Source organism: Arthrobacter sp. fls2-241-R2A-172, from assembly GCF_030208885.1.
Taxonomy (GTDB): Bacteria; Actinomycetota; Actinomycetes; order Actinomycetales; family Micrococcaceae; genus Arthrobacter.
This window is the reverse complement of record NZ_JARVTB010000004.1, coordinates 457,101-572,443: the sequence shown is the minus strand read 5'-3', so window position 1 is coordinate 572,443 and position 115,343 is coordinate 457,101. Positions and strand designations below refer to the sequence as shown.

103 protein-coding genes, 1 tRNA gene and 2 pseudogenes (2 of these 106 cut by a window edge) are annotated in these 115,343 nt (G+C 63.0%); 34 read left to right on the top strand and 72 right to left on the bottom strand.

All coding sequences use genetic code 11. From position 1 onward, the window contains the following. From QRM57_RS10835 to QRM57_RS10825, 3 genes are all read right to left on the bottom strand, one after another. Window positions 1–49, bottom strand: the beginning of a protein-coding gene (locus QRM57_RS10835) for a putative hexosyltransferase (RefSeq protein ID WP_284986615.1). Its footprint begins 1,148 nt before the window's first position; the window shows 49 of its 1,197 coding nt (coding positions 1–49); the start codon lies at window positions 47–49; the stop codon falls past the left edge of the window. Between the two features lie 77 nt (window positions 50–126). Then, a complete protein-coding gene (locus QRM57_RS10830; protein ID WP_257369274.1) occupies window positions 127–468 on the bottom strand; it encodes a DivIVA domain-containing protein in 342 nt (113 codons plus the stop codon). Between the two features lie 18 nt (window positions 469–486). After that, the gene (locus tag QRM57_RS10825) at window positions 487–1,323 is read right to left on the bottom strand and encodes an LOG family protein (RefSeq protein WP_257369275.1); all 837 of its coding nucleotides are present in this window, start codon (window positions 1,321–1,323) and stop codon (window positions 487–489) included. A 163-nt stretch (window positions 1,324–1,486) separates the two neighbouring features. Here QRM57_RS10825 and QRM57_RS10820 point away from each other — a divergent pair, with 163 nt between their 5' ends. The 4 genes from QRM57_RS10820 to QRM57_RS10805 all read left to right on the top strand — a co-directional run bounded on the left by QRM57_RS10820 (window position 1,487) and on the right by QRM57_RS10805 (window position 4,836). Continuing rightward, the gene (locus tag QRM57_RS10820) at window positions 1,487–2,242 is read left to right on the top strand and encodes an amino acid ABC transporter ATP-binding protein (RefSeq protein ID WP_235516869.1); all 756 of its coding nucleotides are present in this window, start codon (window positions 1,487–1,489) and stop codon (window positions 2,240–2,242) included. A gap of 74 nt (window positions 2,243–2,316) precedes the next feature. Then, window positions 2,317–3,195, top strand: a complete 879-nt coding sequence (locus QRM57_RS10815; RefSeq protein WP_257369276.1) for a glutamate ABC transporter substrate-binding protein — start codon at window positions 2,317–2,319, stop codon at window positions 3,193–3,195. Between the two features lie 91 nt (window positions 3,196–3,286). Beyond that, window positions 3,287–3,937: an amino acid ABC transporter permease gene (locus QRM57_RS10810; RefSeq protein WP_257369277.1), complete on the top strand. Its 651-nt coding sequence runs from the start codon at window positions 3,287–3,289 to the stop codon at window positions 3,935–3,937. Beyond that, entirely contained in the window at window positions 3,934–4,836 is a 903-nt protein-coding gene (locus tag QRM57_RS10805; protein WP_284986560.1) for an amino acid ABC transporter permease, read from the top strand. The genes QRM57_RS10810 and QRM57_RS10805 overlap by 4 nt, the downstream gene beginning before the upstream one ends. A 64-nt stretch (window positions 4,837–4,900) precedes the next feature. On the opposite strand, the gene dapE is transcribed toward QRM57_RS10805, so the two are convergent. Further along, on the bottom strand, window positions 4,901–6,016 hold the full coding sequence (dapE, locus tag QRM57_RS10800; protein ID WP_257369279.1) for a succinyl-diaminopimelate desuccinylase: 1,116 nt from the start codon (window positions 6,014–6,016) through the stop codon (window positions 4,901–4,903). Between the two features lie 85 nt (window positions 6,017–6,101). On the opposite strand from dapE, the gene dapD reads away from it, so the two are divergent. Together dapD and QRM57_RS10790 are read left to right on the top strand one after the other, a co-directional pair. Then, on the top strand, window positions 6,102–7,127 hold the full coding sequence (gene dapD / locus QRM57_RS10795; RefSeq protein ID WP_284986559.1) for a 2,3,4,5-tetrahydropyridine-2,6-dicarboxylate N-succinyltransferase: 1,026 nt from the start codon (window positions 6,102–6,104) through the stop codon (window positions 7,125–7,127). Window positions 7,128–7,140: 13 nt separating this feature from the next. Next, on the top strand, window positions 7,141–7,983 hold the full coding sequence (locus QRM57_RS10790) for a hypothetical protein (protein ID WP_284986558.1): 843 nt from the start codon (window positions 7,141–7,143) through the stop codon (window positions 7,981–7,983). A gap of 11 nt (window positions 7,984–7,994) precedes the next feature. Here the strand turns inward: QRM57_RS10790 and QRM57_RS10785 are convergent, their stop codons facing one another. Continuing rightward, on the bottom strand, window positions 7,995–8,606 hold the full coding sequence (locus QRM57_RS10785) for a hypothetical protein (RefSeq protein ID WP_284986557.1): 612 nt from the start codon (window positions 8,604–8,606) through the stop codon (window positions 7,995–7,997). Window positions 8,607–8,708: 102 nt separating this feature from the next. Continuing rightward, the gene (locus QRM57_RS10780) at window positions 8,709–9,332 is read right to left on the bottom strand and encodes a TetR/AcrR family transcriptional regulator (protein WP_257369282.1); all 624 of its coding nucleotides are present in this window, start codon (window positions 9,330–9,332) and stop codon (window positions 8,709–8,711) included. An 80-nt stretch (window positions 9,333–9,412) separates the two neighbouring features. On the opposite strand from QRM57_RS10780, the gene galE reads away from it, so the two are divergent. After that, window positions 9,413–10,429, top strand: a complete 1,017-nt coding sequence (gene galE / locus QRM57_RS10775) for a UDP-glucose 4-epimerase GalE (protein WP_235516892.1) — start codon at window positions 9,413–9,415, stop codon at window positions 10,427–10,429. Between the two features lie 63 nt (window positions 10,430–10,492). On the opposite strand, the gene QRM57_RS10770 is transcribed toward galE, so the two are convergent. The 3 genes from QRM57_RS10770 to fdxA all read right to left on the bottom strand — a co-directional run bounded on the left by QRM57_RS10770 (window position 10,493) and on the right by fdxA (window position 13,498). Beyond that, the gene (locus tag QRM57_RS10770) at window positions 10,493–11,776 is read right to left on the bottom strand and encodes a citrate synthase (RefSeq protein WP_024817462.1); all 1,284 of its coding nucleotides are present in this window, start codon (window positions 11,774–11,776) and stop codon (window positions 10,493–10,495) included. 232 nt (window positions 11,777–12,008) lie between these two features. Next, window positions 12,009–13,157, bottom strand: coding sequence for a succinyldiaminopimelate transaminase (dapC, locus tag QRM57_RS10765; RefSeq protein ID WP_284986555.1), 1,149 nt, complete (start codon window positions 13,155–13,157; stop codon window positions 12,009–12,011). A gap of 14 nt (window positions 13,158–13,171) precedes the next feature. Continuing rightward, complete coding sequence (gene fdxA / locus QRM57_RS10760; RefSeq protein ID WP_211711286.1) at window positions 13,172–13,498, bottom strand: ferredoxin; 327 nt, start codon at window positions 13,496–13,498, stop codon at window positions 13,172–13,174. Window positions 13,499–13,633: 135 nt separating this feature from the next. Here fdxA and QRM57_RS21055 point away from each other — a divergent pair, with 135 nt between their 5' ends. Further along, the gene (locus QRM57_RS21055; RefSeq protein WP_502868639.1) at window positions 13,634–13,882 is read left to right on the top strand and encodes a putative acetyltransferase; all 249 of its coding nucleotides are present in this window, start codon (window positions 13,634–13,636) and stop codon (window positions 13,880–13,882) included. Here QRM57_RS21055 and QRM57_RS10755 read toward each other — a convergent pair. Next, window positions 13,818–14,231 carry a hypothetical protein gene (locus tag QRM57_RS10755; RefSeq protein ID WP_235516901.1) on the bottom strand — a complete coding sequence of 138 codons (414 nt, stop codon included), beginning with the start codon at window positions 14,229–14,231 and terminating at the stop codon, window positions 13,818–13,820. The two genes, QRM57_RS21055 and QRM57_RS10755, sit on opposite strands and share 65 nt — an antisense overlap. A gap of 34 nt (window positions 14,232–14,265) precedes the next feature. Then, window positions 14,266–16,182, bottom strand: a complete 1,917-nt coding sequence (gene typA, locus QRM57_RS10750) for a translational GTPase TypA (RefSeq protein WP_257371175.1) — start codon at window positions 16,180–16,182, stop codon at window positions 14,266–14,268. A 283-nt stretch (window positions 16,183–16,465) separates the two neighbouring features. On the opposite strand from typA, the gene QRM57_RS10745 reads away from it, so the two are divergent. Beyond that, complete coding sequence (locus QRM57_RS10745) at window positions 16,466–17,317, top strand: SGNH/GDSL hydrolase family protein (protein ID WP_284986554.1); 852 nt, start codon at window positions 16,466–16,468, stop codon at window positions 17,315–17,317. Between the two features lie 97 nt (window positions 17,318–17,414). On the opposite strand, the gene QRM57_RS10740 is transcribed toward QRM57_RS10745, so the two are convergent. The 4 genes from QRM57_RS10740 to QRM57_RS10725 form a co-directional block, all read right to left on the bottom strand. Then, window positions 17,415–19,130 carry an ABC transporter ATP-binding protein gene (locus QRM57_RS10740; RefSeq protein WP_284986553.1) on the bottom strand — a complete coding sequence of 572 codons (1,716 nt, stop codon included), beginning with the start codon at window positions 19,128–19,130 and terminating at the stop codon, window positions 17,415–17,417. An 11-nt stretch (window positions 19,131–19,141) separates the two neighbouring features. Beyond that, window positions 19,142–20,125, bottom strand: coding sequence for an ABC transporter permease (locus tag QRM57_RS10735; RefSeq protein ID WP_257371177.1), 984 nt, complete (start codon window positions 20,123–20,125; stop codon window positions 19,142–19,144). Then, entirely contained in the window at window positions 20,115–21,044 is a 930-nt protein-coding gene (locus QRM57_RS10730) for an ABC transporter permease (protein WP_235516911.1), read from the bottom strand. The genes QRM57_RS10735 and QRM57_RS10730 overlap by 11 nt, the downstream gene beginning before the upstream one ends. Window positions 21,045–21,254: 210 nt before the next feature. Further along, window positions 21,255–22,892 (bottom strand): peptide ABC transporter substrate-binding protein, encoded by a 1,638-nt coding sequence (locus QRM57_RS10725; protein WP_235516913.1) that lies wholly within the window; start codon window positions 22,890–22,892, stop codon window positions 21,255–21,257. 305 nt (window positions 22,893–23,197) lie between these two features. On the opposite strand from QRM57_RS10725, the gene QRM57_RS10720 reads away from it, so the two are divergent. The 4 genes from QRM57_RS10720 (at window position 23,198) to QRM57_RS10705 (ending at window position 26,913) form a co-directional block, all read left to right on the top strand. Further along, window positions 23,198–23,890: a histidine phosphatase family protein gene (locus QRM57_RS10720; RefSeq protein WP_257371178.1), complete on the top strand. Its 693-nt coding sequence runs from the start codon at window positions 23,198–23,200 to the stop codon at window positions 23,888–23,890. Between the two features lie 24 nt (window positions 23,891–23,914). After that, window positions 23,915–24,466 carry a DUF3090 domain-containing protein gene (locus QRM57_RS10715; RefSeq protein ID WP_284986551.1) on the top strand — a complete coding sequence of 184 codons (552 nt, stop codon included), beginning with the start codon at window positions 23,915–23,917 and terminating at the stop codon, window positions 24,464–24,466. Then, window positions 24,466–25,233, top strand: coding sequence for an SCO1664 family protein (locus QRM57_RS10710; protein ID WP_284986549.1), 768 nt, complete (start codon window positions 24,466–24,468; stop codon window positions 25,231–25,233). Before QRM57_RS10715 ends, QRM57_RS10710 begins: the two co-directional genes overlap by 1 nt. A 1,062-nt stretch (window positions 25,234–26,295) precedes the next feature. Beyond that, window positions 26,296–26,913: an SH3 domain-containing protein gene (locus tag QRM57_RS10705; protein ID WP_257371183.1), complete on the top strand. Its 618-nt coding sequence runs from the start codon at window positions 26,296–26,298 to the stop codon at window positions 26,911–26,913. A gap of 63 nt (window positions 26,914–26,976) precedes the next feature. Here the strand turns inward: QRM57_RS10705 and QRM57_RS10700 are convergent. Further along, window positions 26,977–27,275: pseudogene (locus tag QRM57_RS10700) on the bottom strand (DUF4193 domain-containing protein). Window positions 27,276–28,214: 939 nt separating this feature from the next. Here QRM57_RS10700 and QRM57_RS10695 point away from each other — a divergent pair. Then, a complete protein-coding gene (locus QRM57_RS10695; RefSeq protein WP_350309839.1) occupies window positions 28,215–29,279 on the top strand; it encodes an alpha/beta hydrolase in 1,065 nt (354 codons plus the stop codon). A 453-nt stretch (window positions 29,280–29,732) separates the two neighbouring features. Here the strand turns inward: QRM57_RS10695 and QRM57_RS10690 are convergent, their stop codons facing one another. From QRM57_RS10690 to ychF, 3 genes and pseudogenes are all read right to left on the bottom strand, one after another. Continuing rightward, window positions 29,733–30,506 carry a hypothetical protein gene (locus tag QRM57_RS10690; RefSeq protein WP_284986548.1) on the bottom strand — a complete coding sequence of 258 codons (774 nt, stop codon included), beginning with the start codon at window positions 30,504–30,506 and terminating at the stop codon, window positions 29,733–29,735. A gap of 16 nt (window positions 30,507–30,522) precedes the next feature. Further along, window positions 30,523–33,470 (bottom strand): annotated as a pseudogene (locus QRM57_RS10685) (YobI family P-loop NTPase); the annotation flags it as partial. Window positions 33,471–33,587: 117 nt separating this feature from the next. After that, window positions 33,588–34,673 carry a redox-regulated ATPase YchF gene (gene ychF / locus QRM57_RS10680; protein WP_284986546.1) on the bottom strand — a complete coding sequence of 362 codons (1,086 nt, stop codon included), beginning with the start codon at window positions 34,671–34,673 and terminating at the stop codon, window positions 33,588–33,590. 115 nt (window positions 34,674–34,788) lie between these two features. Between ychF and QRM57_RS10675 the strand changes: the two genes are divergently transcribed. Further along, window positions 34,789–36,018, top strand: a complete 1,230-nt coding sequence (locus QRM57_RS10675) for a DNA recombination protein RmuC (protein WP_284986545.1) — start codon at window positions 34,789–34,791, stop codon at window positions 36,016–36,018. A gap of 75 nt (window positions 36,019–36,093) precedes the next feature. On the opposite strand, the gene QRM57_RS10670 is transcribed toward QRM57_RS10675, so the two are convergent. Both QRM57_RS10670 and QRM57_RS10665 read right to left on the bottom strand, forming a co-directional pair. Next, window positions 36,094–37,179, bottom strand: a complete 1,086-nt coding sequence (locus QRM57_RS10670) for a 4-hydroxy-3-methylbut-2-enyl diphosphate reductase (protein ID WP_235516963.1) — start codon at window positions 37,177–37,179, stop codon at window positions 36,094–36,096. A 24-nt stretch (window positions 37,180–37,203) separates the two neighbouring features. After that, window positions 37,204–38,067, bottom strand: coding sequence for a hypothetical protein (locus tag QRM57_RS10665; RefSeq protein WP_235516966.1), 864 nt, complete (start codon window positions 38,065–38,067; stop codon window positions 37,204–37,206). A 230-nt stretch (window positions 38,068–38,297) separates the two neighbouring features. On the opposite strand from QRM57_RS10665, the gene xseA reads away from it, so the two are divergent. Together xseA and QRM57_RS10655 are read left to right on the top strand one after the other, a co-directional pair. Further along, window positions 38,298–39,575 carry an exodeoxyribonuclease VII large subunit gene (gene xseA / locus QRM57_RS10660; protein WP_284986543.1) on the top strand — a complete coding sequence of 426 codons (1,278 nt, stop codon included), beginning with the start codon at window positions 38,298–38,300 and terminating at the stop codon, window positions 39,573–39,575. 39 nt (window positions 39,576–39,614) lie between these two features. Further along, window positions 39,615–39,872 carry an exodeoxyribonuclease VII small subunit gene (locus QRM57_RS10655; protein ID WP_284986542.1) on the top strand — a complete coding sequence of 86 codons (258 nt, stop codon included), beginning with the start codon at window positions 39,615–39,617 and terminating at the stop codon, window positions 39,870–39,872. Between the two features lie 14 nt (window positions 39,873–39,886). Here QRM57_RS10655 and QRM57_RS10650 read toward each other — a convergent pair whose 3' ends face one another. The 9 genes from QRM57_RS10650 to QRM57_RS10610 form a co-directional block, all read right to left on the bottom strand. Beyond that, the gene (locus QRM57_RS10650) at window positions 39,887–40,738 is read right to left on the bottom strand and encodes a polyphosphate kinase 2 family protein (protein ID WP_284986541.1); all 852 of its coding nucleotides are present in this window, start codon (window positions 40,736–40,738) and stop codon (window positions 39,887–39,889) included. Between the two features lie 54 nt (window positions 40,739–40,792). After that, on the bottom strand, window positions 40,793–42,013 hold the full coding sequence (locus QRM57_RS10645) for a pyridoxal phosphate-dependent aminotransferase (protein WP_211711254.1): 1,221 nt from the start codon (window positions 42,011–42,013) through the stop codon (window positions 40,793–40,795). A gap of 120 nt (window positions 42,014–42,133) precedes the next feature. Continuing rightward, entirely contained in the window at window positions 42,134–43,090 is a 957-nt protein-coding gene (locus tag QRM57_RS10640) for an ABC transporter substrate-binding protein (protein WP_284986540.1), read from the bottom strand. Beyond that, a complete protein-coding gene (locus tag QRM57_RS10635) occupies window positions 43,087–43,830 on the bottom strand; it encodes an ABC transporter permease (protein ID WP_257371195.1) in 744 nt (247 codons plus the stop codon). The genes QRM57_RS10640 and QRM57_RS10635 overlap by 4 nt, the downstream gene beginning before the upstream one ends. Further along, window positions 43,827–44,567 (bottom strand): ABC transporter permease, encoded by a 741-nt coding sequence (locus tag QRM57_RS10630; RefSeq protein ID WP_284986539.1) that lies wholly within the window; start codon window positions 44,565–44,567, stop codon window positions 43,827–43,829. Before QRM57_RS10630 ends, QRM57_RS10635 begins: the two co-directional genes overlap by 4 nt. Further along, on the bottom strand, window positions 44,567–45,661 hold the full coding sequence (locus tag QRM57_RS10625) for an ABC transporter ATP-binding protein (protein WP_284986538.1): 1,095 nt from the start codon (window positions 45,659–45,661) through the stop codon (window positions 44,567–44,569). The genes QRM57_RS10630 and QRM57_RS10625 overlap by 1 nt, the downstream gene beginning before the upstream one ends. 155 nt (window positions 45,662–45,816) lie before the next feature. Next, window positions 45,817–46,980 (bottom strand): ribosome small subunit-dependent GTPase A, encoded by a 1,164-nt coding sequence (rsgA, locus tag QRM57_RS10620; protein WP_284986537.1) that lies wholly within the window; start codon window positions 46,978–46,980, stop codon window positions 45,817–45,819. A 217-nt stretch (window positions 46,981–47,197) separates the two neighbouring features. Next, entirely contained in the window at window positions 47,198–47,650 is a 453-nt protein-coding gene (locus QRM57_RS10615) for an NUDIX hydrolase (protein ID WP_257371198.1), read from the bottom strand. 36 nt (window positions 47,651–47,686) lie between these two features. Beyond that, a complete protein-coding gene (locus tag QRM57_RS10610; protein WP_284986536.1) occupies window positions 47,687–49,483 on the bottom strand; it encodes a glycoside hydrolase family 35 protein in 1,797 nt (598 codons plus the stop codon). A 50-nt stretch (window positions 49,484–49,533) separates the two neighbouring features. On the opposite strand from QRM57_RS10610, the gene QRM57_RS10605 reads away from it, so the two are divergent. Then, on the top strand, window positions 49,534–50,565 hold the full coding sequence (locus QRM57_RS10605) for a pirin family protein (protein ID WP_284986535.1): 1,032 nt from the start codon (window positions 49,534–49,536) through the stop codon (window positions 50,563–50,565). Window positions 50,566–50,567: 2 nt separating this feature from the next. On the opposite strand, the gene QRM57_RS10600 is transcribed toward QRM57_RS10605, so the two are convergent. Next, a complete protein-coding gene (locus QRM57_RS10600; RefSeq protein ID WP_284986534.1) occupies window positions 50,568–51,503 on the bottom strand; it encodes an N-acetylglucosamine kinase in 936 nt (311 codons plus the stop codon). A 41-nt stretch (window positions 51,504–51,544) separates the two neighbouring features. Between QRM57_RS10600 and QRM57_RS10595 the strand changes: the two genes are divergently transcribed. Beyond that, entirely contained in the window at window positions 51,545–52,588 is a 1,044-nt protein-coding gene (locus QRM57_RS10595; protein WP_284986533.1) for a nitronate monooxygenase, read from the top strand. Here the strand turns inward: QRM57_RS10595 and QRM57_RS10590 are convergent. Further along, a complete protein-coding gene (locus tag QRM57_RS10590; protein ID WP_284986532.1) occupies window positions 52,563–53,537 on the bottom strand; it encodes a LysR family transcriptional regulator in 975 nt (324 codons plus the stop codon). The genes QRM57_RS10595 and QRM57_RS10590 overlap by 26 nt on opposite strands. 117 nt (window positions 53,538–53,654) lie before the next feature. On the opposite strand from QRM57_RS10590, the gene QRM57_RS10585 reads away from it, so the two are divergent. Next, window positions 53,655–54,863: an MFS transporter gene (locus QRM57_RS10585; protein ID WP_502868641.1), complete on the top strand. Its 1,209-nt coding sequence runs from the start codon at window positions 53,655–53,657 to the stop codon at window positions 54,861–54,863. A 57-nt stretch (window positions 54,864–54,920) separates the two neighbouring features. Continuing rightward, on the top strand, window positions 54,921–55,427 hold the full coding sequence (locus tag QRM57_RS10580; RefSeq protein WP_257371205.1) for an Lrp/AsnC family transcriptional regulator: 507 nt from the start codon (window positions 54,921–54,923) through the stop codon (window positions 55,425–55,427). Between the two features lie 10 nt (window positions 55,428–55,437). Here the strand turns inward: QRM57_RS10580 and QRM57_RS10575 are convergent, their stop codons facing one another. Further along, entirely contained in the window at window positions 55,438–56,673 is a 1,236-nt protein-coding gene (locus tag QRM57_RS10575; RefSeq protein ID WP_284986530.1) for an MFS transporter, read from the bottom strand. Between the two features lie 190 nt (window positions 56,674–56,863). On the opposite strand from QRM57_RS10575, the gene QRM57_RS10570 reads away from it, so the two are divergent. Genes QRM57_RS10570 through zapE form a run of 4 tightly spaced genes read left to right on the top strand, consistent with a single transcriptional unit; the run spans window position 56,864 to window position 59,957 of the window. After that, entirely contained in the window at window positions 56,864–57,370 is a 507-nt protein-coding gene (locus QRM57_RS10570) for an Lrp/AsnC family transcriptional regulator (RefSeq protein ID WP_374111552.1), read from the top strand. Between the two features lie 10 nt (window positions 57,371–57,380). Continuing rightward, window positions 57,381–57,806, top strand: a complete 426-nt coding sequence (locus QRM57_RS10565; protein ID WP_284986529.1) for a DUF1761 domain-containing protein — start codon at window positions 57,381–57,383, stop codon at window positions 57,804–57,806. 10 nt (window positions 57,807–57,816) lie between these two features. Next, entirely contained in the window at window positions 57,817–58,812 is a 996-nt protein-coding gene (corA, locus tag QRM57_RS10560) for a magnesium/cobalt transporter CorA (protein WP_284986528.1), read from the top strand. Continuing rightward, a complete protein-coding gene (zapE, locus tag QRM57_RS10555; protein ID WP_284986526.1) occupies window positions 58,803–59,957 on the top strand; it encodes a cell division protein ZapE in 1,155 nt (384 codons plus the stop codon). Before corA ends, zapE begins: the two co-directional genes overlap by 10 nt. A gap of 53 nt (window positions 59,958–60,010) precedes the next feature. Here zapE and crcB read toward each other — a convergent pair whose 3' ends face one another. From crcB to galU, 10 genes are all read right to left on the bottom strand, one after another. Continuing rightward, entirely contained in the window at window positions 60,011–60,376 is a 366-nt protein-coding gene (gene crcB, locus QRM57_RS10550; protein WP_257371208.1) for a fluoride efflux transporter CrcB, read from the bottom strand. Next, on the bottom strand, window positions 60,373–60,816 hold the full coding sequence (locus QRM57_RS10545) for a fluoride efflux transporter FluC (protein ID WP_284986525.1): 444 nt from the start codon (window positions 60,814–60,816) through the stop codon (window positions 60,373–60,375). Before QRM57_RS10545 ends, crcB begins: the two co-directional genes overlap by 4 nt. Next, complete coding sequence (locus QRM57_RS10540; RefSeq protein ID WP_257371210.1) at window positions 60,803–61,327, bottom strand: universal stress protein; 525 nt, start codon at window positions 61,325–61,327, stop codon at window positions 60,803–60,805. Before QRM57_RS10540 ends, QRM57_RS10545 begins: the two co-directional genes overlap by 14 nt. A gap of 60 nt (window positions 61,328–61,387) precedes the next feature. After that, window positions 61,388–63,094, bottom strand: coding sequence for an ABC1 kinase family protein (locus QRM57_RS10535; RefSeq protein WP_284986524.1), 1,707 nt, complete (start codon window positions 63,092–63,094; stop codon window positions 61,388–61,390). 5 nt (window positions 63,095–63,099) lie between these two features. After that, complete coding sequence (locus tag QRM57_RS10530; RefSeq protein WP_235517017.1) at window positions 63,100–63,642, bottom strand: PadR family transcriptional regulator; 543 nt, start codon at window positions 63,640–63,642, stop codon at window positions 63,100–63,102. A gap of 348 nt (window positions 63,643–63,990) precedes the next feature. Beyond that, window positions 63,991–64,063: transfer RNA gene (locus tag QRM57_RS10525), tRNA-Ala, on the bottom strand. Between the two features lie 35 nt (window positions 64,064–64,098). Continuing rightward, the gene (locus QRM57_RS10520) at window positions 64,099–64,899 is read right to left on the bottom strand and encodes an SDR family oxidoreductase (RefSeq protein ID WP_284986523.1); all 801 of its coding nucleotides are present in this window, start codon (window positions 64,897–64,899) and stop codon (window positions 64,099–64,101) included. Between the two features lie 9 nt (window positions 64,900–64,908). Next, window positions 64,909–65,790, bottom strand: a complete 882-nt coding sequence (locus QRM57_RS10515; RefSeq protein WP_502868640.1) for a hypothetical protein — start codon at window positions 65,788–65,790, stop codon at window positions 64,909–64,911. A 130-nt stretch (window positions 65,791–65,920) separates the two neighbouring features. After that, on the bottom strand, window positions 65,921–66,547 hold the full coding sequence (locus QRM57_RS10510) for a GNAT family N-acetyltransferase (protein ID WP_284986522.1): 627 nt from the start codon (window positions 66,545–66,547) through the stop codon (window positions 65,921–65,923). Between the two features lie 6 nt (window positions 66,548–66,553). After that, the gene (gene galU, locus QRM57_RS10505; RefSeq protein ID WP_284986521.1) at window positions 66,554–67,459 is read right to left on the bottom strand and encodes a UTP--glucose-1-phosphate uridylyltransferase GalU; all 906 of its coding nucleotides are present in this window, start codon (window positions 67,457–67,459) and stop codon (window positions 66,554–66,556) included. 131 nt (window positions 67,460–67,590) lie between these two features. On the opposite strand from galU, the gene QRM57_RS10500 reads away from it, so the two are divergent. The 3 genes from QRM57_RS10500 to cpaB all read left to right on the top strand — a co-directional run bounded on the left by QRM57_RS10500 (window position 67,591) and on the right by cpaB (window position 69,484). After that, window positions 67,591–68,193, top strand: a complete 603-nt coding sequence (locus tag QRM57_RS10500) for a 5-formyltetrahydrofolate cyclo-ligase (RefSeq protein WP_284986520.1) — start codon at window positions 67,591–67,593, stop codon at window positions 68,191–68,193. A gap of 154 nt (window positions 68,194–68,347) precedes the next feature. Next, window positions 68,348–68,620 carry an FmdB family zinc ribbon protein gene (locus tag QRM57_RS10495; protein WP_235517030.1) on the top strand — a complete coding sequence of 91 codons (273 nt, stop codon included), beginning with the start codon at window positions 68,348–68,350 and terminating at the stop codon, window positions 68,618–68,620. A gap of 69 nt (window positions 68,621–68,689) precedes the next feature. After that, window positions 68,690–69,484 (top strand): Flp pilus assembly protein CpaB, encoded by a 795-nt coding sequence (gene cpaB, locus QRM57_RS10490; protein ID WP_284986519.1) that lies wholly within the window; start codon window positions 68,690–68,692, stop codon window positions 69,482–69,484. Between the two features lie 23 nt (window positions 69,485–69,507). Here the strand turns inward: cpaB and QRM57_RS10485 are convergent, their stop codons facing one another. The 11 genes from QRM57_RS10485 to QRM57_RS10435 all read right to left on the bottom strand — a co-directional run bounded on the left by QRM57_RS10485 (window position 69,508) and on the right by QRM57_RS10435 (window position 88,511). Beyond that, the gene (locus QRM57_RS10485; protein WP_284986518.1) at window positions 69,508–73,671 is read right to left on the bottom strand and encodes a DUF4011 domain-containing protein; all 4,164 of its coding nucleotides are present in this window, start codon (window positions 73,669–73,671) and stop codon (window positions 69,508–69,510) included. A 161-nt stretch (window positions 73,672–73,832) separates the two neighbouring features. Next, window positions 73,833–75,422 (bottom strand): glutamine-hydrolyzing GMP synthase, encoded by a 1,590-nt coding sequence (guaA, locus tag QRM57_RS10480; RefSeq protein ID WP_257371218.1) that lies wholly within the window; start codon window positions 75,420–75,422, stop codon window positions 73,833–73,835. A 109-nt stretch (window positions 75,423–75,531) separates the two neighbouring features. Then, complete coding sequence (locus tag QRM57_RS10475; RefSeq protein ID WP_284986517.1) at window positions 75,532–76,032, bottom strand: DUF3817 domain-containing protein; 501 nt, start codon at window positions 76,030–76,032, stop codon at window positions 75,532–75,534. Further along, entirely contained in the window at window positions 76,029–76,904 is an 876-nt protein-coding gene (locus QRM57_RS10470; RefSeq protein ID WP_284986516.1) for an SURF1 family protein, read from the bottom strand. Before QRM57_RS10470 ends, QRM57_RS10475 begins: the two co-directional genes overlap by 4 nt. A gap of 60 nt (window positions 76,905–76,964) precedes the next feature. Beyond that, window positions 76,965–77,453, bottom strand: a complete 489-nt coding sequence (locus QRM57_RS10465; protein WP_211711216.1) for a PTS sugar transporter subunit IIA — start codon at window positions 77,451–77,453, stop codon at window positions 76,965–76,967. A gap of 48 nt (window positions 77,454–77,501) precedes the next feature. Then, window positions 77,502–79,256: a glycerol-3-phosphate dehydrogenase/oxidase gene (locus QRM57_RS10460; RefSeq protein WP_257371222.1), complete on the bottom strand. Its 1,755-nt coding sequence runs from the start codon at window positions 79,254–79,256 to the stop codon at window positions 77,502–77,504. A 131-nt stretch (window positions 79,257–79,387) separates the two neighbouring features. Further along, window positions 79,388–80,524 carry a GuaB3 family IMP dehydrogenase-related protein gene (locus QRM57_RS10455; RefSeq protein ID WP_284986515.1) on the bottom strand — a complete coding sequence of 379 codons (1,137 nt, stop codon included), beginning with the start codon at window positions 80,522–80,524 and terminating at the stop codon, window positions 79,388–79,390. Between the two features lie 71 nt (window positions 80,525–80,595). Then, window positions 80,596–82,488: an ABC transporter ATP-binding protein gene (locus QRM57_RS10450; RefSeq protein WP_284986514.1), complete on the bottom strand. Its 1,893-nt coding sequence runs from the start codon at window positions 82,486–82,488 to the stop codon at window positions 80,596–80,598. 93 nt (window positions 82,489–82,581) lie between these two features. Continuing rightward, complete coding sequence (guaB, locus tag QRM57_RS10445; protein WP_284986513.1) at window positions 82,582–84,093, bottom strand: IMP dehydrogenase; 1,512 nt, start codon at window positions 84,091–84,093, stop codon at window positions 82,582–82,584. Window positions 84,094–84,333: 240 nt separating this feature from the next. Further along, the gene (locus QRM57_RS10440) at window positions 84,334–86,415 is read right to left on the bottom strand and encodes an acyltransferase family protein (protein WP_284986512.1); all 2,082 of its coding nucleotides are present in this window, start codon (window positions 86,413–86,415) and stop codon (window positions 84,334–84,336) included. Then, the gene (locus QRM57_RS10435) at window positions 86,412–88,511 is read right to left on the bottom strand and encodes an acyltransferase family protein (RefSeq protein WP_284986510.1); all 2,100 of its coding nucleotides are present in this window, start codon (window positions 88,509–88,511) and stop codon (window positions 86,412–86,414) included. Before QRM57_RS10435 ends, QRM57_RS10440 begins: the two co-directional genes overlap by 4 nt. Before the next feature lie 186 nt (window positions 88,512–88,697). Between QRM57_RS10435 and QRM57_RS10430 the strand changes: the two genes are divergently transcribed. After that, entirely contained in the window at window positions 88,698–89,684 is a 987-nt protein-coding gene (locus QRM57_RS10430; RefSeq protein WP_284986509.1) for a DUF389 domain-containing protein, read from the top strand. A gap of 300 nt (window positions 89,685–89,984) precedes the next feature. Here the strand turns inward: QRM57_RS10430 and groL are convergent, their stop codons facing one another. The 3 genes from groL to QRM57_RS10415 form a co-directional block, all read right to left on the bottom strand. Further along, a complete protein-coding gene (gene groL, locus QRM57_RS10425) occupies window positions 89,985–91,598 on the bottom strand; it encodes a chaperonin GroEL (RefSeq protein ID WP_284986508.1) in 1,614 nt (537 codons plus the stop codon). A gap of 84 nt (window positions 91,599–91,682) precedes the next feature. Beyond that, entirely contained in the window at window positions 91,683–91,979 is a 297-nt protein-coding gene (groES, locus tag QRM57_RS10420) for a co-chaperone GroES (RefSeq protein ID WP_011775524.1), read from the bottom strand. A gap of 192 nt (window positions 91,980–92,171) precedes the next feature. Further along, window positions 92,172–92,534 carry a hypothetical protein gene (locus QRM57_RS10415; RefSeq protein WP_284986507.1) on the bottom strand — a complete coding sequence of 121 codons (363 nt, stop codon included), beginning with the start codon at window positions 92,532–92,534 and terminating at the stop codon, window positions 92,172–92,174. 67 nt (window positions 92,535–92,601) lie between these two features. Here QRM57_RS10415 and QRM57_RS10410 point away from each other — a divergent pair, with 67 nt between their 5' ends. Continuing rightward, complete coding sequence (locus QRM57_RS10410) at window positions 92,602–93,828, top strand: THUMP-like domain-containing protein (protein ID WP_284986506.1); 1,227 nt, start codon at window positions 92,602–92,604, stop codon at window positions 93,826–93,828. A gap of 4 nt (window positions 93,829–93,832) precedes the next feature. Here QRM57_RS10410 and QRM57_RS10405 read toward each other — a convergent pair whose 3' ends face one another. Genes QRM57_RS10405 through QRM57_RS10395 form a run of 3 tightly spaced genes read right to left on the bottom strand, consistent with a single transcriptional unit; the run spans window position 93,833 to window position 95,988 of the window. Then, on the bottom strand, window positions 93,833–94,645 hold the full coding sequence (locus QRM57_RS10405; protein WP_284986505.1) for a shikimate 5-dehydrogenase: 813 nt from the start codon (window positions 94,643–94,645) through the stop codon (window positions 93,833–93,835). Between the two features lie 39 nt (window positions 94,646–94,684). After that, window positions 94,685–94,807 carry a type B 50S ribosomal protein L36 gene (ykgO, locus tag QRM57_RS10400; RefSeq protein WP_011775528.1) on the bottom strand — a complete coding sequence of 41 codons (123 nt, stop codon included), beginning with the start codon at window positions 94,805–94,807 and terminating at the stop codon, window positions 94,685–94,687. Window positions 94,808–94,836: 29 nt separating this feature from the next. Beyond that, window positions 94,837–95,988, bottom strand: a complete 1,152-nt coding sequence (locus QRM57_RS10395) for a GTP-binding protein (protein ID WP_284986504.1) — start codon at window positions 95,986–95,988, stop codon at window positions 94,837–94,839. Window positions 95,989–96,170: 182 nt separating this feature from the next. On the opposite strand from QRM57_RS10395, the gene QRM57_RS10390 reads away from it, so the two are divergent. Continuing rightward, window positions 96,171–97,322, top strand: a complete 1,152-nt coding sequence (locus tag QRM57_RS10390; RefSeq protein ID WP_284986503.1) for a glutamate--cysteine ligase — start codon at window positions 96,171–96,173, stop codon at window positions 97,320–97,322. Between the two features lie 59 nt (window positions 97,323–97,381). Here the strand turns inward: QRM57_RS10390 and tsaD are convergent, their stop codons facing one another. The 6 genes from tsaD to QRM57_RS10360 all read right to left on the bottom strand — a co-directional run bounded on the left by tsaD (window position 97,382) and on the right by QRM57_RS10360 (window position 102,663). Continuing rightward, window positions 97,382–98,515: a tRNA (adenosine(37)-N6)-threonylcarbamoyltransferase complex transferase subunit TsaD gene (gene tsaD, locus QRM57_RS10385; protein WP_284986502.1), complete on the bottom strand. Its 1,134-nt coding sequence runs from the start codon at window positions 98,513–98,515 to the stop codon at window positions 97,382–97,384. After that, window positions 98,512–98,982, bottom strand: a complete 471-nt coding sequence (gene rimI, locus QRM57_RS10380) for a ribosomal protein S18-alanine N-acetyltransferase (RefSeq protein ID WP_284986613.1) — start codon at window positions 98,980–98,982, stop codon at window positions 98,512–98,514. The genes tsaD and rimI overlap by 4 nt, the downstream gene beginning before the upstream one ends. A 14-nt stretch (window positions 98,983–98,996) precedes the next feature. Next, entirely contained in the window at window positions 98,997–99,668 is a 672-nt protein-coding gene (tsaB, locus tag QRM57_RS10375; RefSeq protein ID WP_257371233.1) for a tRNA (adenosine(37)-N6)-threonylcarbamoyltransferase complex dimerization subunit type 1 TsaB, read from the bottom strand. After that, the gene (gene tsaE / locus QRM57_RS10370; protein ID WP_284986501.1) at window positions 99,668–100,252 is read right to left on the bottom strand and encodes a tRNA (adenosine(37)-N6)-threonylcarbamoyltransferase complex ATPase subunit type 1 TsaE; all 585 of its coding nucleotides are present in this window, start codon (window positions 100,250–100,252) and stop codon (window positions 99,668–99,670) included. Before tsaE ends, tsaB begins: the two co-directional genes overlap by 1 nt. Continuing rightward, window positions 100,249–101,499, bottom strand: a complete 1,251-nt coding sequence (gene alr / locus QRM57_RS10365) for an alanine racemase (RefSeq protein WP_284986500.1) — start codon at window positions 101,497–101,499, stop codon at window positions 100,249–100,251. Before alr ends, tsaE begins: the two co-directional genes overlap by 4 nt. Before the next feature lie 69 nt (window positions 101,500–101,568). Then, entirely contained in the window at window positions 101,569–102,663 is a 1,095-nt protein-coding gene (locus QRM57_RS10360; RefSeq protein ID WP_257371237.1) for a carbohydrate kinase family protein, read from the bottom strand. Window positions 102,664–102,709: 46 nt separating this feature from the next. Between QRM57_RS10360 and QRM57_RS10355 the strand changes: the two genes are divergently transcribed. Continuing rightward, window positions 102,710–104,089 carry a 6-phospho-beta-glucosidase gene (locus tag QRM57_RS10355; protein ID WP_284986499.1) on the top strand — a complete coding sequence of 460 codons (1,380 nt, stop codon included), beginning with the start codon at window positions 102,710–102,712 and terminating at the stop codon, window positions 104,087–104,089. Here QRM57_RS10355 and QRM57_RS10350 read toward each other — a convergent pair. Next, complete coding sequence (locus QRM57_RS10350) at window positions 104,086–104,604, bottom strand: GNAT family N-acetyltransferase (RefSeq protein ID WP_284986612.1); 519 nt, start codon at window positions 104,602–104,604, stop codon at window positions 104,086–104,088. The genes QRM57_RS10355 and QRM57_RS10350 overlap by 4 nt on opposite strands. 111 nt (window positions 104,605–104,715) lie before the next feature. Here QRM57_RS10350 and mshA point away from each other — a divergent pair, with 111 nt between their 5' ends. Together mshA and QRM57_RS10340 are read left to right on the top strand one after the other, a co-directional pair. Next, window positions 104,716–105,960 carry a D-inositol-3-phosphate glycosyltransferase gene (gene mshA / locus QRM57_RS10345; protein ID WP_284986498.1) on the top strand — a complete coding sequence of 415 codons (1,245 nt, stop codon included), beginning with the start codon at window positions 104,716–104,718 and terminating at the stop codon, window positions 105,958–105,960. Between the two features lie 100 nt (window positions 105,961–106,060). Further along, window positions 106,061–107,749, top strand: coding sequence for a formate--tetrahydrofolate ligase (locus QRM57_RS10340; protein WP_284986497.1), 1,689 nt, complete (start codon window positions 106,061–106,063; stop codon window positions 107,747–107,749). 89 nt (window positions 107,750–107,838) lie between these two features. Here the strand turns inward: QRM57_RS10340 and QRM57_RS10335 are convergent, their stop codons facing one another. The 5 genes from QRM57_RS10335 to glgX form a co-directional block, all read right to left on the bottom strand. Continuing rightward, window positions 107,839–108,924 carry an inositol-3-phosphate synthase gene (locus QRM57_RS10335; protein ID WP_257371243.1) on the bottom strand — a complete coding sequence of 362 codons (1,086 nt, stop codon included), beginning with the start codon at window positions 108,922–108,924 and terminating at the stop codon, window positions 107,839–107,841. A 167-nt stretch (window positions 108,925–109,091) separates the two neighbouring features. Then, window positions 109,092–110,129 (bottom strand): L-glyceraldehyde 3-phosphate reductase, encoded by a 1,038-nt coding sequence (gene mgrA, locus QRM57_RS10330; protein WP_284986496.1) that lies wholly within the window; start codon window positions 110,127–110,129, stop codon window positions 109,092–109,094. Between the two features lie 95 nt (window positions 110,130–110,224). After that, complete coding sequence (gene treZ / locus QRM57_RS10325; protein ID WP_284986611.1) at window positions 110,225–111,997, bottom strand: malto-oligosyltrehalose trehalohydrolase; 1,773 nt, start codon at window positions 111,995–111,997, stop codon at window positions 110,225–110,227. Between the two features lie 58 nt (window positions 111,998–112,055). Continuing rightward, window positions 112,056–114,368 carry a malto-oligosyltrehalose synthase gene (gene treY, locus QRM57_RS10320; RefSeq protein WP_284986495.1) on the bottom strand — a complete coding sequence of 771 codons (2,313 nt, stop codon included), beginning with the start codon at window positions 114,366–114,368 and terminating at the stop codon, window positions 112,056–112,058. Continuing rightward, window positions 114,365–115,343 carry the end of a glycogen debranching protein GlgX gene (gene glgX, locus QRM57_RS10315; protein WP_284986494.1) on the bottom strand. Its footprint extends 1,328 nt past the window's final position, so 979 of the gene's 2,307 nt are visible here — the last part of the coding sequence; its start codon lies beyond the right edge, outside the window; the stop codon is at window positions 114,365–114,367. Before glgX ends, treY begins: the two co-directional genes overlap by 4 nt.

The following is a 115,343-nucleotide window of genomic DNA, read 5'->3' as shown; positions in this document are numbered from 1 at the left end:
CGAGGATGAAGACCGCAGCAACCTGGAGCCACCACGGCCACCGTGCCATCCGCGCGCCGGCATCCGACACGGCACGCGAAAGGAGTGCCGTGGGTCCCACTCCCCCGGGCATCTGAGCCCCGGAACTCACTGTTTGGTCCGGGTATCATCATCGACGCCGGGCCGCTGCGGGGTGAGGCCACTGAGCCTCTCGATCTCGCGGTCCTTGGCCTTCAACTGGTCCCGGAGTTCATCGAGTACCTGGTCCACCTGGTCCATGCGGTAGCCCCGCAGGCCCAGGGCGAAACGGACTGTATCGATGTCGGATGGCTTGGCCTCCGCCGGCAGTAACACCGGAGGTAGGTTTGGCGTCGGGTCATCCAGGCCGGCCCCCATGGAGCGGCCGCGGACGATTCCGGCGCCCACAAAGAGGGCAGCGCCAACCAGGACAATCGCGACGAACACCAGAAAAAAGCTCACAGTGTCCATGGTGCCAGAAACCCGTTGCTACTCCGGGCGCTGCTCCCCGGTGGGGCTGGGCAGCGGGGCACCATGGAGCACGCGATGGACGGCGTCTGCCGGGTCATCGACCAGCTGGATCAGGTCGAGGTCCTTTTCGGACACCATGCCCTCTGCCACCAGAGTTTCCCTGATCCATTCGATCATGGGTCCCCAGAAGCCCACGCCCAGCAGCACAATCGGGAACGAGGTCACCTTGCGTGTCTGGACGAGGACCATAGCCTCGAAGAGTTCATCCAGGGTGCCCAGTCCGCCCGGCAGGACCACAAAGCCCTGCGCGTACTTGACGAACATGGTTTTGCGGGCAAAAAAATACCTGAAGTTGATACCCAGGTCCACCCACTGGTTGAGCCCCTGTTCGAAGGGAAGCTCGATGCCCAGGCCGACGGAGACCCCGTTGCCCTCCACAGCACCTTTGTTGGCTGCCTCCATGGAACCGGGGCCGCCGCCTGTGATGACCGCGACTCCGGCTTCGGCAAGCTTCCGGCCGACGTCGACAGCCATCTCGTAGTACTCGGTGCCCGGTTTGGTCCGTGCCGAACCGAAGACACTGACAGCAGGCCCCAGATCTGCCAGGGCACCGAAGCCCTCCACGAATTCGCTCTGGATCCGCAGGACCCGCCAAGGATCCGTATGAATGAACTGGCCGGCACCACTCGTGTCCAGCAAGTGCTGGTCGGACATCCCCGTATCGGCTTGTTTCCGTCGCAGCTCCAAGGAGCCCTTGTGCTTGGCAGGCGCTATCTCGGACGGCAAGGGCACATGGCTGGACTTGGCGCGTCCGTTGGCATCCGGATGGGGAACTGGGTGCTGGCTGATGCTCATTGCCCAAGGCTAGTCCCTATGGACCCCTGCTTCGTCCATGCGACCCGCCCGTTGCATTGCAGTCTGGCATATCGCTGAAGGACAGGTTTCTGTTCAATCACGATCTTGGCGAACTTGGCGTGACCGTAGTCATATTTGGGTCTTTGTTCGCTAGATTCTTCGTATGACTACTCAAGCGTCCGGCGATGCCCTCGTCTCACTGAACGGCGTCAATAAGCATTACGGTCAACTGCACGTCCTGAAAGACATCAACCTGCAGGTTCGGAAGGGCGAAGTCGTGGTGGTCATCGGACCGTCCGGCTCCGGCAAGTCCACCTTGTGCCGCGCGATCAACCGTTTGGAAACGATCGACGACGGTGCGATTGCCATCGACGGGAAGAAGCTCCCGGAAGAAGGCAAGGACCTCGCCCACCTGCGGGCCGACGTCGGAATGGTCTTCCAGTCCTTCAACCTGTTCGCCCACAAGACGATTCTTGAGAACGTCACGCTGGGGCCGATCAAGGTCAAGAAGGTGGCCAAGGGGACAGCTGACAAGGAAGCCATGGCACTGCTCGAGCGTGTCGGTGTGGGTCACCAGGCTCCGAAGCTGCCCGCCCAGCTGTCCGGCGGTCAGCAGCAGCGCGTAGCCATCGCCCGTGCACTGGCCATGAAGCCGAAGGTCATGCTCTTTGATGAGCCCACCTCCGCACTTGACCCCGAAATGATCAATGAAGTCCTGGACGTCATGATCCAGCTGGCCAAAGAAGGCATGACCATGATCGTGGTCACCCATGAGATGGGCTTTGCGCGCAAGGCCGCTGACCGTGTGGTGTTCATGGCGGACGGCCAGATCGTGGAAGACGCAACTCCGGAGGAGTTCTTCACCAACCCGAAGAGCGACCGTGCCAAGGACTTCCTGTCCAAGCTTTTGACCCACTAGCTCCCCACCGCCCGCATCCCGGCTGTAGAGAACGCACCCTGGCCGTACGACGGCCAACCAATGAAAGGAATGTCATGAAGGCTTTTATTACCCGGAGGAAGTCGCTCCTGGTGGCCGCTTCGGCCGTGCTCGCCCTCTCCCTGAGCGCCTGTGGAGGTGGCGGAAGCTCCACCACTCCCCCTGTTGCCTCGGCCAGCTTCGATGCCGGAACCACGATGGAGAAACTGAACAAGGCGCAGAAGATCACCATCGGCACCAAGTTCGACCAGCCGCTCTTCGGCCAGAAGGGCCTTGATGGCAAGCCTGTCGGTTTCGACGTTGAAATGGGCAAGGCAATCGCCGCCAAGCTGGGCATCCCCGCCGACAAGATCGAATGGGTTGAGACCGTCTCCCAGAACCGCGAATCGTTCATCGAGCAGGGCCGCGTAGACCTCGTCATCGCTACCTACACCATCAACGACGCCCGTAAGGAAAAGGTCGCTTTCGCCGGACCGTACTACGAAGCCGGCCAGGCATTGCTGGTGAACAAGGACGACAACTCCATCACCAAGCCTGAAGATGTCAAGGGCAAGAAGGTCTGCTCCGTCACCGGTTCCACCCCTGCCAAGACCATCGCTGAGAAGTACGGCGCAGAGGTTGTCCCCGCCGCAACCTACACCGCTTGCCTTGAGCCGCTGCGTAACAAGCAGGTTGTGGCTGTCACCACCGACAACGTCATCCTCGCCGGCTACGTCGACAAGGAACCGGACGCATTCAAGCTCGCTTCGGACCAGACCTTCACCAAGGAGCCCTACGGCATCGGCCTGAAGAAGGACGACACCGTCTTCCGCAACTGGATCAATGACCAGCTTGAGGGCTTCGAAAAGGACGGCACCTACAAGAAGGCCTGGGAAGCCACTGCAGGAAAGGTCATCAAGACCGCTCCTTCACTTCCTGCGATCAACCGCTACTAGTCGGGACCAGTCAGCTGCCGCCGCCCGATGGACGGCGGCAGCTGACGAATCCAGGACCCTGTTCCCTGATTAGCTGCAGCCAAAGGAACCCATGGACGCCGTCATAGCAAGCCTCCCCCAATACTGGGACGGATTTCTCCGCACCCTTTACCTTTCCGTCATTTCAGGAATCATTGCCCTCATCGTCGGGACGATCCTGGCGGCCATGAGGGTCTCCCCCGTGGCTGCCCTCCGCGGATTCAGCACGTTCTACGTTGAAGTCGCCCGAAACACACCCCTCACCATCATCTTCTTCTTCGCCGCGATCGTTCTGCCGCGGTTGGGCGTCAAGTTCGAACAATTCGAAGTCGCCGCCATCATCGCCCTGAGCAGCTACACGGCCGCCTTCATCGCCGAAGCCGTCCGTTCCGGCGTCAACAGCGTGCCCGTAGGACAAGCCGAAGCCGCCCGAAGCATCGGGATGACCTTCATCCAGGTGCTGGGCTTCATCGTCCTCCCCCAGGCTGTCCGCACTGTGATCCCGCCCTTGATCAATATCCTGATCGCCCTGGTGAAGAACTCATCGGTAGCCGGCGCCTTCTTCGTCCTTGAGCTTTTCGGCTATGGCCGCAAGCTCTCCAACGACTACGGCGACCAGGTTCTTTGGATCCTGCTCGGGGTGGCGTTCTTCTACCTCCTGATCACAGTGCCGCTGGGCCTCCTGGCTCACTTTGTTGAACGTAAGGTGGCGATTGCCCGATGACCTCGGTTCTGTACGACGTCCCCGGGCCCAAGGCCCGCCTCTACTCGCTCATCGGCTCCGCCGTCGGCATCCTGATCATCTTGGGCATACTCGCCATTGCGGTGACCACCCTGGCACAACAGGGAATCTTCGACGCCGACCGTTGGGAAATCTTCTACGGTCCCATGGCGCCGGATGTCTGGAGCTTGATCGGCCAGGGCATCCTGTCCACGCTGGCAGCGGCAGCGGTAGCAGCGGTCATCGCTTTCCCGCTCGGCATCGCACTGTGCCTGTTGCGGATTTCCCTGATCGCCTGGATCCGTATCCCCACCCAGGTGGTACTGGAATTCCTGCGTGGCATGCCCGTGGTCCTCATGATGTTGTTCATCCTGCTGGTCTTTGCCACCGGTCAGTTCCAGGCCGTCGTCGTGGGCCTGACGCTGTACAACGCCGCCATCTTTGCCGAAATCCTCCGTGCAGGCATCCAGTCGCTGCCCAAAGGACAACGCGAAGCGGGCCTGGCCATTGGCCTGCGGAGCTTCCAGTCCCGGATGTCCATCGAGTTTCCGCAGGCCGTGCGCCGCATGCTTCCGTCATTGGTGGCACAGCTGGTGGTCCTGTTGAAGGACACCTCGCTGGGCTACATCGTCGGGTACGAGGAATTGCTGCGGAAGATCCAAATCATGGCAGACTTCCTCGGGCCGAACTTCCTGTTCCCTGCGTTCTTTGTGGGCGCTGCGATCTACATCCTGATCAACCTGACGGTGTCACGGATTGCGATCCTGATTGAGCGCCGCGGCTCCAAGAAGGCCGCGGGTGGAATGGCTCCGATGACAATTCGCACCGGCCTCGAAGGGACCGGCAACGACCCCGTTGCGCAGAACGTGGTTCCTGGCGCTGCGAACCCGGAAAAGAAGTAGTCTCCGCACCACGCAAAGAAGGTCCGCAGCCACCAGGCTGCGGACCTTCTTTTGATTCGTCGGGCTAAGCCAGCCACGTCCGCAGTGCCCTCAGGCACTCACGGATCGCATCGGCGTCGACGTGTTCGTTGTCTTTGTGCGCCAGCAGGGGGTCGCCGGGGCCGAAGTTCACCGCCGGGATTCCCAGCTCACTGAAACGCGCGACGTCGGTCCATCCGTATTTGGGCTTTGGCTCGGCACCAACGGCGGCAACGAAGGACGCGGCGGCGGGGTGGTTGAGTCCCGGCCGCGCGCCCGCAGCGGCGTCGGTCCGGACGACGTCGAACCCTTCCAGCAGTTCGCGGACGTGGGCTTCGGCCTGGTCCGGGGTCTTGTCCGGGGCAAAGCGGTAGTTGATCTCCACCACGCACCGGTCCGGGATGACGTTGCCTGCCGTGCCACCCTTGATCTTCACGGCGTTGAGGCTTTCACGGTAGTCCAGGCCGTCCACGTTGATGGTGCGGGGTTGGTAGGCGGCCAGCCGTTCCAGAATGGGAGCGGCAGCATGAATGGCGTTCACTCCCATCCATGCGCGGGCGGAGTGCGCGGTTTCACCCAGGGTGGTGGCTTCGAACCGGCTGGTTCCGTTGCAACCACCCTCCACCGTGCCGTGGGTTGGTTCCAGCAGGATCGCGAAATCGCCGTGGAGCTGCTCACCGTGGTTCCGGACCAGACGCCCCAGCCCGCTCTTGACCGCTTCCACTTCCTCATGGTCGTAGAAGACGAAAGTCACGTCCTTGTCCGGCTGCCTGCCGTCGTCGAACAGTGTGGCGGCCAAGGCGAGCTGCACCGCCACGCCGCCCTTCATGTCGGTGGTGCCGCGGCCATACAGCACACCCTCCCCCGGCGTGCCGGACTCCCAAGTGGCCGGAACGGTACCCAAGGAACCTTCAACGGTGGGCAGCGGGACCGTGTCCAGGTGCCCGGCCAGGATGACGCGCTCAGCCCGGCCAAGTTCGGTGCGCGCGATAATCGCATCGCCGTCCCTGATCACCGTGTAGGCGGGAATGGCGCGGAGGGCTGCCTCCACGGCGTCCGCGAGCTCAGTCTCGTTTCCGGACACGCTGTTGTAGTCGATGATCGCCGCTGTCAGCAAGGCGACGTCCTGGCGCAGGTCAAGGAGGGCAGGGTTCTGGGTCACTGCTCCAGCTTAACAACCCCCATTGCGACCTGCTGTCCGTGAGACGGGTTTTAACCGACCTCTGCCTGCTGGATACACTTGGCGCATGACTGAAACTGCTTCTTCCACCGTGCCCGCAAGCACAGCCACCGACACCCGCTCAGCCTACGGATTCGGCCTCGCCACCATTGCCACCTCGGCATCCGGGGAAGCATCCGTGCTGGACGTCTGGTACCCGGCACCTTCCTTGGGTGTCGCCGCTGACTCTCTCCGGGACGTGGAGAACGCTGATCCTGCCCTGACGGCACTCGCCGACCAGAGCAAGGACGCAGACCGCGGCACCGAGCAGAAGGTCGTCTTCGCCCAGATCGACCTCGACGCCGCCCCGGCAGACACTGCCGACGCCTACCTGCGTTTGCACCTTCTTTCCCACCGCTTGGTGAAGCCGAACAGCATCAACCTGGACGGCGTCTTCGGCAAGCTCCCCAACGTGGTGTGGACCAACTTCGGCCCGGCCGCGGTTGATGGCTTCGAGCTGACCCGGGCGCGGCTGCGCAAGCGCGGCAACGTTGTGGTTTACGGCGTGGACAAGTTCCCGCGCATGGTTGACTATGTCGTTCCCTCCGGCGTGCGCATCGCCGACGCCGACCGTGTCCGCCTCGGCGCCCACCTGGCCGAAGGCACCACCGTGATGCACGAGGGCTTCGTGAACTTCAACGCCGGCACCCTGGGCACCTCCATGGTCGAGGGCCGCATCTCCGCTGGCGTCGTCGCCGGCGACGGCACCGACGTTGGCGGCGGAGCCTCCATTATGGGCACCCTCTCCGGTGGCGGCAAGGAAAAGATCGCACTGGGTGAGCGCGTCCTGCTGGGCGCCAACTCCGGCGTAGGCATCAGCATCGGCGATGACTCCGTGGTTGAAGCCGGCCTGTACGTCACCGCCGGCACCCGGGTTCGCGTGCCGGGGCCCAAGGACGAGAACGGCGAGGACACCAGCACCATCATCAAGGCCGTGGAACTCTCCGGTGTTCCCAACCTGCTGTTCCGTCGCAACTCCACCACCGGCGGCGTGGAAGTCCTTCCCCGCAAGGGCCAGACGGTGGAGCTGAACGAGGCACTTCACGCCAACTAGCAGGAGGAAATCCGTGCGCCGGTTCCGCCGCGCCATCGTTGCGGTGCTGGCCTTGGCCCTCATAGCAGGGGCAATCTACGCGATCGTGGCTGTACTGCAGCGCTCCGAGACCCTGGTCACGGAGCGCTGCGTCGCCGTCGTAGGTTCTGACAGCCACGAGCTCGCCACGGACCAGGCAGCCAACGCTTCGCTTATTTCCGCGATCTCCGTCAGGCGCGGACTTCCCCCGCGTGCCGCGAGCATCGCCCTCGCCACGGCGATGCAGGAATCCAGGCTTCGCAACATCAACTACGGTGACGACGCCGGTCCCGACTCCCGCGGCCTGTTCCAGCAGCGGCCCTCGCAGGGTTGGGGCACGGAAGCCCAAGTGATGGACCCCGTGTATGCAACCAACGCGTTCTATGACGGGCTGGTCAAAGTGCCCGGCTTCGAAACCATGGAGATCACCCAAGCCGCGCAAGCGGTCCAGCGCTCGGCATTCCCACGCGCCTACGCTCAGCATGAACCGATGGGCCGCGCCTTCGCGTCGGCGCTGACCGGGCACTCGGAGTCATCATTGAGCTGCGAATTGCGCATGCCCGAAGCGGCAGGCGACCCTGCCGCCGTCGTCGATGAACTTTCGACGGCGTTCGGCACCCAGCCGGCCACCGTCCAGGGCCGGACGGTGCAGCTGGATATCAGCGGAACCCAGGCCTGGGCCGTGGCTCATTGGGCTGTAGCGAATGCCAAGACGCTGTCCATCACGCAAGTCGATGTTGCCGGCCAGACCTGGAACCGGGAGAAACGCAACGGCTGGCAAGCGTCGGCGGCTCCAGCCGGACCGGTCACCATCACGGTGTCTGCCCCCACCACCTGAGTTTCTGTAGGTCAGACCAGGAGCTCCACCACCGGCTGGACGTAACTGCGGAACACGTCCGGCTCCGACAAAAGCCGGTGGCTCATGATCATGGTGTTGGGCTCCAGATACCAGGCCCGGGGTTCGCTGAGTGGCAGTTCGATGATGGTGAGCTCGAAGTCCCGGGAGCTCCTGCCGACCTCCAGGAGCCTGTCCTCCACCATCTCGTTCAGCACTTGGGTGACGCCATTTGCCTCGCGCGCTGCTTCCAGGTCTGCGTACTCGTCGATCCTGTCCGTTGCCCAACCAAGGGCAGAGCCGAAATGGGCCTGGAGGACACGCTGGAGGGCAGGCGAATTCCCGAACGCCTTGAAGCTTGGCGGTGCCAGCTCAGATGCGGGTTTGGGATAGGACTTCACCAGGCTTTCCCACCAGGCCTCCCACTCGGTCTTGAGGGCCTGGATGCCCCCAACATCCGAGGTCAGGTGGCTGTGGTCGGCGTGCCGGACCTTGGGCGCTGCATGGGACAGCAGCGGCGTGCCGGCACCGTCAAGACCGGCAATGTCACGCAAGTACAAGGCAATGAGCATCGGCCCCGAAGTATCCATGGTGATGCGCCATCCCGGGCCGCCTGACTCATGCATCCGAATTCCTCCCTTTGGCAGGTCCCCGACAAGTCCCAGTCTATTCCCGTTAACCCCCGGCGGTAGAGGTCCGGACCCACTGCTTCGCGGGGGCGGAACCGGCTACCGGGATACCGGTGACGCTTCCAAGGAACGCAGGTGGGCGGCGAGGACGTCGCTGCACATTTCAGCGGTCATCCACTCGGGCTGGAGCAATGAGTGCATGCACAGACCGTCGAGGGTGGCCAGGAGCCTCTCAGCCTCGGTGACGAGGCCTTCTTGGGCGCTTTCTCCGGGATTCAGCGCCATGATCAAACGCCCGACGACGGCGGCTACGGTACGGTGGCTGCGCTCGGCTTCTGCGGCCAGCACCGGTTTGATGCGTGCAGCATGGCGGAAGGCCATCCAGACGCAGGCATCCACGGCCAGTTCTTCGTCGAGGGGAAGGAATTGGCCGAGCAGGTTCAGGACGGCCACGTGCTGTTCCTGGCTTCCGGGTGGCTCGGCTTCGACTGCACTGAGTGCGGCCTCGAGCCTGCCGGCTATACGGTCGATCACTGCGCCGAAAGAGAAGGCCAGCAGCTCGTCGCTGCTGGCGAAGTAGTGGCGCACCGAGCCCACTGCCAGCCCCGCCTCATCGGCTACTTCCCGCAGGGACGCCCGTTCCAGGCCATCACTGGCAATGATCCGAAAAACAGCGTGGACGACTTCCTGGCGCCGGGCTTCGGCATCAACAATTTTGGGCACTAATTGTTTTTAGCACGAACGTGCTTCCACACCCCTCAACACTGAGCGGCGTGGCTTGGATTTCCGATAGCGTAGGGACCATGAAAATTCTTGTCACGGGTGGCACCGGCTACATCGGTTCGCACACCGTTTTGTCCCTTCAGGAAGCCGGGCACGACGTCGTCGTGCTGGATAACCTGGTGAATTCCAGCGAGGAATCCCTCCGCCGGGTCTCGGAGCTGACCGGCAAGAGTGCCGCCTTCCACAAGGTTGACCTGGTGGATGAGCCGGCCGTGGAGGCCGTTTTCGACCAGCACCAGATCGACGCCGTGATCCACTTCGCCGGGCTGAAGGCCGTGGGCGAATCGGTCCAGGAGCCACTCGCCTACTACTACAACAACATTGTGGGCACCCTGAACCTGCTCCGGGCCATGGACAAGCACGACGTCCGCTCCATTGTGTTCAGCTCCTCCGCCACCGTTTACGGCGAGCACAACCCCATCCCTTACATCGAGAAGATGGAAATCGGCGCGAACAACCCTTACGGCCGCACCAAGGAACAGATCGAGGACATCCTCTCGGACCTGGGCAACGCGGACGACCGCTGGCATATCGCACTGCTGCGCTATTTCAACCCCGTGGGCGCCCACCCGTCGGGCCGGATCGGCGAGGACCCCCAGGGCATTCCCAACAACCTCGTGCCATTCATTGCCCAGGTAGCCGTGGGACGCCGCGAGAAGCTCATGGTGTTCGGTGGGGACTACGACACCCCTGACGGCACGGCACAGCGCGATTACATCCACGTGGTGGACCTCGCGGACGGCCATGTGGCAGCACTGAACTACATTGCCGAACGCGCAGGCGTTCGCCGCTGGAACCTCGGCTCCGGGCGGGGTTCTTCCGTCCTTGAGGTGCTTCGGTCCTTCGAGAAGGCCGTTGGCCAGCCGATCCCCTACGAAATCACGGGCCGCCGCGCAGGCGACCTCCCTGCCTTCTGGGCCGATGCTTCGTCCGCCCTGGCCGACCTCGGCTGGTCCACCACCAAGACGGTGGACCAGATGTGCGAGGACCACTGGCGCTGGCAGAAGAACAACCCCTACGGGTACAACGCTTCCTGAAACAACGACGGCGGCCGCCCACCTCGCGCGAGGTGGGCGGCCGCCGTCGTTACTGGCTTGGTACTAGTTAGCCGGGTAGTTGCGCTCCGGCTCCCCTGTGTAGAGCTGCCGCGGACGGCCGATCTTGGTCTGGGGATCGTTGATCATTTCGCGCCACTGGGCAATCCAGCCCGGGAGGCGGCCGATGGCGAACAGAACAGTGAACATCTTCTCCGGGAAACCCATGGCCTTGTAGATCAGGCCGGTGTAGAAGTCGACGTTCGGGTACAGCTTGCGCTGGATGAAGTAGTCATCCGCAAGGGCCTTCTCTTCAAGGCGCATGGCGATGTCCAGGAGTTCGTCGTTGCCGCCGAGCTTGCCAAGAACTTCGTGTGCCGTTGCCTTGATGATCTTGGCGCGGGGGTCGTAGTTTTTGTAGACACGGTGTCCGAAGCCCATGAGGCGGACGCCGTCTTCCTTGTTCTTGACCTTCTCCATGTAATCCTCGGGCTTGATGCCGTCGGCCTGGATCTGGCGGAGCATCTTCAGCACGGCCTCGTTGGCACCACCGTGGGCGGGACCGAAGAGGGCGTTGATGCCGGCGGACACCGAGGCGAAGAGGTTCGCGTTGGACGAACCCACCAGGCGCACCGTGGACGTGGAACAGTTCTGCTCGTGGTCGGCGTGCAGGATGAGCAGGAGGTCCAGGGCCTTGACGACAACCGGGTCCATTTCATACTGCTCGGCCGGAAGGCCGAAGCTCAGGCGCAGGAAGTTCTCCACCAGGTTCATGGAGTTGTCCGGGTACAGCATCGGCTGGCCAATGGACTTCTTGTGCGCGTAAGCGGCGATGACCGGGAGCTTGGCCATGAGCCGGATGGTGGAAACTTCCACGTGCTCCGCGTTAAAGGGGTCCAGCGAGTCCTGGTAGAACGTGGACAGCGCGGAAACGGCCGAGGAAAGCACCGGCATGGGGTGGGCGTCGCGCGGGAACCCGCCGAAGAAACCCTTGAGTTCTTCGTGCAGGAGCGTGTGGCGGCGGATCTTCTGGTCGAACTCTTCCAGCTCCGTGGGAGTGGGGAGGTTCCCGTAGATCAGCAGGTAGGAAACTTCGAGGAAGCTCGAGTGCTGCGCGAGCTGCTCAATCGGGTAACCGCGGTAACGCAGGATGCCTGCGTCGCCGTCGATGTAGGTAATGGCCGAGGTGGTGGCCGCTGTGTTCATGAAGCCGGGGTCATAGGCGACGGCGCCCGTCTGCTTCAGCAGCTTGGAAACGTCGTAGCCTTCGTTTCCTTCTACAACCTTGATGCGCGGCAGTTCGAGTTCGCCGCCGGCATGGCGCAGTGTCGCGCTGGTGGTCTCAGTCATGGAGTCCCCTTCATGAGGCCTTTGGGCCTCTATCGAACGCTTGTCCAACCAACTTCTGGTGTCGCCGCCTTCGGCCCTACTGTTGCAGGGCTCCAACGGCCGAAGTGCTTTCTTAGAGAAGGCCACCATTGATAGTCAGTTAAAAAGCTACCGCCAGTAACCCTGCGGAACTAATCCGTGCCGTCCGGTTACTGGCGGAATAGCGCCATAAGTGGCGCAAGTCACAGCTTTGTTATGAGCCTGTACCCAAGCGCTCGACGGCGGCATCAATACGTTCGTCGCTGCCCGTGAGCGCTACACGGATAAAGCCGTTTCCAGCGTCTCCGTAGAAAACACCCGGCCCCACCACGATGCCCAGCTCCGCGAACCGCGCCACGGTGTCCCACGTTGGTTCTCCCGCAGTGGACCACAGGTACAGTCCGGCCTTGGATTCCTGGATCTGCAAACCGAACTTCTCCAGCGCCGGGACCAGCCTTTCGCGGCGGCCACGGTACAGATCTTTTTGGGCCAGGACATGGCCGGCATCCCCCAGTGCCACCCGCATGGCTTCCTGGACGGGGTAGGGAACGATCATGCCGGCGTGCTTCCGGCTGTTCACCAGGTTGGCCATGATTGCTGAGTCGCCGGCGACAAAGGCCGCACGGTACCCGGCTAGGTTCGACTGCTTGCTCAATGAGTACACACACAGCAGACCGTCCGTGGAACCGCCGGTAACACGGGGATCCAGGATGCTTGGTACAGCCTCTCCCCCGCGCTGGGCGTCCCATTCGCCCCAGCCGAGTTCGGCATAGCATTCATCGGAAGCCACCACGGCGCCAATCTCGCGGGCTTGTGCCACGATCCGGCGCAGCGACTCAACGTCGCGGACGCTTCCAGTGGGGTTACCCGGCGAATTGATCCAGATCAGCCGTACCTTCGCACGGGTGGCGGGGTCCAGTGCCTCGAGGTCATCCGCGGCAACTGCCGTGGCTCCTGCCAGCGAGGCGCCGATGTCATACGTCGGGTAGGCAACCGTGGGGCGCACCACAACATCGCCCGCGCTCAGTCCGAGGAGGAACGGCAGCCAGGCCACCAACTCCTTCGACCCAACTGTGGGCATGACATCCTTGGGGTCCAGCCCCGGTACGCCGCGCCTGCTTGCAAACCAGTCCACCACAGCTTGACGCAATGCCTCAGTGCCGTGGACGGTCGGGTAGCCGTGCGCGTCTGATGCGTTGGCCAAGGCCTCGCGAATCAATCCAGGTGTGGGATCCACCGGCGTGCCGATGGAGAGATTCACCACGCCACCAGAGTGCTTGGAGGCGGTGGCAACGTAGGGCGCCATGGCCTCCCACGGGTAGTCAGGCAGGTTCAGGCCGAAAGCCGGCGCCGCGGAAATCAACGAAACTACCGCCCTTAGTGGTCTTGGTTCTGCGGGGGCAGTGCGGCAATGAAGGGGTGGTCCTTGCCCGTGTTACCGACCTTCGCAGCCCCACCCGGCGAACCGAGGTCGTCGAAGAACTCGACGTTGGCCTTGTAGTAGTCGGCCCACTCTTCAGGGGTGTCATCCTCGTAGTAGATGGCCTCAACAGGGCATACCGGTTCACAGGCACCACAGTCGACGCATTCATCGGGGTGGATATAGAGGGAACGCTCACCTTCGTAAATGCAGTCGACAGGGCATTCTTCAATACATGCCTTGTCCTTGACATCCACACACGGCTGCGCGATTACGTACGTCACGTCCCAGACCTCTCCACAGTTTGTCCCGGTGATGACCGGGGTAATACGGCCGGCATCATGCCGGGCACTCAACTTCCGAGCCTATTATCCAACAGTGCGCCGACGCCAACCTAGCCCGCGTCTTAGTATGAATCCGTGACTTCGCCGCATTTGCCACCCGGACAGTTCCTTCGCAGTGCAGAGCCGGGAATCCGGGTCGTGGTGCGCTACAGGATCGAAGACGGCTTAACGGACGCGCTGGGCTACCTATTGAGAAGCAGCGACAGCAGCTGCACCGTGCGTACCCGGACGTCCGACGTCGACATTCCACTGGCGATGGTCATCGCCGCGAAAGAGGTTCCGCCGCCACCGCCGCGGCGGGCTTCCCGAATCGCAGGCGACTGACAACCACCAGCATGATCATTGTCACTGCGCCGATGCCGAAGACCCACACATTTCCGACGGCGTCGCCCAGCACCAATTGCTTGGCCGCGCCCGCAGACGACAGGACGCCGACGGCGGCATAGCTCACCACGCCGGCTACCGCCGTTGGGGCTATCGAGCGCGTCCAGGCGGCCAGCCACAACTGAACGGACGCCAGAAGCACCAAGGCCGCGGCGACTCCCCACGGGACCTCGACGCCGGACCAGAGCGCGCTTTGACGGTGCAGGGCGGTTCCTGCCGCGGCAACGAAAAGAGCCGCCGGTACGGCCGTGGCAATGCCACGGGCCGCACCGGCGACTCCTCTCTTCATTCAGCTGTTCCTGGCTGGTTCAGGCCAGTACAGGCTAGGACTTGGCGCGGGCGCGGTTGGCCTTCGCGCGCTCGTTGGAGTCCAGGATGACCTTACGGATACGAATGGCATCCGGGGTGACCTCGACGCACTCGTCTTCACGGGCGAATTCGAGGGACTCTTCGAGGGTGAGGTCGCGCGGCGGCGTCAGGTTCTCGAAGGTGTCGGAGGAAGCGGCACGCATGTTGGTGAGCTTCTTTTCCTTGGTGATGTTGACGTCCATGTCATCTGCGCGGGAGTTCTCGCCGACGATCATGCCTTCGTAAACCTCGGAGGTGGGCTTCACGAAGAAGGAACCGCGCTCCTGCAGGTTGATCATGGCGAACGGGGTAACAACACCGGCGCGGTCGGCGATCATGGAACCGTTGGTGCGGTACTCGATCGGGCCGGCCCACGGCTCGTAGCCCTCGGAGATGGAAGCAGCGATACCGGCGCCACGGGTGTCCGTGAGGAACTTGGTGCGGAAACCGATGAGGCCACGGGCAGGCACGATGAATTCCATACGGCACCAGCCCGTACCGTGGTTGGCCATGTTGGTCATGCGGCCCTTACGGGCTGCCATGAGCTGCGTAACAGCGCCAAGGTACTCTTCGGGCACGTCGATGGTCATGTGTTCCATCGGCTCGTGGACCTTGCCGTCGATGGTCTTGGTGACTACCTGCGGCTTGCCAACGGTGAGCTCGAAGCCTTCACGACGCATCTGCTCGACGAGGATGGCCAGTGCCAGCTCGCCACGGCCCTGAACTTCCCAGGCGTCGGGACGCTCGGTGGGGAGGACCTTGATGGAGACGTTACCGATCAGTTCCTTGTCCAGGCGATCCTTCACCTGGCGGGCCGTGACCTTGGCGCCCTTGACCTTGCCGGCCAGCGGCGAGGTGTTGATACCGATGGTCATGGAGATCGCGGGATCGTCCACGGTGATCAGCGGCAGCGGCTGCGGGTTCTCGGCATCCGTGAGGGTTTCACCGATGGTGATCTCCTCGATACCGGCCACAGCGACGATCTCGCCCGGACCAGCCGACTCGGCGGGAACGCGGGTGAGCGCCTGGGTTGCCAGGAGCTCGGTGATCTTCACGTTCTTGAGCTCGCCGTTGGCACGTGCCCAAGCAACGGTCTGGCCCTTGCGGAGCGTGCCGTTGTAGATGCGGAGCAGGGCGAGGCGGCCAAGGAACGGCGAGGCGTCCAGGTTGGTCACGTGGGCCTGGAGCACGCCGTCCGGGTTGTACGTCGGAGCCGGGATGTGCTCAATGATGGTCTTGAAGAGGGGCTCGAGGTCCTCGTTCTCCGGTGCCGAGCCGTTGGCGGGCTGGTCCAGGGATGCGCGGCCAACCTTGGCGGCAGCGTAAACGACGGGAACTTCGAGGACCTTGTCCAGGTCCAGGTCCGGAACTTCGTCCGCGAGGTCCGAAGCCAGGCCCAGGAGGAGGTCCATCGACTCGTGGACAACCTCGTCGATGCGGGCGTCGGGGCGGTCGGTCTTGTTGACCAGCAGGATGACGGGCAGGTGCGCTGCAAGGGCCTTGCGGAGCACGAAGCGGGTCTGGGGCAGCGGGCCCTCGGAGGAGTCGACCAGCAGGACGACGCCGTCAACCATGGACAGACCGCGCTCAACCTCGCCACCGAAGTCGGCGTGGCCGGGGGTGTCAATGACGTTGATGGTGATGGTCTCGCCATTGGACGACGGGCCGTTGTAGGCAACCGTGGTGTTCTTCGCGAGGATGGTGATGCCCTTTTCGCGCTCCAGGTCACCGGAGTCCATGACACGGTCCTCAACCTCACCATGGGAAGCGAAGGAGTTGGTCTGCTTGAGCATGGCGTCGACCAGGGTGGTCTTACCGTGGTCAACGTGTGCGACGATCGCGACGTTGCGCAGATCGCTCCGCGACGCAGTGTTGGTGATGGTTTCAGACATGCGTTAATGACTCGATTCAGTGGTGAAGTCAGCTGTTTGTATCCGCGCGCATACCTGATCGACTTGATCGGAACACACAGCGAAAAAGACCCCGGGACACAGGGCACCTAAAGCAAGTCTAAACGCAGAAGCATTTATGCGCCTAAAAAGCAAGCCATCAGCGGCTGGGATGTGGCCTTGCTCACAGCACATCACTGTTTAGTAACCACACGTCCACTTGCTGGATTTTCCGGCGTTCGTGCCCCATGATTGCAGCAGAACCAGTGCCACACGGAGACCTACGATGCGCAAAGCCCCGGCAACGTTCCGCATGCTCGCACCATTGATCGCCGTCGGCGTTCTTTCGGTGGGCTGCGGACAGAACCAAACACCACCCGAAACCGTCTCAACGCGATCAGCCGCGCCCGGGCCGGCACAAACGTCCGCCGCGGAAAAACCCCTGCGGTCCGCGCCCTCCCCGACCGCACTGAACCTGCCTGTCGGTTCCCTGTACAAGAACCCCACGAACAACCGCAACGAACTGGTGCTGGCCGACGTACGCCACACGGCGGTACTGATCGGAGACTCGCAGGCCATGCCCAAGGACTCCTGGCCGCAGCAGGGCATTGCTGCCCTGGGATACAAGCTGCATGTCGTGGGCATGGGCGGGACGGGCTATGTTGCTTCGAACGGCAAGACGGGGAACTACATTGACGCACTCCAGCGTGGCGACTGGGTACTCCCCTATGGCGAGCCTCCCCTGATCGTCATCGAGGGCGGCGGCAACGACGCCACCCAGCGGGCAACGGACGCCCAGATCACCGGCAATGCCGAACGGCTGCTGGCGGCGTTGACCAAGCGCTACCCAGGCTCCAAGCTCGCCATGATCGGTACCCTCGCCCGCGGCGCCAGTAACGGCGGCGCCCGACGCACCGAAGTGGACGCGCTCGTAGGCAGGATCGCGGCAAAACACGGCATACCGTTCGTCAGCGCCGGCGACTGGCTCACCCGGTACAACGCGGTGGGAGATCTCCAGGACGGCGTCCATCTGAAACCCGCAGGACACGCCAAGCTGGGGGCAGTCCTGGCCCGCGAACTCGCCGCGTTGGGCCTGACCGCGCGTCCTGACAGTGAAACCGCGACGCCAGCACAGTAGCGGCCTGCAGGCAGCTTAAACGGCAAGAGCCGGTGGTTTCCTTTGGGGAAACCACCGGCTCTTGCTATATGCGGCTTTGTTGGTGTTCGACGCCGGGTCAGGCCACCTCGGGCGGCAGAAGCAGCGAACCACCGGGGATGGCATCCAGCAGGGCCTGGGTGTACGCCTCACGGGGGTTGTCGAAGACGTCGTCCGTGCTGCCCGTTTCCACCAGCTTGCCCTTCTGCATCACGCAGACGTGGTCCGCGATCTGCCGCACAACGGCGAGGTCGTGGGTGATGAACAGGTAGGTCAGGCCCAGGTTGTCCTGGAGCTCTGCCAACAGGTTCAGGACCTGGGCCTGCACCAGCACGTCCAAAGCAGAGACGGCCTCATCGCAGATGATCACTTCGGGGTCCAAGGCCAGTGCACGCGCAATCGCAATACGCTGGCGCTGACCGCCGGAGAGTTCATTCGGGTAGCGACGCATGGTCGACTGCGGCAAGGCCACTTGGTCCAGAAGCTCACGGACCTTCTTCTCCCGGCTGGCCTTGGTGCCGATCTTGTGGGTGCGCAACGGCTCTTCAATGGTCCGGAAGATGTTGTACATCGGATCGAGGGAGCCGTACGGGTCCTGGAAGATGGGCTGCACCCGGCGGCGGAACTTGAACAAGTCCCGGCTGTTCAGCGTGGAGGTGTCGACGCCGTCGAAAATGATCTTTCCGGACGTCGGTTCCAGCAGGTTCAGCACCATCTGGGCAACAGTGGACTTGCCCGAGCCGGACTCCCCCACAATCGCCGTGGTGGTACCGCGGCGAACGGAGAACGAGACTGAGTCAACAGCCGTGAAGTCAGTGGTCTTGCCAATACCTCCACGGAGCTTGAAGACCTTGGTCAGGTCCTCAACCTTCAGCACCTCCTCGGGAAGTGCCGACTCGACCACCACGGGTTCCGTGGGGGCCAGCAGCTCGTCGGACTCGACACCCTGTTCCTTGGCGACCTGGATACGGCGGGACGCCAGGGAGGGCGCTGAGGATACCAGTCGCTTGGTGTAAGGGTGCCGCGGGTTGCGGAGCAGCTCGAGGGACGGACCGGATTCCACAACCTGGCCCTTGTACATGACCACTACCTTGTCCGCCCGCTCGGCCGCCAGGCCGAGGTCGTGGGTGATGAGCAGAACGGCCGTACCCAGCTCGGACGTCATCTTGTCCAAGTGGTCCAGGATCTGGCGCTGGACCGTCACGTCAAGGGCCGACGTTGGCTCATCCGCGATCAGCAGGCGCGGCTGGCAGGAAAGGCCGATGGCGATCAGCGCACGCTGGCGCATGCCGCCCGAGAACTCGTGCGGGTACTGCTTGGCGCGGCGGGCTGCGTCAGGCAGGCCTGCCTCGGACAGGACCTTGGCAACATCCTCGGGGCCTGACGGAAGACCGTTGGCTTTCAAGGTCTCCTTGACCTGGAAACCGATCTTCCACACCGGGTTGAGGTTGGACATCGGGTCCTGCGGCACCATCCCAATGGAATTGCCGCGGAGTTCGATCATCCGCTTCTCGCTCGCGTGGGCAATGTCTTCCCCGTCGAACAGGATCTCGCCGCCGGCTACCCGGCCGTTCCCCGGCAGCAAGCCGATGGCGGCGAGTGCCGACGTCGACTTCCCCGAACCTGATTCGCCCACGATGGCCACAGTTTCACCGGGCATCACCGTGAGGTGCGCATTCCTGACGGCGTTGACCTCACCATTGCTGGTGGCGAAGTTGATCGCGAGGTTCTTGATCTCCAGAAGGGGACGCTGGGAGCCGGCGACTTCTTCCTGGATGTGAACTGAAGAGTTCATGGCTTCGCCTTTCATCGCTTACGCGCTTTGGGGTCGAGGGCATCACGCAGGGCATCGCCGAGCATGATGAAGCTCAAGACTGTAATCGACAGGGCAATAGCCGGGTAGAGCAAAGGCATCGGGTTGGAACGCAACGAAGCCTGCGCCGCCTGGATGTCGTTACCCCACGACATAACGCTCGGTGGGAGCCCGATGCCGAGGAAGGACAGCGTGGATTCGGCCACGATGAACGTGCCCAGCGAGATGGTTGCCACAACGATGATCGGAGCCAACGAGTTGGGGAGCACGTGGCGCAACAACGAACGGAACTTGGAGACACCCAGGGAGCGGGCAGCGACCACAAAGTCGGCATTCCTGACTTCGATAACGGCCCCACGGGTGATGCGGGCAATCTGCGGCCAGCCGAAGACGATCAAAATCAGTACCAACGTCCACACCGTGCGGTTCGCACGGAAAACGGGCAGCTGCATCATGACAATGGCGCCGAGGATAAGCGGCAAGGCAAAGAAGATGTCCGTCAGGCGCGCCAGCAGGGCGTCAGCCCAGCCACCGTAATAACCGGCCAGCGCACCAATGATGCCGCCAAAAAGAACGACGCCGATGGTGGTGAACAGGCCAACAGTCACCGAGGAACGGGTACCGAAGATGACGCGGGCATAAACGTCACAGCCCTGCTGGGTAAACCCGAGCGGGTGCCCGGAAGCGGGCCCGCCATCGGAGTTGGACAGCTGGCAGGCCTCGGACGTGGGATCGATCTGCGAGAACAGGCCCGGGAAGAGCGATACAACCACGACAGCCAGGATCATGATCGCCGAGATGATGAACAGCGGCTGCTTACGCAGGTTCTTCCACGCTTCGCCCCAGAGGCTCGAAGGCGCGGAGTCCTCCTTGACCTTGTCGGTCGCCTGGAGGGGCGTTTCTTCAAGATCGGCAACGAAGTGCTCGATGTGGCGCGGGGCGGTGTCCTGCCCAGTGAGGTTATTTTCAGGAGTCATAACGGATCCTCGGATCAAGCCAGGCATACAGAAGGTCAACGAGCAGGTTGGAGAGACAGTAGATCAACACCAGCACTGTGACGATGCTGACCACGGTTGGGCCTTCACCGGACAGGACGGCACGATACAAACGGTTACCCACACCAGGGACGTTGAAGATGCCTTCCGTAACGATTGCTCCACCCATCAGCGTGCCGAGGTCGGCTCCCAGGAAGGTCACCACCGGGATGAGCGAGTTGCGGAGAATGTGCACATTGATGACCCGGAAGCGGGACAGGCCCTTGGCCGTCGCGGTCCGGACGTAGTCGGCATTCATGTTCTCGATGACGCTGGTGCGGGTAAGCCGCAGAACGTAAGCGAATGATGCCAGGCCAAGAACGATGGCCGGCAGGATCAGGTCTTGAACCGTAGCCGCCGCACTGACCGTGGGTTTGGCCCACCCCAGTTGCACGCCAATGAAGAACTGCAGGATGAAGCCGAGCACGAAGATCGGGATACCAATGACGATCAGGGATGCGATCAACACGGTGCCGTCGAAAAGCTTGCCCTTGCGAAGACCTGCGACCAAGCCGAAGGCGATGCCGAAGACAGCTTCAAAAATCAGGGCCATGACGGCGAGGCGTGCTGTGACGGGGAAGACCTCGCCAAGTACGGCTGCGATCGGCCGGCCGGAGAAGTCCTGGCCAAGGTCGAACGTGAAGATGCTCTTGAGGTAGAGCAGGTATTGAACAATGAAGGGCTGGTCCAGGTTGTATTGGGCACGCAGCTTGGCCGCGACCGCTTCGTTGACGGGTTTGTCGCCGAAGAGTGCAGCAATGGGGTCGCCAGGAAGGCTGAAGACCAGGAAATAGACCAGCAGTGTCGCTCCCAGGAAAACGGGAATCAGCTGGAGGAATCGTTTAAGGATATAGGTGGCCATCAGCTCACCACACCCCGATCAGCAGGCACCCGGGGCTGGGGTGCAGCGGAGTTGTTCATCAAAGAACCTTTTCGTCTGATGTGCAAACGTTCCATGCCAAGGCAGTGTAGGCCTGCACAAGGACGCCCAACCAGAGTTGGGCGTCATTGATTTGCAACGAGATAAGGCGGCGGAGGTGCTCAACTGAGCACTTCCGCCGCCGAATCGCGCTTACTTGCCGGTGATGTTGTAGTAGAGCGGGACGCCGTCCCAGCCGTAGTCAACATTCGAGACGCCGGTGCTCCAGCCACCCTGTGCTACCTGGTACCACAGCGGGATGGCAGGCAGGTCCTTGAGAAGGATTTCCTGCGCCTTGTTCATTGCCTTGTTGCCGTCGGAAACGCTCGGGGCGGACAGGCCATCGGAGATAGCCTTGTCGAACTCGGGGTTCGCGTAGCGGGCATCGTTGGAGCCTGCACCGGTCTTGTAGATCGGTCCGAGGAAGTTGTACAGCGACGGGTAGTCTGCCTGCCAGCCGGCACGGATCGAACCGGTCAGCTTGGCCGAGGTCGCGAGATCGCGGGCTTCCTTGAAGGTGGCGAACGGAAGGCCTTCGGCCTTGATGCCGAGGTTGTTCTTGAGCTGGTTGGTCATAGCCTCAACCCAAGCCTTGTGGCCACCCTTGTCAGCGTTGTAGGCAACGGTGAAGACGGTGTTCGGATCCCACTTCTGGATGGCATCGGCCTTGGCCCAGAGGTCCTTGGCCTTGGCGGCGTCGAACTTCAGGTTGTCAGAACCGGGGATGCTGTCGCTGTAGCCGTCCAGAACGGGAGCGGTGAAGTCCTTGGCCGGCTGGCGACCGCCGCTGAAGATGACCTTGGTGATCTCTTCGCGGTTGATGGCCATGGAGATGGCCTGGCGGCGCAGCTTGCCGGCTTCGCCACTCCACTCCGGAAGGTATTCCGGGATGGCAATGGTCTGGTTACCCGCGTACGGCTTCTCGATGAAGCGATCGCCAAGGTCGGTCTTGAAGTTCTTCAGTGCGCTGGTGGGGATGGTCTGCAGGATGTCCAGGTTGTTGGACAGCAGGTCCTGGTATGCAGCGTCGTCGTTCTGGAAGATCTTGAACGTCACGCCGCCGTTCTTGGCCTTGCGCGGACCGTTGTAGTCGGCGTTCGGGACCAGCTGGATCTGCACGTTGTGCTGCCAGCCGTTCTCTGCCATCTTGTACGGGCCGTTGCCTACAGGCTTTTCGCCGTAGGTCTTGGGATCAGCAAGAGCTGCTGCCGGAAGGGGCATGAAGGCCGTGTAGCCGAGGCGCAGCGGCCAGTCGGACTCGGGCTGCTTGAGCTCAACGGTGAAGGTGGTGTCGTCCACGACCTTGAGGCCGGACATGGTCTCCACTGTGGAACCTTCGGCGCTGGTCTCGTCGTAGCCCTTGATGCTTTCAAAGAACGTGGCGCTGAGCTGCGCGTTCTTTGCTGCTGCACCGAAGTTCCACGAGTCAACGAACGTCTTGGCCGTGATGGCTTCGCCGTTGGTGAACTTCTGGTCCTTCTTCAGCTTGATGGTGAAGTTCTTGGCGTCAGGCGCCTCGATGGACTCCGCCAGCTCGTTGACGGGCTTACCGGACGGGTCGTAGCTGACAAGGCCCGAGAAGATCAGCGTGGCAATCTTTCCACCGCCGACCTCGTTGATGTCTGCCGGCATGAGCGGGCGCTGCGGCTCAGAGCCGTCAGCAATGATGACCTTGTTGGGGTCGCCCGCGGATGAACCGGAGTTGTTGCTACCGCCGCCACCGCAACCGGTGGCTGCGAGGGCGATGATCGCCGCTACGCCTAGAGCTTTGGAAGTGCGCGAGAAACGCATTCCGCCTCCTATGAGTCGTGGAGTTGAGGAGGGGAAATTCGTGATTCCCCCCAGGCACAGGCACAGTTTCCTACTGTGACGTTGCCTACATGTGAGTGTAAGCCTACCCACATTGCGTCCGGATGTTGGGACTTGATGGCCAAACTGTAACCGTTCCGCAACCTCTACATGCCTAAACTGCCGGGAATTTCAAGTCAAACGCTACTCGGTGGTAGCATTCGCTGTCTGACAGCAGGACAGGAACGATTTTCGCCGGCGCCGGGCTGGCGACCGACCGCCGTCGGGCGTGTAGTTAGGCTAAGGGAATGGCGACAGTTATCCTCGTGCGGCACGGACGCACCACAGCCAATGCCTCCGGACTCTTGGCCGGGCGGGCCCCCGGAGTCAGCCTCGACGCGATCGGGCGCGACCAGGCAGCCGTCACCGGAGACCGGCTTGCGTCGGTGCCATTGGTCGGGGTGGTGTCGAGCCCCCTTGAACGTTGCCGGCAGACTGCCGGGCTCATCATTGACCGCCAGGCCGTCAAGCCGTACTCCCCGATCGAACCTGCGCTCACCGAGTGTGATTACGGCCAGTGGCAGGGACGCAAGCTCAGTGAGCTCGCAACCGAGGACCTGTGGCAGGTCGTACAATCCCAACCATCCGCAGCCGTCTTTCCCGGCGGCGAGTCGATGGCCGCCATGCAGGCCCGCTCAGTAGCAGCCATCAGGCGCCACGATGCAGCCTTCGAAGCCGAACACGGCCCGGAGTCCGTATGGGTGGCGGTCAGCCATGGCGACGTCATCAAGTCCATACTCGCCGATGCGCTGGGAATGCACCTTGACCTCTTCCAGCGCCTCAGCGTTGACCCCGCCTCGGTATCGATCGTCCGCTACGGCTCCCCCCGGCCTGCCGTCGTCGCGACCAACACGGTGGCCGGCGATCTTTCCTGGCTCTCCCGGAGCGCGCCCTCGGGGGATGCCCCCGTGGGCGGCGGCGCCGGGCACACGACGCCCTGAGCGTCCTCTGCCTAGAATATTGACATGCCTACACGTGTTCACGAGTTTGCTTGGCCCGATCGGGTAGTGATCGGTACGATCGGCCTTCCGGGCGCGCGCACGTTCTACCTGCAGGTGCGCGCAGGGAAACAGATCGTAAGTATCGCCATGGAGAAGCAGCAGTCGGCTCTCCTGGCCGAGAAAATCGACGAGATTCTCGACCAGCTCATCACGGTGGGAGGCAATCCCTTCAGTGTTCCCACGGGCACTCCCATAGAGCTGGTGGACAATGATCCGCTGGAGCCCGTCCAGGAGCAGTTCCGTACCGGAGCCATCAGCCTGGGTTGGGACCCCACCACGGCCCAGGTGGTGATCGAGGCCTATCCCATCTCCGAGCTCGATGACGAAGACGATGATGCGCTGGACCTGGATGATGCTTCCGACCGCGAAATGCTGCTGGTACGGATGCCGGTAGGCACCGCCCGTGCTTTCGCCAAACGCACCCGGGAAGTCGTGGGTGCTGGCCGTCCGCTGTGCCCGCTGTGCGGCAACCCGATGGATGCCGAAGGTCACGTCTGCCCCTCCCCCGGGTTCTGATGCCGACGCCGGACCTGCTGACCGCGGAGCTCACCCTCACCGGACGCATCACGACGGCATCCAACGCCACGTTCCTGGGCAGCATCGGCGAGGCTGCGGTCGTCTACAAGCCGATAGCAGGCGAAAGTCCGCTCTGGGATTTTCCCAGCGGGACCCTGGCTCACCGTGAGGTGGCCGCTTTTCTGGTCTCGGAGACCTTCGGGTGGGGCGTCGTTCCCCGGACGTGGCTGCGCGATGGCCCACTGGGCGAAGGAATGGTGCAGCTGTGGCAGGACCAGGACCCGGCCCAAAACGCCGTGGATCTGGTGGCGGCGGATTCAGTGCCGGAGACGGGTTGGAAGCGTGTTCTCGAAGGCCAGGACGAGAACGGACGGACCGTTGCGCTGGTCCACGAAGATACGCCGGCACTCAGGCGCGCAGCGGTGTTCGACGTCGTGGTGAACAACGCCGACCGCAAAGGTGACCACATTCTTGCCATGGCTGACGGACACCGGCACGGCGTTGACCATGGACTGACCTTTCACCAGGACCACAAGCTGCGCACCGTGCTGTGGGGGTGGATTGGGGACGCGCTGAGCGCAGATGAACTCGCCGGACTGGATCGTGTCCGCGACGGGCTCCGGGGCGAGCTGGGTCAACAACTCGCGGGGCTGCTCAGTGCCGAAGAAGTCGAAGCATTGGCGTTGCGCTCCGACCGCTTGCGCTCTGTTGGGCAGTTCCCAGCGCCCAGCGGACAAGCGCCCGCGGTGCCCTGGCCGTTGTTTTAGGGGCGAGCTCCAGCCTCTGTGGAACGTCTGGATGTTGATGAACGAAGATGTTCCAATTGGTCACAAGCTTGGCTTCTGAAGATCCCTTTCTCAGTTGTGGTATCTGATGAATGACACCCAGAGAGCCGCGGCAGTAACCCCTGCAGCGTGACAAGGGGTGGAGACCTGGGCGCTGTAGCCCATTGCCTTCAACGCCCACAGCTTCTTGTCGACAGCGGATTGACAATTGGCCTAGGTCGATCCGGCGACATATGTGTATTGGTCCGCCGCGGCCTGTGCAGCAGGTGCCGCGACAGCACCCACTCCAGCCAGCACTCCGACCGAGAGAACTACGAATGCGAACATCGTCGGCTTCTTCTTCGTGATGACTCCACTTCTTCGGGATCCTACCCCAGAGGCATTTCGAGCTCAGGCGAGAATTCGAGGCCTTGACCATCACATAGTCGCCAGAGCCTATTCTGATGACAAAATCGTCAGAGACCAGCACGCATCCGGGGCCTCGGCGCCGTAGGGCACCCGAACGTATGCTCTGCTGCCAGTTTCTAAGCGCCCGTGGCAACCCAGGCTGAGCAACCATAGATGCCGGTGCCGGCGCTTCGGTTGTTGAGACACGCCCGGACATACACGGCCGCTGCCCTGGGTTTGACCAACAGATCCATACCCAGCGCTATTGGTCAGGGTCGCAATGTAAGTAGTTCCATTCGACACATACCTCAGTTGAGCCACAGATGAGACGCCGTCCGACTTTGTGTCCTGGCTTGTCAGGACTTTGCTGGACGAGCTGTAGTAGGCGTAGGAGCCGGTCACTGACGCCCCCGCACTGGCAGAAGCCATCGGCGCGGTAGCCAGCATTGCGATTGCCATGGCGCCAGCTGCTGCAGCACCGGAAAGAGCCAATAGTGATTGACGCATGTCGTAATTCCTTCCCCAAAAGTTAGTGAATTAGTGGCACCACATCCGCCTGGAAACGTGCTGGCGATCACCCCGCGAAGCCGCTCTGGTACCTTCACCGGTCGGTGAAGACGGGGAAATTCGCAGTCAATCAAGCGTCACGTTCACGTTATGCGCCTCACACATCAAGTAGCAGCTATTTCTGAATTCGCTGCAGTCGCTTGGGGTCATTCGGACACCGAGCCTTACGGCGCGAAAGGTCAATTGATGAAGAAGTTCAGGCTGTTTTCCAGCCACTCAGAAGATTCCACCGTTCCCGGCAGCAAATCAGCGATTGCTCAAGCGCAAAATGACAAGGCACGAAGAAGGCGTTTCAGGGCACTCACTGCTGTCTCCATCGTCGGTGCCACCCTGTCCGTGACGATGATGGCAGCCCCTGCCAATGCCGCCGGCACGAAGCTGTCCAGCAACATCCAATACTGTCGACAGTTTCCTCACAATGGATGGGGCGGCCAGCTCTACTACAGCGACGGCGGCTCGAAATGCGCGCAGGTCTACACGAACAACAACCTCAACATCAGACGAGGACCCGGCACCGGCTATGCCCTCACTGGTTCCATGCTGAGCAGCGGCCGGGTCTATGAGTTCGACTGCTGGACAACGGGCACCTGGGTTGACGGGGACAACATCTGGCTAAAGCTATACCCCGGCGCCGGGGGCGCACAGTACGTCTCGGACCGCTACGTCTACACCGGCCCTAACATCACGAGCTTCCTGCCGCACTGCTGACCCGCTTCGAAAGTATAAGGGTCTGGCGCCGAAGCGCCAGACCCTTATAAATCAGGAACAGACTCAGCCTTCGCACTCCACGCAGTACGCGTGACCGTCCTTCTCACGGGCAATCTGGGAGCGGTGCCGGACCAGGAAACACGAGAAGCACGTGAACTCGTCATCGGACTGCGGTACCACCTGGACCACCAGTTCTTCGGCGATGAACCGCCACCGGGACCCTCGTGGTCCAGCCCGTCAGCCTGGTCGAGTTCCAGCACAACACTGCCTGCGTCAGGAGCATTGGCGGACTTCAGCGCGTCCAGAGAGCTTTCCTGGGATTCCTTGACGTCGGAGGGTACCTCGTCGTAATCAGCTGCCACGGTGCCCGTTATCTCCCTCTTACTGTATTCAGATCCTCGTCCTGAAAGGTACACGATCACAGACAAATTCCCCAGCCCCAATACGCTCCAAAAAACAGCCTCAGAGCAGTCCATCCGCCGAGGCTGATTGGTAGGGTAATGCAGTGTGGCCGTGCAGACCCAGACCGTTTCTCTGAATCCAGGGTCCCTGCTTAGCCACGCAGGAGGCGGAACCTCAGCGCACCATGGTGTGCCGATGCACATGGGGCGAATCGGACTACAACTTGTCCGCCGTCGCCGGCGTCCTTATCCCACACTTCCGCGAGAACAATCAGAGCTTCGCGGCCATGGTGTCCACGCGGAGAAGGCGACAGAGCAGAATCCGTCTAGTGCAAAGGGAGTCAGGTGGTGATGACTTGGAGTTGTGGTTGGTTCTGGCCGAGTCTGGTGTCCAGGACGCTCACCAGCCCCACGGCACCAAGTGGCTCGTAGACAGCGAACGAGACAGTTCTTGACGCTGACGAAACGGTTCTGGTTACGTCGAGCGCGATCCAATCCCTGGTTGTGGCCACGACCTCGGCACAGTTCCCAAAGCGCCGCTCCCCAGGGTATTGCCGAGTGCGGGGCGAAGTTGTTCCAAGTTACCGTTGACTCCGACCATGAGGCCGGGGCCAAAGAGAATGCCTGTAGTGCGGCTTGTGGGCCTCCCGAGTACTGCCAGTCTGCACTGTGGCTGAAGCCCTTGCCGGGCGGAGATACAGACGGTCATAGTGAAGATGCTTTTGTCCAAGCGCTCAGGAATGATGGGCCCGTCCAGGGTGCCACGTTCCAGCTCGGCGTCGGCGGCCTACCCTCTACCTCCTTTGCATCGTAATAGCTCAAGAGATTTTGTCGCCTTGGACATCACGCAACTACCGCATGAGCCCAGTCTGACCACAAAGTCATATTCCGCGGGTCAACATGCGTGCAATTCTTCTTCGTTTTCTCCGTCCCAGGAGCGATGGCGAGCCGGCGGTTTCAGCTACCGCGGCCCGCCCCTCACGTCGGTGCCCTGAAGACAACCACGAGCATTGCCGGCCAGAAGACCAGTTGCTCTTTTTTCAGCTCTGCGGGTTGCTCATGCAAATGTCGAAAACCCTCGGGTCTATCTCGATCAGCCCAGGAGATCCTTGGCTCGTTTGTTCCAAAAACTGCTTGAATTGCTCCGGCGTAAGCGGCTCCTTCGTACCGTCATGGCGATTCACGCAATCAGCCCCGGGTGTCGATACAACGGTGGCCACGAGCATGCCAGATCTAGTCCGGGCCGCCGACGGCCAATACGGAGAGCAATACCGCATTGCCGAGCTGAGTTCGACCCCGGCAGGAAACCCGCCACGGCTGGCAGTGGTGGGATGGTTAGCTTTTGAACCTGCATCAGCTGCAGGTGTCTTTGACGACACCAATGCCAGGACAGGTGGGTCGTTCCTGAGGAAAGACATCAACGCTCTCGCGGCCGTTCAGGACAGCCTTGGAAACGTTGCCAGAAATAACATCTCTGGCTTGTCCTATGGCACGTTGACGGCCCAGGCTGCAGCTGTGGAGGGCGTAGCTGTCGACAGCGTCAATCTCAACGCTGATATTGGCGTTCTGCAGGGAGTGTCAGGCGTAAAGGACTTTCACCTCAACCCCGGGGCAGATGTCTACCAGACCAAGTTCACCGTCGACAATGTCTCCGAAATTGGAAACGTAGGCAGAGAACGTATTCAAGGCTTCCACACGCAGACGTTCCAGGCTCCTCAGGGTGGCCCGTCGTTCACAGTGCCCATACCCGGTTATGGTGCAACGCAGCTCGGAGCCGATGGCACCGGGACTGCCGAAAACGAAGTGTCAGCATTACCAACCGAGAACCACGGCTGGCTCCAGGCAGAAGGCAAACTTGGATACGCTTCCGTAGGTACCGAGTCCAGCATCAACCAAGCCAACGCCTCACTCGGCCTGACAGATAGGCTGACGAACTCAGGAAAACCCGTGGTGCATAACAAATGAAGGAACCAGAATTGCTGAACAGACGAAGAATGACGGCAACCGTTTTCACGGCCTGCTCGGTCCTTCTGCTCGCGTCCGGATGCTTCTCCACAACACCGGGCAATGATGGAACGGCAACTCCCTCATCTTCGCAATCGAATTCAACAAGCGATCTTCCCAGCAGCGGAGAAGGAACGACAATGACGCCAGAAGCAGCCAGCACGGAGTTCTTCGGACTACTCGATGAGATCCAAGCGATGGCGCCGGGTGATTGGACCAATAAGGATGTTCCGGCAGGTGGCTACTGCAACTTCCAGAGAACCGGAAGCGGCAAAGAATTCGGCGGATCCAGGACCAGAGGGCCCCTTGGCGACACCGAGCGCGAGATGCTAAGGCAAAAGGTCGAGGCGTTCTATAAGTCCCGCGGGTACGACGTGAAGGTCTTTGATCAGTCGACGGCCACGAACAAGCTCATCATAACCAACGGCTTCGGACCGGATGGATTGGTTCTTCAGGTGTATACCGGCGATCTCGGCACAACTGTCGCTGGCAATAGCCGTTGCGTTGCTGATCCGGACGGTAGTAAATAGCCTGCCCGTCCGCGGGGTCATGATTACGACGGCGAATGAGGAAATCGCCATTGTTGAATCGGCAACAGATGCTATCCATGCCGTACCGCAGATTGTTCGTCCAGGGAGCTGAAGCTGGCCCTAGCGCTCGGCACCTCAACCGACTGCGCAGCGAATCCGGCTTCAGCTCAGGATTCTTTGCATAAAGCCTCGCCAAGTACGCTTCCTTCCTCTGCTCGGTCTGGGCAGTAACATCCGATAGAGCCTTCTGCTGTCTACCGACCTCGGCAGTGTTGGCAGCCGTGTTCGGCTCGTAGAAGCCGTCGGCAAGTTCGCTCTGCAGGCGCGCCCTGCGGCTGACTCTCGTATCCTCACGGATCCGCTCGGTCTCGACTTCACCCCAGAGCTTCCACTGCGATTCGTTCGCCGGCTGACCAAGCTCAACTCGCTTTTCGCGAATCTCGTGGATCTGGTTATATAGGATTCGTATCTGGTCTTTCTTGAGCTCACGCGCCTGAAGCTGCGCACGTACCTCGGGGTGCAGTCCAGGTCCCTGGCTCTCCAGGAACGTCGGACCGATGCCGTGGGGAATCGACGACTCACCCAGACGCTCACCACGCTCACTGACACCTTTGAGCCTCTCCATCATCGCGTCACGGGTGCTGAGCGGCTGCTCCACGACCGGCTCCTCGACGCTGGTCGGGATTCGGAGTAATCTCGGCGGGCTCAACCGCGGACTCAAGATTCAGCTGCTTGACGAGCTGTACCCTGGCCTGCGCCGTCAGATGCGTCGAAGCATTCAGCACGCGGACCGCGAGGACGTCACGGTCCTCGTCTGGAACCTTCTCGACGTCCCGCAGTTCGACCGTATCGACCCCCCGTGGTCAGAAGTCCAGGCAGCTGCTCGTCAACCCGTGAGCCTGCACGTAAGCCCAGACGTTGGTGACCGTCGGAGCCAGGAGGCCCGCATCCACGATCAAAGGCCAGGTCAGCTGCGGGACAGCCTCGATCTTTTGGATCGTGGCGAGAGCGGAGCTCTGCTCAATCACTTCGCGCAGCTGGTCCTCGGTCCATGACTCGTGCTGCTCGTTGATGACATCGACCAGCACGGACTCCGTGAGCACGATCGGCCCGATGGCATCCATTGAAGCGATGTAGTCCCCGATGCGCTTATTGCAGAACTCCCACACGCTTTGCTTTTGGCGCACTTCGTCGAGCGTCGGGTCTACGTCGATCCCGAGTGCCATCTGCAGGTTTGGTGAGCTGAGCTTGTACCTGTGCGCTGCCACGATACGGTCCCGGAGCGGCGTGCTCAGGCCACTAAGGTCCGGGACCACCAGCTCCACCGCCTCGAGGATTTCGAAGACCCGCTCAGTCTGTGCTGCAGTCTGACTCTGACTGAGGGCGGTGAGACGCTGATAGGAAGACTCGAGCAGCGCCCTCGAGGAATTGCCGATCTCATAGACGTCGATACTCAGCGCGTTCAGGAGCGCCGTGTCGAACAGCTTCAGCCGCGTCTCTTCGTCCGGGATGCCAGGGCGCTTCGCGACGTACTCGAAGACATCGGGCCACGGGTGCTCTGTCAGTTGTTGGATGAGGAGCTCGCGAGGGGCGTCAGGTGTGTTGAGGAAGGCATCCATGAATGCATGGACGTCCTTGCCGTCATGCGTGACGACGTACGCGACAAGTTTCTTCGCGTCTTCTGGTTTTTCATTGAGCAAGTAGGACGCGACTTGGAGGTTCAGAGCACTGATGGTGCTCATGAAGTCCGCCGGCACCTGCTCAAGCAGGTTGCTCATGGCCTTTTCCGACGTGAACTCGTAGTCGAGGTACATCTCGTTCGGCTGGACACTGTGGTTGTAGAAGAACGCCACGTCGACGCCGACGTACTTGCCGTAGAAGATCGCGGAGTACTCAGCGTAGTTGCGCGTGATGAAACCCCGCCGCACGAGATCGCGCGCCAGCTCTGACTCAAGTACCTCGGTGATGCGCTGATCGAACCTGATTCGCCCCTTCGGTACGCCTTCGTAGCTGGCCAGTCCGGCGGAGTCCGCACCTCGCAACCCCGCGATGTCCTGGTCGTATTGACGAAGCAGGCGGGCCGATTCGGCGGGATCGGGATCCAACCATTGCGCGGAACTCATGACCTCTGGAAAGACGCGGCCAATCTGTCCTGCAGAGGGCGTCACCGTAGCCCCGCAGTTCTGCACGAGAGAGAAGGACTTCGACTTGGCCACGCACTCCCAGAATTCCATTGTGTCGACGGCATTAGACCCGTAGCCCTGGTCATCGACCATGACGGACGAGTATGAATAGCCGTTCGGGGAAGGGAACATGTCCTTGAGATCGCGAAGCCTGCCCCCCAACTCCACTGCGGTGGCTTCTTTCCGATCGCGCTGCTCCTCGGTCCTCATCCGCTTGCGCCGCTGCTCCTGCAGACCTTCGATAAGGGTCCTGACCTCGTCGCGATGGAGCTGTTCGAGCTTATCGAGGGTGCTGGTGCGCTGCGAGATTGCCTCGAAGTCAGCGAGGTGGAAGTTTTTGTGCGCGACAAGTGCGAAGAGATGGTCCGCCGTCATGCCCGGCGCACGGTTCTTCTTCTTCCACAGCAGATGCTCAGCGAACACCACGAACTCGTTGCAGATGTTCTTCATCAGACGCATGTCGGTGGTGTGCCGTGCGATCAAGTCCAGGAGAGGACGTGACACGACGTTCTCGGCAAGACCGAGTTTTACCAGCTCCTCGCCGTCCTTGAGCTTCTCTTCTGCATCTTTTTCGTCTTTGGATTCCGGATCCGTTCCGAGCCGCTCGAACAGGCTGTCCTTGATCGCGTAGATGAACCGAAGAGGCTCGTTCCCCGCCTGCCGGTTCGCGGAAGCATTGACGAGGGTGTTCAGTTCCCGGAGCGAGTCGAAGATCCGCGGATCCTCGAAGCGGTCCAGATCTTCGAAGATCACGAACTTCGGCTTGAAGGTGTCAAAGAAGGCAACGATCTCGTCGAGAAAGCTGTCAAAGTAGGTGGTCGGGCCTTCGCCCAGGGCGATTTTCGTGCCGGCAGTCGTAACCTCCGAAACGATCCGGTCGCCGATGATCCACCGTGCCGCCCACAGCGACGCCAGAACAAGGCCGAATAGCATTCCAGCCCGTACGAGGTACCCGGGCATGTCCGCTGCGGCGTCCGGCCAGCCGGGCCCGGAACGCACCCCCAGCACCCACAGAAGCCCCAGACCCACAACACTGACAAAGAGGGCGTGCAGGAACGCCCTGAACTTGGTCACGGGTTTGGGGCGGGCGAACCGGGATCGACGGATCTTCCCTGGTGTCAGCCGGTAGACGAGTTGTTTGACCAGTTCCTTCTGGATCCGGTTGGTCAGGTCCTCGTCGTCATCATCCGGGCCAAGGGTGTTGATACTGATGCGGATAGTGTCTTTGTCGTGCTTCTTCTGAAAGTTGTCGAGCACGCTGGACTTGCCGGCTCCGTAGCGGCCGGTGAGGGCGATGTTGCGGTTCCTCTTGTCGAGGACCGCCTCTTCAAGGTGCCGCACGTAGATCCCGTGCTGGCCGCTCTGAATTCAGGGGCGAGGCTGCGCAGCTTGATCGGCTGCTTCGGTGCCTCTGGCTGCTGCGGACGTTCCTCGGCCACGGTTCCTCTCGCCCCAAAAAACGTTAGACGTCAGCGTCCAGCTTCAGAGGCACGGTCGGGCGTGCTTCTGAAGCTGGACGCCAGGTGATTCTATGAACTACTTCTTGCCTTGATTCGCTAGACGTTAAAGCGGAACTCCACCACGTCGCCGTCGGCCATCACGTATTCTTTGCCTTCGATGCGGACCTTGCCGCGGGACTTTGCCTCAGCCATGGAGCCAGCGTCCACGAGGTCGTCGAAGGAGACAACCTCGGCCTTGATGAAGCCACGCTGGAAGTCGGAGTGGATGACGCCGGCTGCCTGGGGTGCGGTGTCACCCTGGCGGATCGTCCATGCGCGGGTTTCCTTCGGACCAGCCGTGAGGTAGGTCTGCAGGCCGAGCGTGTGGAAACCAACACGGGCCAACTGGTCCAGGCCGGACTCGCTTTGGCCATTCATTTCCAGCATTTCGCGGGCTTCTTCCTCGTCCAGTTCCACGAGGTCGGATTCCAGCTTGGCGTCGAGGAAGACCGCGTCGGCCGGAGCTACCAAGGCCCGAAGTTCTTCCTGCTTGGCCGGGTCGCCGAGGATGCCTTCGTCAGCGTTGAAGACGTAGATGAAAGGCTTGGCGGTGAGGAGGCCGAGTTCCTTGAGGTGCCCCATTTCGAGCTTGTCGCTCTTGATGGAGGAGAAGATCGTGTCGCCGCGCTCCAGCACAGCCTGGGCAGCCTTGATGGCGGCCAGTTCGGCAGCTTCGCGCTTCTTGATCTTGACTTCTTTTTCGATGCGCGGGATCGCGTTCTCGATGGTCTGGAGGTCAGCCAGGATCAGTTCGGTGTTGATGGTCTCCATATCGGAGCGCGGATCAACCTTGCCGTCGACGTGGATGACATCCGGGTCATCGAACACACGGACTACCTGCGCAATGGCTTCGGCCTCGCGGATGTTGGCAAGGAACTTGTTGCCCAGGCCTTCGCCCTCGGAGGCGCCCTTCACAATGCCCGCGATGTCCACGAAGGATACCGGGGCAGGCAGCAGCTTCTGGGAGCCGAAGATCTCGGCCAGCTTCGCGAGGCGCGGATCCGGCAGGTTGACTACACCCACGTTCGGCTCGATCGTCGCGAACGGATAGTTCGCGGCGAGCACCTGGTTACGGGTCAGTGCGTTGAAAAGGGTTGATTTGCCGACGTTGGGCAGTCCGACGATGCCAATAGTAAGAGCCACGAGCATTGATTCTACCCGTTGATACCTTGTCCATGCTTGTTCGGCCCGACGCTGTGGCGACCCCCACGGCCGCAACCTCACTAAAACTGTCGTACCCCTGTGTCAGGGTTGCCACATGGATGGATTTGGATTCGTTTTAGCACTGCTCATGCTGCTGATCGGCGCGGCCGTGGGTCTGGCGGCCGGCTACGTCGTCTTCCGACGCCGGGGCGCCGGCCTGGAGGAGGACTTCGACGCCGTATCGACGCGCCTTTCGGAGGTGACGGCTCAGCTCGCAGCGGCCGACGCCGAGCGGCGGCTTTTGTTTACACAGAACCGGGAACTCAGCGCAGCAAGGAACTCGGATGGAAGTGTCCTGCGCGCCCTGGCGCCCGTCGCGGAAAAGTTGACGGCGGTGCAGCAGCAGGTTTCGCTACTCGAACGTGACCGGGTTGAGCAGTACGGACAGCTCGCCCAGCAACTGCAGGACGCCCGTTTATCCGACGAACAACTGCTCCGGTCAACCCACGCCCTGGCCTCCGCCCTTCGTTCCAACAGCGCACGTGGCCAGTGGGGCGAAGTCCAGCTTCGCCGTGTGGTTGAGGCATCCGGAATGCTCAGGCACGTGGACTTCCATGAGCAGGTCCACTCTGGCCGCACCGAGAACACCCTGCGACCCGACCTTGTGGTCCAGTTGCCCGGAGATAAGCAATTGGTGGTTGACGCCAAAGTCCCGCTGGCCTCCTACCTCGCGGCACAGGAACAGCTCCACGGGGATGGTGCATTCGGTGAATCGGTAACGCAGGCTTCCGTCCATGACTCCAAGACTCTTTTGGCCCAGCACGCCAAGGCCCTGAAGGCCCACATCGACGCCTTGGCCGGAAAGAAGTACTGGGACATCCCGGGGAACTCGCCGGAACTGGTGATCTGCTTCCTCCCGGCTGAGTCAATCCTTGCCTCTGCCCTTGAGGCCGACCCCGGCCTGCTTGAACACGCCCTGTCCCGGAACGTCGTCCTGGCATCACCGGGGACGTTGTTGGCAGTCCTGAAGTCAGTGGCTTTCACCTGGCGGCAGGACGTCCTCACGGACAGCGCGCACGAACTGTTCGAGCTCGCCAAGCAGCTCTACGAGCGCATGGGCACACTGGGTGAGAACGTCAGCAAGCTCGGAAGCTCCCTTAAGACCTCAGTGGACCGGTACAACGCCATGGTGGGCACCCTCGAAGCCCGTGTGCTCCCGACCGCCCGGAAGCTGAACACCATGGACGATGCTGGCCTCACGGCCCCCATGTCCGTGGAAGCTGTCCCGCGGGCTTTGGCCGCTCCGGAACTTCTTAGCGAAGAGCCCCAGGAGTCTGCGGCTTAACGAATTGGCCCGCAGCGGCGACCACTTCCACCAGGAAGGGCGCCCACTGCGGGCCAGTTCAGTAAGAGCTTATTGCTAGGACGTAGCCCGGTTCCCGCGGCCACCGAGGGCCCGGGAGACATCCCCGGCCTTTTTCAAAGTAGCCCGCAGCTCCTTGGGGAGCGAGAAGAGGAGATCTTCCTCCGCTGTTACGACTTCCTGGACCTCGCCATAGCCGTAGTCGGCCAGCAGGCGCAGGACATCCTGGACGAGGACTTCAGGAACGGACGCACCTGAGGTGACGCCAACGGTAGCGACGCCTTCGAACCAGGCTTCATCCACCTCGTTGGCGAAGTCCACGCGGTAGGAGCTCTTGGCCCCGTACTCGAGGGCAACCTCAACCAGGCGCACCGAGTTCGACGAGTTGGCCGAGCCGACCACAATGACCAGGTCAGCCTGCGGTGCGATCTTCTTGATGGCCACCTGGCGGTTGGTGGTGGCGTAGCAGATGTCGTCGCTGGGAGGATCCTGCAAAGTCGGGAAGCGGTCCTTCAGGAGGCGCACGGTCTCCATGGTTTCGTCCACGCTCAGCGTGGTCTGCGAAAGCCAGATGGTCTTCTCGGGATCGCGCACTGTGACCTTGTCCACCTCGTGCGGACCGTTGATGATCTGGATGTGCTCGGGGGCCTCGCCGGCGGTGCCCTCGACTTCCTCGTGGCCTTCGTGGCCAATGAGAAGGATGTCGTAGTCGTCCTTGGCAAAGCGCACGGCTTCGCGGTGGACTTTGGTGACCAGCGGGCACGTCGCGTCGATGGTGCGCAAGCCGCGGTCCTCTGCCGACTGCACCACTGCCGGTGAAACTCCGTGCGCGGAGAAGATCACCAGGGCGCCTTCGGGAACCTCGTCCGTTTCCTCGACGAAGATGGCCCCTTGTTCTTCCAAGGAGCTGACCACGTGTACGTTGTGGACGATCTGCTTGCGGACGTAGACGGGCGGGCCGTAGTGCTCCAAGGCCTTTTCGACCGCAATGACAGCCCGGTCTACGCCGGCGCAATAACCGCGGGGTGCCGCCAACAGCACCTTCTTGGGACCCGTGACGGGTGCCGCTGCCAGTACCTCTTCCGGCGATCGCCGTCTCCGGGGCACGCTGGGCATCGGGATGGAAATTGCTGTGGAGGTCATCCCACAATGTTACCGGTCAGGTCATTATCCCCGGGCATAAGGTGATGGTCGTCTCGCGGAAATAATCCAGGCGACCAAGCCGATGACCAACAAGGCGGCCGAGATCAGGGCAGCCACCGTTGTCCAGGGACCAAAACCGGACTGGACGGCGGTGAAGAACTTCCCCATGAACAGCCCTGCCAGTTCGTTGCCGTTGGAGAGGTTGCCAACAACTCCTTCAGACACATTCAATCCAACCGACCAGAGCCCCGCCACGGCCAGGCCGCCCAGCCCCAGGAATGCCAGGACCGCAGGCCTCCTGCGTGCCACAAGCAAAGCCAGCAACGCCGAAACGAGAGCTCCCAGGGCGGCAACCCACCATAACGGAGCAAAGGCTGCCACCCTTTCCACCAGTTGGCGGTGGGACGGTTCGCCCAGCGAAATAAGCCGTTCAGAGGGGACGTCGAGCCGGACGCGCGTAGCGTCGGCGAAATGGTCGCGGATCAGCCTGACCAGGGGCCCAATGTCCAAGACCAGGGCCGTGGAAGCACCTGATTCTTCCGGCTGCCCAGCCGCACCGAAGTTCAGCTTGTGGCTGTTCCTCACTGTCTCTTCCCAAGCCTGCGGATAGTCGCTCCAGGACTGCATCCCGGACGCCGCCTGTTCAAGAACCCCGGCGGCCAGGGATTTGATGGGCCCTGGGAGGTTGACTGAGGATTCGAAAGAGCCGACGGCGGCGTCCGCCAGACGCGCCTGGAAATCGGGATCACTGCCCAATCCACCGGCGATGCGGGTAAAGCCATCTTCCTGAACAATGTTTTGGTCCACCCACGCGGCTGGAACGGCGACGGCAGTGAGCACCAGTGCGAGGATCACTCCCAATGCTGAAACGAAGGTACGCAAAGTCATCCTCGGGGTCGGGGTCCAGTGCCACCATCCTAGGTCTGTCCACATGATCCGAAAAATGTCGGAGCCACCAGGTAAAGCTATGGATAGAGTTGGAACGCGGCGCTGCGCCACACCCGAGCAGGTTGCCGCACCTGAGCGAGTTGCCGCACCCGAGCAAGTTGCCGCACCCCGAGCGAGGATAGTGATCATGCTGGTACACCCACGGCTTCCAGGCCAATCACGGACCTGCCATGTCCGCTGAAGCAACTCCGGAGTCCACCCTGCCCGGGACTGCTGCCGAGACCAGTCCGGATAATCCCTGGCCCTTGCAGCTTCTTTCCCGCAAGCTCAAAGCCCACATCGAGAGGGCTCCCGCAGCCTGGATCGAGGGCCAGGTCATCGAGCTGAACCGCCGGGGCGGCAATGCCTTCCTGACACTGCGTGATGTCGACGCCGAGATTTCGCTGCCGGCTTCGGTGTGGTCCACGGTCCTGGACCGGCAGAAAGTACCGCTGGAGCGCGGGTCGCGGGTAGTTGCCTTGGTCAAGGCGGATTTCTGGGTCAAGACCGGACGCCTGAACATGTCGGTCAAGGACATCCGACCCGTTGGCCTCGGCGACCTGCTGGCTCGGATTGAGCGCCTCCGCCAGGCTTTGGCCGCGGAAGGATTGTTCGCTGATTCGCGCAAACGGAAACTGCCCTTGCTCCCCCACCGCATCGGCCTCATCACGGGCCGCGACTCGGACGCCAAGAAGGACGTGCTACGTAACGCCGCCCTGCGCTGGCCAGCTGTGGAATTCGATGTTCGCGAGGTAGCCGTGCAAGGCAACACGGCGGTGTCACAGATCATCGCCGCACTGAAGAAGCTGGACGCCGACCCGCACGTGGACGTCATTGTCCTGGCCCGAGGCGGCGGCGCGCTGGAGGACCTGCTTCCTTTCAGCAACGAGGACCTGATTCGGGCCGTGTCCGCGGCTACCACCCCTGTTGTCAGTGCCATTGGCCACGAGGCAGACCGCCCCATCCTGGACGACGTCGCCGACCTCCGCGCTTCCACCCCCACCGATGCTGCAAAGCGGATCGTCCCGGATGTCACCGAGGAACTGGCCATGGTGCGTCAGGCCCGGGACCACCTCCGCCGCAGCATTGGCCGGATGGTGGATCGGGAAACTGACCGGCTCCACTCCTTGAAGTCCCGTCCTGTCCTCGCCTCCCCCGCGTCCATGGTCGATGCCCGGGCCGAGGATATCCACCGCCTGCAACGGCGCTCACATGCGGCGGTCAACACAGCCGTTGTGCGCGCCTTGGACCAAGTGCACCACCTGAGGGCACAGGTCAGGGCTTTGTCGCCGCAGAAGACCCTGGACCGCGGTTATGCGGTCGTCCAACTCGTCGGCGACGACCAAGCCGGGCATCAGGTGGTCAGCAGCCCCGAGGAGGCCCCCAAGGGCGCGGAATTGGCGATACGTGTAGCGGAGGGTCGGTTCCGGGCTGTCTCCGACGGCCAAGGGCAGATCCTGGAACATTGATTCCAGCCAACATTGTCAGCATCACAATCAAAGGACATCATGACCGAGAACAACTCAGCGGCGTCGGCACCGGATTCCCTGGACGCCTTGAGCTACGAGGAAGCCCGGGAACAGCTCGTGGCCGTTGTTGGCCGCCTTGAAGCCGGCGGTGCCAGCCTCGAAGAATCACTGGCGCTCTGGGAGCGTGGCGAGGCGTTGGCCAAGCGCTGCGAGGATTGGCTTGAGGGCGCCCGCAAGCGCTTGGCCTCGGCACGCGATGCAAGCAACGACGCCGGGGGTTCCACCACTACCGGCTAACGGTCCGGCAGGGCTCAGGATGCCTCGACGAGCTTCCGTTCAGCCGCGACGTCGAAGTCGGCTTTTGGCCAGTCCAGCTGCATCACTTCGAGCGCATCCAACAACAACTGCTGAACCGCGATGCGGGCATACCACTTCTTGTTGGCTGGTACGACGTGCCAGGGGGCAATGTCAGTCGAGGTCTTCTGGAACGCCACGCTGTACGCGTCCATATAGTCGTTCCAGTAGGCACGTTCCGTCAGGTCGCCGTGGCTGTATTTCCAGTGCTTGCTGGGATCGTCCAGCCGGGCAATGAGACGCTTCTTCTGTTCCTGTTTGCTGATGTTGAGCATGACCTTGACGATCGTGGTGCCCTGCGCCGCCAGGCCTGCCTCGAAGGCATTGATGGCCGTGTACCTGCGCTCCAGCTCCGCAGGGTCCGCCCACGCGTGGACGCGGTGGATCAGGACGTCCTCGTAGTGCGAACGGTCAAAAACTCCCACCATGCCGGCATCGGGAACGTGCTTCTCGATCCGCCAGAGGAAGTCGTGGGCCTTCTCTTCGTCCGTGGGTGCCTTGAAAGCTGCCAGTTGCACACCTTGCGGATCCATGGCGCCCACGACGTGGCTGACAATGCCGCCTTTACCTGCAGTGTCCATGGCCTGCAGAATCAGCAGAAGCCGCTTGGTATTGCCGAACTTGCCCTCGGCGAACAGTCTTTCCTGTAAGTCCGCCAACCGTGAATCCTGGGCAAAGAGCAGCGACTTTCCGTCGGATTTCGCACCGTCGTAGCCCGGGGTGGATTCCGGATCCACCTCCGCCAGCGAAAACCCAGACCCGACCCTTAATACGCTGGCCGGACTCTTGGCGAACTCAACTTCAGCCATCAGGCGTGCCTTTCTGCCGGGCCGCGCCCCCGTGGCGCGGCCATGGACCTCAGGCTAGTTGCCCGGGTACCTCGACAGGAAGTCCGCCATGCGGCCAATCGCTTCTTCAATGTCTTTGACGTTGGGCAGCGTGACCATCCGGAAGTGGTCCGGGCGTACCCAGTTGAAGGCTCGCCCGTGGGAGACCAGGATTTTCTGTTCCTTCAGGAGGTCCAGGACAAATTTCTCGTCGTCCCTGATGTGGTAGACCTCCGGGTCCAGTTTGGGGAAGAGGTAGAGCGCTCCCCTGGCCTGCTGCGTGCTGACCCCGGGAATGGCATTGAGGAGATCGTAGGCTTTGTTGCGTTGTTCCAGCAGGCGGCCTCCGGGCAGGATGAGGTCGTTGATGCTCTGGTAGCCGCCAAGAGCCGTCTGAATGGCGTGCTGTGCCGGAACGTTGGCACACAGGCGCATGTTGGCCAACAGGTTGATGCCTTCAAGGTAGTCGGCAGCGTCTTTCTTGGGCCCCGAAATAGCCATCCAGCCTGCACGGTACCCACAGACCCGGTAGGCCTTGGACAGCCCGCTGAACGTCAGGCAGAGGACGTCGTCTCCGGTTAGTCCGGCGAGATTGACGTGGACTGCGTCCTCGTAAAGGATCTTTTCGTAGATCTCATCCGAGAAAAGAACCAGCCCGTGCTTCTCGGCCAAGGCAACAATTTTTTTGAGGGTTTCCTCGGGGTAGACGGCGCCGGTGGGGTTGTTGGGGTTGATAACCACGATGCCCTTGGTCCGGGGCGTGATCTTGGCTTCGAGGTCCTCGAGGTCGGGCTGCCAACCGGAGTCTTCGTCGCAGAGGTAGTGAACGGGGCGGCCGCCGGCCAAAGCAACCGATGCCGTCCACAGTGGGTAGTCCGGAGTGGGAATCAGGACCTCGTCGCCGTCTTCGAGGAGGGCCATGAGGGACATGGTGATCAGTTCGCTGACCCCGTTGCCCAGGTAGATATCGTCGACGTGGATGTTCTGGATTCCGCGGGTCTGGTAGTACTGCGAGACTGCGGTCCGGGCCGAGAAAATGCCCCGTGAATCGCTGTAGCCCTGGGCGTTTGGCAAGTGGCGGATCATGTCCACCAAAATGGCGTCAGGCGCTTCAAAGCCGAAAGGAGCCGGGTTTCCGATGTTCAGTTTGAGGATCCGGTGACCCTCCGCCTCCATCTGCTGGGCGGCCTGAAGAATCGGTCCACGGATGTCGTAGAGGACATTATGAAGCTTGGTGGACTGCTTGAAATTCGCCATTCCTCAAATATGCCACACGGGTGATGGACTTCCGCTGAGACTTGACTCACACAAACGACGACGGCGGTGACGGGCCCGCGCGGGTCCGTCACCGCCGTCGTACGCGGTTTTCGTCAGGTGTTACTTGACGATGCCCTTGTCCTTCAGCCAAGCGGCTGCGGCATCCTTGGGGCTCTGCTTCTGGTCGCCACTGACTGCACGGTTGAGGTTGATCAGGTCGTCCGTGGTCAGGGTCTTGGAAACGTTGTTGAGCGCTTCCTTGGCCTTGTCCGTCATCTTCGCCTTGTTGTACAGCGGCAGGACCTGCTGGGCTTTGAAGTTGTTCTTGGGATCCTCAAGGACCACGAGGTCGTTGTCGACGATGGACGGGGTGGTGGTGTAGATGTCAGCCACCTGGACCTTGTCCTCCAACAATGCCTGCAGCGTCAGGTTGCCACCCCCGTCGTTGAACGGCTGCAGCCCCTTGAGCTCGCAGTTGTAGTTCTTCTTCAGCCCCGGGAAGCCGTAGGAACGGGTCTCGAACGTGGCCGGAGCAGCCATGGTGAAGTCCTTGCAGACCTTCGCCAGGTCCTCGATGGACTTCAACTTGTACTTCTCAGCCGTGGCCTTGGTAACCACCATGGCGTCCTTGTCCTCGGCCTTGGAGGCTTCCGCGACGGCCAGGCCGTCAGGGAGCTTGCCCGAAAGTGCCTTGTAGACGTCCTCAGCTGAGACTTCGGAGGCCTCGGTATCAACGTAGGACAGCAGGTTGCCCGAGTAGTCCGGGACGAGGTCTACGGAGCCATCCTGGACGGCCTTGAAGTAGATCTCGCGCGATCCAATGTTCGGCTTGGACGTTGCCGTCAGGCCGGCGGCGTTCAGGGCACCCACATAGATCTCGGCGATGACCTGGCTTTCCGGGAAGTCGGCGGAGCCGACCACCAGCGAGCCGCCGGCGGCCGAGCCACTGGGGGCCGAGGTGGATGGAGAGGCCAGCGGACTGCCGCCACAGGCGCTCAACGCGAGGGCTACACCCAGGCCGGCTGCGAGGCCGCCGAGACCACGGCGCGTAAGGGTCATGGGGACGGGGTTATTCATGGTGTACCTCCTTGAACGGCAGCCTCGGCGGGAGCTGTGGCTGTGAGATCGTCGGTCGCCTTCTGGCGGCCGCTTGAATCGAGGGTCAGGCCGGGCGAGAGGACAAGCCTCTGTACGCCGGCAAGAATCAAATCCACGGCGATGGCGAGCCCGGCGATGAGCAGGGAACCGCCAAGCATGCGCGGGAAATCCTGGAGGACGAGCCCGTCGAACAGGTAGCGTCCCAGTCCGCCCAAGGGCAGGTAGGCCACCACCGAGACTGTGGCTATGACCTGCAGGACCGCGGTACGGATGCCACCGAACATGACTTGCAAGCCGTTGGGAAGTTCCACCCGGAAGAGGATCTGGAGTTCCGTCATTCCCATGGCCCGGGCGGCGTCCACCACCACGGCGTCGACACTGGAGATCCCGGCATAGGTCCCTGCGAGAAGCGGGGGGACCGTCAGGATCACCAGGGCCCAGACCGGTGGCATCAAACCACTTCCGGCGAGCAGGGCGAACAGGACCAGCAAACCGAGCGTCGGCAGGGCACGCAGCGCACCGGCCACCGCTACGGCAACTACCCGCCCACGGCCGGTGTGGCCGATGAACAGCCCGATGGGCACGGCGATGACTGCGGCAATGAGGAGCACCAAAGCACTGTATTGGAGGTGTTCGAAGGTTCGGGTTGGGATCCCGCCGCTTCCCCTCCAGTGGATGGGATCGATCAACCACGCGATGGTCTCCGCGAAGATGTTCACGAGGACACCTCCGGGTCCGCGCGCATGCCCGGGTGCGGAACGGCGGGTCCGGACTTTGGCTCAGTCAGCAGCGCGTTGGCGTCCTGGCGTTGGGACTTCCCGCCAACTGCCCGGGTCCACGGGGTCAGCAACCGCTCGAGGATAACCAGGATGGCGTCCATGATCAGCGCAAGCACCAGGATGGCGATAATACCCACCACCACTTCGGTGACGAAGGTGCGCTGGAGGCCGTCTGTGAACAGGACTCCAAGATTCCCCACACCAAGGAGCGCTGCGACGCTGACCAACGAAATATTGCTGACCGAAACCACGCGAAGGCCCGCGAACATCACGGGCAGGGACAGCGGAAGGTCCACCTGGAAGAACCTGGGCAGCGGTTTGAAGCCCATGGCCACGGCTGCGTTGCGGAGGTCATCGTCAACGGAGTCGAAGGCATCCATGGCGGCTCGCACCAGAAGGGCAACTGCATAGATGGTCAGCGCAACCACCACGTTGATGGGGTCCAGGATCCGTGTGCCAAGGACCGTGGGAAGAATGATGAAGAGGGCCAAGGACGGAATCGTGTAGAGCAGCGACGTCGCGGTGGCTACCACCGACCGTAGGGCAGAATTGCGCCGGGCCAGCTGGGCCAAGGGTATCGAAATCAGCAGGCCAAGGATCATCGGAACAATGGCGAGCACCAGATGCTGCCCGGCCAGTCCCAGGACCATGCCGCTGTGGGCGAGGAACCACTCCATCAGGTGGCGTCCTCCCTGTGATGCCGGACTTCCTCGATCAGGGCAAGGACTTCCGGCCCCTTCAGGACTCCGGCCACCCGGCCGTCGTCGTCCACCGCGACGCCAAGGCCCGACGGCGACGACAACGCAGCATCGAGCGCGCGGCGCAGGGTATCGCCCTTGCGGAACAGCGAACCGCCCGGAATCAGGCCTGCTCCGTCGCGCGGAGAAGACCAACCAAGTGGCCGCGATTCTGCGTCCACCACCAAAGCCCATTCCCCCGACCGGCGGCCCGCATCGGGGCCATCGGAGGGAGTGACCATGGTCACGGGGTGCAACGTCACGGCGTCGGCGGCGTTGAAGGCAAGATGGCGGAAACCGCGGTCACGGCCAACAAAGGAGGCAACAAAGTCGTTGGCCGGCGCCCGGAGGATTTCTTCTGGCGCCGCGTACTGGGCGAGCTTGCCGCCGACAGCGAACACAGCGACTTTGTCTCCGAGCACGGTGGCTTCATCGATGTCGTGTGTGACGAAGACGATGGTTTTGGCCAATTCCCGCTGGAGCCGCAAGAGTTCCTGCTGCAGTTCGTCGCGGACCACAGGGTCGACGGCGCTGAAGGGTTCGTCCATGAGCAGGACCGGCGGGTCAGCAGCGAGCGCCCGGGCCACCCCGACGCGCTGCTGCTGACCCCCCGAGAGCTGGGAAGGGTACCGCTTGCCAAGCACCGAAGCCAACCCAACGACGTCGAGCAGTTCCGCTGCGCGCTTCCGCGCCGCCGCCTTGGAAACACCGTTGAGCCGCGGAACGGTGGCGATGTTATCCAGCACTGAGCGGTGCGGCAGTAAACCGGAGGACTGCATGACGTACCCCATGGAGCGGCGGAGCTGCGCCGCGGGAACGCGGGAGACGTCGTCGCCGCCCACCGTGATGGTTCCGCTGGTGGGCTCCACCATCCGGTTGATCATGCGCAGCGAGGTGGTCTTGCCGCAACCCGAAGGCCCGACGAAGACGGTAATCGAACCTTCGTCGATCGACATACTCAGAGCGTCCACCGCAGGCTGCCCGCCTTGGTATTGCTTAGTGACGCTCTTGAACTCAATCATGGCTTCAGCCATACCCGGGCTTACCTATCTTTGGCGGACATTATCGGTAGAGCCAAACGATCATATGCAGGCTTATTACTCGGCTGCAAAGCAATCTTCACCCAGCGTAGCCAGCGGCACCGACGATTGTCAGCGCCGCCACGGATTCCGTAATGAATCGGCAATGTTCAACGTCTGCGCCGTTTGCCTCCCTTCGCTGCGCGTTCTTCAGCTTGATCGTGCCTGTGGCGCTCAGCGGCACGCTGACCCCTGTCCGCAGTCATGACCTTTTGGTGCCATTCCCGCTGGTAGGCACGGCGTGCTGCTGCGTCGTGTTTCCTGGTGAGGGCGGCCAGTTCGCGCTGAAGTTTCAGGTAGCTGGCCCAACGCCTGGGGTCGAGGGACTCGTCGGCGAGCGCCTCCTGAACGGCGCACCCTGGCTCTGCCTGGTGGGCGCAGTCGGCGAAACGGCACTGTGCGAAGAGCTCGTCAAGGTCCCCGAACATCTCGTCCATGCCGTCATCCGCGTCGAAGAGCCCGAAACCGCGAACGCCCGGGGTGTCCATCAGCACGGCGCCACCGGCCAATGGCACCAACTCCCGGGACGTTGTGGTGTGTTTTCCTTTGCCGTCTCCGGCCCGCACGGCTCCGGTCTGCTGGACCTCCCGTCCGGCGAGTGCATTGATGAGGGTTGATTTACCGGCGCCGGAGGGGCCTAGCAGGACCAGCGTTGCACCCCCCGGGATGTGCCGAATCAGTTCATCGAGACCGTCGCCCTGCTCGGCGGAGGTGGTGACCACCTCCACACCGGCTGCCTGGAGGATCACCTCCCCCACTACGTCATCTGCCAGGTGGGCAAGGTCCGCTTTGGTGATGACCACCAGCGGCGTGGCGCCCGCGTCCCAGGCGGCAACAAGGGTCCGTTCCAGGCGGTTGTGGGTCAGCGGACGGTCCACGGGAACCACCACTGCCACAATGTCGATGTTGGACCCCAGGATCTGCTCCTCGGAGGAAGCCTCGAAGGCGCGCTTGCGGCTCAGTGCCGATTGCCGGGGCAGGACCTCGACGACGGCTGGCTCGCCTGCGCTGTTGTGGCCAAGCCACACCCAGTCCCCCGTGGCTGGAACCACGCCGTGCGCCGGGTAGGGCAGGTGGAGGAGACCGTCATGTGATGCCACGAGGACGCGGTTCCGGTCGAGACGAACCACGCGGCCGGGCGTGGCCCGCGCATCAGGAGCCGTGTTTGCGCGGAAGAGTTCCGCAGTACTGGCGGTATAGCCATAGTCGATCGGCCCGCGCAGTTGCTGGGTAGAACTGTTTGAAGGGTTGCTTGAAGAAGCGAAAGTAGTCAATGGAAACCTCTGCTGAGGCCCGGCTGCCCTAGTTTTGGCAGGCTGATGCCGGGACAGGAATGGTGGGGTGATGACGGTGCGCTGCAACTGTGTGCGGGGCGCGCAAGATTACGGCAATCATCAAAATCCACCTCCTCGGCATCTGGAACCGGCTACTGAAAACCGGCAACGAAGTTCAGCGTAGCCAACAGCCGCCGCTTTTGGCTAGGCCTGCCTGCTAGTTGAGCTTCCCGTTCTCGGGTCGCTCACGGTGCAGGCGCAGGGCTGTGTCCACCAGCGCGACCCTGTTCAGCTTCCCGACGTCTTCCAAGGGGATCCAAGCCGCATGCGTGGTGCTTCCATCCACCTCATGGGTGAGCTCGCCTCCCACCACGGTGGCTTCATAGACCAAGCGAAGCGCCTCGAAGTCCGTCACGGTCCCATCGGGCCGGGTTTCGTCCTGCCAGTGGCCCACGTCGATGCCCAGCATCCGTTCGATCTTCGCCTCATAACCGGTCTCTTCAAAGACTTCCCGCCGGCATCCGTCCACCGGATGTTCCGCAAAGTCCAGTCCCCCGCCGGGAAGTGTCCACCCTTCCTTATCGTCCTGTTTCCAGTAAGCAAGCAGGATTCGTCCATCCCTGACGATCACGGCGTAGGCGGCTGGGCGGGTATCGAACTGCAGGGTCATGGTGCCAGCATATGTGCCGCTCCGCGGGTCTTACTGCTAGGAAAGCTCCGCAGCGGAAATAGGCCCGGCTTCTTCCGGGCCGAGGTCTGGCTTTTCGCGAAGCTCGACGACGGTCCCCGCCGTGCCCAGTTCAAGTACCTTGATCGTGTTGCGGCCGGCTTTGACCAAGGGGGCCGGGGCGTAAAGGGTGCTTTGAGGGCCTCTTTCCCAGTACCGTCCGAGCAGGAAGCCATTGAGCCAGACGAAGCCTTTGCCGGAATCAGGCAGCGCAATATAGGTATCGGCGGGCTCCGTGACGTCGAAGTCGGCCCCAACCAGGCCCTCCAGGTCTTCTTCCTTCCACTCTGCCAGCGCAATGGGCGTCTGCGTCCAGTGGAAGGTGTAGCGCTGGTTGATCAGCACGCCACCCAGGATGCCTTTCCCGTGTCCGGTCAGGGGGCCGTAGTTGATGCGGCCAAGGTTCTCAACGAGGATCTCGAGCTTGGCCTGCACGCCACGTCCGGTGACAACGAGCCCCTCAGCACCAGTGACATCATCCAGGACCCCGGCGAAGTCGCCGTCCACCCACACATAGGCCCGATCGTTCAGCCCATCGATTTTCAGGCGGCTTTCCGTGGGGGCATCGGCGCGTCCGGGAAGGATGGCTTCGGAGGCGTAGAGGACCATTCCGGCGTCGAGCCCCAATTGCTCGAAGCTGAGGGGCTTGACGCTGCTGGTGGGCTTACCGGCAGTCCGGAGCAACTCCAACAGGTCCGGAGCGTCCGGCAAGGCCAACGAGCGTGCGGGGATCACCGGAGCTTCGGCGAGCAGTTCTGCGGGGATCTCCGGCAGGTCCTCAATGCCTTGGGCGCGGTAGAACTCACCCCGGAAAGCGTGGAATTTGGCGGTCAAGGCACCGTTTTCAGCGATGGGTGCGTCCGAGTCGTAGCTGGTGACTGTCGGCTGCAGCATGGTGCCGTCGTGGTTGCTGCCGGACCACAGGCCAAAATTGGTCCCACCATGGGCCATGTAGACGCAGAGCGAGCCGCCAAGGTCGAGCATTTTCCGGGCTTCCAACGCCGCATCCCCGGCATCCCTGCGGTGGTGGTGTTCACCCCAGTGATCGAACCAGCCGCCCCAGAATTCGACATTGAAGAACGGCTCGTCGGGCCTGCGGCGCTGCCAGGTTGCCACCGCTTCGTCACCCCGGCTCCCCAGGGTTGCCGTCGCCCAGGTTCCCTCCACTGAGCCGCCGTCGAGGAAGTAGTCGGTGCCGCCGTCGGCGGTGAAAAGCAGTTCGGTGATCCCGCGCGCTTCAAGGACACGCCGGTTCCAGCGGATGTATTCGTGGTCGTCGCCGTAGCTGCCGTACTCGTTCTCGATCTGCACGGCAACGACGGGACCGCCCGCGGATGCCTGGCGCGGAGTGATGATGGGGAGGAGGTGGTCGAACCATTCCTCGATTGCTGCGGTAAAGACCGGGTCCATACACCGGAGGCCGATGCCGGGTGTGCCAGTCAGCCAAGCAGGAAAGCCGCCGTTGTCCCATTCCGCGCAAATGTAGGGGCCCGGGCGGACAATCACGTCCAGGCCCTCCTTTGCAGCGAGGTCGATGAACCGCCCCAGGTCACGCCAGCCGGTGAAGTCCGGGGCCTGATCCTGCCGGGGCTGGTGGAAGTTCCACGCGACATAGGTGTCCACCGTGTTGGCGCCCATGGCCTTGAGCCGACGCAGCCGGTCCTGCCACAGCTCCGGGTGGACCCGGAAGTAGTGGATGGCTCCGGCGAGGATGCGGTACGGTTCACCCGAACGGTAAAGGACAGCGTCGTGGTAGCTCAAGAGGGCGTTGTTCACGTGGAACAGATTAGCTCAATTTCCAACATTTATGCACAGGTGATGAACACATGACCAATCTTGATACTTCCCCGGCACAGGAAGTTTGCCCCGCTGCACCAGGGGGGCAAGGTCCATGCGTTCAGCTGTGGCCCGAGCGGGAAGTTCCCCTGGGTGGCGTCCGCGCCATGAACGTCATGCGCACCCTGCCCCAGCGCGGGCTGCCAACTGTCGGAGCCTGGTGCTTCCTGGACAGCTTCGGGCCCGATCGGGTGGCCATGAGCGTGCTTCCCCACCCGCACTGCGGGCTCCAAACCGTTACCTGGCCACTGGAAGGTGCCGTCCGGCACCGCGACAGTGTCGGCAGCGATGTGGTGGTGCGTCCGGGCGAGCTGAACATCATGACAGCAGGCCACGGTATATCGCACTCGGAATTCTCCGTCCTCCCTGCAAACACGGACTCAGGTCCTAGCTCCCTGGTGGCCGAGATCCCCATGTCCCGGGGGCTGCAACTCTGGGTTGCCCTTCCTGACGAGCACCGCCACCGGGCACCCTCCTTCGAGCAGGTCCGTGATCTTCCGGTAGCTGCCGGACCTGGCTACACCGCAACCGTCATGGTGGGAGAGTTCGCCGGACAGCGCTCCCCGGCCACCATGTTCAGCCCTATCGTCGGTGCCGACATCGTTGGCACGGGACTTCTTGAGCTGCCACTCCGCCCGGACTTTGAACACGCTGTGCTCGTGTTGGATGGCGGCGTGGTTATCGACGGACAAGTCATCGGAGCCGGCCCCCTGGCCTACCTCGGCGCCGGCCGGGCCACCCTGTCCGTGGATGCCCAGCCTGAGACCCGCTTCATGCTCCTTGGCGGCGAACCGTTCGGCGAAGACCTCCTGATGTGGTGGAACTTCGTAGGACGGACTCATGAGGAAGTGGAAAAGGCCCGCGAGGAATGGGAAGCCGAAGGGCTGCTCGACGACGACGCTGCCGCCACCTCGCGCTTTGGCTTCGTCCACGGCCACGGGCCCGACGCCGGCCCCGAAGCCGGACGAATCCCGGCTCCCCCGCTTCCCGGAGTCAAACTCCGGCCACGCACCCGCGGCTGAGTTTAGCCGCGCTGCTCGGCCACAAGCCGGGGAACCCCGAACACCGGATCCTGCTGCAGGATCCGGACGTCCACAATGCCGGCGTCGGCCAACCTGGCTTTGAAGGCATCCTGGAGCTTAGGAACGTTCATGCCCAGTCCGCTGCCCAGGATCACAGGCCCGTCCAGGCCGAGTTGGCGAATGGCTTGTTCGGCGAGGTCGGCGAGGTCGGCACCGGCCTGCTGCACCAGTGCAAGGCTGACGCCGTCTCCGGCGTCGGCTGCTTCCACCACCAACCGGGCCTGCTGCGCCCAAAAACGGCGTCCCGTGTCCGGCGAATGGAAGAGGGCGATCAACTTACCGGGTTCCTCCACGCCGCAGGACTCCAACAGGGCACGGCTGAGCTGATCCGGCTCCAGGCCCTGGTTCATCCGGCGGAGGCTGTGGCGGACAGCTTCGCGGCCCAGCCAGTACCCGCTGCCTTCGTCGCCCAGGAGGTAGCCCCAGCCACCCGCCCGGGCCTCTTCGCCGGCGTCGTTCCTCCCCCATGCCGCCGAGCCGGTGCCGGCGATGACGGCCACACCAGTGCTCGCACCACCAGCTGCCAACAGCAGCCGCGAATCGTGGACCACCGTGATCCGGGCCCCGGGTGCGTGCGGGGCAATCAGGTCTGCGAGCGCCTGGGCGTCTTCGTCAGTGTCTATGCCACCCGCTCCTGCGTAGACCTCCTCGACAACCCCTCCGCCGATGCTGCCAAAGAGTTCGGCGAGGTTGGCTGCCGCCTGCTCGCGGGTTACGTTCTGGACATTCGAGCTGCCCGCACTCGCATCCCGTACAGGCATGCCGTTCTCGAACCGCACGCCGCGGGTTTTCGTCCCACCGATATCGAGCCCAATGACGGTGCCACTCAGGACTTCCTCACGGGCAGGGGAATGTTGGGAAGAGTCAAGATTGTTCACCGTGAAAGACTAGCTTGGAGCGTCCTGAGGAGGAACAGCACATGCCTGGATCCATGTTTGGCACCCCGTTCATCGCAGCCCCTATGGCTGGCGGAACATCAACCCCGGCCTTACTGCGGGCTGTCCAGGAGGGCGGGGGCATCGGTTTCCTTGCCGCCGGCTACAAGAGCCCTGAGTCCATGGTCGGGGAGATCGCGGCGGCACGGAACCTCAACATCCGGTTCGGCATGAACGTTTTTGTACCCAACCCGGACCAGCTCCCACCCAATGCCGAAGCGGTGGCACGCCTCGAGCAATACCGGCGTGAGCTGGAGCCCGAAGCTGCCCGCTATGGTGTGGCCCTGCCGGAGCTGCGACTCGATGACGACGACGCGTGGCAGGACAAGATCGACGCCCTGCTTGCCGATCCGGTGGAACTGGTGAGCTTTGCTTTTGGCCTGCCCGGAAAAGCGGTTGTCCGTGCGCTGCAAAAGGCCGGCACCACGGTCATCTCCAGCGTGACCAACGTCCGGGAGGCCCTCGCCGCCGCGGAAGAAGGCCCGGATGCCATCGTGGTGCAGCACGGGTCCGCTGGCGCCCACAGCGCAGCTTTCCTCCCGCACGCCAACGAACCAGCCGATGCACCGGAAGCCCGGACGACGGCGGAGCTGGTCGCCCGGGTGCGAGCCGCCGTCGGACTTCCGCTGATAGCGGCAGGTGCGGTCATGGACACCGCGACGCTTCGCGAGGTGTTGGCGGCCGGGGCGGAAGCCGCGCAGATCGGCACGGCCCTGGTCCGGACAGACGAAAGTGGCGCCAGGCAGGTGCATAAAGATGCCTTGGGCGATCCGGCGTTCACGGCCACGGCTTTGACCCGGGCATTCACGGGACGCACGGCGCGTTCGCTGGTCAATGAGTTCGTTCGCGATCACGCTGACGCGCCGGAGGGCTACCCTGCCATTCACCACCTCACCTCACCGGTACGCGCGGCTTCGTCGGCCGCCGGGGATCCGCACCGCCTGAACCTGTGGGCGGGTACCGGGTGGCGGCAGTCGCGCACAGGTTCGGCAACGGACGTGGTCAGGGAGTTCCTGAACGGGCTCTGACAAGTTCGGCCAGCAGGCCGCCGCCCTCGGTAACCACCATTTCGCGGAACAGCCGGACGGCGTCGGGTTCAAAGCTCCGTTCCCGCCATGCCAGGCCGATTTGCCTGAAAGCGAGTCCGGACTCGATGGCTACTTCAACGAGTCCAAGTTCAGCTTCCGGAAGGAACTGTCCGGTTCCTGAGCCGGGCCCTGCAGGCGGGAGGATGCCGAAGCCCAGGCCTGCGGAAATCAGTCCGCGTGCGGTAGTGGATTCCTGGACTTCGAAGGCGATCCGGGGGCGGAAGCCAGCCTCCCGGAACAGTTCCTCGCCCAGTGCCCTGAGCCCAACACCGGTGGGCAGGGTGACGTAAGGCTCGTGCCGGAGTTCGGAAAGGCGCACGCTGGGCCGCCCTGCCAGCGGGTGGCGGTAGTGCAGGACAGCCCGCAGCGGTTCACGGTAGAGCGGGAGGGACCGGATGCCCTTGCCATCGGGCGCAATAGGGGCGATCAACGCGAAGTCGGTTTCCCCCGCTGCGAGTTCCTGCAGGCAGTCGTCCCGTGGACCCTGCCTGAGTTCGAAGACGGCCTGGGGATGGCGCCCGCGGAAGGCGCTGATGAGCAGCGGCAGGGTGGCTTCCCCGAACGTGTGTTGGAAGGAGACGCCAATGCGCCCCCGCACTACGTCAGATTCATGCCTCACCCGGTCCAGCCCGGCCTGGAAGTCCTCCAGGGCATCTTCGATGTAGGGCAACAATGTCCTGGCTGCGGGAGTGAGGCGGATGCCCCTGCCATCCCGGATCAGCAAATCCATGCCAATAATCGCACTGGCCCTTGCCACGGCCCGGCTGACTGTGGACTGGGGCACCCCAAGCAACTCGGCTGTCTCGGTCATGTGCTCGGTACGGCCAAGTTGCGCGAGGACAGGCAGGAGCGGGAGAAGCTGGATGAGCTGATGGTGATCGGGTTCCATGGCGCTCCTTGGCGTGGCCAATGATTCATGCCGTATTGCATGAATCATAGCTAACCTATGCATTGGATCATGAAGATGCCTGAAGCCTACTGTTGCCCGGTGAGTAAAACGAAGGTCATGGGAAACACGCAATCGTGGGACGGGCATGCCAAAGGCTCCTCCGGATACCGTCGCGTCCTGGCTGCCTTGGCCCTTGCCGGGGTGGCGACGTTCGCCCAGCTCTACTCCACGCAGGCCGTCCTCCCGCTCATGGCAAGCGACCTTCACATCACAGCGGCTGAGGCGGCACTGAGCATCTCCCTGGCAACCGTAGGACTGGCCGCCACGGTTTTGCCGTGGTCGTTTGTGGCAGACCGGATAGGCCGGGTACGGGCCATGGCCATCGGCATCGCCGCAGCCACCCTGCTCGGCTTGTTGGTTCCGCTTGCCCCCACCCTCCCCCTGCTGTTGGGTATCCGGACGCTGGAGGGCATGGCCTTGGGCGGCATTCCGGCCATCGCCATCGCCTACCTCAACGAGGAAGTCACCAAGATCCATACCGCCCTCGCAGCGGGCAGCTACGTCGCGGGAACCACCCTGGGTGGGCTCGCCGGCCGGCTGGTTGCTGGTCCTGTCGGCGAATTGTGGGGCTGGCGCGCCGCGGCCTTGGCCGTCTCCCTGCTCGCCACCGTCTCAGCCGTGCTTTTCCTGGTACTCGTCCCCAGGCAACGCCGGTTCAGCCCCTCTCCAGCCATGGGATTCCGGGGAGCGGTCAGGACCTTGGGCGGACATTCCCGCAATCCCAAACTCCTGGCGCTGTATTTGCAGGCCTTCTTGCTGATGGGCGGATTCGTGGCCGTCTACAACTACCTGGGATTCCGCCTCCACGCTGAACCATTTGAACTCCCGACCACCGTGGTGAGCCTCATCTTCCTGGCTTACCTTTCAGGCACCGTCAGTTCACGATGGGCCGCCGGCCTGACTACCAGGTTCGGCCGACGCAACGTCCTCGTAACCGGGATCGCCGTCATGTCCGCAGGCCTGGCCCTGACCCTGACGGAGAACCTCGCAGCCACGCTGGCCGGCCTGGTGATCTTCACAGGAGGCTTCTTCGCGGCGCACAGCGTCGGCTCGGGATGGACCGGCGCCATTGCCACCACGGGCCGCGCCCAGGCAGCATCCCTGTACAACCTCTCCTACTACCTGGGCTCGAGCATCATCGGCTGGGCTGGCGGCCTGGCCTTTCAGGCCTACGGGTGGCCCGCTTTGGCATGGTCTGTCATGGCACTTTCGTGCACGACGGCGGTTGTCACCTTGGCGGTACACCGCCGGAGGTCCCACGCCTGATAGTCAGCTGAAGATTTCACGGTCTAGGATGAATGACAGGCAATTTCAGGAGGATCCGTGAGCAACCCCACGAAGAATGTTCGGTCAACCACGGCCAGCACTGAGCCCTTGGACTCGATCGACGAACGGATCCTGGCGGCGTTGGTGGAAGATGCGCGGATCTCCAACAAGCAACTGGCTGAGCTCGTCGGAATCGCCCCGTCCACGGCTTTGATGCGGACGCGGGCACTGTCGGAGCGGGGCATCATCGAAGGCTTCGAGGCGGTCCTGAGCTTGCCGGCCATCGGGCGCTCGGTCCAGGCCCTGATTGCTGTTCGGCTCCGTGCCCACGACCGCGACCAAATCGACCGTTTCACGGCACGCGTTCCCAAGCTTCCCGCGGTCATCTCCACGTTCCACACCACTGGCTCGGTGGACTACCTCCTGCATATCGCAGTGGCCAACACCGATGATCTCCGCAATTGGCTCCTGGACAATCTCGCCACCGATCCCGTGGTGGGACACACGGAGACCACCATGGTGTTCCAGCACATTCCGGGAAACCGCGGACCGCTCCCGGAATAGCTGCGATCTGTCAGGCCCGCAGGGCGCTCCGAAGAGACACCGCCGCCAAGGCCAATGCCGCCACTCCGCAGAGGACCGTAAAACCCACGACGGCGGCCTGCAGCCCGAGGGACGAGACCGCCAGTCCCAGCCCAATCACCGGAACGGCGCTGCCCAAGTACGTGATCACGTAGACCGTGCTGATGACCTTTGCATGACGTGCCGCTTCGACCTTTCCGGCCACCTCATTGAAGACCTGGCGGAAAGCAATGCCTTGGCCCGCTCCTGCCGTAATGCTCGCAGCCACGAGGAGCCACGGACTCGACCACGCAGCCGCTGCTCCCACCAGGACCACCGAGACACCCAGGACGGCCAACGCAACGGGGACCACGAATCGTCCACGGGTCCCCAGGAGTTGGCTCAGGGCCGAGGCCCCCAGAGTGACACCCGCCAGGGCTCCTATCAACGGCCGCGAATCGGCGTGTACCACCGTGGCGAAATATCCCGGCGCCAGGGACAAGCAAAAGCCGAACACCGCAAAGCTCAGGAATCCGGTGGCCGCTGCCATCCAGAAGGCACCGCGCGCATCCTTGGAAATGGACGGCTTCCTGGGGGCAAGGACCTTCAATGGCCTGGGCCCTTCTGCCGGCGCGATGGCCGGCCTGGCCTTAAGCAACCACAGGGGTATGAGGGCGGCCAGCAGCACTGCGGAGTGCAGGTAATAGGGCGTACGCGTGGGGTCCGGCAGGAGCGACAACAGTCCGCCGATTGCCGGGCCTGCCGCTACGCCGCCGGCCGAGGAGAGCAGAGTGAAACGTGACGCCCAGTCCGGCCTTTGGGGCAGCAATTCCCGGAGTGCAGCGGAGCTCGCACCGGTGGCCAGACCCACGGCCACGCCCTGGAGTGCCCGGCCCATGGACAACGTCACCAGGCTGTCTGCGTTGGCGAAGATCATGCCGCCCACCAAACCCACCAACACAGCCAGGACCAGCGCAGCACGCCGTCCGATGTGGTCCGACCAGTGACCGGCCACCATGAGGACCGCAACCAACGCCAGGACGTAGCTTGAGAAGGCGATGGTCACGTCCAGGGAGGACAGACCGATCCTGGCCTGAAGCAGCGGGTACAAGGGCGTGGCGAGGTTGGCGCCAACCAGCAGTGTGAAGATCACAACCCCGGCAAGGACCAGCCGGGCGGTGGTGGAGGCATCCCAGCCCCAGCGTGCGGCGGTGGCCGGACGCATGCGGAGTTCGCTCAAGACAGTCATTTCCATGCCTTCGGGCTCGGTGGCCGGGCTGGGGCGTCCTTGTGGGAGAACCAGCACGACTGAACAGTGATGGCAATAGAATGCAATAGAGCTGCGCTCAAAGAAGCAAACAAGTACAAGAATTGATCAAGAGGCTCAAAGTGTAGCCGTCAGAGTGAGCTGGAGTGACCATTTGAACAGTCTTGACCCCATGGACCTGAAAATCCTGCTGGAACTCATCCGGGACCCCCGCATCCAGGTCGCCGAACTGAGCGAAGCGCTGGGCATAGCCCGTAATACTGCGCAGAGCCGGATCAAGCGGCTTCTACGCTCCGGAGTCCTGCAGGCAGCAGGCCGTGAAGTGGACCTCGAAAAGGTGGGGTACGACGTCGTCGCTTTCGTCACGATCGAAGTCACCCACCGTGAACTGGATGGCGTCATCGGGGCGTTGCGCCTGATACCGCAGGTGCTCGAAGTCCACGAAATCTCCGGCCGCGGTGATCTCTGGTGCAGGGTGGTTGCGACGGACACCCACAACCTCCAATCCGCCCTGCGCGCCGTCCTTCGCACCAAGGGAGTGATCAGGACCGAAACGGTCCTGGCGCTGCACACGCATATTCCCTACCGGACCGAGCCACTGATCGGAAGGATGGCTGCAGCTCCAACACGCGGCAAGTCCGAAGGGCAGAGCCCCGGAGCGGCGGCCCGGGCCGACTAGGATTTCTTGCATGGATTGGCTCTCAAACATCTCCCAGATCAATTGGCTCGCCGTGCTTTTGGCATTCGTTTCAAGCATGGTGATCGGCTTTGTCTGGTACATGCCAGCCGTTCTTGGAGGACGGTGGATGCAGGCAATTGGCAAGACCGAAGACGATCTCAAGAACATTGAGGGCGGCGCCGGCATCTGGGTCCCCATGATGGTTGCAGCAGCCGTCACAAGCATCCTGCTGGCCATCCTCATCAGCGCGCTGGGACTGAACACATTCCTTGCGGGTGGCTTCTTCGCCCTGGTCATTGCCTTGGTTTTCCGCTCCGGCGGGCACGTTATCCATAACGGATTCGCAGGACGCCCCACGGCAGTGACGTTGATCGATTCGGGCCACGACCTGGTGGCCATGACTGTCGCCGGGGCCATCATCGGGGCCATGCAGTAGCGTTCAACCAGTGACCATTATCGACAATGCCGTATATGTAGACGGCGTACGCACTGCCACCCCCAACAGCCTGGAGCAGACTTTCGAAACCCTTTCGGTGCACGGGGGCATGGCCTGGATCGGCTTGTACCGGCCAACACAGGAGGAAATGGCGGCGGTTGCCGCTGAGTTCGGCCTCCACGAACTGGCAGTGGAAGACGCTGTCTCGGCGCATCAGAGGCCCAAGCTGGAGCGCTACGACCACAGCCTGTTCACGGTGCTGCGCCCCGCCCGCTACCTGGACGAGACCGAGACCGTGGAATTCGGCGAACTCCATGTCTTCACCGGTCCGAACTTCGTGGTCACCATCCGGCATGCTGAAACGGGAGGAGTGGCCCGCGTCCGCAAGCGTTTGGAAGAACGCCCCGATCTGCTGCGGCACGGTCCGGAAGCCGTGCTGTATGCGCTCGTGGACCAGGTGGTGGACGATTATGCGCCCGTGATCGCCGGGCTGGAAAACGACATCGACGAGATCGAAGACCAACTTTTCAGCGGCGACAGTTCGGTCTCGCGCCGGATCTACGAACTCTCGCGGGAAGTTATCCAGTTCCAGCGGGCCATCCATCCCCTCCCGGAAATGATGGACCTCCTGAAAAGGGGCTTCGAAAAATACGGTGTGGACATCGAGTTGCAGCGTTCCCTGCGGGATGTCGAGGACCATGCACAACGGGTCATTTCCCGTGCGAATTCGTTCCGGGACATCCTCCAGAACGCACTCACCCTGGACGGAACGCTCACGGCGAACCGCCAGAACGAGGCCAGTGCCGCACAAAACGAGCAGGTCAAGAAGATCTCCTCCTGGGCGGCCATCCTCTTCGCCCCGTCCTTCGTGGCAGGCGTCTACGGGATGAACTTCGACAATATGCCCGAGCTGCACTGGGAGTACGGGTATCCGCTGGCAATTGGCCTCATGTTCGGCGCCGCCCTGCTTATGTACCTCATCTTCAAGCGCAAAGGATGGCTGTGACACCAACCCTGGGGATCGGTCCGGCGGTACGTTCCGCCCGCCTCGCCATGGTTGACGACATAGCGGACGACGCCGGCCGCTCCGGTTTCGAGCTCGAGTACAGCCAGCGCCAAGCAGCCGAGCGGTTGGCGGCTTTTGGCGCCCAACTGACCGGCCGCCGTCGTGCGCTGTCCCGAAAGGTGCCACGAAGCCTCTACCTTCACGGCCCTGTGGGCCGCGGCAAGACCTGGCTGATGGACAGCTTCTACGCCAGGTTGCCGGTAAGGAAGCGGCGGGTGCATTTCCACGATTTCTTCCGCTCGCTCCATGCCGGCACGCATGGACCTGCTGCGGGTAACGGAACCATGATCCAGAAGTCCGTTGATGCGCTGCTGGCTGACATCGATGTGCTCTTTTTTGACGAGTTCCATGTCCATGATGTCGGAGACGGCATGTTCATCGCCCGCCTCCTGCGGGATGCGGCCAAACGACGCATTCCCTTGGTGGTGACCTCAAACTACGCTCCGGACGACCTCCTGCCCAACCCCTTGTGGCACGAGCACTTCGTGCCCACCATCCAGGCCATCAAAGACATGATGGACATCGTGGAGATCTCCGGCGCGTTGGATTACCGGCGTGTACCTGCAGGCGCCGACTCCCCCGAGAACCCCTCGGAAGGGTTCCGGTCCGGCCGCATCATTACGCCCGGGACGCCCGCGCAACTGGGTCGCCTTGGCCTCTTCACACCTGCCCCTATCCAGAGCCGCGTTTTGACCCCCACCACGCATCCGATCGTCGTCAGGAATTCCGATCCGGATCTGCTCTGGGTGGGCTTTGACGAACTGTGCGGAGGGCTGACGTCGCCCGCGGACTACCTTGCCCTGGCTGACAGCTACGCCACGTGGGTGATCGACGATGTTCCCTCACCAGCAGGAAACCACCCTGCGCTGGCGCCCGCCTGGCAGCGGTTCAGCAACGTAGTAGACGTGCTCCACGATCAGGACATCACACTGTTCCTGGTAGGCAAGGGTCCCTTGGACTGGGACGGCGCCGGTTCCGGAAGCGTTATGCCGGTGGATCTGGCACGTATCGCGAGCCGCCTGTCCCTGCTGACCCGATGCGAATCAGCCAAGCCACTCGAACGCGAGGAGTCCGCCGGAAGCTGAACTTCCGGCGGCCGTCCTGATGGCCGGATGCCTGGGGGGCGCCGCCAGCGGGGTCAAAGAACAGCGATCCACACGCCGGTTGCAGCGGCCAGAACGCTGGCGGCCATTGTTCCCAGCCCGTTGACCAGCGCCAAACCCGTTCGACCGCTTTGGACCAGGCGAATGGTCTCAAGGCTGGCAGTACTGAACGTGGTGTAGCCACCCAGGAAGCCTGTGCCGGCGATCAGCAGCAGCGACTCGGGCGCCTGCCCACGCATGACAAGTCCTGCTAGGAAGCCCAGCAACAACGAACCGGAAACGTTGATCACAATGGTGCCCCACGGCAACGCGGTCCGGAAGCGTGCACGGACGAGTCCATCCACGACGAATCGGGCCGCCGCGCCCAGTCCGCCTGCGAGTGCCAGAAGGACAACTGTCATGGCGTCCGGCCTTTGACGAGCCTGTGCTGCCACGAACCCAACCAGATACCTGCCGTGGTAGCGGCAGCACCGCCCACGAGGCTGGCGGCAAGATAACCCATGGCTGCGGGTGCCGTTCCCGCTGCGAACAAGTGCACAGCGTCCACTGCCAGGGTGCTGTACGTGGTGTAGGCGCCCAGGAACCCCGTGCCCAAGGCGAGCCTGAGGACCCGGCGGCTTCCGGCGTCGGGCCCCCTGCGTGACAATCCTTCGAGCAGTGCACCGAGCGCCAAAGCGCCGGTCAGGTTGATCACCAGGGTGGCAAGAGGCCACCCCCCTGGCGCCGGAACGACCAAACCAAGGCCGTAACGCGCCAGCGCTCCCAGGACCCCGCCTCCAGCCACCGTTCCAATGAACCGCCAATGAAGGTGGACCGGTCGCTTGGCCTCAGTTGTCGTCATCGTCGGCCGGAACCCTGGGATTTACCGGGACAACCAGCACGGGACGGTCCTGACGGTGGCTTAGATGGCGGGCCACGGATCCGGAGGTCATTTCCTTGAGTGCGGCCGCCAGCGTATGGTCCCGGGTGCCCACCACGATCATGGACGCGTCCAGTGCATGGGCTTCGCGGGCCAGCGCGTGTGCGGGCTCCCCAGCCAGTGGCACCAGAGACCATTCGACGCCCGCCCCAGCGAGTTGGGCGGTCAACGATGCCTTGAGCGAGCGCGGAATGGCCTCGGAATCCTCATCAACACCGTCAGGATCTATCGGCGCCCAGGGACCCCCGGCGGTGCCATCAACCGGATAGACCGTAGCGTCAGCGTAAGCGCACACCAAAGGCCGTCCCAGAAGGGCCGACATGCGGGCAGCCTGTTCAACCACGACCGGGTGTTGACCGGGCATGACGCCCACCAGGATCGGGCCGGCCAGGCTGCCGGGTTCCGGCGGGAGGCGTTCGGGAATGTCAGTCACACGGCAAGTCTAAGACGCGCTTCCAGGCGCACCTGCAACGCCTTGCCCATTCCGCGCCCATCATCGACGGCGACCGGCCCACCAGCCGGCAAGCAGCGGCAGCAGCGAGCCGATCATCAGTACGGTACCCAGAGCAGGGTCGGTTGGCCGAAGGACGGCGCCCGCAATCAGGACGGCCCCAAAGACCACTGCGCCCACAGCCCTGTGAGCCAGTCGAATGAGGCGGGCCACTTGCCGTTCCAGCCGTCGGCTGGAAATCTGCAGCGTGCCGTCCTCGATCTGCGTGATCACGCCATCCAGGCGTTTGGGCAACCGCAGGGCTACCACCGCGGCATCCATCGCCTGGGCCGCCACATCCTTGGCGAGCCCACCGCGCTCATCACGGATCAACTGTGCCGCGTAAGGCTCCACCGAATCCCAAAGATTGAACCGGCTATCCAGCGAACTGCAAACGCCCGAGGTGAGGGACATGGCCCGGATGATGAGCAGGAAATTCTCCGGCAACTGAAAGGGCAGCGACCGGACCACCGTGCCGAACTCGGCACCAAAGTCACGGAACTCGCGTGGATCCACGTCCCGCAGTTCGGCAAAGCCCATCCCGCCAAACCTGTCGAAGAGCTGCGACATGGCCCGTTCAAGCTCAGGTTTGTCAGCCGAAGGCATCAGCACTCCGACGTCGCCGATGGCGTTCACCAGCCCCTTGCCATCACGGGATGCGGCCGCAATCAGGAGTTTGCGCAGGCCACTTCGAGTCCCCGGGGCCACCTCGCCCATCATGCCGAAATCGATGAACGTCAGCCGCCATGGATGTTCAGCCTGGCCTTTCGTTGGAGTGACGAAAATATTGCCCGGATGAGGATCTGCGTGGAAGAAACCGTTGGTGAAAAGCTGGTCAAACATGACGGAGGCGAAAACCGGCGCGACCTCGGCAGGGTCAATGCCGGCTTCCCGCAACGCCTCGGCGTCGGTGATTTTGATGGCCGTGACGTCTTCAAGGGTGAGTACGCGCCTGGTTGTCCGCTCCCAGACGACGGCGGGCACCGTCACCCGCGCATCGTCGGCGAAATCAGCAGCGAATCGTTCTGAGTTCGCCGCCTCGTTCAAATAGTCGATTTCCTCGAGGCTGGTCTTCTCGAACTCTTTGATCAGGGCCGCCACATCGGCCCGGTCAGACACGAGGCGGATGCGGCTCAGCCAGCCTCCGACCCTGCGCAAGGCGGCCAGGTCGACGTCGACAATTGCTTGGATGCCCGGGCGCTGAACCTTGAACACCACGCTGCTGAGTCCGGTGTCAGCGGCATTAGCGGGCAGAAGCTGTGCCCGGTGCGCCTGGCCGAGGGAGGCCGCGGCGATGGGCACTTCCTCGATCGAAGCAAAAACTGCCCCCAAGGGCGCGCCCAGTTCGGCCTCGGCAAGGGAACGGATCGCGGGGAAAGGCACCGCAGGCACCTCATCCTGCAGCCCTTCCAATTCGGCAGTGATCTCCGGCGGAAGGACATCAAGGCGCGAAGACATGAACTGCCCCACCTTGATCATCAGGCCCCCAAGCTCAACCGCCAGGTCATGGAACCGTCGGGCGAAGGAGCGCATCCTGCGGGCCCGGTTCCGCTCCGCCACCCAACGCAGCCCCACCCGCGGCAGTAAGAGCTCAAACCACCACGTGACGGAAAGGTGCCAAGCGGCGAAACGCAGGATTCGGCGATAGCGGGCACGGGTATTACCCCCGCCCGGTACTGGATCTGCCCGATCGCGCCGAACCGACGTCACCCCTGTCAATCCTGGGCGAGGATGGAATAGAGCCGGCGTCGTGCCTCTTCGAGCACGGTAACAGCTTCCTGCACCTGCTTGGGCGTCCCGGTGCGGCCCACCTGCGCCGCCGCTTGCGCAAGCGCCATTCCGGCTTTGGGAAGGGCCCCGAACCCTGGGCCCGCACCAGTACCCGACGACTCCCACGGCGCGGACGTTTCAGACTCAGCCAGGTACTCCCGACCGGCCTCCGTCAGGGAATGGATCTTGCGTCCGTTGGATTCCTCCGAGCTGATGAACCCTTCGTCCGCCAGCAGTTGCAGGGTGGGATAGACGGACCCGGCGCTTGGCTTCCAGCTCCCCTTGCTGCGCTCATCGATTTCACGGATGATCTGGTAGCCGTGCATGGGACGCTCTGCCAGCAGTGCTAGGACAGCCGTGCGGAGTTCGCCCCGCCCTGCCCTGGTTCCGGACCGTTTCTCAAACCGGGAACGAAACTCGTCAACGGCCTGCCACATGCCGTCAAAACTGTTGCCCATAAATCCGCCTGCGGGGAATGAATCCTGCATCTTGCCCACCTCAATACGTTGCGAACGATACTGAACGATAGTTAACGATATGCCGCAGACCGGGCGCAGACAATGGGGTTATCTTATCGAATGCGGCCGAGGCGGTCAGAACGATTTGAGGCGGTTGGCCGCCAACTGAAGCGCGGGTGATGCCCAGCCTGTTCCCAACCTCCGCGACGGTTAATCCGTCCATCTTCTGCATACACTAAGCCCTCCGGGCGTAGGGCTGAGTGTCAATGGCTGGGCGCAGATTATGGCGTTAGGAGAAGCGTCAACCGTCCGACCTACCGCAGCTCTCAGGCGGTTCAAGCTTTGCCGTTCCCACTCAGGAAATCGGACCGCACATTGTGGAGCTAAGGAGATTCGAACTCCTGACCTCTTCGATGCGAACGAAGCGCTCTACCAACTGAGCTATAGCCCCTGGGTCCGGCTTGATGCCGGACCAGTGTCCCTAGGCTATAAAGTTTCGCGGCGCTTTTCCAACCACGACACGAACGTCTCGGAACCAACCTTTTGTTCGGGGACCAGGTTATGGCCTGCACGCAGGTAAGCGCCCATCGGGCCCGGCAGCGGCAGCGCGATGATCTTTCCGCGGGCGCCCGTGATGCGTTTCCAATCCTCCGCCATCTGCCGCATGGTGAGCACCTCCGGACCGCCTGCAGTGCGCACCCTGTGCAATGGAGCCCCCGCCTCAGCCGTGGCCGCTTCGAGCAGGGAGGCCGCGGCATCCGCCGGCGAGATGGTCTGGAACCTGGCGCCGTTGAAAGTGGGGACGAGCCCTAGTCGCGCGCCGGCTGCAAAGACCATCGCGACGAGGCTGTGGAACTGCGTGGCCCGGACGACCACGGTTTGCAGCGGCGACTCGGCGTACGCGCGCTCCTTTTCTGCTTTGGAAACGTAATACGAATATGTGCTCAGATCGCAGTTGATGATCGACAGCGCCACAATCCTGGCCACCCCGGCCAGGTGGGCAGCCGCGGCGAGGCGCGCGCCGCCGTCGGCGAACTGCTTTTTGGCTTTGCCGAACTGTCCCTCAAGGCAATCAATAACGACGTCGGTACCCGCCAGGGCGGCGGCCAGCCCGTCGCCCGTGGTGACGTCGGCAGCGAAGTAGGCTGCGCCGTCAAGACGATCCGCTGAGGCCATGGCTGGCACGTGGCGGCTGAGAACGGAGACCGTGTGCCCGGCAGCCACGGCGAGGCGGACAACTTCCCGGCCAACCTGGCCGGTGCCCCCTGCAACGCAGATACTGGTCATGGAGGGCTGTTAGGCGCGACGGCGCTGAAGGACGTCATCCAGGTTGCTGAGGGCGCTCTGGCTCTTGACGGAAACCGCAACCGCTTCGGCCTGCTCGGCGTTCTGCTTCAAGATGGGCTTGCCCACGGGCTTGGGGGCTTCCGGGAGATCCAGCGGCTCAGGTGCCGGGCGGGCTACTTTCGCGGCATCGACATACGTGGGCTTCGGGACCTCCACAGGTTTCCAGCTTGCGCCCTTGGATTCCTGGGCAGACTTGGCCGAGTGATCCCCGGCTGCCACGGCAACTGCCAGCGCGGCTTGACGCAGTTCATCAGCTGTAGGCCGGTTGGCTTCGCGGCTGGCGGCCTCGGCATCGAAGACGGTGGTCGCCTTGGGCTCGGCCGGCTCTTCCTTTGGCAGGTAACGGGCGGGAGTCGGGATCGGCGCGGCCTGCGCTGCACGCCGCGCGCGTCGTTCGCGCAGGTCCCGAAGGGCAAGCCTGCGCAACACCACGACGGCGACTACCGCACCGACCAGCGAGACGAGCGGCAACCACAGCGATCCCTTACCGAAGAGGCAAAGGATGCCTGAAACGATCGCCGTCAAAAGCAGGGCAAGGCCCGACAACGCCAACGTAAAGCGGGCGTACCGAATGGTGAAGGGTGTAGAGGACGACTTCCGGGCGGCAGTTTCGGCCGCTGAGGATCCCTGGGGCGACGCCGGTGCTGTCCTGTGCATGGTCTCCATCGGTTTCTCCTGCTGAGGTGCCAAAGTCAGTACCACCCCTGCCTGCGGTTCGTCTGGTTCGTCGTCGATTGCGTCTGCTGGAACAGCCACTGTTTGGACTTGTGAACGCCTGTTCCGTAAAACATAAGGCGCCACCCAGACCATCCACAGCGCGACAGCGACCACGAGTATCACTGAGCTGCTGAGAGGGAAGTCCACATTCAAAACCGTAGAAGCAAATGACCGGGGGCGGCGGCATTGAGGCCGGTGTGTCGTGGGCGAGTCCGCAAATGACTGGAGTTAGGGCCGAAAAGGCCTATGACCTGCCCGTTTGTCCGCTGAGCCACCTGCGCAGGAGTCCTTCGGGAACTTCATCGGAAGTAAGTGCAAAGGAACGGTGGTCGGCCCACTCGCCATTGATGTGCAAGTACCGTTCCTTGTAGCCCTCATCGCGGAAACCCAGTTTCTCCACAACCCTGAGGCTTGGCGCGTTTTCCGGGCGGATATTGATTTCCATGCGGTGCAGGCCCAGCACGCGGAAGCAATGGTCGGTGGCCATCGCTACGGCTGTGGGAGCGATGCCATGCCCGGCACGGTCCTTATCGACCCAATAGCCCAGGGTGGCCATCATCGCCGAACCCCACACAATGGAGGAAACCGTTAACTGCCCCACAATCTTCGGTTCACGAAAGCCGGGGGTCCGCTCAACGATCACAAAAGGCAGTGCGGTGGACTGACGGGCCTGGTCGTTCAGGGAGGCCACCATCTGGCGATAGCTGGGGAGGCGCCCACCCGGAGCCGGGTTGGACGCCTCCCATGGCGCCAGCCATTCGCTGTTCCGTGAACGGACTTCGGACCACTCCCGCTTATCGCGGTAACGGATGGGCCGCAGCAACAGGTCTCCGCTTTCCAGCGTCACCGGCCAGATCGCAGAGCCGTACATCCGTTGTTACTTGGGAAGTGCTGCAGTGAAGGTCGGCAGCCACTCGCGCAATTCGGGGCCGAGGTCCTCGCGTTCGCAGGCGAGCTCGATGCAGGCCTTGAGGTAGCTCAGTTTGTCGCCGGTGTCGAAGCGGCGTCCGCGGAAGACCACGCCGTATACGCCATAGCCCTCACCCTCGCCTGCAGCCAGCACCTCGAGGGCATCCGTCAGCTGGATTTCCCCTCCGCGGCCCGGCCCTGTGTTCTCCAGGACCTCAAACACGGCCGGGTGGAGGACGTAGCGACCAATGACGGCCAGGTTTGATGGAGCTTCTTCCGGCGAAGGCTTCTCCACGAGCTGCTTGATGCGCACATACCCGTCCTCGCCTTCGTCCTCCACGTCCGCGCAGCCGTAGGCGCTGATCTTTGAGGGCTCAACTTCGATGAGGGCCACCACGGATCCGCCGGTCTTCTGCTGGACAGCAATCATTTCGCTGAGCAGGTCGTCCTTAGGATCGATCAGGTCATCACCAAGGAGCACGGCGAACGGTTCGTGGCCGACGTGCTGCTTTGCACGAAGGACTGCATGGCCGAGCCCGTTGGCGTCGCCCTGGCGAACGTAGTGGATGTCGCCCAGGTTGGTGGCCGACTGAATGGCCTCCAACTTGGCAGTGTCACCCTTTTCGGCAAGCGTTGCCTCAAGTGCCGGCACACGGTCGAAGTGATCTTCAAGGGCGCGCTTGCTGCGCCCCGTGATCATGAGGACGTCGTGCAGGCCCACCTTAACGGCTTCTTCGACGACGTACTGGATGGCTGGCTTATCAACCACGGGCAGCATTTCCTTGGGCATCGCCTTTGTTGCAGGCAGGAACCTGGTGCCAAGGCCCGCTGCGGGGATGACGGCCTTACGGACAGCATTGTTATCGAGAGTCACCGGACTAATCTAACGGAAGGAAGACATCAACGGCTAAACCCCGCCGCACCGAAAGAGGGTTTTTTGTTTCAGGGAAGGGCAGCCCTCTTGCTCCTTCCGGTGTTACGTACGGACCCAAAGAACGGATACATATGGCAACGAAGGAAGAGATCCGGAGCAGCCGCCGGCTTCACAGGCGAAGCCTTGCGCCAGAGCAGATTGCAGCCGCCGGCGCGTCTATAGCCCGGCACGGCACGGACTGGGCAGCAACAAGGGCCCCCGCCACCGGCACTTTTGCGGTCTACGTTGGAGTCGCTTTCGAACCCCCCACGCTGCCCCTGATTCAGGCGCTGCACGACGCCGGGCACCGTATCCTGCTCCCGGTCTGCGAGCCGGAAAGGCAATTGAGTTGGGTGTATTGGACGCCGTCGACCGTGTTCGTGCGGTCCTCCTACGCCCCCATTGACGAACCCGAGGGCGAAAGGCTGGAAAGTTCGGTCATCGCGGACGCCGCAGGGATTTTCATGCCGGCCACGGCCGTTGACCGGGACGGAAACAGGATCGGCCAAGGAGGCGGCTACTATGACCGGCTCCTCCAAGGACTCGACGCATCCGGCCAGCGGCCGCCCACCATCGCTGTAGTGTACGACGACGACCTGTTGCCTTCCGGTTCCATACCCGCCGAAGCTTTCGACCGCCCCGTGCGGGAAGTGCTCACGCCCTCCGGATCCATTCGCCTCGACGGCCCGGAATAGGTGGCCCCGTCTCGATGTTATGAGCTTCAGTCCGGCACGAATGCTGCAATGGCACCGGATGATAGAATTGGCACTCAGGCCCTGCGACTGCTAACCCGGAGACGCTCCGGATGCGTGGCACAGGACCTGAACCCTGTCCTGAAGGAGGAATTCAGTGCCCACTTACGCATACGCCTGCAAAGACTGTGACCATGCCTTTGACATCGTCCAGTCCTTCTCTGACAGCTCCTTGACGGAGTGCCCCGAATGCAAGGGAGCGCTTCGGAAGAAGTTCAACAGCGTTGGCGTTGTTTTCAAGGGCTCGGGTTTCTACCGCACTGACTCCCGCGACGCCAAAGGAAGCACGGTTTCGGCCGCTCCCGCAGCGCCCGCACCTGCGTCGTCGGCTCCCGCCGCGACTCCGGCCCCGGCAGCCGCAGCCAGCTAAGAGCTCCCTTTTCCACATAGCCCAGCCCGGCACTGTTTCCGTGGGTGCCGTGCTGGCTAGCGTGGCTGCATGCCACATCAGTCACGAAGCACACTCCTTGCCCGGGCCGAACGATCAGCGGCGGCCGCTGGTAAATGGTCTCCCCCCTCGCGTACGCCGCTGCGCGCCCCCTTTGATTCCAGGTTCAGCCGCAACCGTCCGCGCAACCCTGACACCCGGCGTGGCCTGAAGCGCAGGTTCGGAACCTTGATCGGACGGAACCGCCGCCTCACCGTCGCGCTCCTGCTCTGCGTGGCTGCCGGTATCGCAGTCCAGCAGCTCACGCCCGCTTCTGAGCAACGCGTCAACGTACTGGTGGCTGTCCGGGACCTCCCCAGCGGCACCAACCTGGCCGCTTCCGACTTCACCACCGTTCCTGTAACCCAGGGTTTGGCAATCCCCACCGCATTTGAGGACCCCGGCGCCCTCGCAGGGCGTCAGCTCGCTGCACCCCTTGGCCAGGGCCAGATCCCCACGGAGTCCAGCCTGCTGGGTCCTGGCTTGCTCACCGGATCACCCCCGGGCACGGCAGCGGTTCCACTCCGGATGGCCGACCCTTCATCCATCCAGTTGCTCTCCCCCGGCCAGTTGGTGTCCGTGGTCCTTACCGCAGCCGGATCCTACGATGAGTCCCGCGAAAGCCAGGTCCTGGCTGGTCCTGTTGCCGTGCTGTGGACCTCTGCCCAAGGCGGGAAGGCCGGGGAGTGGCTCGGTACGGGTGACAACGACGGCCTGGTGGTTGTGGCTGCCGACCCCCGGCAAGCAGAAAAGCTTGCCGGCGCATCAACGCAGGGCAAGCTTTTCTTTGTACTGGTCAGCCCGTGAAAGGACGTTCCGTCAGGCTGGCATCAGCCCCAGTGCGGGGGCTTTTGCTCCTTGAGCCACTCCTCGTGGTCATACCCGGACTCATCTCCCCAACGGCGGGGGTCGTCCTCTGCAGCCTTGGTTGGAAGAATGCCCTGCGGGGCCGGCTTGGCTGGAACAGCCTTCGACTCCTCCGAGCCCTCAGCGCCGGCCTGGCCGGCATCCTCCGAGCTCTCCGCAGCGCTGTCTTCCCCGCCGGTTACTTGTTCCGTCATTGGTGCTTCTTTTCCGTTGTCGGCTGCAGCATCGGCCGGCTTGGGGCCAGCCTCGCTCCTGCCGGCCGCCCTTCGTGCGCTGGGCGCGAAGGAAGGCGGTGCTTTGTCAAGGTTCAATTGTTCAACATCCACGTCCAGGAAGCCATGCTGGGGAGAGGAAGCGAGCTGCGGGATGTGGTTTTCCAGTCCCAGGTAGGAGCCGATGCGGTCGGCGCAGGACGACGGGTCCGTGAAGACTTCAATCGTCCACAACGACATGTACCGCCACCCCATGCGCTCCAGCAGTTGCGGCCGCAGACGGCTTCGCTCGCGCACGCTCATACGCCTGTAACGTTCGGTGCCATCGGATTCGATGGCCACCGGGGTGGGAATCTCGGCACCCTCCCGGCCAATGGTGTGCACCGGATCCGCGGCGGCAGCGATGTCCAGCACTCCATCGTAGAGATGCCACACGCGTGCTCCACGAGCACGCAACCGCTCCCCAAGATCAGCCACCAAGGGATCTTCACCGAGCGCTTGTTCGCTGGCGACGGCGCGGGAAGCAGGTGTTCCAAGGTTGCTGTTTCCAGAGAGTTCGCGGTCCAGCAATTCGTAGAAGTCGACGGCACCGTGAGCCAGTCGATCCTGGTCAAGGTCTTCGGGGCGGAAGCACGTCAGAACGTGCATGGAGCGCCGGGCGCGGGTCATTGCCAAAGCAAAGCGGTTACGCCCGCCTTCGGTGGACAAAGGCCCGAAGGAGTGGAGCGCACGCCCGTGAGGTGTGCGACCGTAGCCGAGGGAGAAGATGACGTGATCCCGCACCAAGCCCTGGGCGCGCTCCAGGTCCACTACCCTGAAGGACTCTGGACCGGCCCCGAAGAATGTGGACAGGAGGGGATGGTTTGGCAGTTGGAGCCTGATGGCCTCACCGATCCTGGCCGCATGGCGGAGGCTGGCCGTTACTACGGCCAAGGATGTGCGGGGACGAAGCCTGGCGTGTTCGAACACCAGGTCCACCACACGGTTGACTTCCGCGGTGACGGACTCAACACCTTCGTGGTCAGCCCCCGGGAGGCCAGTGCCATCGGGGATGTATTCCACCAGGATCGAACGGTCCAGGCCGGTGACGGAATTGCCGTCGGGCAGGCGCCGCAGTCCGCCGTCGTAGTAGTTCTTGCTCAGCTGGAGGATCAGGTCCTCGTCCACGGCACGGTAAACCCAATTCAACTGCCATGTGGGCAGCACGCGGGCAAGCGCCTTGAAGGCGCTGTCCACAACCTCGTGGCTGGCTACACCGGCAACCGGAGGTTCCACGGCAACGCTGAAAGTGCGGGCGTTGGCGATCTTTGCATCTCCGAAGGCCACTACCTGCTGTGCCCGGGCAATGGCGGGAAGAACTGCCTGCAGGGAGGTCGACTCAGCGTCGATGATCACCACAGCATCAAACTTCTGTTCTGCAGGAAGTACTCCGGTCAGCAGGTAAGGACTGACCGACCAGACCGGCACCAGCAGCGGAACAAGGTCCGGTGCCTGGGCGCTCAGTGCCGGCAACGTCACACGCCCATCCTTCAACAGGGCACGAAGCAACTCGGCCTGCCGCGGGTGTTCGAGGATGCCTTGACGCCATTTCTGGGCCAGCTGCCAACGAAGCCGGGCCGCGCCACTGGCGATGTGGGCCTGGTCCGCGAGGCGGTATTCGGCCTCGAGGCGGCGCAGCGAATCGCCATCGGACATAGCAAGGTAGTCGTCGCCGCTGATCATGGCTTCCAGCGCAGACTGCCACCAGGCAAGGTCCAGCTCCGCGGCCACCGAGGGTGCCGGGACTTCGCGGGCAGCAAGGTCAGCGAGCAACTCACCAAGACCGTGCTCGCGCATCTCCTCAATCAACAGCGTCCGCTCGGGCAGGGTCTCCAGGGTGGCTGTGTCCGCTACAAGGCATTCCAACCGCTCCATGAGCTCCGGGTACGGCGTCTGGTGCAGGGAGCCTCCGGCAGCAGTGTGCTTGAGGGCTTCGCCGAGCCGGTGCAGTTCGCCGTCCAATTCCCGGTAAAGAGCACCGAGGTCGGCAAGGCCGGACGGCACAGCCGGGTGACGCTGCGTCGTCGCGTAGCCGGCCCACAAGGCTCGCTGTTCCTGGACGAGTACCAGCGAACTGTGGAGGTCCGCGATGTGGACGCCGGGCCGCACGTATTCTTTGGCTACGCGCCGCAGCCTGGAGCGCTGCATGGACGGCATTTCCAGGTTCCGTTCACGTCGCCATGCGGAGCTGGCTGTTGCGGAGATGAGGTCATGGACAGGCCGGTCAAAGATGTCCGGGGTGAACTTGTCCAGGCTTTCCCGCACGGCAATCAGCAGTTCAAGCTGGGCTCCCCATTCGGTGAACGTTTCGCCCAACCTGATTTCGGCGTGGTCGGAAACCTGCTTCATGCGGTCACGCAGGATGGGGAGTTTCTCCTCAGCCAAACGAACCAGTTGCTGGGCTTCTTCTGTCTCCTTGCGGGTCACCAGGCGTGCGCCATACCAGGGGCTGGAAGTCGAGGCTCGGCTAAAGCTGCCCAGTTCGGCCGCACGGCGCAACCGGCCGGCAAGTTCCTCGCGGTCCTTGATGTTGTCCAGGACGCTGCGCTTCAACCGCACCGTCGTGGATGGCGCAGGGTGGATGGACGTCAATTCGGCGAGCGATTGCATAGCCTGGTACGGGGAACAACCCCAACGCTCACGGACATTGTGCAGGGATGCCACGTGGTCCATCAGGGCATGCCGGTGCTCGATCAACGTCTGGTGAAGGTTACCCAGCTGAGGCTCCAGGGCTTTCTCGCTGCGCATGATGGCACGGACCAGTTGGCCCTTAAGCTGCTGCGGCGTAGTTCCATTGCCCGGCCGGAAGAACATCGAATCAAGGCCCAGCGACTCCAGGTGCGCGGACAAACCAGCAAGGCTGGACTGCCTGTCCCCCACCACCAGTACGGACTTGCCTTCGCTGACCAAGGCACCGATGGCGTTGATCGCGGTCTGTGTTTGCCCACTCCCCGGCGGAGTGCTGACAACAAGCGAATCTCCAGCCCGCACTGCGTCCACCACGTACTGCTGGTCCGTGTCGGCGTCGAGCAAGAGGAGCTCATCGGCGGGATTCCGCTGGTCAAGATCGGGGAACCTGCCCGCTTTGATGGGTTCAGGCTCAATGTCGCCACCGTTGGCTGCACTGGCCAAAGCGGCCACAGTGGGGTTGTTCATGTTGATCCACGGATCATCCAGGTTCCCGGAAAGGTCAGCCAAGGTGGTGACGAGCAGGTTGAACTCCACCTCCGCGCCGTGAATGGGCTGGACCAAGGTAGCCAAGCGGTCCAAAACCGGCTGGGGGTCGAGCCTGGCGGTGTTGTAGGCCATGCGTGCGACCGCATTGACGTCAAAGACGATGCCGTGCACCGTTTTCAGGTGCCGAACCAAGGCCGGGTTCATACGGGCCTGTTCGGTGAGCTGGAGTTCGAAGTCGTCCTCGCCCGGCCGAACGGTGAGAACAATGGACGTAAGCATGACCGGCGCGGAAACGCGCTGGGGCTTCCCACCTACTGCCGATGTCCACACCACGGTACCGGCGGACAAGTATCCGGCTTCGATACCGCGGTCGTTGCTGAGCTCGAAAATTTTGGACCGGATATTCCGGGCTGCCCGGGCAGCGACCAAATACTGTTGCCTGTCCCTGATCAGAGTGGACAGGCGCGTCCTGCGGCCCGCGAGCAGCTGGGCGAGGCCCGACGGGTGCGCATTGCTGAGGTCAATGGCGCCTTCCGGGGTCTTAACGAAACGCAGCATCGTATCTGCCCCGGTAACGGGCTTAAGACCAGACAGCCATTTCCTGAGCTCCTCGGAGCCCTCTTCCTGGCCTAGACCTAATGACACAACTTCTGCCTTCTTTTCTGTACTAGCTTTAGACGCCCTGGACCATACCGGCATACTTTCGAGGGTAGCCGGAATACCCCGCCAGCCCACTTCGCAACGCTGTTCCGACGCGAAATTCGCCGCCAGTTCACAACCAACTCGCCCGCAGAGGCTCACGATGCCCCCGGTTGGAGCACAATGGCCGGCCTCCCAAGGGAGGCCGGCCATTCAGAATGCTATTCCCACTCGATGGTTCCCGGTGGCTTGCTGGTGACGTCCAGCACCACGCGGTTCACGCCATCCACCTCATTGGTGATGCGGTTGGAGATGCGGGCCAGGAGGTCATAAGGCAACCTGGACCAGTCAGCCGTCATGGCGTCCTCGGAGGACACCGGACGGAGCACGATCGGGTGCCCGTAAGTGCGGCCGTCGCCCTGTACGCCAACGCTGCGGACGTCTGCGAGCAGGACGACCGGCATCTGCCAGACGTCGTTGTCCAAACCGGCGGCCGTCAGCTCCGCACGGGCAATGGCGTCAGCCTTGCGCAGCAGGTCCAGGCGCTCTTTGTTCACTTCGCCAACGATGCGGATACCCAGGCCGGGGCCGGGGAACGGCTGGCGGCCAACGATTTCCTGCGGCAGGCCAAGCTGAGCGCCGACGGCACGGACTTCGTCCTTGAACAGGGCGCGCAGCGGCTCGACAAGCTCGAACTGCAGGTCCTCGGGAAGCCCACCCACGTTGTGGTGGCTCTTGATGTTCGCAGCACCTTCGCCGCCGCCGGATTCGACGACGTCGGGGTACAAGGTGCCCTGGACCAGGAACTTGATCTTCTCGCCGTCGGCTGCGGCCTGGGCGATGATGGCCCGTTCCGCTTCCTCGAAGGCGCGAATGAACTCACGGCCGATGATCTTGCGCTTGGTTTCGGGATCGCTCACGCCGGCAAGAGCCGAGAGGAAGCGTTCCTGCTCATTGGCAACGTACAGGTTGACACCCGTAGCGGCAACGAAGTCCCGTTCAACCTGCTCGGCTTCGCCTTCACGCAGGAGGCCGTGGTCCACGAAGACACAGGTCAGCTGGTCGCCGACAGCACGCTGGACCAATGCAGCTGCGACGGCGGAGTCAACGCCACCGGAGAGACCGCAAATGACCTTGGAATCGCCGATCTGCTCGCGGATACGATCCACTTGCTCTTCGAGGATGTTCCCGGTTGTCCAGTTCGGGGTAAGGCCCGCGCCCTTGAAGAGGAAGTTTTCCAGGACGTGCTGGCCCAGGACCGAGTGCTTCACTTCGGGGTGCCACTGCACACCGTAAAGGCGCTTCTCGTCGTTGGCGAAGGCCGCTACCGGGGCACCGGCCGTAGTAGCCAGTACCTCGAAGCCCTCGGGAGCTTCGTGTACGGAGTCGCCGTGGCTCATCCAGGTGTTCTGCGACGCCGGGACGCCATCAAGGATGGAACGTGCGTCACCCACGAGGAGCGCTTCGGTTGCACCGTATTCCCTCAAACCGGTCTGGGCCACTTTGCCACCCAAGGCATTTGCCATGGCCTGGAATCCGTAACAGATGCCGAAAACCGGAACGCCAGCCTCGAAGAGGTCCGGGCCCACGAACGGCGCGCCCTCGGCGTAGACGCTGGAGGGTCCGCCGGAAAGAATGATGGCTGCCGGGTTCTTGGCCAGAAGCTGCTCGGTGGTGAAGGTATGCGGAACGATTTCCGAATACACATTCGCTTCACGGACGCGGCGGGCAATCAGCTGCGCGTACTGGGCACCGTAGTCAACAACCAGCACCGGCTTCTGGGAAGTCTGGGGTGCGGTGGGAGTAGTCACCCACCAAGACTACTTTGCCGGACCGCCCCGGTGCACCTTGACGATGGCGCGGAAGGGCCAAAACCGGGCCGGTCGTTAGGCATCTCACACCCGCGGCGCCCAGTGGCGCCTAGTAGCGCTTGGAGGCCTGGGGGTTCGCGGCCAACTCGGCCTCAACCTCTGCGTGGAATTTCTTCTCGACAAAGAACGACAGCAACGGAATGACGCCACCGAGTGCCAGCAGGACCATCTTGGAGAACGGCCACCGCATCAGGGACCACAGCCGGAAGTTCGAGACCAAGTAGACCACGTACATCCAGCCATGCACGATCAGCACCGACGTGGAGATGTTGAAGCCGCCAAGGACTCCCTTCGGCTCAGACTCGGCAAAACCGAACCCGAACGGCTGTCCGGTGACCGCATCGGTCCCGCCAGCGTAGAGCGAAACACCGAAGGCGTAGCGGGCAATCAACTCCGCGCACAGCAGAAGAAGCATCGCACCCGTGAGGTAGGCCATCACCTTGTAGAACTTCAGCGCAGAGCGGATCTGGGCTTCCGTTCCGCCAAACCGCCGCTTCTTGGGCTTGTTTCCGGATTGCTCGGGCTGGACGGCCGGTTTGGGCTCAATCATTGCTGCACCTTTTGTTGTTGCTCTGGGCTTGTCGAATCTGTGCTGGTGGGCTCTTCAGCGCCGTTTTCGCTGACTGTACCGTTTTCGGCGTCGAACTCGTCGTCCTCATCCTCTTCCAGGTCCCGGCGGTAGTCGTCCTTGACCAGCCGCCACCAGATGAAGATCGAGAAGCCGGCAAAGACTACCCACTCCACCGCGTAGAAGAGGTTCAGCCAGTTGACCTGCTCGGCAGGCGGCTGCGCGGGGATATTGAGGGGCTTCATGGTGTCGGAGGCCGGCACCGCTACCCCACCGGCCATCTCCGACGTCGCGGCGACGAAGCCGGGATAGCTGGAGACTTGCCAGTCGTTGATGAGTTCCGCGGTGGACACCGCCGACGCGCGTCCTGGACCGGCGTCGACGTTCGGTACGGGGGCTTCAGACGGGATGAGGCGACCGGTCAAGGTGATAGTGCCCGACGGCGGCGGCCCGGCTTGGGAGGCGTCGGCCACCCAGCCGCGGGCTACCGGAATCCAGGTCCGGGGCGAGGCGGCAACGCCGCTGAGCTTTGGGGCGTCATTGACCGCGAAGGCGGAGACGATCCAGTAACCCTTTTGGTTGTTGTACAGGCGGCCCTCCACAAGGACCTGCTTGTCGGGGTCATAGCTTCCGGTCGCGCTGACCATCTGGTCGGAGACGGATCCATGGAAGAACTCGCCCGGCTTGAGGACGTCCACAAGGGGTTTTACTTCCTCGATGCTGGACGGCGCGGGAGGCTCGTGCTGGGTGGACCGGCTGAGCTGCCATTGGCTGAGCAGCACAAACACCCCGGACAGCACAAGCGCAAAGACCAGTCCTGCGATCCAGCGGGGTTTCAACGCGGTTTTTAACACCCCTTAACCGTACTTCGTCCAGCTGTAGAACAACGAAACGGGTGTTCAGTGCACAAGACTTCAGTGGTCGAAGAACACCAAGCTGGAGTTGATGAGCTCTGAGATGACTTCGGGATCGTGCGCCCGGCGGAGTGATTCCCGGAAAGATTCCTTCGACAGGGACCGGGCAAGGGTGGCCAGCACCTCAAGGTGGTCCGAGAAGGAGCTTGCCGGGGTGGCGATGAGGAGGATCAGGGTTGCAGGCCCATCGGTTGCGCCGAAATCCAGGGCGTGGCCGAATTTGGTCACGCCCACCGCGATGGAGATCCTGTCCACGTACTCGCTGCGGGCGTGCGGAAGGCCTATTCCCCCGGGAAGCCCCGTTGCCAGTTGGTGTTCACGTGAATGTACCTGCTCCAGGAAGCCCTCAAGGTTGGTGATCCGGCCAGCCGCGTGGAGCTTCGTGGCCAGTTGGGCCGCAGCATCGATCTTGTCCTGGGCGACGAGTTCGAGGATGACAGTGTCCGGGGTTGTCAGTTCCGCGTCATACCGGTCAAGTGGTTCAGCCAAGTCGTGTTCCCTCCAGTGTGGCCCTGGGACCGCATTTCCCTGAACTGGTCAGCGAAGGGGAACGATGTCATCCACCCCCATGCGTGCGGCATCGGCCGATTCGTCATCGGGTTGCTGCTGACTAAGTCGTTCAGCTTCCACCCGCGCCAGGTAGTGCTTGATCTCGCTTTCGCGCTGGGTCTCGCTCCAGCCAAGGATTTCTCCCATCAGCTTAGCTACTACGGGCGCGGCAGACACACCGCGGTCCCAGGCTTCGATGGAAATACGGGTGCGGCGGGTCAAAACGTCGTCAACGTGACGGGCGCCTTCGTGGGTTGTTGCATATACGACTTCTGCGGCGAGATAGTCGTCTGCACCTGGAAGGGGCTCTGCCAATTCCGGTCGGTTGGAGATGATGTCCAGGACTTCCGGGGTCATTGAGCCGAAACGGTTGAGCAGGTGCTCGACGCGGGCAACGTGGACACCGGCCTGCTCGGCGGACCTGCCACGCCGGTTCCACGCGGCCTTGAATCCCTCGGCGCCGAGCAGCGGAATGGTTTCCGTGCAGCTGGAGGGAACGCGCTCGTCCATGGCCCTGGTCGCCTCGTCCACTGCATCCTTGGCCATGATCCGGTAGGTGGTGTACTTTCCACCGGCCACTACTACCAAGCCCGGCACGGGATGCGCCACAACGTGTTCGCGGGACAACTTGGCCGTGGAATCGTTGTCGCCGGCCAGGAGCGGACGGAGCCCTGCGTAGACTCCCTCCACGTCTTCCCGTGTCAATGGACGCTTCAGGACCTTGTTGACATGGTCCAGCACGTAGTCAATGTCCTTGCTGGAAGCCGCCGGGTGCGCCTTGTCCAGCTTCCAGTCGGTATCCGTGGTCCCAATGATCCAGTGCCGCCCCCAGGGAATGACGAACAGCACCGACTTTTCCGTACGCAGGATCAACCCCACGGTGGACTGGAAACGGTCGCGGGGCACAACGAGGTGTATGCCCTTGGAAGCCCTGACTTTGAGCTGCCCACGATCTGTGACCATTGCCTGGGTTTCATCCGTCCAGACGCCGGTGGCGTTGACTACCTGCTTGGCCCTGATCTCAAAGACACTGCCGTCCTCTTGGTTTTCGACCTTGGCGCCCACCACGCGTTCACCTTCCCGGAGGAAGTCGACCACCCGGACACGGTTGGCTGCGTGCGCACCGTAATGGGCGGCAGTCCTGACCAGGTTGACCACCAGCCGGGCGTCATCGACCTGGGCGTCGTAGTAGCGGATGGACCCAACGAATGCGTCGTCCTTGAGGCTCGGAGCAGCGCGCAGGGTGCCGCGCCGGAAGAGGTGCTTATGCATGGGCACGCCTCGGCTGTGACCGGAAGTCAGGCCCAGGGTGTCATACAGCATGATGCCGGCGCCTACGTAGGGGCGCTCCCAGAAGCGGCGGGTCAGCGGATACAGGAAAGGAACGGGGCGGACCAGGTGGGGCGCGATCTGCTGGATCAGCAGCCCGCGTTCCTGCAGTGCTTCCTGGACCAGTCCGAAATCGAGCATCTCCAAATAGCGGAGTCCACCGTGGATGAGCTTGGACGAGCGGGACGAAGTTCCTGAGGCCCAATCCCTGGCTTCGACGATCCCTACGGTCAGGCCGCGGGTCACGGCATCCAAGGCTGCGCCAGCTCCCACCACCCCGCCGCCCACGATCAGGATGTCGAGTTCCTTGCCGGCTTCGGCCGTGGCTTTCAGGACTTCGATCGACGCGGCGCGGGATTCCGGGCTCAAAGCTCCCTGCGAATTTCCCTGCGGACCGCCTGCGATATTGCTCATCGGACCCCTCCTCAAACGCAACAGCTGGTAGTTCCCTACCCTACTTGCTGGGTGCTTCCTTGGGCAGGGCACCGGAACGCAAAAACCCCGGCTTCCGGATGTTATCCGGAAGCCGGGGCTTCAAAGCAGAATCAGTTGCCCGAGTACGGTGACACGACGACGTCAACGCGCTGGAACTCCTTGAGGTCCGAGTACCCGGTGGTGGCCATCGAGCGCCTCAGCGCACCAATCAGGTTGGACGTGCCGTCCGTGTGGTGGCCCGGTCCGAAAAGTACCTCTTCCAACGGACCCACCGTACCGACGTTGACGCGGTCCCCGCGGGGTGTTTCAACGTGGTGCGCCTCCGGGCCCCAGTGCCAGCCACGGCCGGGGGCTTCCTCGGCACGGGCCAAAGCGCTCCCGAGCATGACAGCGTCGGCGCCCATGGCGATGGCCTTGACGATATCGCCCGAGCTGCCCATGCCGCCGTCGGCAATGACGTGGACGTAACGGCCGCCGGACTCGTCCATGTAATCGCGGCGGGCGGCCGCGACGTCGGAGATTGCCGAAGCCATGGGCGAGTGGATCCCCAGGGCGCGGCGGGTGGTGGTTGTTGCGCCGCCGCCGAAGCCAACCAGCACACCGGCAGCTCCCGTGCGCATAAGGTGCAGGGCTGGTGTGTAGCCGGCGGCTCCGCCCACGATTACGGGTACATCGAGCTCGTAGATGAACTGCTTGAGGTTCAACGGCTCGTGGTTCTTGGAGACGTGTTCCGCCGAAACCGTGGTACCGCGGATGACGAAGATGTCGACGCCGGCCGCCACCACGGTCTTGTAGTGTTCCTGGGTCCGCTGCGGTGTCAGGGAGCCAGCCACAGTAACGCCAGCGGCGCGGATCTCGGCGAGGCGGGAGCTGATGAGCTCAGGCTGGATGGGTGCCATGTACAGGTCCTGCATGCGCCGGGTGACCGCCGGGCTGCTGGTCTCGTCCGCCAGTCCTGCGATCTCGTCGAGGACCTTCTGCGGGTCCTCATAGCGCGTCCAAAGGCCCTCAAGGTCAAGGACGCCAAGACCACCGAGACGGCCAAAAGCGATGGCGGTATCGGGGGACATCACGGAGTCCATGGGGGCTGCGATGACCGGAGTCTCAAACTTGTAGGCATCGATCTGCCAGGAAACAGAGACGTCCTTCGGGTCACGTGTCCGGCGGTTCGGAACGATCGCAATGTCATCCAGGGAGTAGGCACGACGCCCACGCTTGCCACGGCCAATCTCAATCTCATAAGTCACTGCTCGAGTTTATCCCACCAACCCCACGCCACCGGCCCGGCCCAGCCACGCGGCGCCACGAAACACCGTGACTAAGGAACGTTCCGACTGGTTTCGTCCACGGACAGCTGGGATTCAAACATCCGGAAATACCGGCCACGCAACGCAACAAGCTCCTTATGCGTCCCCTGCTCGGCGATCCGGCCGTCTTCAAGCATGTACACGATGTCCGCCTTTTCGATGGTGGCCAAGCGGTGGCTGATGGCAATGATGGTGCTGCTGCGATCGGCGAAGAGACGAGTGAAGATGCGGTGCTCGGCCAGCGCATCAATGGCCGATGTGGGCTCGTCCATGACCATGAACGAGGCGTCGCGGTAGAAGTTGCGCGCCATGGCCAGCCGCTGCCACTGGCCTCCGGATAGTCCGCTTCCCTTCCGGCCCCGGGGGTCTTCCATCCAGTTGCTGACGTGGTTCTCCAGGCCGTTGGGAAGCTTGTTGATGAATTCCATGGCCTCGGCGTCGGAGGCGGCACGCCGGACGCGGGCATCATCGCGTGGCGCATCGACATCGCCCAGGTAGATGTTGTCGGCCGCCGTGGCGAACTCGTACTTGAGGAACTCCTGGCTCAGGACCGCGAGGTGCCTATGCCAGCTGGTGACATCAATCCCGGCCAGGTCCACGCCGTCGAGCAGGACTTGGCCCGAATCAGGCCGGTACAGTCCGGCCAGGATGCGGATCAAGGTGGACTTTCCTGCACCGTTTTCACCGACAATGGCAATATGCTGGCCCGCTGTGATGGTCATCGAAATGCCTTTGATGACTTCGATGTCACTGCCGGTGTAGCTGAAACGGATGTCCCTCAGTTCCACTGTCGAGGGAGATACGGCCAGGGGCTTCTCCTTGCCACTTGGAATCGGCAGCGCCATGAAGAGCTCATAGTCCTTGAGGTTGGCCAGGTCCTCATCAATGGAACTCAGCGAGGAAACGAGGTTGTTGGCTGTGGACAAGGCACGGCTGACGATCTGCTGGACGTAGAGGAACTGACCTACCGGCTGCGCCCTGGCGATGATCTGACCCACCACCCAGATCAGCGACACGACCTCGGCACCGTACTGCAGGGAGTCTGCTGCCAGTTGCTTGGGGATATAGCGCTTTTGGAAATCCAGGCGCCTTTTCTCGTCCGCGTCCCGCAACCGGGAGCGCAGGTCCATCAGGTACCCCACGATTCCATAGAGCCGCATTTCCGCAATGTGCTGCGGCCGGAGCAGGTTTTGCTCGATCATCCGCCGTTGCCGACGCGAATCCACCTGGGTGTTCCAGTGCGCGATCTGCTCACGGGAGAGCTTGAACTGCAAATAGACGCTGGGCACAATCGCCACCAGCACGATCACTGCGATCCACCAACTGACAAGCAGCAACGCACCGATAGCGAGGATCACGGACACCAGCTGCGTAAAGATGGCAGCGATACGGTCCAGTACCCGGGCATACGAATCGGAAAACCGCTTGGCGCGATCGTAGAGGTCCACCGTCTCTTTGTCGTCATAGCGCCAGAAATCCAAGGCCAGGAAGCGTTCGTACATCATGTCGCCCACGATCGCGCCAACCCGGAAGCTCATCAATTGCTGGATGTACCGGTCAACGCTGCTGAACGCACCCCAAAACAACCCCAGGGCCGCGGTGACGACGACGTAGAGGACTGCCCGCGGACCGGCGTCGGGATCCCCCGCATAGCCGGCCGCCAGGGCGGTGGTGGTAAGCGCGGCAAAGTAGGTGGTGACCAGCGGCAGGGTGGCCGAGATCAGCGACCCAAGGACCTTCATGACCACCGCTGCCGGGGAGGCCTTGAAGCTCACCTTAAGGACCTGCCGGACGGCGCGTGCGTACGGACGCAGCGCCAGCTTGCGGGGCGGTGCCTTGCCAGGTTGAAGTGGGTTCAGCCGGACCGACTCCGGATGCCGCGGTTTCGCGGGCTTTTCAGACATGTGCCCAGCCTATGCTTCCGGGCCGACATTTCAGCCGTCCCGGCTTAAACAGCTGGTCCCCATGGATTACTCCACGGGGACCAGCAGGTCAGATCAGCGGGAGCCGTAGTTCGGCGCCTCGACGGTCATCTGGATGTCGTGCGGGTGCGATTCCTTGAGGCCCGCCGGGGTGATACGGACGAACTTGCCGCGTGCCTTGAGCTCCGGAATGGTAGGGGCGCCCGTGTAGAACATGGTCTGACGGAGGCCGCCCACCAGTTGGTAAGCCACCGAAGCCAGCGGTCCACGGAAAGCCACCCGGCCTTCAATGCCCTCGGGGATGAGCTTGTCGTCACCGGAGACGTCGGCTTGGAAGTAGCGATCCTTGGAGTAGGACGTGTTCTTGCCGCGGGACTGCATGGCGCCGAGGGAACCCATGCCGCGGTAGCTCTTGAACTGCTTGCCGTTGACGAAGATGAGGTCTCCCGGGGACTCCTCGCAACCGGCAAGGAGGGAACCGAGCATCACGGTGTCCGCACCTGCCACCAAAGCCTTGCCGATGTCGCCGGAGTACTGAAGGCCGCCGTCGGCGATCAGCGGGACACCGGCCGGAATAGCGGCCTTGGCAGACTCGTAGATCGCTGTGATCTGCGGAACGCCCACACCTGCCACAACGCGGGTGGTGCAGATGGAGCCCGGGCCAACGCCCACCTTGATGCCGTCGGCACCGGCGTCGATCAGGGCTTGCGCACCTTCACGGGTTGCCGCCTGGCCGCCGATGACGTCCACGTGTGCCGCTACGGGATCGGACTTCAGCCGGGAAATCATATCGAGCACGCCCTGGGAGTGGCCGTTGGCCGTGTCCACGAACAAAGCGTCAACGCCTGCGTCGATAAGCTTCATGGCGCGCTCCCAGCCGTCACCAAAGAAACCGATGGCTGCGCCCACGCGGAGCCTGCCCTCATCGTCCTTGGTGGCCAGCGGGTACTGCTCGGCTTTGGTGAAGTCCTTGGTGGTGATGAGGCCCTTGAGCCGGCCCTGCTCGTCTACCAGCGGGAGCTTTTCGATCTTGTTGGTGGCCAGCTTGTGCGAGGCTTCGTCGCGGCTAATGCCAACGTGCCCAGTGATGAGGGGCATCTTGGTCATGGTGTCGGAGACGCGGCGGGTCGGGAACTCGGACTCCGGAATGAAACGGGTGTCGCGATTGGTGACGATGCCCAGGAGGCGGCCTTCGGGATCCACCACCGGGAGACCGGAAACACGGTAGCGGGAACACAGTTCGTCCAGTTCCTGCAGCGTGGCCTCGGGGTTGATGGTCAGCGGGTTGGTGATCATCCCGGACTCGCTGCGCTTTACCCGGTCCACGTGCTCGGCCTGGTCGTCAATGGAAAGGTTGCGGTGGACAACGCCCAAGCCACCCTGGCGGGCCATGGCAATCGCCATGCGGGACTCGGTCACGGTGTCCATCGCGGCGGAAAGCAGCGGGGTCTGCACGGTGATGCGCTTGGAAATGCGTGACGTGGTGTCTGCCTCGGACGGAATGACATCGGTGTGTCCGGGGAGCAGCAGGACGTCGTCGTACGTCAGGCCAATGAAGCCAAACGGATTATGTTCGGGCTGGGTCATGAGTGTGCGCCTCTTACCTGGGTTCTTGGGGGCTTAACTGGTAGGGGTTGCAACTGATGACCAGCCCGTCATTACGGGACTGGCCTGTGCATAGGTACTGCATGGCAGAAGGTGCTGCCGGTATTGAATAAATAGTAGAACCTCCGCGGCGATCGCCATATTCCACGACGCCTGACTGTGAGCAACAGCACTGGCGGCAGGTCGCCGTCGTACGTTTTCTGGGCGCCGCAGGACGCGGGACTAGCTGTCAGACCAGCCCGTAGCGGCCAGCAACCGTTGCTCGAACATCGGGATCATGGTCTGCACGTACGTCTTGCTGAGGTGGTTGTCATCCTTGTAGACGTACACATTGCCCACGACTGCCGGGCATGTTCCCTGCTCACAAATGAAGTCGCTCATGTCCATCAGGAACAAGCGGTCGACTTTGCCAACGTAGTCGTCCAACGGCGAGGATGCTGCCAAAGATTCCTCCAGCGGAACATTGCAGTCGGGCGAATCCTTGCCCTTTTTCTGGACGCACTCCGGCATGTTGAAACTGAATCGCGGGTTATCCCGGACGCCCACCACGTCAATGCCAAGGTCCGTGAAAGGTTTGATGCCCTCAAGGTAGCCCGGCACTTCAGTTTCGAACGGCGCGTCCACGTGCGTCAGCGACGCCACCGTGAACACGGCATCAGGCTTGTGCTCCAGGACGTAAGCGGAGCTTGCCCTGTTGAAGTCGTTGCAAAAATCGGCCCGCTCCGACGATTGCGCTCCGAACCGGCAGCCGCCTTTAAGGAGCGTCACCACCTCCCAGCCATGCTGCTTGGCGATGGGGCCCAAGGCAGCCATGTACTGCTGGGAATGCGAGTCCCCCAGCACGACAATTCTCTTGGTGACCACCTCAGGCTCCCCGTTCTGGAGGCAGCCCTCCAGCACAGGATCACTGGGCACGTTGTCCCCGGTGCACTCACCATCAACGTTCGCCCACTCATCCTTCATGGCCGCCGGCGCAGGGATGACCAGGGCCTCCGCCGACGGCTCCCCCGCATAATCCGGGGACAGTGCGGCCGCGCCCGGGGTCAGATCATGGGGCTGGGAGGCAATTGCCGTTGCCTCTGCAGTAATGGCGCCCTGCCAGGCAGTGACCGGCAACGCCAACAGCGCACCGCAGGAGACAATCACGACGGCGGCACGCCAGGACCGCACGTCCGGCCACTTCCAGCGCCGCAACGGTTGCTCGACGTACCTGGTAGTGGCCACCGCAAGCACTGCGGCGGCGGCCATAATGCCCATACCTTCCAGGATGTTCGGCGTGGTGGTCCCGGAAGCGAGCAGGAAGAACACCAGGATGGGCCAGTGCCACAGGTACAGGGCGTAGGAAATACCTCCCACAGCGACCAACGGGCGGGAACTGAGGATCCGGTCAACACCCCACCTGCTGCCGCTCTGCCCCGCGACGATGACAGCCGCCGCAGCCAGGGTGGGCCACAGTGCCACGAAGCCCGGGAAGGAACGGTCAACCGTGAGCAGCAGCCCACAGGAGAGCATGGCTGCGATGCCGGCCCAGCCCAGGAAAACCCGGAGTCTCCGCCCCGGTTTCAGGTATGGCAGGGCCAGCGCAAGCAAGGAACCCAGGGCGAACTCCCACAGTCGGGCGCGGGTGTCGAAGTAGGCGTAGGCCTGGTTGCTGTAGGTCTCCCGGATCGAGAACAGCAGTGACGCCACGAACACCACAGCGAACGCCACGAAAAGCAGCTGCCGGTGACCAACGGCTTTCCGCCCCGGAAACCGTTTGGCAAGGTGCGGCTGCAACAGTGCAATGCCGGCAAAGATCAGCGGCCAAAGAATGAACACCTGACCCTGCACCGACAGCGACCAGAAGTGCTGGAGCGGGCTGGCATCCACATGCTGCTGGGCGTAGTAGTCCACTGCGAAGGCAGCAAGCTGCCAGTTTTGCCGGTACAGGAGGGAAGCCCACGCTTCAGTGAGGACATCGGGCCAACGGCTCTGCGGGATAAGTGCCCAGGTCCCGGCGAGGATCGCCAGCAACACCACGACGACGGCCGGCAGCAAACGCTTGAAAACGTGCAGCCAGTGCCCCACAAGGCGCAAGGGCCGGTTAGCCTCAAGTTTGCGGGTGAAGGACAACGTCAACAGGAACGCCGAGATCAACAGGAAAACGTCTACCCCGCCGGAAACCTTGCCGAGCCAGATATGGTAGGCCGCCACCATGACCACAGCCAAGGCACGCAGGCCCTGGACTTCCGGACGGAAGCGGCGTTCCGACGTCGTGGTTTCCGGGGTTCCTGACGCAGCCGTGGCGCTCTGGGTTTCCATCATTCTTGCCACCCGGTCGCGGCAAACCACCTCTCGTCGAACATCTCGCTCATGCTGGTGACGTAAGTCTTGGACAAGTGGTTGTCGTCCAAATACACGAACACGTTTCCCACGACGCTCGGGCACGTGACGCCGTCGCAGAGGAGGTCAGTCATGTCCAGGAACGCAGCGTTGCCAAAAGTTCCCTGTAGTGCGGCAAAGGGGCTTTGGGCGGCAAGGACCTCAGTCTCATCCGATTTGCAATCGGCACTGTCAACGCCCTTGGCCAGTGCGCATTCAGTGACGTTGTAGTCGTACCGCGGGTTGTCACGGATGGCGACCACCCCGATGCCCAGGTCATTGAAGTTAGTTACAGTCTGCTCGAAGCCGTGAACCAGCTGCTCGTCCGGAGAGGACGGGGATGCCGCAGTCCCAACCATGAATACGGTGTCCGGTAACTTTTCCGCAGCGTATTTGAATGCCGCAGCATTGAAGTCGTTGCAGGCGTCGTCGGCATCCGGATTCTCCGGCATGAAATGGCATCCGCCCAGAAGCAGGGCCGTGACCCTCCAGTGGTGGACCTCGGCGAGAGGTCCAATCGCGGCGAGCCACTGCTGTGAATGCGAGTCGCCCAACACCAAAATGCTCTTGGTGGCGTCAGCCCCCACGTCATTCTGCTGGCATTTCTCCTGAAGCATCTTGTCTTCGGGCTTGGAGTCCCCCTCGCAGGGGCCTGCAAGTGTTGCCCAGTCCTCAGGCAGTTGCTCGGGAGTAGGCAGGGTTTTGGCGTCCTGGCCGACCAGGTCCACATAGCCAGGAAGGAGCGCGTGGGCGCCAGGATTGTCATTGAAAGCCTGCGCCTGGGCGGCTTGCAAGTCCAGATACTGCTTGAACTGGAATCCGAACAGCGGCGCACACGCCACGGCCAGGCAGGCAGCGATAGCAATGGCGGAGCGACGGCGGTTCACCTCCGGCCACTTCCATTCCCGGAACGGCTTCTCCACGTACTTGGTGGTGAGGAAGGCCAGTACCAAAGCCAGGGCAATGATCAGTGTTCCGGAGAGCCAGCCCGCATGGTCCTTGCCGCTCCAGGCCAAGGCGATCACCAGAATGGGCCAGTGCCAAAGGTAGAGGGCGTAGGAGTTGTCACCCAGCCGGACCAGGAATCGTGAGCTCAGGATCCTGTCAACGCCCAGCCGGCTGCCGGTCTGGCCAGCGGCGATCACCGCGACTGCAGCAAGCGTTGGCCACAGAGCAACGAAACCCGGGAAGGCAGTCTGGACCTGCAGCAGGATCCCGCAACTGAGCATCGCGGCCACTCCGATCCAGCCCATGATGACGCGGACCGGCTTGGCGAAGTTCAGGCCAGGCAAAACCAGCGCGAGCAACGTTCCCAGCGCGAACTCCCACAGTCGGGCAAAGGTATCGAAGTACGCCACAGCCTGGTTATTGGCCGTGAAAATGATCGAGTATGCCAGCGAGACAACGAAGATGATCGCAAAGACATAGGCGAGCGTCGCCCGGTACCTCAGGCTGAAGCGCCGGCACAGGAGCGCTACTGAGGCGAAGATCGCGGGCCACAAAATGAAGACCTGGCCCTGGATGGACAGCGACCAGAAGTGCTGCAGCGGACTCGCCAGGCTATGGTCCGCAGCGTAGTAGTCAACCGCGAGGCCCTGCAGGAGCCAGTTTTCGTAGTAGAACAGCGAAGCCCACCCTTGGTTGACCACCTCGACCCAGCGGGTGGCCGGCAGGAAGACGAAGCTGGCCGCGAGTGTCGCGAGGAGGACCACCACGACGGCGGGGAGCAGGCGGCGGAACAGGTGCAGCCAGTGCCGCAGCAGGTCCATCGGCCGGCGTTGTTTATACCGTCCAGTGAACTGCAGGGTCATGAGGAACGCCGAGATGAGGAGGAAGACATCCACGCCCCCGGAGACCCTCCCAATCCAGACGTGGTAGCTCACCACCATCAAGACAGCAAGCGACCTCAGACCTTGGATTTCAGGGCGGAACTTCGACTTTCCAACGGGTCCCGAAGCCCGCCTGCCGGGTCGGGCAGGAGCTGGGATCGTTGGCGTAGTCACGTTAGGCAGTTCCTCAAAAGCTGTGGCACAAAGCATCCATCATACGCGGTCGGGCCGCGCCAACCCATTTGGGTCCGTGATCCGGGATGCGTTCCAAGGCCCCCATTAGCTCAGGTTCAGCTATGGATTATCCCAGTCTTGGCTGTGCGTCGCCTGTGCCCGTTGCGCCCTCCGGACCGTCCCGGGAACTACGCTGAAACCTGATGCAACGGAGGGAGCGCCATGATCGTCCAGCTGCGCCTATGCGTGCCGGCGGAATTGTCTGATTCGGTTCTGGAATGCTGCCTTGAGCAGAACGGAGCGGCCGAAACGGCGGTAAACAAGGGAGCCTCCGTGGAGCCGCCGGGGGACGTCATAACAGTCCAAATCGCACGGGAATCCGCCGAAGAGCTGATACAAAGGCTGCACACCCTGAAGCTTCCGGAACTCGGCTCCATCTCAGTTTCCTCACCGGATCTGGTCCTGTCCGCACGCGCGGATGAGGCCGAGGCGTCCGCCCCCGGGGAATCCGCCGATTCCGTCATCTGGGACGAGGTATCCCGGCAAACCGGGGAGGACTCGAAACTGACGTGGAGTTTCCTCGCGTTCCTCATCATTGCCGCTCAGTTGGCGGCGATCGGAATTGTGACCGATTCCACCATCGCCATAGTCGGTGCCATGGTGGTTGGCCCGGAGTTCGGCCCGCTCGCTGCGTTGTCCGTGGGGTTGGTGGAACGGAAGTGGCGCCTGGTACGGAGTTCCTGCCTGGCTCTTGGAGTCGGGTTCCCTGTGGCGATGGCCGTGACTGCAGCAGCAGCATGGTTGTCGGTACCGCTGGGTTTGTTTCCCGCTGACGCTCTCGACCAGGGATCCGCGGTGGAGTTCATCTACCATCCTGGGCCGTACTCGCTGATTGTGGCCGCACTCGCCGGCGCTGCAGGGATGCTGTCCATGATCAGCCACAGGTCTTCTGCCCTGGTGGGAGTGTTTATCTCCGTTACCACTGTGCCAGCGGCCGGCTATGTTGCTGTGGCCCTCGTCCTGGGTGAATACAGCAAGGCTGCGGGATCGGCGATGCAGCTCGCCCTGAACCTTGTGGGCATCGTGGCAGCTGCCGCCGCGGTGCTGGTGTTTTACCGGCTCATAGGCAAGCGCGCATCCTCGATCCGGCGGCCAACTGCTCCCACGGCTACCGCACGACGATTCGGAGCAACCCGGCGGGCCAGGTAGCTGGCTGCTGGGGCCCAACGCTCCACCACATCCCACCCCCTTCAGCCCGACGCTCCACCCCACCCGGGTCGTGGGTGAGCGTCCCGGCCAAACGGGCGGGGCGTGAGAGAGCGTCCCGGCCAAACAGGCGGAACATGAGAGAGCGCCCACCACAAACGGGCGGAACATGAGAGAGCGTCCCGGCCAAACAGGCGGAACATGAGAGAGCGCCCACCCCAAATAGGCGGGACGTGAGCGAGCGCGCACAGCAAAAAACCCCGGCCACGAATCAACGTGGCCGGGGTTTTTGGCGCAGACAGCTTAGTGCTGGTGGCCTGCGTGTGCGTCTTCTTCCTCGGCCGGCTTTTCGGCAACCAGGGTCTCGGTGGTGAGAACCAGGGCAGCGATGGAAGCGGCGTTGCGGAGTGCGGAGCGGGTGACCTTGACGGGGTCGATCACGCCAGCGGCGATCAGGTCCTCGTACTCGCCGGACTTGGCGTTGAAGCCGTGGTTGGCTTCCAGCTCGGAGACCTTGGCCGTCACTACGAAGCCGTCGAAGCCGGCGTTCTGTGCGATCCAGCGGAGGGGCTGAACCAGTGCGCGGCGGACGATGCCAACGGCTGCTGCCGCGTCACCTTCGAGTGCCTTGACGGCCGGGGACTCGTCCAGCGCCTTGAGGGCGTGGATGAGTGCGGAACCGCCACCGGAAACGATGCCTTCTTCAAGGGCTGCACGCGTGGAGGAAACGGCGTCCTCGATGCGGTGCTTCTTTTCCTTCAGCTCGACCTCGGTGGCTGCGCCAACCTTGATCACACCGATGCCGCCGGCGAGCTTGGCGAGGCGTTCCTGCAGCTTTTCCTTGTCCCAGTCGGAGTCCGTCCGGGTCAGTTCGGCACGCAGCTGTGCAACGCGGTCGGCCACGTCCTGGGCGGAGCCAGCGCCGTCAACGATGGTGGTGTTGTCCTTGGTGACCGTGATGCGGCGTGCGGTACCGAGTACCTCGAGGCCAACGGAGTCCAAGGTCAGGCCGAGGTCCGGGGAAACAACCTGCGCGCCGGTGAGCGTGGCGATGTCCTGGAGCATGGCCTTGCGGCGGTCGCCGAAGCCCGGGGCCTTGACGGCGACAACGTTGAGCGTGCCGCGGATGCGGTTGACGATCAGCGTGGAAAGGGCTTCGCCTTCGATGTCTTCAGCAATGATGAAGAGCGGCTTGTTGGCCTGCAGGGCCTTCTCCAGCAGCGGCAGGAAGTCCTGCAGCGAGGAGATCTTGCCCTGGTTGATCAGGATGAGGGCGTCCTCGAGGACGGCTTCCTGGCGCTCAGCGTCGGTGACGAAGTACGGGGACAGGTAGCCCTTGTCGAACTGCATGCCTTCGGTCAGGACCAGCTCGGTCTGCGTGGTGGAGGACTCTTCGATGGTGATGACACCGTCTTTGCCCACCTTGCCGAAAGCTTCGGCCAGCAGTTCGCCAACCTCGTCGCTCTGGGCAGAGATAGCGGCAACGTTGGCAACCTGGGTGCCTTCGACTTCGCGGGCGTTCTCCAGGAGGCGGGCAGCCACGGCTTCAACCGCAACCTCAATGCCACGCTTGATCTCGCCGGGAGCGGCGCCGGCTGCAACGTTGCGCAGGCCTTCCTTGACCAAGGCCTGGGCCAGCACGGTAGCCGTGGTGGTGCCGTCGCCGGCGACGTCGTTGGTCTTGGTGGCTACTTCCTTGGCCAGCTGGGCGCCAAGGTTCTCGTAGGGGTCGTCAAGCTCAACTTCGCGGGCGATGGTGACGCCGTCGTTGGTGATCGTGGGAGCGCCCCACTTCTTGTCCAGCACGACGTTGCGGCCGCGCGGACCAAGCGTCACCTTGACAGTGTTGGCGAGCTTGTCGATACCGGCCTCAAGAGACCGGCGGGCAGCATCGTTAAAAGCAAGCTGCTTTGCCATGGTTGTGTCCTTTCAAGACAGAAAACCCGCACCGCTGACGGGTCGGAATGATTCCAACGCGGCGGCGGTGCGGGCTCCGGGAAGTTACTTTACGACGATCGCGAGGACGTCGCGGGCGGACAGAACGAGGTACTCGTTGCCACCGGTCTTGACTTCGGTTCCACCGTACTTGGAGTAGATGACGACGTCGCCAACAGCTACGTCAACCGGTACGCGGTTTCCGTTGTCATCGAAGCGGCCGGGGCCGATTGCAACAACTTCGCCTTCCTGCGGCTTCTCCTGTGCGGAGTCCGGAATAACCAGGCCGGAAGCCGTGGTCTGCTCTGCTTCGAGCGGGCGAACAACAATACGATCCTCAAGAGGCTTAATCGAGACCGACACTCGGACTCTCCTTTTCATGAGCTGATTCATGGACTAAGAACTGGGGTGCCGGGGCGTGCAACCGTCGTCGCGGTGCCGGAGGAACGCCTGGCGTGGTTAGCACCCTCCGGGGGAGAGTGCTAATAAGACTCTATGTAAGCGTTAGCACTCGGTCAAGGTGAGTGCCAGCATTTCGTCATGGGTGAACTCCCGTCACCGTCCGGTGAGGTCGTCCAGGCCGTAGTCCTCGCCGTCGTCGTCCCCATCCACGGGGGCATTGCCGCGGTTCCGGTACAGCACCACTGCGGACAGGACAGCCACGACGCCGGAGATCACCAGGGCGATAATCCCGCCGATGCGGGCGCCGCTGTACAGGTCGCGGATCTCCCGTGCTTCATCGGTGGCATCGTTGACGCTTTTGCCGGTGACGGAGTATGCGGCCGCATTGAAGGAGTCCAAGGCCAGGATGATGATGAGCAGGGCTATGCAGACCACGGCTATCACGATGCCCGCAATAAGTGCGGGACGGGCATATTTGGTGATGCGGGACGGCTGTGCGGCTGCGTTGTCTTCCATGAAAACAACCCTATCTGGCTGATTCCCAAGTCACGCTGTCATATCCTGCGACGTTAGGCTTGATCCCATGCCTCACGCACCGCAGGAACAGATCGCGCCCTTGCTGACCACCGAAGGATGGGAACTTCTTGCCTCACTGGGGCCTTACAAGGAAGCCGACGCATTCAGCGTCAACGCCGACCTCCGGAAAGCGGGCCACTCCCCCGAACTCGTCGCTGCCGTCCTGACGCAATCCCGCCTCCGGACCCGGGCAGAGGCCAAGTTCGGCGAATTTGCCCGCCAAATGCTGTTCACCCAGGCCGGGTTGGAGCAGGCGACCCGGTTGAACGTCGCCGCCCGGCACGCCGAGCGCTTTGCACAGGCCGGCGTTTCGCATGTCGCGGACCTCGGTTGCGGCCTGGGAGCTGACTCGATGGCCATGGCGTCCATGGAGATCGCCGTGACTGCTGTTGAGATGGACGAGACGACTGCTGCCTGCGCCACGATCAACCTGATCCCCTTCCCGCACGCCACAGTGGTCCACGCGGACGCTACCTCCGTAGAGCTGGACGGTATCGATGGAGTGTGGCTGGATCCCGCCCGACGCACCACGTCCACCTCCGGAACAAAGCGGATCTGGGACCCCGAGGCCTTCTCTCCCCCTCTGTCGTTCGTGGAAAACCTGGCTGCCACGGGGCGCGCCATTGGCGTCAAGATGGGTCCGGGCATCCCTCACGATTCCGTGCCCGCAGGTTGCGAGGCGCAGTGGGTTTCCGTCCTCGGTGATGTCACCGAGGTCACGCTGTGGTTCAACGCGGTGGCGCGCCCGGGGGTACGGCGCGCAGCGTTGGTCCTCGGCAGCCAGGGCGCTGCCGAAATCACCAGCGGCGAGGATTTCGACGGCGGTCCGGTAGCCGCCGTCGGGCCGGTGGAAGGATTCCTGTACGAACCGGATGGGGCGGTGATCCGCGCGGGCCTGGTGGCCGATGTCGCTGAACGCCTCGGCGGTCACTTGGTGGATGAGCACATCGCCTACATCTGCGCCCCGGCGTTACACGACACCCCGTTCGCCCGCGCCTACAAAGTGCTGGAAGTCATGCCGTACAACGTCAAGGCCCTGAAAGCCTGGGTGAAGACCAACGGCATCACGGTGCTGGACATCAAGAAACGCGGTACGGCAGTCACCCCCGAAGAGCTGCGGAAGCAGTTGCTTCCCGCCAAGCCCGGCAAGGGCCAAGCGAAAACAGCCACCCTGGTCCTCACCAGGATCGGCGAGGAGCGAGTGGCTGTCGTGGTGGAGCCGGTGTCTGCTTAGGGTTTCAGCGGCGCGAGAATTCAGAAGCGTCGCGCACCTGGCCGGGGGTCGGACGCACCCCCGTGTAGAGGACGAATTGTTCTTCGGCCTGGATGGCGATGACTTCGGCACCCGTGATCACCGGTTTGCCGGCTGAACGCGCAGCGGTAATCAGGGGCGTCTCCGACGGCAGCGCAACGACGTCGAATACCACTTGTGCGGCAGCGATCGTCGCGTCATCGAAGGACTGGGCCGATTCGTCGGCACCTGCCATTCCCAAGGGAGTGACGTTGATGATGAGGTCCGCCGTCGAACCGTTGACGTCGTCCTGCCAGCCGAAACCGTAGAGGTCGGCGAGGGCGCGGCCGGCGGTTTCATTACGGGCCACGATGGTGACGGCGGTGAAGCCCGCGTCGCGTAGCGCTGCCGCTACGGCCTTGGCCATGCCGCCCGCTCCACGGAGGAGCACGGTGTGGCTGCTGGGGACCTCATGGTCCTTCAAGAGCCGCGCTATGGCGATGTAGTCGGTGTTGTAGGCGGTGAGGACACCGTCGTCGTTCACGATGGTGTTCACCGAATCAATGGCTTTGGCCGACGGATCCATCACGTCAACCAGCGGAATGACCGCTTCCTTGTAGGGCATGGACACCGCGGCGCCCCGGATGGGGAGGCCGCGGATGCCCGCCACCGCGAGGGTGATGTCAGCCGGTGCGAACGCCTTATAGACAAAGTTCAGGCCGAGCAGATCGTACAAATAATTGTGGAACCGGGTGCCGATGTTGCTGGGCCGGGCCGCGAGCGAAATGCACAGGGACATGTCTTTGTTCAGGATGGGCATCCACCCATTAAACAACGGCTTGTCGGCCCAGCACCGGGATCAGCCCTGCCGCGCCTTCATCCGCGGGTTGTTCTTGTTGATGACGAAGGTGCGTCCACGCCTCCGGACGATCTGCGCTCCGGGGATCTTCTTGAGCGCACGCAGTGAGTTCCTGACCTTCATGGTGTTTCTCCTTTTGTTGGTGGTGCGGCTTAGAGGGCGTCGCTGAGTTCCAGGGGATCGTCCCAGACGCCAAAGTCCAGTTCCATTTCCGCCTCCGTCAGTTGGCATTCGTCCAGGAGCCCGCGGATTACGCGGGCATCAATATCTTCCGAGCGCCCGGTCATCGCCAATACCGTGCCGCGGTCGCCGTGGCTCGGATGCCAGTCAAGGACGGAGTCGACGTCGGGACCCGGCTTGCCTGCGGACGTGCCAGCGGGCGCCACATCGGCCGAATCCGCGAGCCACTTCCCCGCGCTTTCGAGCCAAACCCTCGGTCCGATTCCCTGGACGGCGATCCGTGTGGCGGGAGCAGAGGCAATCCATAGCCGGCCACGCATCCAATGCGTACCCGCGGCCAACCGTGGCAGTGCATCACGGAAGCGGCCCGGATGCAGTGGGCGGCTCGCTTTGTGAAGCACCGTGCGGAAGGAACCTGGCGTTTCGCTCGCCGCCACATGGACGACGCCGGGCCGGTTACGTGCCGCGGTTTCGGCCTGGTCGAAGCAGCCCGGACGGTAGGGGTCGGCCGTACCGACGGCAGCGGCATGCGGTGCCAATTCGACGAGCAATTCCATGCCGGTCGCCCATGACGCCGATCCTTCAGGGTGGGCGCCCGTCAACGTTGCGCCCAGGCCCGGATAAACCATGACCGTGTCCACGTGGCCGAACTCCCCGATAAGGAACTCACCGCTGGTGCGGTCATCCTGCGGCATGGACGTGAAGCCGGACTCGAACAAGGTGTGGCGGTCCCAGATGTGGTCATCGAGGTCTGCGGGATCCAACGCCAACACAGCATTGTCGATGACAGCCGGGCGGCTGAGCCCCTGGCGAAGCTCGGCAACTGCCATCCCGGCGGCGACGCCCGGCGGCAAGCCAAGCACCACATGGTCGAACCCGTATGCGGCGAGGCGTTCCGCCGTCGGTACGACGTCGAGCCGAACGGTGCAGCTGAGGCAGCCGTGCTCCAGGACTGTCGTTTCGCGTTCAACCAGGCGTCCATCCCGGTAAACCCTGCGCAGGACCAGCGAACCATCCAGCAGGTCATGGAGAACCACTGCCGAGTTGGCGTGGGTTCGACCCAACCTCCCCGTGGCTGCTTCCCGGCATTGGCTGTCGAGGGAACTGACGACTGTGAGATGCATGCGTTTATACTAATGAGAATCATTCTATTTAGCAAATGACGACTCATTGCGGGCCTGGGCCCCTCGATATCACGGGTGTTCCGGCTGCATTAGACTTGATTCGACCGCTGGCGGCCCCGCAGCGGGGAATCGTGTCCGGCTGACACAACACAAGGCCGGAAAGTACAAATTGAGGGGACTACGTGCAGATTGATTTTGCGCCATCCAGGCAGTCGACACTGGGTGTGGAATGGGAGTTGGCGCTCGTCAATGCACGCACCGGGGAACTGGTATCGGTCGCAAACGATGTCCTGAAGGGCGTCGCCGCGAACCACCCGGACCTCAACGAGGACGACGAACACCCCCATATCAAGCGCGAACTGCTGCTGAATACCGTGGAGCTTGTCACCGGGATCTGCGAAACGGTCAAGGACGCCAAAGAGGACCTCAGCCGCTCCCTTGCAGCTGTCCGCGAAGTCACCGACCCCATGGGCGTTGAGGTGTTCTGCGCAGGCAGCCACCCCTTCAGCCCTCCCCTGCTCCAGCCTGTCACCGACAAAGAGCGCTACGCCAAGCTCATTGAGCGGACCCAGTGGTGGGGACGCCAAATGGTCATCTACGGCGTCCACGTCCACGTGGGCATCGATCGCCGGGACAAAGTCCTGCCCGTCCTCGATGGCCTGGTCAATTACTTCCCGCATTTCCAGGCATTGTCTGCCTCCAGCCCCTACTGGGCAGGCGAGGAAACCGGCTACGCTTCCCAGCGGGCCCTGATGTTCCAGCAGCTTCCCACGGCCGGGTTGCCCTTCCAGTTCGAAACCTGGGAGGCCTACGAGTCCTACGTCCAGGACATGTTCACCACCGGGGTTATCGACGCCACCTCAGAAATCCGATGGGATATCCGGCCGGTAGCCAACCTGGGCACCATCGAAATGCGCATCTGCGATGGCCTTGCCACCCTCGAAGAAGTTGGAGCCATCGCTGCACTGACCCAATGCCTGGTGGACGAATTTTCCTCCATCCTGGACGCCGGTGGCAGCATCCCCACCATGCCACCCTGGCATGTGCAGGAGAATAAATGGCGCGCCGCCCGCTACGGCATGGAAGCCATCATCATCCTGGACGCAGACGGCAACGAACAGCTCGTCACCGAGCACCTCGCGGAAACAGTAGCCCGGCTGGAACCGGTAGCTGCCAAGCTGGGCTGCTCCGAGGAGCTGGCCGACGTCCTACGGATCATCGAGCGCGGCGCCAGCTACCAACGCCAACGCAGGGTAGCCGCTGAGCACGATGGCGACCTGCAAGCCGTTGTGATGGACCTCGTCCAGCAAATGCGCAAAGGCCCCGACGCCTAACTTCCGGCTTGGTGGCATGACCGGGTTAACACCCGGGAGTTAATACCCTTTGGGCTGGATTACGCCTGGGCAGGCAGTGACACCGAAGTGACCGGCATGGACGAGTCCGGCGCGAAGGCAAGTCCGCTCGGCCCGATGCCCGCCATGATCAACTGCGAACCCAATGCCGCCACCATGGCGCCGTTGTCAGTACAGAGGTCCAAGGGCGGGACGTGGAGGGTGATCCCGGCTGAGGTACAGCGCTGGCGGGTCAATTCGCGCAGCCGTGAGTTCGCTGCGACGCCGCCGCCCAACAGGACATCGGTGATGCCGTTCTCCTGGCACGCAAGGACCGCCTTGGAACTGATGACATCAACCACGGCTTCCTGGAAGGCCGCCGCAATGTCGGCCACGGGCACTTCCTCGCCGCGGGCCTCGAACTGCTCCACACAGCGGGCCACGGCTGTCTTCAGTCCACTGAACGACCAGTCGTAGCGGTGTGGGCCCTTGTCCTCGGCGGTCCCCATGTACTTGGGCTGAGTAAGTCCCCGCGGGAAACGGATGGATTTCGGATTACCCTGGCGGGCCAGCTTGTCGATGGCAGGGCCACCGGGATAGCCAAGGCCAAGGATGCGGGCCACTTTGTCATAGGCCTCGCCGGCCGCGTCATCGATGGTTGAGCCCAGCAGCTCAACGTCGTCCGTGATGCTCCTGATCCTGAGGATCTCCGTGTGGCCACCCGACACCAGGAGCGCGCCAAGGTTCTCCGGCAACTGACCGGCGCCCAAGCCGGCGGCAGCACCGGCGTCGGGCTTTCCATCCAGCAGGCCGACGCCCACGTGGGCCACCAGGTGGTTGATCGCGTACAGCGGCTTGCCGGTGGCCAAGGCCAAGGCCTTCGCGGCACAAACGCCCACCATCAAGGCGCCGGCAAGGCCAGGTCCTGACGTGACTGCAATGGCGTCGATGTCCTCCAGCGTGACACCGGCTTCATGCAATGATTCCTGCAGCGTGGGAACAAAGGCATCCAGGTGGGCCCGGGAAGCGATCTCGGGGATGACACCACCGAAGCGCACATGCTCGTCCATGGATGAAGACACCGTGTTGGTCAGCAACGTGGTCCCCCGGACGATCCCGACACCGGTCTCATCACACGAAGACTCAATGCCGAGCACCAGCGGCTGCTTCAGTTCCTGCGGAAAAGTCGCGGTCATGCCGGAGCTCCTTCAGAAGAAGTGGAATCGGTCAGCGGGAGGCGCATGATCAGGGCGTCGGTGCCATCCCGGTAATAGCGCGGGCGGACGTGGATCTGTTCGAACCCGAAACGTACGTACAGCCTCTGGGCGCGCGGGTTGTCCGCGCGGACCTCCAGGAGTACGTCCGCGGCCCGCCTGCGCCGCGCCTCTTCGATGAGTTCGGTCAGGACCGCCGAGCCGATGCCTTGGCCTTCGAATTCAGGCACGACGGCGATCGTCTGGACATCCGCGATGGGCTCGATGCACATCAGCCCGGCATAGGCCACGATCTCCCCAGCGACCTCTGCAACCACGTAGCGGCGGGTTTCGGGCTGGGCCAATTCGTCAAAGAACATCTGCAGCGGCCAGGCATCCACGGGGAACAACCGACGTTCCAACGCCTCGACCACGGGAATATCGGCCTCGGTCATGTCGCGCAGCGACATCTCAGCGGCCCCGGTCACAGCGCACGCTTCCGGGGGCCCGGGACCTGGGCGTCCGATTCCCGCAAATAGAGGGGCGTTGAGTCGAGGAGCGCCTGTCCCGCGGCGAGCCGGGCCAAGGCGAACTGACCCAGGGATGCCGCATTGGGTTGTGTTCCGGCGAAGTCCGGGTCCGCGCTGAGGACGTCCGCGTACAGACCTGCGCCTGCCCCAAAAACGGGCAAGTCCGGCAGCTCAGAAGCGAAACCCACATGCGGGCCATCCACGAGTTCCGGGAGCCGGCCATCGGACACGGTGTACCGGGCCCAATAGACCTCTTTGCGCCGGGCATCGGTAGCCACCAGGAACTCGGAAGCCGACACCGTGGATTCCGCAACTTCCAGGGCAATCGCGTCCAGGCTCATCAGTCCGTGCAGCGGCTTGTTCCACACGAATGCGAGGGTGCGGGCCGTGGCAATACCGGAACGCAGCCCGGTGAAAGGACCAGGACCTACCCCGGTGACGATCGCATCGATGTCAGCTCCGGTAACACCCGCCCCCGCCAAGAGCTTCTCAATGCCCGGTGCAAGGACCTCGGCGTGGCTCCGGGTGTCCTCGGTGGCGAAGGAATCCACCACGCCTTCCATGGCGTCATCGGAGATCAGGGCCGCGCTGGCAACAGCTGAGGTGTCAATGGCCAGGATCAACATCAGTTGCCTCCTTCTTCGGCAGGACGGGATCCCGTTTCGTCCAGCAGGCGGGGTGCTTCGGCCCAGCGGGGACCAAAGCCCCGGAACACAATGGTGCGGGGCTCGTCGTCGTCCTCGGTATCAAAATCCAGGACGCTGCCGGTCTCTGCGGCACTGTTGCCGCCCACGGACCTGTGCAAATCGACTTCCAGGCGGCTCTCGGAGAGATGCTCCACCCGGTCCCTGCCCCACTCCACCACTGTCACAGCGGAGTCCATGGTGTTCTCGAGATCGATATCGTCCACCTCCGCGGCCGAGTCGAGCCTGTACGCATCCACGTGGACCAGATCCGGGCCACCGGGCCTGGGACCATCAGGGAGGTTCGGGTGGATCCGGACCAGGACGAAAGTGGGCGAGATGATTCCGGCGCGGACGCCCAGCCCTTCCCCGAGTCCTTGGGTAAACGTGGTTTTGCCCGCACCCAGTTCCCCGGTCAGCACCAGGAGGTCCCCCGCTTCAAGCACCCCACCGAGGGCCGCCGCGAGAGCGTGGGTCTGGTCCGCCGTCGTTACCGTGACTGTGCGTTCCCACTGGGATTGGTTCACAGCGCCGCCGTTTCGGCGTCGACGGCACCGGCAGGCGCCGCTGGACCGGTGGCGAGCTCGTTGACGTAGCTGCGCGGAACCCGGGAACTGATGCGGGTGACAATCTCGTAGTTGTTGGTGCTTGCTGCGGCTGCCCAATCATCCGCAGTCGGACCACCGTCGGCACCGTCACCGAACATGACAGCTTCCGCGCCCTTGAGGGCATTGGCGGCCTCGACTGTCATGGGGCCAAGATCGATCACCATCTGGTCCATGGCAATCCTGCCCACCACGGGGTAGTTGGTACCGTTGACGCGCACAGGGCCGCCAGTGGCAATCCGCGGGACACCGTCGGCGTAGCCCAGCGGCACCAGGCCCAGCGTGCTCTCCCCGGTGGTGTGGTAGTTCAGCCCGTAGGAAACTCCCTGGCCTTCGGGGACCTTCTTGCAATTGGACAGCAGCGTGCGGACCGTCATTGCCGGATGCAATCCAAGGTCAGCGGACGTGGCGCCCTCGAACGGCGAGAGCCCGTACACGCCAAGACCCACACGGACAAGGTCGAAATGCGAGTCGGGGCGGGACAGCGTGGCGGGCGTGTTGGCGATGTGGCGCACCTCGGTGTCCACGCCTGCGTCCTCGGCCATGGCGATGGCCTCACGGAAGACAGTGAGTTGCTCGTCGGTTTCAGGACGGTGCGGTTCGTCGGCCACGGCGAGGTGCGAGAAAATACCCACAACGCGCAGAAGCCCCTGGTCCTGGTAGTCCATTGCCTGGCCCACCAACTGGTCCCAGTCCTCGATGGTGCAGCCGTTGCGGCCAAGCCCGGTGTCCACCTTCAGGTGCACCCGCGCCGGCCGTTCCTGTTCCCGGGCAGCAGCTACCACTGCGTCGAGTTCCCAACCGGAAATTCCGACGTCGACGCCGGCGGCGACTGCCGCTTGGAAGTTGCTTTCGCGGGTGTGCAGCCAAGCCAGCAGCGGCGCATCCACCCCGGCAGCGCGCAAGGCGAGCGCCTCGGAAATGTGCGCCACACCGAGCCAGGCCGCTCCGGCGTCGAGGGCGGCGCGGGCCACTTGGACGGCACCGTGGCCGTAGGCGTCAGCCTTGACCACCGCCATAACGGAGGCCGGCGAGGCGATCGCGACGAACTGGCGGACATTGTGCCGCACAGCGTCGAGATCGATCACAGCCGAACGTTCCAGCAGGGCCGACCTTGTTATGGAGGCCTTGGATCCGATCCCGATATCTGCTGCTGCTTCGTAAGTCACCCTAGAGATTCTAGTGGTGCCAGTGAATTCGGGTTAACTGCGGTGGGCCGCGGACGGTGGCCGCGCGCGTTACTGGGCGTCGGACAAGTGGGCGATGGTGGCGCGTGCCCGCCGCTGCGCCTCCGCCGGGATGTCTTTGACGATCGGTTCCAGGAACGCGAAACGACGGACCCACTGGCTGGATTGACGCTCCTTGCGCGCGTTTGCCCGGTGCCACCAGTCGGCGATGTCACCCCATCCGGGCGCAGCCAAGGATCCTCCGACTTCCTGGACTGCCAGCGAGGCACAGAGGTTCGCAAAGCGCAGCCTGTCCCCCAGAGTCCATCCCGCAAGGCAGCCCACAATGAAGGCCGCTCCAAAGCAATCCCCGGCACCCGTAGGGTCGGACGCGGAGACCGGCAGGGACGGAACCCACTCCTCTTCGCCGGTTTCCGAATCCACTGCCACAGCCCCCTGGGGACCAAGGGTTACCACTGCGACGGGCACCCGGTCGGCCAGCGAGTACAGGGCAGCCCACGGGTCTGCTTTGCCGGTGAACGCCATCGCTTCGGGCGCGTTGGGCAGGAAGGCATGGAAGTTCCCGAGTTGTTCGAGCCGACGCTCGGACCATTTGCCGGTGGGGTCCCACCCCACGACGCCGAAGAGTTTGGTTCCCGCTGTCTTCGCGGCCATCATCCACGGCTCCAGTTCCTCACCCAGGTCCGCGACGGCGGCGAGCGCCTTGGGTGGCTGCCCCATCAGTTCGGAGGCACTGATGGGAGCCGGGTGGCCGTGGGTCACCATGGACCTGTCCTGGTTCACGCACATGGACACCGTGACCGGAGAGTGCCAGCCTGGAATCCTCCTGGACAGGGACAGGTCCACGTGTTCCTGGCTCTCCAATATCTGCCAGTTGTAGTCGCCGTAGCCGTCGTCCCCGAACGTTGCTGCCAGATTGGTCCGCAGTCCCAGCCTTGCGGCGGCGATGGCCTGGTTGGCCACGCCGCCCGGGCAGCTTCCCATGCCTTCGCTCCAGACTTCCGTGCCGGGTTCAGGTGCGTGCGGCAAGCCCGTGAAAATAATGTCCTGGAACACCGTGCCGGTCAGGAGGAGGTCGCATTGGTGATCGCCGTCAGACCTGACTGCGGCAAGAGGATCGTAACGTCGCTGGGGCATAGCGTCCATGCACGGCACACTACGCTGCACCCTCCGGGCTGCATAGACTCGGACCATGCGGCTCATGATCGCCGGTGGCGGCGGATTCCGGGTTCCCCTTGTGTACCGGGCTTTGTGCGCGGGCCCCTTCGCGGGGTTGGTGGACTCACTGGTGCTTTACGACGTCGACGCGTTGCGGGTTGCGGCCATTGAGGCTGTGCTCCGCGATATGCCTACCGCGGCAGGTTCCCGGCCCGACGTCGTGGTTTCGACGGACCTGGCACAGGCCCTTGAAGGTACGGATGTGGTGTTCGCGGCGATGCGCCCCGGCGGAACGGCGGGGCGCATTAAAGACGAGCGCGTCGCCCTGGACTTGGGCCTGTTGGGACAGGAGACAACCGGGGCGGGTGGGATTTCCTATGCGCTGCGCTCCATTCCCCGGATGCTTGAACTGGCAGAGGCTATGCGTCGCCACTGCCCGGATGCGTGGCTGATCAATTTCACCAACCCCGCCGGGATGGTCACCGAGGCGCTGCGTTCAGTGCTGAGCGGGCGGGTGATCGGGATCTGCGATTCCGCCGGCGGACTGGTGCAGCGGGCGGCCCGCGCCGCAGGGGCGCCGCTGAAGGACGGAATGCTCGACGGCGTGGGCTACTTTGGGCTGAACCACCTCGGCTGGCTATACCGGCTGGCTCCGGGTGGGACTGACCTGCTGCCCGGCCTGCTCGAGGACGAGAGGGCCCTTGGGTCCATGGAAGAGGGTCGGCTGTTCGGCCGCAAGCTCCTGAAGAGGCTCGGCTGCCTTCCCAACGAATACCTTTACTACTACTACCAAACCGCGCAGGCAACTGACGCCATCAGGGCCCAACAGGAAACCCGGGGCACCTCCATCCACCAGCAGCAACGCTCGCTGTACCCGGCGTTGGTGGACTCTGACCACGCCTATGCGCTGTGGGATGCCGCTCGACGGTCCCGGGAGGAAGGCTATTTGGCCGAAGCCCGCACCCACGGCGAACAACGGGATGAGGAAGACCTGGCCGGTGGCGGCTACGAGCGGGTGGCGTTGGCCCTCATGAAAGCCCTTTTCGGGGGCGGGAGGACCCAGTTGATCCTGAACGTTCCCAACTCTCCGGTGTCTGCCGCCGGTGGCCCGGCCACAGCGGATGGTGCGGTGCCCGGCCTTCCCGGGGACGCCGTCGTCGAGGTTCCCTGCGAGATAACGCCCGACGGCGCCCTGCCGCTTGCGCAGGAGCGTCCCGGCAGGCAGTTCCTCACTTTGATGAAACGCGTCAAGGAGGTGGAGAAACTGACCATTCGTGCTGTCAGGGAGGGCGACCGGGAATCCGCCGTACGGGCCTTCGCCGCGCATCCGCTGGTGGGTTCGGCGTCGCTGGGGAAGGAACTGTTGGATCGGTACGAGCAGGCTTTCCCCGAACTGCGCAGGCTGTGGTCCTAGAGTTTCCGGTACATCACGTGCAGTCCGACGTACCCGATCTCAGGATGGTTGAACGCTTCAGGCACGGTGGCGAGGATGGTGAATCCCATGGATTGCCAGAGCCAGACCGCGCGGACGTTGCTCTCCACCACGGCGTTGTACTGCATGGCGTAGAAGCCGGCTGCCTTGGCTTCCGCCAAGGAGTACGCACACAGGGCCCGGGCAATGCCCTTGCCGGAGTGCTTGGCCCCCACCATGTACCCGGCGTTGGCCACGTGGCTGCCACCACCGCCCTGGTTCGCATGGAATTCGCCGGTTCCCAGCACCTCGCCGCTTCCCCGGTCGACGGCCACGAAGGTCTGTCCCGGAGCCTCCTTGAACCACTTGGCCCGCGCTGTCTCTTCCGTGGTGTCACGGTCCCAGGTGAACGTTTCACCGTCTCGGATCACGGGTTCCAGCACGGCCCAGATGCCGGGCCAGTCCGCGGTTGTTGCTTGTCGAATGTCGAAAGTCTTTTCGTCGGTCACAGCGGCCACGGTAGCAGCGTTGTCCACATAGCGGGTTTGCTTCGGCCAGGCGATGCCCGGCAGGAGTAGTGTTTTCTGCAGGGCAAACAGCCTTTGCCCCGTCTTGTCAGGAGGAACGCCATGCCATTGATTCGTCGCGTGGCATTCCTGTCCTTGCACACCTCCCCCATGGAGCAACCGGGTGCCGGGGACGCCGGCGGAATGAACGTCTACGTGCGGGCCCTCGCCATGGCATTGGCTGAGACCGGCGTGGAAGTGGAAATCTTCACGCGCTCCACCAAGGCCAACCAGCCCGCCGTCGAGCATCCCGGGCCCGGCGTCTGCGTCCACAACGTCATGGCCGGACCCCGCAGGAAGATTCCCAAAGAAGAGCTGCCGGAGCTCCTCCACCAGATGGTGGGCGAGATAGACCGGATCCGCCATGAACAACTGCACGGCCGCTACGATGCCATCCACTCCCACTACTGGGTTTCGGGGGTGGCAGGGCTGGAACTGTCGGAGCTTTGGGGCGTTCCCATGGTTCACACCATGCACACCATGGCCAAGGTCAAGAACCTGGTGCTGCAGTCCGGCGAGCGCCCCGAACCCCGTCGACGGGAAGAAGGCGAGCAAAAGATCGTCGACGGCGCAGGCCGCCTGGTCGCCAACACCCCCGCAGAGGCCGAGGAACTCGTCTCCCACTACGGGGCGGACCGCGACCGCATCGACATTGCACCGCCCGGGGTCGACCTGAACGTCTTCACACCGTCCTTCCGCAAGAAATCCCGCGCCCTCCGGGGAGTGCGCCCGGACAGTTTCCATATCCTCTTCGCGGGCCGGATCCAGCGGCTCAAAGGTCCGCAGGTGTTCGTAAAAGCCGCCGGAATCCTGCGTCGGCGCCGGCCCGACATCGACCTCGAAATGACCATCCTGGGATCCCTCAGCGGATCGAAGGACTTCAACCTCACGCAGATCATCCACGACGCCGGGCTCGACGACGTCGTCACCCACCGGCCGCCGGTCGTGGCTCCCGAGTTGGCCAGCTGGTTCCGCTCCGCCGATGTCGTGGTCATGCCCTCCTTCAGCGAGTCGTTCGGCCTGGTCGCCTTGGAAGCACAGGCGTGTGGCACACCCGTCGTTGCCACCAACGTCGGTGGCCTCTCCCGCGCCATTTCCGACGGCCGCACCGGACTCCTGGTGGATGGGCACGACCCCTCGGACTGGGCGGACGCCCTGGAAGACCTCTACGACGATGTCCAGACCCGCGAAGGCATGGGACGGCTTGCTGCCACCCATGCCGAGTCATTCGGGTGGCAGCGAACAGCCGCGATCACCCTGGAGAGCTACCGGGAAGCAGTCAGCGGTTTGTTGGTCCCCAGGCGCTGAGTCCTCGCCTGTCTGGCTCAACGGTGCTGGTAGATTGTCGCGCACAGCGCAAGTACGCCCGGCCCGCAGCACCCTGTATGGCCACAGCCAAAGGACAACGATGTCTGAACAAAAGGTCTTGAGTGACCTCGAGATTGCCCACAACGCCACCATGCTGCCCATTGAGCAGATCGCCGAACGGGCAGGAATCGCGGTGGACGCCCTGGAGCTGTACGGGCCCTACAAGGCCAAGATCAATCCAGCCAAGCTCCGGCTCCCCCAAGGCAAGAAACCAGGCAAGGTGGTCCTCGTATCAGCGATGTCACCCACCCCTGCGGGCGAAGGCAAATCAACCACCACCGTGGGGCTGGCCGATTCCCTCGCCCGCGCAGGGAACAACGTGATGATCGCCTTGCGAGAGCCCTCCCTTGGTCCGATCCTGGGGATGAAAGGCGGAGCCACGGGAGGGGGCTACTCCCAAGTCCTGCCCATGGACGACATCAACCTGCATTTCACCGGAGATTTCCATGCCGTGACGTCTGCCAACAACGCCCTCATGGCATTGGTGGACAACCACATCTTCCAAGGAAACGCCCTGGGCATCGACCCGCGCCGGATGACCTTCAAACGGGTGCTGGACATGAACGACCGCGCACTGAGGGAGGTGGTCATCGGACTTGGCGGACCAGCCCAGGGGGTACCCCGGCAAGATGGCTTCGACATCACCGTCGCCTCCGAAATCATGGCCGTGTTCTGCCTTTCCACGGATCTGGACGACCTACGGAGCAGGCTCGGTCGGATCACTTTCGGCTACACCTTCGACCGGGCCCCGGTGACCGTCGCCGACCTCGGCGTCGAGGGAGCCCTCACCATGCTGCTCAAGGACGCGATCAAGCCGAACCTCGTCCAAACCATCGCAGGCACCCCCGCGCTGGTTCACGGCGGCCCGTTCGCCAACATAGCCCATGGCTGCAATTCGTTGATTGCAACCCGCACGGCCATGGAGCTCGCCGATATCGTCGTCACCGAGGCGGGCTTCGGAGCAGACCTCGGCGCCGAAAAGTACATGGACATTAAGGCTCGCATCGCAGATGTGGCGCCGTCCGCCGTCGTAGTCGTTGCCACCATCCGCGCGCTGAAGATGCAGGGCGGGGTTCCCAAGGACCAGCTCGACCAGCCCAATGTCGAGGCCGTCGCGGCCGGCGTGGAGAACCTGAAGCGGCACGTCGGCAACGTGGCAAAGTTCGGCATCGCCCCCGTGGTCTCCATCAATAAGTTCGCCACCGACACCCCGGAAGAACTGGAATGGCTTCTGGCCTGGTGCGCAGCGGAGGGCGTAGACGCGGCAGTCGCCGATGTTTGGGGGCGCGGCGGCGGAGGAGACGGCGGGGATGAGCTCGCCACGAAGGTAGCCGCCGCACTGGCCCGGCCCTCGGACTTCCACCACTTGTACCCGTTGGAGCTCTCCGTGGAAGAAAAAATCCAGACCATCGTCCAGGAAATCTACGGGGCAGATGGCGTGGACTTCTCCGTACCGGCGCTCAAACGACTCGCCGAGATCGAGAAGAACGGCTGGTCGGGATTGCCCGTCTGCATGGCCAAGACGCAGTACTCCTTCACGGACGACGCCTCCAGGCTGGGCGCGCCCAAGGGTTTCAAAGTGCACGTACGTGATCTCATCCCCAAGACCGGGGCGGGATTCATTGTTGCCCTGACCGGTGCGGTGATGACCATGCCCGGCCTTCCCAAGGAACCGGCCGCCATGCGCATGGACGTCGACTCCGAGGGCAACCCCACGGGCCTCTTCTAGCCCGCCCCCAAAAAATCCACCCGCCGCACGACAAACGCCCCCGCACCCAGGTGTTGTTCACCGGGGTGCGGGGGCGCTTGTTGAGGGCTTTAGCGCTCGATGTCGCCGCGAATGAAGGCTTCCACCTTGTCGCGGGCGAGGTCGTCGTTGAACTGCTCCGGCGGGGACTTCATGAAGTAGCTGGAAGCGGAGAGCAGCGGGCCGCCGATGCCGCGGTCCAAGCCGATCTTGGCGGCACGGATGGCGTCGATGATCACGCCGGCCGAGTTCGGGGAGTCCCATACTTCAAGCTTGTACTCCAGGGAGACAGGTGCGTCGCCGAAGTTGCGGCCCTCGAGGCGGACGAACGCCCATTTGCGGTCGTCGAGCCAGGCAACGTAGTCGGACGGTCCAATGTGGACGTCGTCGGCGTGCAACTCAGCCTCGACGTTGGAGGTCACGGCCTGGGTCTTGGAGATCTTCTTGGACTCGAGGCGGTCGCGCTCCAGCATGTTCTTGAAGTCCATGTTGCCACCGACGTTCAGCTGGTACGTCCGGTCCAGGGTGACGCCGCGGTCTTCGAACAACTTGGCCATGACGCGGTGCGTGATGGTGGCGCCGATCTGGCTCTTGATGTCGTCGCCAACAATCGGAACACCGGCCTCGGTGAACTTGTCGGCCCACTCCTTGGTGCCGGCTATGAAGACGGGCAGGGCGTTGACGAATGCGACGCCGGCGTCGATGGCGCACTGGGCGTAGAACTTGGCGGCCTGTTCCGAACCCACGGGCAGGTAGCACACCATGACGTCAACCTTGGCTTCACGGAGCGCTGCGACGATGTCCACGGCCTCTTCGGGGGCTTCGACGATGGTCTCGCGGTAGTACTTGCCCAAGCCGTCCAGGGTGTGGCCGCGCTGAACGGTGACACCGGTGGCCGGGACGTCGGCGATCTTGATGGTGTTGTTTTCGCTGGCACCGATGGCGTCGGCCAGGTCCAGTCCAACCTTCTTGCTATCGACATCGAAAGCAGCGACGAACTGGACGTCATTGACGTGGTACTGACCGAACTCAACGTGCATCAGACCCGGGATCGTGGCCTTCGGGTCAGCGTCGCGGTAGTACTGGACACCTTGGACCAGCGATGCAGCGCAGTTTCCTACACCAACAATGGCAACACGAATCGGATGTGAAGACACGGAACTCCTTTGAGAAATAACCTCAGGTGCCAGGCGGGTCCCTGAGTATGTCCAGGGCGCGGCTAATTGGCACGGCGCCATTCGGCGCACACTTGCATTCTAACCAACACAGCAGGGACCGGTTTTGTTCCTTACCGGCCCCTGCTGTTTGTGTCAGTTCCTGCTGGCTACTTCTGCGCCCAAAGGTTGATGTCGGATTCCACCGCGAATTCGTCGATCGCCGTCAGCTCGTCCTTGCTGAACTCCAGGTTGTTGATAGCGCTAAGGGTGTCCTCGAGCTGCGCGACGCTGGACGCCCCGACGAGCGCAGAGGTAACGGGCGAGCCCTTCGGCTGCTCGCGCAGGATCCACGCAATCGCCATCTGGGCCAGGGTTTGCCCACGTCCTTCGGCTATCGCCTTGAGTCCGCGCACACGGTCCAGTTTTTCTTCCGTCAACGCGGACTCGGAGAGGAACCTTTCCTTGGCCGCGCGGGAATCCGCCGGGACACCGTTGAGGTACCGGTCGGTCAGCATCCCCTGGGCGAGGGGCGAGAACGCGATGGAACCTGCTCCCACTTGATCCAGTGCCTCATAGAGGTTGGGTGAGCCATTCTCCGTCCAGCGGTTGAGCATGGAATAGCTGGGCTGGTGAATGAGCAGCGGCGTACCGAGTTCCTTCAGGATCCGGGCGGCCTCGATGGTCTGCTCCGGAGTGTAGGAGGAGATGCCGGCGTAGAGGGCCTTGCCGGAGCGTACTGCGTAGTCCAGCGCCCCCATGGTCTCTTCCAGCGGGGTCTCAGGATCGGGGCGGTGGCTGTAGAAGATGTCCACGTAGTCCAGGCCCATCCGCTCCAGCGACTGGTCAAGGCTGGAGATCAGGTTCTTGCGGGAGCCCCACTCACCATAAGGTCCGGGCCACATGTAGTAACCGGCCTTGGTAGAGATGATGAGTTCGTCCCGGTACGGCTTAAGGTCGTCTTTGAGGTGGCGCCCGAAGTTCGTCTCGGCGGACCCGTCCGGTGGCCCGTAGTTGTTGGCGAGGTCAAAGTGGGTGACCCCCAGGTCGAACGCCCGGCGCAGGATGGCGCGCTGTTCGTCGAACCGCTTGTCGTCGCCGAAGTTGTGCCATAGGCCCAGCGAGATGGCGGGAAGCTTCAGTCCGCTGCGTCCGACACGGCGGTAGGGCATGGTTTCGTAGCGGTTCTCCGCAGCCGAATAAGTCATACGTTCCATCCTGCCACTGCACCTGGCAAGGGTGACGGCGCGTCCGCTATGTGGGCGCCGTCACCCTCGGCTCAGGTCAGTTGAGTCAGGCGGGGTCAGTTGATACGTACGACGACGGCGCTACCGCCAGGAAGCGTCAACGTCCCGTCGTCCAGGGCTGCTTCGTGGTCGGTGGCCAGCAGCACGGAGCCGTCCAGGGGTGTCGCGAGTGCCTCGTCCCCGAAGTTGCAGACAACCCGTACCTCGCCGCGGGACATCTGCAGCCAGCGTTCGTCGTCGTCGAACTCAACCGAGGTATCCCCAAATCCGCCGTCCGCCAGTTCCGGGGTGTTATGGCGCAGCTGTGCCAAATCCTTGTACAGCTGCAGAAGGCGGGCGTGGTCTCCCTCTTCTGCTTCCTCCCACTTGAGCTTGGAGCGCTGGAACGTTTCTGGGTCCTGGGGGTCGGGAACTACCGCCGGGTCCCATCCCATGCGTTCAAACTCCTTGATCCGGCCTTCGGCTGTGGCCTTGCCCAGTTCCGGTTCCGGATGCGAGGTGAAGAACTGCCAGGGAGTGGACGCGCCATATTCCTCACCCATGAACAGCATGGGCGTGAAGGGGGACGTCATGGTCAGCACGGCACCGATGGCCAGTTTCCCGAAGGAGAGCGAGGCGGTGAGCCGGTCGCCGATTGCACGGTTCCCGATTTGGTCGTGGTTCTGCAGGCAAACCACCAGTGCTGACGGGTGTGCCAGGTCATGCCGGATGGGTCGGCCGTGGTGCCGCCCGCGGAAGCTGGAGTAGCTGCCATCGTGCAGGAAGCCATGTTCCAGGACCTTGGCCAGCACAGCCAGGGAGTCGAAATCCGAGTAGTAACCGGTGGTCTCGCCGCTGAGGTTGACGTGCACCGCGTGGTGGAAGTCGTCGCTCCACTGGCCCTCCAGGCCGTATCCGTTGTCCTGGCGCGGGTAGATGAGGCGCGGGTTGTTGAGGTCCGATTCGGCGATCAGTGTCTTGGGAATACCCGTCTCGGCTTCGATCCGGTCCGCCAACGCCCCAAAGTCCTCCAGGATGTGGACGGCCCGTTCGTCGCGCAGGGCATGAACAGCATCCAGGCGCAGCCCGTCCACGTGGTAATCGCGGAGCCACATTTCTGCGTTCTCCAGGATGTAGCGGCGGACATCGTCCGAGCCGGGGCCATCCAGGTTCACGGAGTCACCCCAGGTGTTGCCCTCCCCCGATTTCAGGTACGGGCCATACTTGGGCAAATAGTTTCCACTTGGTCCAAGGTGGTTGTAGACAACGTCCTGGATGACGCCCAAACCTGCTGCGTGGGCAGCGTCGACGAACCGCTGGTATGCCACGGGTCCGCCGTATGGTTCGTGCACGGCGTACCAAAGGACGCCGTCGTAACCCCAGTTGTGGACACCGTTGAAGCCGTTGACCGGCAGCAACTCGATGAAATCCACGCCAAGGTCCACAAGGTAGTCCAGTTTCCCGGCGGCCGCATCCAGCGTCCCTTCCGGGGTGAAGGTGCCCAGGTGCAGCTCGTAAATGACCGAGCCCTTCAGTGCCTTGCCCTTCCATTCGGCATCCTGCCATTGGTGGACGTCGGGATCGAAGATCGCCGACAGGCCGTGGACGCCATCAGGTTGTCGACGGGAACGGGGGTCCGGGAAAGGACCTTCCCCGTCCACGAGGTAACCGTAGGAGTCACCGTCCGCTCCCCGTGCCACCGCGTCAGCCGGGGCGCGCCACCAACCGGTGGCCGCGCCGTCGTGCTGTTGTTCCATGGCGTACTCTTGACTGCCTGCGACCAGCCGCACCGAACCAGCGTTCGGCGCCCAGACGTCATAGCGGTTTTTCCCAGCAGCGTGCTCCAGCATCATGCTCCCTTTAGGTGTTCAAGCGTGCATTGCAGTGACGACGTTGGTCGTTCCGGAATCAGGTGGCAGGCACCAGCAGGGCCACGGGGTAACGCTCAAGCAGCCGTGCAACCGGCACAGCCCCGGCACTGTAGGACGCACCGGTCAGTTGGTCGATGCTGTCCACCGTGAGATCGATAACGGTGTCCCGCCACCCGCCGTCACGTTCGAGCCGCCTGGGCAGCCGGGTGGCTACCGTGAGGGCTCCCCGCTTTTCCGCTCCCCTGTCGAAGGCCACCACATGGCCTGCCGCCGAACCCCGAGCTGCCACCGGCAGGTAGCCTGCGAACAGCTCCGGCCGATCGCGGCGCAGCCTCAGGGCGCGGGAGAGCACCAGCAGCTTGGCCGATTCCTCCGTGAACGCCGGCTTGGCACCGGCGTCCAACTCGGCGAGTGCCGCGATGCGGGCCTTGAAGTCCACGGTCCGCCTGTTGTCCGGGTCGGTCAGCGAACCATCCCGGAATTCCGTGCCCTGATAGACGTCCGGGACGCCGGGCATGGTCAGCTGGATCAGCTTCGCCGACAGCGAGTTCGTCGTCCCGAAGGGTTCAAGCTCGGCAACGAAGTTGTCCAGCGCGGCCGCAACTTCGGGGACATCAAAAGCGGCGTCGACGGCGGCAGCCAGGTGCCGTTCAAACTCGGCGTTCGGGTCGGTCCAGTTGGTCGAGTTTCCTGCTTCCCGCGCCGCTTTCAGGGCGTAGGACTGCAGGCGTCCACGATCAGCCGGCCAGGCTCCGACGATTGACTGCCATATCAACGCCGAGAGGGGGCCGTCCGGTATCGGAGCGAGTTGCTGAACGGTTCCCAGGAACAACTCCCACTCGGGAACAGCCTCCGAAATGGCCGAAATCCGGGCGCGGGCATCCTCGCTCCGTTTGGTGTCGTGCGTGCTCAGCGTGGTCATCGACAACGGCAGGAGCTGTTGACGACGTGCCATCCGCTCGTGGAAAACCCCCGCGGGAATCGAGAACTCGGTAGGGTCGGCTCCCACTTCCGTGAGCGTCCCCAGCCGGGTGTAGCGGAAGAACGCAGTGTCTTCCACGCCCTTGGCCATGACCATCCCGGAGGTCTGCTGGAAACGCCGGGCCAGCGGGCCGGATTCATCAAGGAGCAGTGGCTCCAAGCGACGCAGTACGGTGTCAAGGTCCGGACGATGCCGTGCTGCTTCTTCTATGGACTGGCTCAGGACCTTGGCACCGTAGGGCAGGTAAGTCCTGTAGATCGGGAAGCAGCAAATAACCTCAGCGAGGGCATCCGCGACTTTCCCATGGGGAAGTTCCAGGGATTCAGGAACCAAACGCGCCAGCCGCAGTATCTCGGAGCGCAGGATCCCATCGGCAATGCGTCGCTTCGTCCCACGGATCATGGCGTGGTAATCAGCGGGCGCATCCGAACCGCGGAGGCGGGCGTCGAGGGAGTTCAGGTACTCCTCGGCTGAGGGGTCCACGAACAAGCGGTCCACATCGGCAAGTGCGTCATAGCCGGTGGTGCCTTCACAATCGAAGGTCTCCGGAAGCTGTTCGCCCGGTTCAAGGATTTTTTCCACCAGCAGGTATGCCCCGCCGGTAGCCTCCCGCAGCCTGGCCAGGTAGCCTTCCGGGTCGGCCAAGCCATCGGGGTGGTCAATCCTCAGCCCGTCAACCAGGCCGTCACGGAACCAGCGGACAATTTCCTGGTGCGCTTCATCGAAAACCCAAGGGACTTCGACCCGCACGCCAGCCAACGTGTTGACTGCGAAGAATCGCCGGTAGTTCAGCTCGGCATCGGCACGCCGCCAACCGACCAGCTCGTAGTGCTGCCGGGCATGCACATCTTTCGGGCTGTCACCTTCGGCGTAAGTTCCCTCTGCCAGCGGAAAGGCATGATCGTAGTAACGCAGTTCACCGTCGACGACCTTGAGTTCGTCGAGGTCGTCATCGCTGCCCAGGACCGGAACGCGGATCTTGCCGCCGCCAAAGTCCCAGTCGACGTCGAAGGCTTCGGCGTACTTGGAACCCTGGCCTTCTTTCAGGAGCTGCCACCACCAGGAATTCTGCTTGGGTGAAGCTACGCCCATGTGGTTTGGCACGATGTCAGCCAGGATGCCAAGGCCCTGTTCCCGGGCTGACCGGGCCAGGGCTTCGAGCCCCTCAGGGCCGCCGCGGGAGGCATCCACGGTTGACGGATCGGTGACATCGTAGCCGTGATCAGAGCCTTGTTCGGCCGTCAGGATCGGTGACACGTAGACCCAGTCGACTCCCAAGGAGCGCAGATAGCCGGTTAGCCCGGCAGCGTCCTGGAGGGTGAAGCCCGGACGGATCTGCAGCCGATACGTCGAGATGGGAGTTTTCACGCCTGGTTCTCCTTTGAAGCCGGCTCAGCTGCAGCGTCGCCGTCCTGGCCGCTCTCCTGCGTGGCGGTCCCCTCCCCCTTGTAGTCGAAGGGCAGGGACGTTACGGCGGGAGAAGTGAGCGATGCCGTTTCCGGGGTGCTCGTCTGGGTCAGGGCAGCCAGGGAAGCAGCCACGGAATGATCGGGCTCAACCTCGGGCGTGCTGTGGGCGCGGAGGACCACCAGAGACTTGCCGCTGACCTTCAGGTGCTGCTCGGGCTTGATGACGCCGGCTTCGGCGCCCTCTCCAGCGGTGTCGATCATGACGTCCCACGCGGGCGCGTACTCGTCCGAGGGGATCTGGAAGTCCACATCTTCCTGGTCGGCGTTGAAGTAGAGCAGGAAGTTGACGTCAGTGATGCGCCGGCCCTGGGTGTCGCGGCCGTTGATACCGTCTCCGTTGAGGAACACGCCCACGGAGCGGCCGAAGGCTTCGTCCCAGTCGGACGGGCTCATGGTGCTGCCGTCAGCATCCAGCCATACGATATCCGGGAGCCGCTCACCTTCGCCACGGAGGACCGGGCGTCCGTCGAAGAAGCGGCTGCGTCGCAGGCTGGGGTGCTTGGCGCGCAGGGCGCTCACCGCCGCCGTGAATTCGATCAGCGGCTGGTCCACGTTGTCCCAGTTGATCCATGTGAGCTCGGAGTCCTGGCAGTACCCGTTGTTGTTGCCGTTCTGTGTCCGCCCAAGCTCATCGCCGTGGAGCAGCATCGGTACACCCTGTGAGAGGAACAGGGATGCAATGAAGTTGCGTTGCTGGCGTGCCCGCAGCGCAAGCACTGTGGGATCTTCGGTCGGCCCTTCCTCGCCGCAGTTCCATGAGCGGTTGTGGGATTCGCCGTCGTTGTTGTCCTCGCCGTTGGCCTCGTTGTGCTTCTCGTTATAGGACACCAGGTCCATCAACGTGAAGCCATCGTGTGCCGTAACGAAGTTGATC

Bases quoted from the DNA above. Each gene is read 5' to 3' on its own strand.
- QRM57_RS10830 (WP_257369274.1), bottom strand. From the start codon at position 468: ATGGACACTGTGAGCTTTTTTCTGGTGTTCGTCGCGATTGTCCTGGTT.
- QRM57_RS10825 (WP_257369275.1), bottom strand. From the start codon at position 1,323: ATGAGCATCAGCCAGCACCCAGTTCCCCATCCGGATGCCAACGGACGC.
- QRM57_RS10820 (WP_235516869.1), top strand. From the start codon at position 1,487: ATGACTACTCAAGCGTCCGGCGATGCCCTCGTCTCACTGAACGGCGTC.
- QRM57_RS10815 (WP_257369276.1), top strand. From the start codon at position 2,317: ATGAAGGCTTTTATTACCCGGAGGAAGTCGCTCCTGGTGGCCGCTTCG.
- QRM57_RS10810 (WP_257369277.1), top strand. From the start codon at position 3,287: ATGGACGCCGTCATAGCAAGCCTCCCCCAATACTGGGACGGATTTCTC.
- QRM57_RS10805 (WP_284986560.1), top strand. From the start codon at position 3,934: ATGACCTCGGTTCTGTACGACGTCCCCGGGCCCAAGGCCCGCCTCTAC.
- dapD (WP_284986559.1), top strand. From the start codon at position 6,102: ATGACTGAAACTGCTTCTTCCACCGTGCCCGCAAGCACAGCCACCGAC.
- QRM57_RS10785 (WP_284986557.1), bottom strand. From the start codon at position 8,606: ATGCATGAGTCAGGCGGCCCGGGATGGCGCATCACCATGGATACTTCG.
- galE (WP_235516892.1), top strand. From the start codon at position 9,413: ATGAAAATTCTTGTCACGGGTGGCACCGGCTACATCGGTTCGCACACC.
- QRM57_RS10770 (WP_024817462.1), bottom strand. From the start codon at position 11,776: ATGACTGAGACCACCAGCGCGACACTGCGCCATGCCGGCGGCGAACTC.
- QRM57_RS10755 (WP_235516901.1), bottom strand. From the start codon at position 14,231: ATGAAGAGAGGAGTCGCCGGTGCGGCCCGTGGCATTGCCACGGCCGTA.
- typA (WP_257371175.1), bottom strand. From the start codon at position 16,182: ATGTCTGAAACCATCACCAACACTGCGTCGCGGAGCGATCTGCGCAAC.
- QRM57_RS10745 (WP_284986554.1), top strand. From the start codon at position 16,466: ATGCGCAAAGCCCCGGCAACGTTCCGCATGCTCGCACCATTGATCGCC.
- QRM57_RS10740 (WP_284986553.1), bottom strand. From the start codon at position 19,130: ATGAACTCTTCAGTTCACATCCAGGAAGAAGTCGCCGGCTCCCAGCGT.
- QRM57_RS10735 (WP_257371177.1), bottom strand. From the start codon at position 20,125: ATGACTCCTGAAAATAACCTCACTGGGCAGGACACCGCCCCGCGCCAC.
- QRM57_RS10730 (WP_235516911.1), bottom strand. From the start codon at position 21,044: ATGGCCACCTATATCCTTAAACGATTCCTCCAGCTGATTCCCGTTTTC.
- QRM57_RS10725 (WP_235516913.1), bottom strand. From the start codon at position 22,892: ATGCGTTTCTCGCGCACTTCCAAAGCTCTAGGCGTAGCGGCGATCATC.
- QRM57_RS10720 (WP_257371178.1), top strand. From the start codon at position 23,198: ATGGCGACAGTTATCCTCGTGCGGCACGGACGCACCACAGCCAATGCC.
- QRM57_RS10715 (WP_284986551.1), top strand. From the start codon at position 23,915: ATGCCTACACGTGTTCACGAGTTTGCTTGGCCCGATCGGGTAGTGATC.
- QRM57_RS10710 (WP_284986549.1), top strand. From the start codon at position 24,466: ATGCCGACGCCGGACCTGCTGACCGCGGAGCTCACCCTCACCGGACGC.
- QRM57_RS10705 (WP_257371183.1), top strand. From the start codon at position 26,296: ATGCGCCTCACACATCAAGTAGCAGCTATTTCTGAATTCGCTGCAGTC.
- QRM57_RS10695 (WP_350309839.1), top strand. From the start codon at position 28,215: ATGCGTGCAATTCTTCTTCGTTTTCTCCGTCCCAGGAGCGATGGCGAG.
- QRM57_RS10675 (WP_284986545.1), top strand. From the start codon at position 34,789: ATGGATGGATTTGGATTCGTTTTAGCACTGCTCATGCTGCTGATCGGC.
- QRM57_RS10670 (WP_235516963.1), bottom strand. From the start codon at position 37,179: ATGACCTCCACAGCAATTTCCATCCCGATGCCCAGCGTGCCCCGGAGA.
- QRM57_RS10665 (WP_235516966.1), bottom strand. From the start codon at position 38,067: ATGACTTTGCGTACCTTCGTTTCAGCATTGGGAGTGATCCTCGCACTG.
- xseA (WP_284986543.1), top strand. From the start codon at position 38,298: ATGTCCGCTGAAGCAACTCCGGAGTCCACCCTGCCCGGGACTGCTGCC.
- QRM57_RS10655 (WP_284986542.1), top strand. From the start codon at position 39,615: ATGACCGAGAACAACTCAGCGGCGTCGGCACCGGATTCCCTGGACGCC.
- QRM57_RS10650 (WP_284986541.1), bottom strand. From the start codon at position 40,738: ATGGCTGAAGTTGAGTTCGCCAAGAGTCCGGCCAGCGTATTAAGGGTC.
- QRM57_RS10645 (WP_211711254.1), bottom strand. From the start codon at position 42,013: ATGGCGAATTTCAAGCAGTCCACCAAGCTTCATAATGTCCTCTACGAC.
- QRM57_RS10640 (WP_284986540.1), bottom strand. From the start codon at position 43,090: ATGAATAACCCCGTCCCCATGACCCTTACGCGCCGTGGTCTCGGCGGC.
- QRM57_RS10630 (WP_284986539.1), bottom strand. From the start codon at position 44,567: ATGGAGTGGTTCCTCGCCCACAGCGGCATGGTCCTGGGACTGGCCGGG.
- QRM57_RS10625 (WP_284986538.1), bottom strand. From the start codon at position 45,661: ATGGCTGAAGCCATGATTGAGTTCAAGAGCGTCACTAAGCAATACCAA.
- QRM57_RS10615 (WP_257371198.1), bottom strand. From the start codon at position 47,650: ATGACCCTGCAGTTCGATACCCGCCCAGCCGCCTACGCCGTGATCGTC.
- QRM57_RS10605 (WP_284986535.1), top strand. From the start codon at position 49,534: ATGACCAATCTTGATACTTCCCCGGCACAGGAAGTTTGCCCCGCTGCA.
- QRM57_RS10595 (WP_284986533.1), top strand. From the start codon at position 51,545: ATGCCTGGATCCATGTTTGGCACCCCGTTCATCGCAGCCCCTATGGCT.
- QRM57_RS10590 (WP_284986532.1), bottom strand. From the start codon at position 53,537: ATGGAACCCGATCACCATCAGCTCATCCAGCTTCTCCCGCTCCTGCCT.
- QRM57_RS10585 (WP_502868641.1), top strand. From the start codon at position 53,655: ATGGGAAACACGCAATCGTGGGACGGGCATGCCAAAGGCTCCTCCGGA.
- QRM57_RS10575 (WP_284986530.1), bottom strand. From the start codon at position 56,673: ATGACTGTCTTGAGCGAACTCCGCATGCGTCCGGCCACCGCCGCACGC.
- QRM57_RS10570 (WP_374111552.1), top strand. From the start codon at position 56,864: ATGGACCTGAAAATCCTGCTGGAACTCATCCGGGACCCCCGCATCCAG.
- QRM57_RS10565 (WP_284986529.1), top strand. From the start codon at position 57,381: ATGGATTGGCTCTCAAACATCTCCCAGATCAATTGGCTCGCCGTGCTT.
- zapE (WP_284986526.1), top strand. From the start codon at position 58,803: ATGGCTGTGACACCAACCCTGGGGATCGGTCCGGCGGTACGTTCCGCC.
- crcB (WP_257371208.1), bottom strand. From the start codon at position 60,376: ATGACAGTTGTCCTTCTGGCACTCGCAGGCGGACTGGGCGCGGCGGCC.
- QRM57_RS10545 (WP_284986525.1), bottom strand. From the start codon at position 60,816: ATGACGACAACTGAGGCCAAGCGACCGGTCCACCTTCATTGGCGGTTC.
- QRM57_RS10530 (WP_235517017.1), bottom strand. From the start codon at position 63,642: ATGCAGGATTCATTCCCCGCAGGCGGATTTATGGGCAACAGTTTTGAC.
- QRM57_RS10520 (WP_284986523.1), bottom strand. From the start codon at position 64,899: ATGACCAGTATCTGCGTTGCAGGGGGCACCGGCCAGGTTGGCCGGGAA.
- QRM57_RS10510 (WP_284986522.1), bottom strand. From the start codon at position 66,547: ATGTACGGCTCTGCGATCTGGCCGGTGACGCTGGAAAGCGGAGACCTG.
- QRM57_RS10500 (WP_284986520.1), top strand. From the start codon at position 67,591: ATGGCAACGAAGGAAGAGATCCGGAGCAGCCGCCGGCTTCACAGGCGA.
- cpaB (WP_284986519.1), top strand. From the start codon at position 68,690: ATGCCACATCAGTCACGAAGCACACTCCTTGCCCGGGCCGAACGATCA.
- QRM57_RS10485 (WP_284986518.1), bottom strand. From the start codon at position 73,671: ATGCCGGTATGGTCCAGGGCGTCTAAAGCTAGTACAGAAAAGAAGGCA.
- QRM57_RS10475 (WP_284986517.1), bottom strand. From the start codon at position 76,032: ATGATTGAGCCCAAACCGGCCGTCCAGCCCGAGCAATCCGGAAACAAG.
- QRM57_RS10460 (WP_257371222.1), bottom strand. From the start codon at position 79,256: ATGAGCAATATCGCAGGCGGTCCGCAGGGAAATTCGCAGGGAGCTTTG.
- QRM57_RS10450 (WP_284986514.1), bottom strand. From the start codon at position 82,488: ATGTCTGAAAAGCCCGCGAAACCGCGGCATCCGGAGTCGGTCCGGCTG.
- guaB (WP_284986513.1), bottom strand. From the start codon at position 84,093: ATGACCCAGCCCGAACATAATCCGTTTGGCTTCATTGGCCTGACGTAC.
- QRM57_RS10440 (WP_284986512.1), bottom strand. From the start codon at position 86,415: ATGATGGAAACCCAGAGCGCCACGGCTGCGTCAGGAACCCCGGAAACC.
- QRM57_RS10435 (WP_284986510.1), bottom strand. From the start codon at position 88,511: ATGCTTTGTGCCACAGCTTTTGAGGAACTGCCTAACGTGACTACGCCA.
- QRM57_RS10430 (WP_284986509.1), top strand. From the start codon at position 88,698: ATGATCGTCCAGCTGCGCCTATGCGTGCCGGCGGAATTGTCTGATTCG.
- groL (WP_284986508.1), bottom strand. From the start codon at position 91,598: ATGGCAAAGCAGCTTGCTTTTAACGATGCTGCCCGCCGGTCTCTTGAG.
- QRM57_RS10415 (WP_284986507.1), bottom strand. From the start codon at position 92,534: ATGGAAGACAACGCAGCCGCACAGCCGTCCCGCATCACCAAATATGCC.
- QRM57_RS10410 (WP_284986506.1), top strand. From the start codon at position 92,602: ATGCCTCACGCACCGCAGGAACAGATCGCGCCCTTGCTGACCACCGAA.
- QRM57_RS10405 (WP_284986505.1), bottom strand. From the start codon at position 94,645: ATGCCCATCCTGAACAAAGACATGTCCCTGTGCATTTCGCTCGCGGCC.
- ykgO (WP_011775528.1), bottom strand. From the start codon at position 94,807: ATGAAGGTCAGGAACTCACTGCGTGCGCTCAAGAAGATCCCCGGAGCG.
- QRM57_RS10395 (WP_284986504.1), bottom strand. From the start codon at position 95,988: ATGCATCTCACAGTCGTCAGTTCCCTCGACAGCCAATGCCGGGAAGCA.
- tsaD (WP_284986502.1), bottom strand. From the start codon at position 98,515: ATGACCGCGACTTTTCCGCAGGAACTGAAGCAGCCGCTGGTGCTCGGC.
- rimI (WP_284986613.1), bottom strand. From the start codon at position 98,982: ATGTCGCTGCGCGACATGACCGAGGCCGATATTCCCGTGGTCGAGGCG.
- tsaB (WP_257371233.1), bottom strand. From the start codon at position 99,668: ATGTTGATCCTGGCCATTGACACCTCAGCTGTTGCCAGCGCGGCCCTG.
- QRM57_RS10360 (WP_257371237.1), bottom strand. From the start codon at position 102,663: ATGGACGCTATGCCCCAGCGACGTTACGATCCTCTTGCCGCAGTCAGG.
- QRM57_RS10355 (WP_284986499.1), top strand. From the start codon at position 102,710: ATGCGGCTCATGATCGCCGGTGGCGGCGGATTCCGGGTTCCCCTTGTG.
- mshA (WP_284986498.1), top strand. From the start codon at position 104,716: ATGCCATTGATTCGTCGCGTGGCATTCCTGTCCTTGCACACCTCCCCC.
- QRM57_RS10340 (WP_284986497.1), top strand. From the start codon at position 106,061: ATGTCTGAACAAAAGGTCTTGAGTGACCTCGAGATTGCCCACAACGCC.
- mgrA (WP_284986496.1), bottom strand. From the start codon at position 110,129: ATGACTTATTCGGCTGCGGAGAACCGCTACGAAACCATGCCCTACCGC.
- treZ (WP_284986611.1), bottom strand. From the start codon at position 111,997: ATGCTGGAGCACGCTGCTGGGAAAAACCGCTATGACGTCTGGGCGCCG.